Here is a 115,343-nt window from a genome sequence, read left to right on the forward strand (position 1 = left end):
CTCTCAATTTTGTGAGAATAAAATCGTAAATTGCATCTAGGTTATTCATGAATGTATTTGATTGGTAGTCAATACAATTTACAAATTTTTGTAACATGAATAACTTTTTTTATAATGCACTACGGGTTAAGAAAATATTAATTATTTAACAGAAATAATTACATTTGTTTTTTTCAACTTATATATCATATTTCATGAATCAACTTTTTAGAAGGAAACCATTGAGTTCTACAACTTTGGATGAGAATAATGGTGAAATCCATTCTTTGAAAAAGGTTTTAAGCGTAAAAGATTTAACTTTTTTTGGTATTGCTGCCATTATTGGTGGTGGTATTTTCAGTGCAATTGGTAATGCCTGTTTTTCCGGCGGTCCGGGTGTTATTTTCTTGTATGCTATTTGTGCAGTTGCCTGCGGATTTACGGCAATGTGTTATGCAGAATTTGCATCACGAGTTCCCGTTTCTGGTAGTGCTTATACGTATGCATATGTTTCTTTCGGAGAAATTTTTGCGTGGATTATTGGTTGGGCTTTGATTATGGAATATTCTATCGGAAATATTTACATCGCCTTTTCTTGGAGTGGTTATTTTACCAATTTATTAGATACATTCGGGCTCCACTTACCGGAATGGCTTACGATAAACTATAAATCTGCACATTCAATTTTTGATAACAATACCGCTTTTGTTCAAAGCATTAATGATTATCTCGCTAATAAAGCAACTCTTGTGAAAGATTCGGCTTTAGGAAATTACTTAGCTTCAAATGAAGTGAAAGAAAGCCTTAAAGAAGGGCAAAACATGACAGCTATTCTTCAAAAAAAGGCAACAGTTCTACAAAATGCTGAAGGTTTTTTAGCATGGAAAAACTCACCTCTTTTGGGAAGTTTAAAAGTGATTTTTGATTTACCCGCTTTAATGATTAATGTTTTGATTACGTATCTGGTTTACAGAGGAACAAAAGAATCTAAAAACTTGAGTAATTTAATGGTTTACATCAAATTGGCTGTAATTGTTTTGGTAATTATTGTTGGTTTTATGTATGTTGATATTGATAATTGGACGCCTTTTATGCCGAATGGTTTTGGAGGTGTTATGGCGGGAGTTTCTGCAGTTTTCTATGCCTATATTGGTTTCGATGCTGTTTCTACTTTGGCGGAAGAAGCCAAAAATCCTCAGAAAGATTTACCGAGAGGAATGATTTATTCTTTGGTAATCTGTACCGTTGTTTATATTATTTTGGCCTTGGTTCTTACCGGAATGGTTTCTTATACAGAATTAGGAGTTTCAGATCCTTTAGCAGAAATATTTGCTTTAAAAGGGGTGAAATGGATGCTTTTCATCGTTTCAATCTCTGCAGTTGTAGCGATGACCAGTGTTTTACTGGTTTTCCAAATGGGACAGCCAAGAATCTGGATGACAATGAGCCGAGATGGTTTGATGCCAAAAAAATTATCTGAAATTCATCCTAAATATAAAACACCGGGGTTTGCAACAATTCTTACCGGTATTGTTGTGGGGCTTCCCATATTTTTTACCGATGAAAATTTAATTTTAGACTTCACCAGTATCGGAACTTTGTTTGCATTTGTACTTGTTTGCGGTGGAGTTTTGATGCTTTCGCCACAAAGTGAAGAAGAAATGGAGGAAAGAAAAGGAAAATTTAAAATCCCTTATATCAATTCAAAATTCATTTTCCCGATTGGTTTCGTTTTGAGTTTGATCTTGGTTAATTACCTATTCCCGACCTATTTTTCAGACATTTTTAAAGATGTTATCGCAAACATTCCGGTCATTAGTTTTTACTTAGTTTGTGTGGTTATTTCGTTTTTAGCCTTCATTAAAAGATTGTCTTTAATTCCGATTTTAGGATTGGTTTCTTGTTGTTATCTTTTGACAGGAATGAGTACCGAAAACTGGTCTTGGTTCGGAATCTGGCTTGTTTTAGGCTTGATTTTCTATTTTATTTATGGCAGAAAAAACAGTAAGCTTAGAAACAGTAAAGCTTAAAAAAATAAAAAACGAGTCATCATATGATTCGTTTTTTTCTGAAATGGCTGATTTATTGCTTTGAGATATTTAAACTAAATCTTAATGCCATGTCTGAAAGAATAAAAACCTTCGCCGAGTTTTATCAGTTTTACCTTACTGAGCACAGCAAAATCGGAACACGAGTTTTTCATTTTATTGGAACGCTGTTGGTATTTTTTGTAATTGGCTATGTGATTTATTCGGGTAAAGAACGATTTTTATGGTATGTTCCGATCTTCGGATACGGTTTTGCATGGTTAAGTCACGCCATCATTGAAAAGAATAAACCAGCTACTTTCAAATATCCAATCTGGTCTTTAATTTCAGATTTCAGGTTATTTTTTGAACTTCTTATCGGAAAACAGAAGTTTAATTCAAACTAAAAATATTCAGTATGAAAAATATAGCAATGCTTTTAAAAGGAAGTTTAGCAGCTTCAGCTTTTTTCATTTTATCTCAATGCAAACCTATGCCGAGTGAATCCGGTAAAGATGAAAAAACAATGATTATTGCAGCTCAAACGGTCGATTGCACCGGAGTTGCTCCCATGAAATGCCTTCAGGTAAAAGAAAAAGAATCTGACAGTTGGGAGAATTTCTATAGCAATATCGAAGGCTTCACGTACGAACCGGGATTTGAATATGTTTTAAAAGTAAAAACAGAAAAAATTGAAAATCCACCGATGGACGGTTCTCCAATAAAATACACTTTAGTAAAACAGGTTTCAAAAACCAATAAATAAAAAAAACCTCTCAGTATGAATTTCTGAGAGGTTTTTTATTTTAGTGTCCAGATTGTCCAAAATCTTTCGGCGGCTTCGGATAATTAGCTGTATTTAGTTCATCCATTTTCTGCGTTGCAGCCATTGAGACAACCAAATCATTCAGCATTGAACTCGCTGCTGTGGGAGAATTCGGCAGTAAAACCAAATTACTTCTGTTATTAGCTCCAATAGAATTCAAAGTATCGTAATGTTGTGTCACAACAATCAGCGCAGAAGCTTCCTGCGCATTGATGTTTGCAGCGTTCAGCATTTTCACAGACTCTTCCAAGCCTTTTGCAATCTCCCTTCTTTGGTCCGCAATACCTTGTCCCTGTAATTTTTTAGATTCTGCTTCAGCTTTTGCAACTGCTACAATTCTGATTCTTTGTGCTTCAGATTCGTATTCAGCCGCAGTTTTCTCACGTTCTGCAGCGTTGATTCTGTTCATCGCATGTTTTACCTGTTCATCCGGATCAATATCGGTTACCAAAGCCTTAATGATATCATATCCGTAACTTTGCATTGCTTCCTGCAATTCACTTTTTACGGCAATTGCAATGTCATCTTTTCTTACGAATACATCATCTAGTTTTGTTTTAGGAACTTCCGCTCTTACAACATCAAATACGTAAGAAGTGATCTGATTTTCAGGATTTTCCAAACGATAATAAGCATCTTTTACGTTTTCTCTGATTACCTGATACTGTACAGAAACTTTCATTTTAATGAATACGTTATCCAGAGTTTTAGTATCAATAATAACGTCTAATTGCTGAATTCTAAGATTCAGACGCTTAGAAATCTGATCAAAAAAAGGAATTTTCAAATGCAAACCGGCGTGGCTTACTTTTAAGAATTTGCCTAATCTTTCTACCACTGCAGCAGATTCTTGCTTTACCGTAAAAAAAGAAGCGAATAATGTGATAAGTCCGAAAAAGACTAAAATACCAAGATAGATCATAAATTTTAATTTTTTAAATGTGTCGTAATAATTTTTATTTTTTAAAACACCTTACATTTGTGTTTTGTTTAAATATACTAAAAATAAATATAAGTTCTGTTGCGATCGATTAACTAACAATTAATTTAAAAAATCATTTGATATTTTAAACTAGAAAATATTTGGAAAAAGTTAATTTTGAATTACAAAAAATATGTGATTATAAAATCGAAGATCTGTCTTACTAACCTAAAAATTGGTATTCCTTACAACAATCCTTATAAGGAAATTTATAATCAATACTAAAACGATAATTTATAACTATAATTTCTTAACCAAAATCATCAAATCATGTGGAATAAAAACAGAATTACAGAATTACTTGGCATTGAATATCCCATCATGCAAGGTCCTTTTGGCGGAGGTTTATCAACGGTTGAACTGACAACAACAGTAAGCAATCTCGGCGGTTTGGGCGGATTTGGAGCTTATACTTTATCACCTCAGGAAATTTATGATATTCATAAAGAAATACAGTCGAAAACCGACAAACCTTATAACCTTAATCTTTGGGTGAGCGATCACGACATCATCGATGAAGAACACACTAAAAAGCAATACGAAAAAGCGGTTGAAACTTTCAAACCTTATTTTGATTTTTTAAATACCGAAATTCCGGCACCTCCACCCTCTTTTGAATCAAGATTTCAAAACCAGCTGCAAGTAGTTTTTGATATTAAACCTAAAGTTTTCAGTTTTATGTTCGGACTTTTAGATGTAAACATTATTGAAGACCTTAACAAACAGGGAACTATCGTTTTTGGAAATGCCACAACTTTGGATGAAGCCATCGCTTTGGAAAAATTGGGAGTTGACGTAATTGTTGCTTCCGGTTTTGAAAGTGGTGGTCACAGACCTTCTTTTCTGGATAAATCTGAACTTTCTACAACGGGAACTTTCGTTTTAATTCAATTAATTAAAGATAAAGTGAAAATCCCAGTTGTTGCAGCCGGAGGAATTGCCAACGGTCGTGGAATTGCCGGAGCATTCACTTTAGGAGCTGAAGCTGTACAAATCGGAACTGCATTTTTGGCAACCGAAGAATCCGGAGCTTTACCAATTCACAAAGAATTTTTATTCTCCGATGCCGCAAAATCCACCACCCTATCCAGAGCTTATACCGGAAGATTAGGACGCGGAATTACCACTAAAATTACAAGAAACGTCTTATCTGCAACTGATAAAACTTTGCCTTTTCCTTTACAGACAACATTCATGGGTGCATTGAGAAAAGCCGCCTTGGAACAGCAGAAAAATGATCTGGTTTTCTTTTGGTCTGGTCAGATTGCACCAATTTTAAAGCATAAAAAAGCTTCAACTTTAATGAAATCATTAATAGAAGAAGCGAATGAGTTAACTTAATTAATTTGCTGGAAGTTTGAAGATGGAAGTCTGAAGTTTATAACGCTTGTAAAACTTCCCGCTTTCAGCCTTCATCTTCCTTACCCAACTTCCTACACCGTCATTCCGATATCAATTCCCTTGATTTTTCGGTAAAGATCGGTCGCATAATTATCCGTCATTCCGGAAACAAAGTCGATCACACCCAAAACTTTCTGATAATCGGTTCCATTCTGATACACAAATTGCTGCGGTAAAAGCTTCAAGGCTTTTTTATCATAAGATTTCCTTTCATCACCATGCTTTAGAATTGAGGGAATGAAATGATCCAGCAATTCGTACATTACATTGTAGCCTGCATTTTCGATTTCCACCACTGCTCTGTGATTATAAATTTTTTCTATAGAGAAAGATTCTATATCCTGCAAAGCGTTATTTTCAGACTTATAAATATCCAGAAGTCCTTTATCTAAATTTCCTTCAAGAATCGTATTAAAATTATTTCTATAAAGCTCAACAGATTTATTAATTAATGCATTGATCACTTTCGCTCTCAAATAAGAAATCTGCTCATTTTCATTACCGATAGAATTCAGTTTTGAATCAACTCTTTTAATATCATCGGTTTCCGATTTTACCAGTTCAAAGAAAAGATTCTTGCAGTCTGCTGTAGATACGATTCCCAAACGGTGCGCATCTTCCATATCGATAATATTATAACAAATATCATCTGCCGCTTCTACAAGCCAGACAAAAGGATGTCTTTTAAAAATATAGGGTTCATCATTTTCCTGAAGCAGCTTCACTCCTTTTGCAATTTCAAGAAAAGTCTCTTTTTCATTCTGGAAAAAACCGAATTTCTTTCTGTGTATAATTCCTTTTTCTTTTGCAACAGCTTCACACGGATACTTTGCGATACTTGCCAGAGTAGTAAAAGTAAGCTGCGTTCCACCAAAATCTTTTCCCTGTTGCTGGTGAGTAAGTACCCGGATTGCATTGGCATTTCCTTCAAAATTTACAAGATCTGCCCACTCTTTCTCTGAGAATTTAGATTTTATCTGATTTTCATTCCTTTCAAAATAACTCGCAATCGCATCTTCACCTGAATGCCCGAAAGCCGGATTTCCGACATCGTGACACAAACAAGCCGCTGCAATTACGTTTCCTAAATTATGAAGGTAAAAACTTTTAGAATCTTCATTAAGATCATTCTTAAAATTATCATGAATAAACTCTCCAATCACACTTCCCAAACTTCTTCCCACAGACGAAACTTCTAAAGAATGCGTCAGACGGTTGTGCACAAAAACACTTCCCGGAAGCGGAAAAACCTGCGTCTTATTCTGCAGTCTTCGGAATGCCGATGAAAAGATAATTCGGTCAAAATCTCTCTGAAAATCTGTTCTTGAAGCAATAGTATTAGGATTATTACCTGTTCTCTGACTGGTAAAAATCTGATTCAAATTCATCATTTTCCAAAATTACTTCAAATTTTATTTTTAAAGGAACAATATTTGAATTTTTCTTAAAAAACAAAGTCATGCCTGAAGGTCCAACAATTGTTCTTATGAAAGAAGATCTGCAAAAATTTGTAGGTGAAAAAGTCATTGAAGTTAGCGGAAGTGAAGTCCCTGACAATTCCGAAATTGAGGGAGAAATCCTCCGTGAGATCAAAACTTTTGGAAAACAAACGTTTCTAATTTTTGATAAGATTATTTTCAAAATTCATCTCATGATGTTCGGTTCTTGTAGTTTATATAAAAGAAAAGATATTGACACGTTACGGTTAGGACTGACTTTCGAAGATGGCGGAATGTATTTTTATACCTGCGTGGTAAAAGTCGTTGATGAAAGTTTTCTATTAAAAATCGATTGGGAAGCCGATATCATGAGTAGGAAATGGAATCCTGAAAAAACTGAGCAAACTTTAAAAGCAGCTCCTAAAATGATGATCTGTGATGCATTGATGAATCAGGATATATTCTCCGGCGTTGGGAATATTATTAAAAATGAAGCTTTGTTCAGAGTGGGAATTCATCCTGAAAGTCTGATTGGAAATTTACCTCCGGAAAAATTAAAAGAAATTATCACAGAAGCTAGAAATTACGGTTTCGATTTTAAAAAATGGAAAAAAGCCAATGTCCTCAGTAAACATTTTCAGATTTATCACCAGAAAAATTGCCCGATTTGTGGCGCAGAAGTCATTAAAAAAGATACCGGAAAAAGTAAACGGACAAGTTTCTTCTGCATAAATGATCAAATTTTACCTTAGAGAATGTAATATTAAATTCTATCTTTTCTGTATTAACTCTTTTTTAAAAAATTACACAATTCTAAATGCAAGGCATACTATTTTGATAATTTTTAAATTATCAAATCTCCAACACCCCATGCATAATAATTATCAATTTTACATATTTTTATTAATTAAATAATCAAATAATAAGTTTAAATCACTTTAATTATCATAAAAACTCAATGTAAACAATTCTTAAAACAGCCTCAAACCTAACTAAAACAGTGACAAACATCATATGAGAGAGTTTGTGGATTACAAAAAATGCCGTAAATTTGCATTATAAAATTCGCAACAAAATTTAAATTAATTAAAAATTCAATAATTATGATCGCTTACATCGGTATTGCAACATGTGCTATTTTAGTTACTTCATATTTTGCAACAGTAAAAAGAGAAGGGAACTAGTTTTTTATTAAAAAACTTTCAGCCTATTAACAAATTTTATTATTTTTTATGTTTGCAGTTTTAAACTGCTGCTCTTTTACTCACCCGGAGTAAAAGAGCCCAAAACATAAGACTCTCACATCTTTTATTTTTTAAAGATTTTTCAATACTTACTTTTCATAATAATGCATTTTGAGAAAAAATTCTCGAAATGAATTATCTTTGCAAATCAATATAATGTTTTGTAACTATGAATCTGTACGATCTTATCATTCAGGATAAAGAAGCAGTAACGCTCAACGAAGTTTATCTTGAACCCCAAAACAAACAGCAATTTGTACAGCTCATCAAAGAACACACCTATATTAAAGAGCTACAGGAATACAGTCTTCCTGTCAACAACAAAATCCTTTTACAGGGAAGTTCGGGTTGTGGTAAAACCATGACTGCAAAAGCCATTGCCAATGCTTTAGGCAAAAATATTATTATTCTTAATCTGAGCAATATCGTCTCCTCCAGAATAGGTGAAACTTCTCAAAATATCAAAATGATTTTCGATAAAGCTGCAAGAGAAAGATCCGTTCTTTTTCTTGACGAGTTAGACCAAATCGGAAAAGCTCGTGGAAGCGACGATAAAGATGTAGGAGAAATGAGAAGACTCGTCAACACCTTGATTCAGCTCATTGATTATTACCCTGAAAATGCGCTTTTACTTTGTGCGACAAATCATGCAGAAATTATTGATACTGCTCTACTGCGACGTTTTCAGCTGAAGATTAACTACAAAATGCCATCAAATGATTTTCTTGATGAATATTACAATCATCTTTTATCTCAATTTCCGGAGGATTTGAGAAATATGGAGAGAAAATATGATATTTCTTTTGCGGAAGCGAAGGATCATACTTTCACGGTGGTAAAGGGGAATTTGATTGGAAAGTTGGAATCGGAAAATAGGTTAAAATAATTTCACAAAAAAAGGATTTCAAAATTGAAATCCTTTTTTATATTTTTTAATCAAATCTTACAATCCGATTACCGGCATTGAAAGCATTAAGATATTTTCGTTTTCTTCAAGTCCGTCAAGAGGCTCGATGATTCCCGGTCTGTTTGGCTGAGACATTTTCATCGTAATATCATCCGCTCCTAAAATACCCAACATTTCTGTTAAAAACTTAGAGCTGAAACCGATATTGATGTCTTCTCCGTTATAATCGCAAGGAATCTGCATATCTGCTTTGTTTGCATATTCTGTGTCTTCTGCATGAAGGTGAAGAATGTTTGCAGACAACTTAAATCTAACCTGATTTGTCGATTTATTCGACATGATCGACGCTCTCTTTATTGCTCCCAATAAAAGGTTTCTGTTAATCGTCAATACATTCGGATTTTCTTTCGGGATTACTGCAGTATAATTAGGATATTTTCCGTCAATTAATCTACAAATCCAGATATGCTTACCAAAAGTAAATTTAGCCATATTCTCGTTGAAGTCGATGGTAAGATCTTCGTTTGAGCTTGCTAAAATATTTTTGAAAATATTTAAAGGCTTTTTAGGCATGATGAATTCCATTGGCTCGGCATTCATCAGGTCTGTTCTTTTATAAACAACCAATCGGTGAGAATCTGTAGAAACAAAGTTGGTTTCGTTCTCTCCAAACTGGAACAAAACTCCCGTCATTACCGGACGAAGAGAATCGTTACTTGTTGCAAAAAGAGTGTTGGTTAAAGCTTCAGACAAAACTCCTGCAGGCATTGTTACAGATTGTGAAGCATCAAATTCAGGAAGTTCAGGATAATCATCTGCGTTGTCTAATGCAACAGCAAAGTTATCTTTCTCATCCAAAATCTCAAGCTGACTTCCAGTTCCTTCAGCATTATCTTTTACTGCCAAAGTAAGAGGTTGCTCACCATACGTTTTGATAAAATCTTGAAAAATCTTGGCAGGAACAGCAAATTTACCTGAATCATCAGACTTTACCTCCAAAGAAGTAATCAGCGTAGTTTCGCCATCAGATGCAGTAATGGTAAGGTTGTTTTCGTTTAGTTCAAAAAGATAGTTTTCTAAAATCGGTCTCGACTGAGAACTTGATATTACGCCACTTACAGTTTGCAAAGCCTTCTGCAGTTCACCACTTGAAATAATAAATTTCATAGATTTAAAAATAAGTTTTTACAAATATAATAAATAGAAAACAGATAGAAAAGAATAATCCTTCGAGTTACTAACAACCATCAAAATAAGTTTATCTTTGAAGTATGGATGTAGGAAGATGGAAGATGGATGTCAATTCTTTCTTAAAATCAATTTCTATTTTAAACTTAATCATGCGTAAACCGCCTATTCATAAAAGTTTTGAGAATGCCTTCAACGGGCTTTGGCTTATGATAAAATCCGAAAGGAATTTTCAGCTTGAATTGTTGGCATTCGCTGTAAATGTATTTCTAATTTTTTATTTAAAACTTTCATCTGTTGATACGATTCTGATTCTTATTGTTTCTTTTGGCATTTTTGCTGCGGAAATTTTCAATACTGCAATAGAAAAAATCTGCGACATCATTCAACCTGATTTTGACAAAAGAATTGGTTTTGTAAAAGATATTGCTGCCGGAGCGGTTATTTTAATGGCGATTTTATCTGTAGTTGTGGGAATTTTGGTATATTGGAAGTATATTTTTATTTAATTTTTCCCACAGATTACTCAGATTTTCACAGATCATGGTGTTGTTCGTGAAAAATTTGTGCAATTCGTGTTTAAAATCAGTCTAAAATCAATTGTATATTTTGATGTGAATCGATAATTTCAACTAAAATCTCAAAAAGAGTCTGTCCGTTTCCCGCAATCAAATCATCCAACTTTTGCTGAATCAGTTTTATGTTAAACGGCTTTCCCTGACTGATTTTATTTACATAAAATTCTCTGGTTGCTTCAAAACCCAAGTCTTCTTTTGATTTCTGAGAATTTTTCCACGTAATATCTGAATCAATTCCATACAATATATCATCAAAACCGTCCAAAGTTCCGACTTTCCAATCTTCATCTTTCATAAAAAGCAGGGAAATCTCTTCGTAGAAACCCTCCAGATCCGAAAAATGACTGCCATTGATGACAGTCATTTCTTTGTTTTGTTTTTTATTAATCATTTCGCAATTTCTCAGATAAAGAATGTTATCATAACTAAAATACGAAAATCATCCGAATCATTTCCATTTTAATTCCTGATCTATTGATAATGATTTTATTTTGCTCTTAAATACACTTTACTGTAGTCAGAACGGACTTCAATATTCGTTCCTCCACCATTTATTTTTCCTGCTAAATCATTTCCATGACTGGCTAAATCTTCTTTTTTCTCGACATCAATTTTAAAATCCGGAGACATATAAATTTCACCATACGAGGTTGTCGTTTTAAGGTTCGCTTTTACCGATTTTGGAAGTGTAACGTCGGCAAGTCCGTATACAGAAATTATCGACAAAGGCCCTTTTACATTCTGACTGAAAGCTGCTTCAATTTTACCATAAATAGAGTTTATGGTTGCAGGTCCTGTAATATTTTCCAGTTGAATATTGTTAAAAGTGGTAGAAACCTCAATTTCATTCTGCATATTTCGGAAAACAACATTTCCACCGTATTTTGATTGATGTTTAAAAGAAACAATAATATCTTCAGGAACCAGGATTTTAATCTCAGGGAAAGACATTTTTTTCAGTGAATTGACTTCCATTACCTCATTTTTTTCACTAACGTTGATCCCAAGTCCTGTATTATCGGCAAGTCCCAAAGCATTAACGATCTGAAGACCTTCTGCACGCTTGTCGACAGCCGAAGTTCCGCCTTCCAGTGAAAAAATAATCTCATTTCCTTTATAGCCTTCTACGGTTACTTTACCAAGATTAAGAAGTAATTTGCCTTTATTTTTTTTGATTTTATAGGTTTTAGGAGTTACCTGTGTGGCTCAGCTTCTCCATCGTTCTCCTGTGCGTGGAAAGAAATTGCCATTAATGCAAACAAGATTAAATATATCTTTTTCATGAAGTTTAATTTGAAAAATTTAAATTATTGGTTTTATATAAAAGCTTTTAATATCTCATTAAAACAGCATAGGCTTCATCTTTTACGAAATCTGCTGTCGTAGGGTTTAAAGTAAGTTCTTTCAGTTTTTTATTCACTTCTGTATTGAATTCTGATGATTTTTGGTTCGCTAAAATTGCAATTAATTCTTTCTGAACCATCGCATCATCCTGCTGAAGAAAAATCTGTCGGATTTTTTTACCGATTTCAGGATTTTGAATATGAGCCGACAAAGTTTCCACTGCAGCCAGTCTTACATTCGTATTTTCGTCTGAAAGTGCTTTCTCAGATAATATTTTTACAACTTGTCTATCAGAAGTCGAAAAATCTTTCAACAAAGCAATTCCGTGTAATCTTGAACTCGCAGAATATTCATTTTTTAATAGTTCTAAAGCTTTAATTTTATTAAAACCATTTTCGTTTTCAGAAAGGTTATTGTATTGAACTAAAATTTTCGTTTTCTCTGTTTTTTTTGATAAAACTGAATCATTGCTTACAAAAGATTCGCTCCTGTTTACTTGTTTAGCTGTTTCTATTTTTGCATTTTCTGATATATTTTTTGGGCTTAAAACATCAACTAAACCCTTATCTTCCGCTTTACTTTTTTCCTGAATTGAAACTATCTGTTTTTCGCTTTCTTTCTGATTCCAAAAAGTATAAAGACCAATACTGAAAAAGATCAGTACAGAAGCAGCTGCGACCCATTTTTTCCAGGCAAACAATGGAACTGTTTTTTCATCTGAAGCGTTCCGTTCGTTCAGCCTAAGCATGATTTTGTCAAACGTTTCATCGGGAACTTCAAGTGTATCAAATTCCTCACGATGATTTTCTATATATTCTTTAAGCGTATCTTTCATTTTGGCATTTTTGAGTGAGTTTTTCAAAAATTTTCTTTTTAGCACGATGATAATAACTTCTTACCGTACCTGCGGGAATATCCAGGGTTTTTGCAATTTCTTCCTGCGGCATTTCTTCAAACAGAAAAAGATTCACAATGGTTCTGATTTGTAATGGGAGTTCTGCAATCACCTTTTGAAGCTCTTCAATTCGAAATTCCAACGCCAGTTTTTCTTCCAGCTCATCATCTTTTACATCGTACATTTTATCATCCTCAATCTCTGTAAAATAGATTTTCTTTTTTCGAAGAAAGGTAAGCGAATGGTTAATGGCAATTCTTTTAACCCAACCTCCAAAACTATCCGTATTTTTTAAAGATCTGATTTCAGAAAATGCTTTTACAAAAACTTCCTGAAGAATATCTTCCGCATCTTCCCTGTCATTTACAAGACGAAAAACAGAATTGAAAACCGCTTTGGAATAGCGCTGATAAAGCAGAGAATATCCTGAATTGTTTCCGGAACCGCATAGCTCCAACAATTCTTTATCACTGATATTTACTGTTGCTGTTTTCAATAATTATTAAGTCCTATTATAATTTCTACTTAGTAGACGTAATTGTTTTTTAAATGTTGCAATTTATTTTAAATATTTTTAAAATTTTCACTCACATTTGAATTTTAGCTAAAGTACTTATAATTGCTATTACTATTCACAGGATTTAAGTTCAATTGGAATCTTAAAAAAATCTATTTTCTCCTTTTCCGATTTATTGTAAGCATCTTTCGCTTCTTTGCTGTCGACATTTTTCCCGTAATAGACATAAGTAAAAGTAGCTGTTGGAGAATTTAGATTGGCAAAGATCATAGAAGGATCTTTTTGATATCGAGCCCAAAAAGTTTCCCACTGCTTAGGTGTGAAATTTACTTTCGCAGTATTAGCATTTCTTTCTTCAATGTTATTTTGCTCTTTGGTGAGCCCTTTAATTTCGAAAATAAAGTTTTCCTCGGAATCATATATTTTCAGGATCAATCCAGGTAAGCCATAAAATTTATACGGTCCGTCACTGATCGGAATTTCGTTAGTAAACCATGCCATCCACTTTCTTCCGCCAAAATTTGTTTCTGCCTTTTGTACATTATAGCTAAACAGCTTACTTTTCTCCTGCAGAATTTCCCATTCTGGTCTGCAATGATATGTTGTTAAATATACTTTGTCGAAAAAGTTTTCTTCTGTGATTGTTGTTTGCGATTTTAAATTTTTGGAAATTAAAGTCTGTAATTTCCACTGCTGTTTTGGTGCGGGGAAACTTCGACTTCCCTGATTCACAAGCTTTGTTTTTACTGAATCATATTTAAATTTCGCTAAGGATTCAAAATAAGAATTCTCTTCATCTTTCAATAAAACAGTTAGTTCCGAATTATAGTCCTTGCTTTGCTTTTCGGTCTTCCATTTGAAATCATAAATAATTTTATAGGATTGCGAAAATGCTTTTAAAGAACAAATCAGAGCAGAGAAAATGACCAATAGTTTGAATTTCATGATAGTTGTTTTTGATTTTCTTACTATTAAAATGATGCAGGATTTGAAAAAATGTTGCAATTTTTAATAAAAAATGACTGTCACTAATGACAGTCATTTTCCTAATATTATTTGTTTAATTAAACTTAAAGATTATTTAAAATACTCAACTCCGTTTTTAAAGATATTATGGTAATTCGCTGTTGGAATGTTTTTCATCAACCCTTCTGCAAAACGTTCCGGGTGTCCCATTCTACCGTAGATTTTTCCACACGGACTTGTAATTCCTTCAATTCCGAATAATGAGTTATTTGGATTAAACGGCATTCCGTGAGCGATGTTTCCATCCAAATCTAAGTATTGAGTAGCAATCTGTCCGTTCTCATACAACTTCTGAATTTCCGCTTCGGAAGCCATAAAACGACCTTCACCGTGAGAAATTGGAATAGTATAAACTTGGTCTCTCATTCCTTTCAGCCAAGGAGATTCGTCGTTTAGAACTTTCACATTCACCATTTGAGAGATATGTCTTCTGATCGCATTGTGTGCCAAAGTCGGAGAATTTTCATCCAAGTCCTTGATTCTTCCGTAAGGTAACAATCCAGATTTTACTAAAGCCTGGAAACCATTACAGATTCCGACGATCATACCGTCTCTGTCGAGTAGTTCATGAACTGCATTTCTCATCTTCTCATTCTTCAAAACATTAACGATAAATTTCGCTGAACCGTCCGGTTCATCTCCCGCAGAAAACCCTCCGGAGAATGCTAAAATTTGCGACTGTTTAATTTCTTCCACCCATGCATCGATGCTCTCATCAAGCAACTGATGATTGATATTAATCAAAGGCAAACTGCTTACAATTGCACCTTCTTTTTGGAATGCATTCAGCGTATCGTATTCGCAATTTGTTCCTGGAAAAACCGGCGCAAAAACTCTTGGCTGAGAAATGCCGTGTTTTTTAATAATGATATTTCTTGGATTAATTGAGTTAAGTTTTGAATCCAATTCAACAACTATTTTTTCTTTTTCAACGGTTGAAAAAAGGTTTTCGAATGTTTTCGTATTTGCTTCAAGTAATTTTTCGATTTCAAAATCCAAATTACTGATTTTCAAAATATTTAAATTTTCAACTTCACCGATTAATTGAAGATCAACAGAACTTAATTCTTCCTGAGATTCTATGATTAAGCTACCTATATTTTTAGCTAATAAAACACTCTCATCAGCAATATTTATTTCAGCTCCCAATCTGTTTCCGAAGCTCATTTTTGCCAAAGCAACCGCAACGCCACCTTCTTTCACAGTCTTTACAGAAACGATTTTTCCAGCTTTGATATTTTCGAAAATAAGGTTGTAAACTGCTTTCAATTTATCATAGTTCGGAAGTCCATTTTCCTGCGGAATATGATTAAAGAAATACAGTTTATTACCTGCCTGTTTAAATTCCGGAGAGATAATATTTTTCTTTTCTCCATTAGCACAAGCGAATGAAATCAACGTTGGCGGAACATTCAAATCCTGATACGTTCCACTCATAGAATCTTTCCCTCCAATTGCTGCTAAACCGAAATTGATCTGAGCATCATAAGCACCCAAAAGAGACGCCAAAGGTTTCCCCCACTTTTCTGGATTTTGTCCTAATTTCTCGAAATATTCCTGGAAACTGAATCTAATATTTTTGTAATCGCCACCCATCGCAACGATTTTGGCAACACTTTCAACAACTGCGTAAGAAGCTCCTAATAATGAATTCTGCTTAGAAATCTCCGCATCAAATCCCCAACTTGCCAAAGAAACTGTTTCAATATTTTTTGCTCCGATAATCGGCAATGTCTGAACACTTCCTTCCATTAAAGTCTGCTGATATTTTCCACCTAAAGGCATCGCAACCGTAGTCGCACCGATAGATGAATCGAACATTTCCAATAAACCTTTTTGAGAAGCAACGTTTTTATCGCTTAATATTTTCAAGAAGTTTTCTTCATTGAAAATATTAGTCTCTTCTTTAACCTCATTAAGATGGGTGATCTTAACTTCCTGACTTTTTGAACATCCGTTCGTATCCAAAAATTCTCTTGACAGGTCAACAATTTTATCACCTTTCCAGAACATCTGCATTCTTCCTGAATCTGTTACTTTTGCAACCTCAACAGCCACAATGTTTTCAGCTTCACAGAATTTGATGAACTGTTCTTTATCTTTCGGTTCAACCACAACCGCCATTCTTTCCTGAGATTCAGAGATAGCAAGCTCAGTTCCGTTCAAACCTTCGTATTTTAAAGGTAAAACATCTAAATTAACTTCCAAAGAATCAGCGATTTCACCGATCGCAACAGAAACTCCACCCGCTCCAAAGTCGTTTGATTTTTTAATCAATCTAGTCACTTCAGGATTTCTGAATAATCTTTGGATTTTACGTTCTTCAACCGCATTTCCTTTCTGAACTTCTGAACTCATCGTGTGAATCGAAGTTTCGTCCTGTTCTTTTGAACTTCCGCTTGCTCCACCAACACCGTCACGACCTGTTGCACCACCTAAAATAATGATAGAGTCGCCAGCTTCAGGCTTTTCACGTCTTACCCAATCCACAGGAACTGCGCCGGTAACGAAACCAACTTCCATTCTTTTTGCTTTGTAGCCCTCATCATAGATTTCAGAAACCATTGTAGTCGCCAAACCGATTTGGTTACCATAAGAAGAATATCCATTCGCCGCCTGTTTTGTGATTGTTTTTTGAGGTAATTTACCCGGTAACGTTTGGTCAACCGGTTCCAAAACATCAGCAGCACCCGTTAATCTCATCGCCTGGAAAACGAAAGAACGCCCAGACAAAGGATCTCTGATCGCTCCTCCTAAACAGGTTGAAGCTCCACCAAAAGGCTCGATTTCCGTCGGGTGATTGTGGGTTTCGTTTTTGAATAATAAATACCAAGGTTCCTTTTTACCATCGTATTCAGCTTCAATTTGGATTGTACAAGCATTGATTTCGTCAGAAACCACCAAGTTCTCCAAATTACCTGTTTTATGGAAATATCTTCCGCAAACGGTTGCCAAATCCATCAAAGAAATTGGTTTCAATTCGCGTCCTAAGAATTTTCTTTTTTCGATATAATCATTGAAAATCGTTTCCAATGTATGTTTAAACTGTCCTTCAAATTCAATATTCGACAATTCTGTTTCAAACGTTGTGTGACGACAGTGGTCACTCCAATAAGTGTCTAAAACTTTAAGTTCCGTTTCTGTAGGATTTCTCTGTTCAGTTTTAAAATATTCCTGAATGAATTTTAAATCATCCAAACCTAATGCAAAACCGTGATTGTTAAAGAATTCCTCAAGCTGCGCATCATCAAAATTGATAAAACCTTCGTGAACAATCACTTTTGATGGTGTTTCTTCTGCAGGAATATCTAAAATTGATAAATCTTTTTCTTGAGATTCTACTTTATTAATTAAAAGGTCTTTAATTTTCGCTAAATCAGCTTCAGAAACACCTTCGAATTCGATCAATTTTCCACTTCTCACTTTAGACTTCTCATTTTCAGTCAGCAAGGCGATACACTGTTGAGCAGAATCCGCACGCTGATCATATTGTCCAGGTAAAAATTCCATTGCAAAATGGATTCCTTTTGCAGGATTTTCTTCGTTTAAAATATCAGTAACCGGATCTACGAAAGTACTGTTTACTACTTTTTCGAATTCACCATCGTTCAAATTGAAAATATCGTACACATTGTACACTTTTACGCTTTGGATCGACGGAATAACCGCTTTTACTTCATCAAAAATTTTTGGACTTTCCACATCGAAAATTCCTCTTTTTTCTACGAAAATTCTTTTGTTTTGAGACATTAGATGTCAGATATTTATTAGGTTTATTTTTAATTTTTAACTGAAATTTATTTTATTGACAAACCTTTGCAGCCCGACTTGAGCGGAGCTCTTTTGCCGAAACGAAGTGCAGGCAAAAAGCGGGAGCGGGAGGCGGATAAAGCTGCCCAAATAATTATTTCATTTATTCCAAACTTTACCAATCACAGATTGAACAAAGCAAAATATGCAGCCCAAAAAGACTGCATATCAATTTATACTTTAAGATCAGCTTCTAATCCTATCAGATCTTTGTTGGCATCAATAATCGGCTGAACTTCATTGGCAATGAATTCTTCCGTCTGAATTGGTGCAAAACCAATGAAATTTTTAGGATCCAGAACTTCTTTTAATTTTGATTTATCAAGTTTCAGAGAATGGTCATTTAAGATTCTTTCGATCAAATCGTTTTCTTTACCTTCTTCTTTCACCTGTTTAGAAGCCTCCATTGAGTGAACTCTGATCACTTCGTGGATTTCCTGACGGTCGCCACCAGCTTTCACCTCTTCCATGATGATGTATTCTGTCGCCATGAAAGGAAGTTCTTCCATAATGTGTTTGTTGATTCTATTCGGGTACACCACAATTCCGTTCATGATATTATTCCAAATCAATAGAATCGCATCAACAGCTAAAAACGCCTGAGGAATTGTTAATCTCTTGTTCGCAGAATCGTCCAAAGTTCTTTCAAACCATTGCGTTGAAGCCACCATTGCAGAACTCGTAGTCAAAGACATTACGTATTTTGCCAATGCTCCAATTCTTTCGCTTCTCATTGGGTTACGTTTGTAAGCCATTGCTGATGAACCGATTTGGTTTTTCTCGAATGGTTCTTCGATTTCTTTCAGATTTTGAAGTAAACGTAAATCGTTGGTGAATTTATGTGCAGATTGAGCGATATTTCCTAATAATGCAACCACTTTTGCATCAATTTTTCTGTCGTAAGTTTGTCCGGAAACTCCGAAAACTTTCTCGAAACCGAATCTTTTTGACAATTCTTTATCTAAATGTTTTACTTTAGAATAATCTCCGTTGAAAAGCTCAAGGAAACTTGCTGCAGTTCCGGTTGTTCCCTTTACACCTCTGAATCTTAATGTTTCTAAGAAAAAATCCAATTCTTCAATATCAAGAACCAAACTCTGTAACCAAAGTGTCGCTCTTTTCCCAACAGTTGTTAACTGAGCCGGTTGGAAATGGGTGAATCCCAAAGTCGGAAGATCTTTATATTGAATAGAAAAATCAGCAAGATTTTTCATCACGTTAACCAACTTTTTCTTTAAAATTAAAAGTCCGTCACGGATTTGAATTAAATCTGTATTGTCTCCTACAAAAGCTGAAGTTGCTCCCAAATGAATAATTCCCTTTGCTGAAGGCGCCACATCACCATATGCGTGAACGTGAGCCATCACATCATGACGGAATTTTTTCTCATATTCTGCTGCTTTATCGTAATCGATGTTTTCAGCATTAGCTTTCAGTTCAGCGATTTGCTCGTCTGTGATGTCAAGACCTAAATCTTTTTCGATTTCAGCAAGAGCAATCCAAAGCTTTCTCCAGTTCTGGAATTTATTGTTATGAGAAAAGTTAAACAACATTTCTTCGCTTGAATAGCGTTCTTCCAAAGGATTTTTGTAGGAATTCATTCTTTTCTTTTACTTTTTATAGATATGCAAAAGTAAGGTTTTTTGATGAGAGATAAAAATTGTGAAGATGGATTTGAATTTTGTTTAAATGAAAGCTATTTTCATTGATTTATCTACTGTTTTTAATTCAGATAAATCCCGAAAAACCACGTCCAGCCTATTAAAATAATCTGCATCGGGATTCTTTCTTTATACAGATAACCCATTCCCGGACCAGAATAATCTGCTTTAAAAATATTGATATTCTTTTTGGATGAATTTATATTCGCAATAAAAATTAAAATAAAGAAAATAATCAGTAAAACGGCAGTCAGTTCACGAGTTGAAGGTATCATTAAACCAACTCCGGCTGCTATTTCAATTAACCCTGTAAAATAAACCCAAAACATTTTTGCAGGAACAAAATCCGGAATCATCAGAGCCATTCCTTTTTGAAATTTAAAATGGGCAAATCCAGTGAAGACAATGAAAACTGCCATTCCTAAATTTCCTGAAAACAGAAAATTCCAGTTTCTCTGAAAGATTTTTGTTCCAATTAAAGCTAAAATGAATGTAATAAATAAGATGGTAAGTAGTTTCATGATACTTTGGTTATTTTATCCTTTTAAAAAATACTTTTAAAATTAAACAAAAAAAGAGGTTCCCGTAAAAACCTCCTGATTGAAATTATTCAGTTCATATTAATTTGATTCTGAAAGATTCTTCACAACCTCCAAACCTTTTATAAAACCTTGATCCATATGTTCCCGCCAATCTTTTTCGGTCTGAACTTCAGCATGAAGTTTTGTTTTCCCATCAAAATCAATCAAGATGTACTTTTCGTAACATCCGCTCCATTGTTTTACTTCCATGCTTTCGGTGTCTTCGTTTCCTTCTTTATCTACCATTCCCAAATGTTTAAAGATGATCTGATCCGGCTTTTCAAGACTGTCGATGGTAGAAACCATTCCTTCGCCTTCAGCATTTGTAAAATAGGTTTTTCCGCCAACCTGCCAATCTGATTTCATGATTGATGCAGATTTAGGATTGAAAAATTTCGTCCACTCGCTGTATGTATCGTTTCCCCACAGAACATCCCAGATTTTCTGCTTTGGAGCGTTAATGATAATTTCGTAAGATAAGGTTTCCATATTATTTTAATTTTTTGATTTAGTTTAAACACAAATTTTTAGCACAAATAACACAATTTAAAACTAATTGTAATGAACAAAGATTATGTTATTAGTGAAATTCATTAGTGTCATTTGTGGTGATTTATAACTGATTTTCAGCTAAATTCTTTACATTCTGAAGTGCCTGTGGAAATTTACCCTCAAAAAACACTTTGAATTCCTCTGACGTTTTGATTTTGGCTTTAAGTAAAGTGCCGTCATCTGTTTTCTCTAAAAGATAAGTTTCTGTAGCATCACCCCAATCCTGTGGAGTTTCAACGCCATCATAAATTTCACCCAGGTGAAGAAAAGACATTTCCTTATTCGGATCATTTTTCAAAACACGGCTGTACATCCCGTTATTATTAGGATCAAAAAATTTAACAATACTTCCCTCGTCCCAGGTTCCAACATAAAAAGAACCTTTTGTGAACGCAGAAGTCCATTGTCTATAGTGGGTGTCTTCCCAAAGAACTGTCCAGACTTTTTCCGGAGAGGCATTTATTTTAATTTCAAATTCTAAAGTTTCCATATTTTTAAGGTTGAGGATTAGATTAAGAAAATATTATCCGCCGACAAAATCACCGCCATTGATATGAATAATTTCTCCTGTTATAAAACTCGAATCATCGGAAGCTAGAAAAACATAAGCCGGAGCAACTTCTGAAGGCTGGCCTGCTCTTTTAAGTGGGGTATCTTTACCAAATGAAGCAATATCTTCAAAAGTCTCTTTCACCAAAGGTGTCCAGATCGGACCGGGAGCTACTCCGTTTACCAAAATTTTCTGATTGGCAAGATTCACAGAAAGTGAACGGATAAATGTTGCAATAGCGCCCTTTGTAGCCGAATAATCAACCAAATGATCACTTCCACGATAAGCGGTGACGGATGTTGTACAAATAATTCTTCCGCCTTTATTCATTAAAGCTAAACAATCTCTTGTGAAAGAAATCATTGAAATGATGTTGACATCGAATGTTTCTTTAATTTGCTTGTCACTTATTTTGGTTATTTCATTTTTCGGAAACTGAATTCCCGCGTTATTCACCAAAACATCAATTGTTTTCCACTCTTTTCTGATCTTTTCTAAAGTTTTATCTCTAAAAGTTTTTTTCGAAATGTCCCCTTTAAAGAGAATACATTTTCCGCCTTCTTTTTCGACCAGCTTTTGTGTTTCTCTGGCATCTTTTACACTTTCTTTATAAATGATGGCAATATCGGCTCCTTCTCTTGCAAAATGCACGGCAACGGCTTGTCCGATTCCACTGTCACCTCCTGAAATTAGAGCTTTTTTGTTCAGTAGTTTTTTACTTCCTAAATAATTTTTTCTGATAATTTCCGGATACAATCCGTCTTTCGGAACTTTTGATAATGATTTTGACTTGTTCTGCGTCTTCATAAGCAAATCTTTTTCAGAAATGTATCAAACAGTAAGCCGAAGAATAAATCCTGGGAGTTTTTGACACCTAAAAATAACTTCTAACATCCAGCTTCCATCATCCAGCTATGAAACATAAGCTTCTTCCAAATCCTGAATGACAATTTTCTGCATTTTCATCATCGCCATCATCACTTTTTGTGCTTTTTCCGGATCGGGATCACTCATTAATTCGATCAGTCTTTTAGGAACAATCTGCCAACTCATCCCAAATTTATCTTTTAACCAGCCACACATGCTTTCTCTTCCTCCATCAACAGTTAATGCATTCCAATAATTATCAGTTTGATCCTGACTATCAGTCATCACAACTATTGAAATTCCTTCATTAAAATCGAATTGATGATCATAAGAATTATCCATACAGAAGAAACTGTAACCGTCAATTTCAAAATGAGCGTGCTGTACATTTTCAGGAATTTCGTGAGTTTCGTTCCCAACTCCGTCTCCGTACTTCAGGACGTTACCAATTTTTGAATTTGGGAAAATCTGAGTATAGAGCTTCATCGCTTGCATTGCTTTTCCGTTGTTCTGATGAATAAACATTAAAGTAGGGATAATTTTCTGTTCCACATCACCATTTTCGCCAAGATAAACCTGCCATGTTACTCCAAACTTATCCCGAACCCAGCCGTATTTTTTACTCCAGGGATATTCTCCAATTTCCATTAAAGCAATTCCTCCGTCTATCAATTGATCCCAATATTTCTGAACTTCAACTTCAGTTTCACAAATTATCATGAACGAGACTGAAGCATTTTTTGTAAAATGTGGTCCACCGTTCAGCAGCATCAGTTTCTGACCAAAAAGATCTATGTTCATTACCATCGGAGTATCTGCCGTAATTTTTCCATTGAAAACCTTGCAGTAAAACTCAGCAGATTCTGTGGCATCACCATCGTACCAAAGACATGGGAAAATATTATTATTCATACTTAATTAAGATTTTAAAGAAAAATTATTTTCTTTCATATAATTTTTAAGCTTCAGCATTGTATTTTTTCCGAAACCGTGAAATTTCATCAGCTCATTTTCAGAATAGTCTGAAAGCTTTCCGAGAGAATCTATCTTCTCTCTTGCCAGTGCTCTTCTTGCAGGCATAGCTATAATTCCGTGTAAAAAATTGTTTTTCACAACATGATGCTCAGTGCAAATGGGTTTTAAACATTTTGCCATTATTACCAAATTGATCATGACTAACACTTAGATTTAATGATTTTCTACGTACTTATGAAAATTATTCAGAATCGCATACCATCCGTCTCGCTGCATTTCCACTGAATTTTGCTGTTCAGGATCGAAAGTGATGTTTACTTTCGTTGTATTTTCATCAATTTTCTGAAAATCAACATCAACATTTCGCCCGTCTTCCATGTGATATTTTATTTTTTCATTGGAAATCACTTCGTCATAAGTTCCTTCAAAATCAAACCCGAAGCTTCCGTCTTTTGCTTCCATTCTGTTTTTGAATTTCCCACCGACACGAAGATCGTTTTCGGAACTTGGGCATTGCCATGTTTCATGGGCAAAATTCCATTTGGTGATGTGTTTCGGGTCGTTGTAGTATTCCCAAACTTGCTGAACAGGTTTTAAAATCGTAATATCAATTTTAATTGGTTCCATATCGTATAATTTTGTGGTTGAGGCAAAAAGGGCAACCCATCAAGCTACCCTTTTCATTATAATTTAGTTTAAAGATAAGACTATTTTGTGTATTCTTCGTTATAGTTTATCATCCAGTGAACACCATATTTATCCTGAAAACTTCCGAAATAATCTCCCCAAAACTGATCTTCAATCGGCATTTCGATATTTCCGCCTTCAGAAAGACCTTTAAACAATCTGTCTGCTTCATCTTTAGAATCCGGAAAAATGGAAACGTAATTGTTGTTTCCTACTGTCAGTTTTTGTCCGAAACTCGGAACAATATCTGATGCCATCAGTAAATCTCCGCCAATCGGAAGTGCAATGTGCATCACTCTGTTTTTCTCTTCGTCGGATAGGTTTTCAGTTCCGGGAGCATTTCCCATTTTATGAATTTCACCCACAAATTCTCCACCGAAAACAGATTTGTAAAAGTTGAAAGCTTCTTCTGCTTTTCCGTCAAAATTTAAATAAGGATTTAATTTAGCCATGATTTTTTATTTTTTTAATTAATAATTTGTTTGTTTGTTTTGTGTCATTGCGAGGAGCTCGCGACGTGGCAATCTTATGCTACTTTTAACGCAAAGTCCGCAAAGATTTTTTTTAATGTTTGAAAATATTTTTCGTTCGCAAAGGCGTTTCACTCAGCAAAAGACAACAATGTATATCGTTTATTCGGTTTGTCATTCAGAACGAAGCGTAGCGTAGTGAAGAATCTATTTAATAAATATATTTAAATTTTGTCTTACTAATTATTTAAGAACTTTTCAACCTCACTAACCGTAAAATCGATCAGTTTTTCATCGGCATTTCCGTCAAAGTCAGCCATCATGTAAGAACCGTGGGTTGCAGGAAGAATCATCAGTTGAGAATCTTTCACCAAACGCCACATTTCGACAATGTGTTCCGGTTTCATCACATCTTTATCACCTGAAATGAACAAGGTTGGAGAATTTATACCTTTTAAAATATCTTCATTCCAATCTTTGAAAGTCTGCATTCTTTTGCTGTCTTTGTCGAACATATTTTCCAGTGCTTCAACGCCCGGATTTAGGTTTAGAAAATTAATTTTCAATGGTTCGGGCATTGAATCCAAAGTTGCTTCCATCATGCCTTCGAAAAAACCATCTATCATACCACTTCTTTTAAAAAATGCAGAGGCGACAACAAGTTTTTCAACCATTTCAGGATAAATATGAGCAATCTGCATGACTGTATTTCCGCCATTACTGAAACCCCAGAATGAAGCTTTTTCAATATTGATTTCCTTTAAAAGAGCAGCAACATCATTTGCATCCTGCTCAAAAGTTTCGGGAATATCACGATGTTCCGACATTCCGTGATTTTGCAGATCTATCCCAATTAATTGAAATTTATTTTCCAACCTTGAAATAATCTCTTTAAAATCAAACAAAATCGAACTTCCGCCTCCATGAATTAAAACTAAGGGCTTTCCCAAACCATAGATCTCGTAGTACATCCTGATTCCGTTGACCTGTTTATGACCTTTTTCAACCGGAGCCATTTTAATATTTTAAATCTTTATCGAAGTCGTATTTCATGCCTTCATAGTTCAGAATTCTGCGCATTAATCCGATCTGTCCGCACAGATAATCTTCACGGCCGATGCACATTCCGACGAAATTCAAAACCGTTTCAGGAAAGAAATCGATGTTCATTCCCATCGGAAAAGCTTTGTCTAATTCTTCATCGGTTGCTTCCAGTAATTTCTGATAAACTAACGGCGAAATTTGATGAAAGCTCTCTTTCAACTGTTGTAAAGAGGGATAATTTAAATTTTCATCCAGTGCTTTTCCCTGAAAGAAAAAATCTTTGAATTCAAATTCTTCATTTAATCCTAATACATTTCCCATTGCGTAACGCATGTCAAGGAAATTCCCGACCATCCAGGTGATATGATTGGTTCTTCCTTCAATTCTTTTCAAGGCATCTTCTTCTGAAATTCCGTCAAGAACCATCAGAAAGCTCTGACTGTGACCTCGAAATGCAGGAATGATGATGTCTAGTTTTTTTGATTTTGGTGTATCCATTTGTTTGTTTTTCCGATTTTTATTTTTCCAACAGATTTCACCGATTTTCACAGATGATTGTGACTGGTTAATTTTTCTCGCAGATTTTGCTGATTACGCAGATGTTTAGGTTTACTTGCAAAAAATACTTGTGAAATTTGTGGAGAATATTGGTAATATTAGTGTTTAAATTATTCTGACGATAGTTGTTGAGAAGGATCTGCAAAGATCACATTCCAGCCGTGTCCGTTGATATCCCAAAAAGAATTTTGATACATCCAACCGTGATCCTGTGGTTCTTCATGCTGATAAGCTCCGTTGGCGACCGCTGCATTTACAATCTGATCAACTTCTTCCCGGCTTTCTAAACCGATGGCCACCAAAACCTGTGTAGTATCACCTTTCGGAACCGGTCTTTCTGAAAATGTCTGAAAATAGTCTTCCTGTAAAAACATGATCTGAATATTGTCGTTCATCATCACACAAACTGCTTTTTCATCAGTAATCTGTTCATTGATAGAGAATCCTACTTTTCTCCAGAATTCTCTTGTTTTCTGAATATCTTTCACCGGAAGGTTAACAAAAATTTGATTAATTTTCATTTTGTAATTTTTAAACTTAAAAATAATTATTCCGCCGGAAACTGAGAAGGATCAGCAAACATTACTTCCCACTGATGGCCATTCAAATCAGAAAAAGCGCTTTGATACATCCAGCCATGATCTTGTGGTTCACTGTAGGTAGAGCCCCCGTTTTCAACAGCCGTTTTTACCATACCATCTACTTCCTCACGACTGTTTACACCAATCGCAAGAAGCGTCTGAGTTGTTTCACCTTTTGCAACAGGTCTGTTTGTAAAGGTTTTGAAATATTCTTCCTTTAGAAACATCGTGTAAATATGATTTTCTTTCATGATTACACAAATAGCATTATCGTCTGAAAACTGTTCGTTTAGCGAAAATCCTAATTTCGTCCAGAATTCTCTTGTTTTCTGAACATCCTGTACAGGAAGATTGACATAAATCTGATTGATTTCCATTTTGTAATTTTTTTAGTGTTAAACTTTAATTCAAAATTACCAAGTCACAATGAAAATCAACTTGCCATAAGACAAGATTTAAATTTTCTTTGGATGTGAAACCAATTCTTTACGGATTCGGCTCAAGGAAGTGTCTGTCACACCAAGATAGGAAGCAATTTGTTTTAAGGGAGCAAATTGTATAACATGAGGTTTTTGCTCTAAAAGATTGAGATAACGCTTTGTTGCAGATAGCGTAAACATTTCTACTGAACGTTGTTTGTAGACGAAAAGCTGTTGCGACATCCATGCTCTTCCCCACTCCCTGAGATTCGGGATTTTATGGAATAATTCCTGAAAAGTTTCAAAATCGAATTTCCAACATTCGCAATAGGTAATACAGACAATGTTTTCCTGAGTCGGAATTCTCTGAAAAATTGAAGAAACTTCAATGATAATTTCGTTATCAACGAAAAAATTAGTTGTTACTTCATTTCCGTTAAAATCATTGACAAAAGAACGAACCAAACCTTTCTCCAGAATATAATATTCATTCGCCGTTTTTCCTTCTTCAAGAATAAAATCTCCTTTTTGAAAAATTACTTTTTCATGAGCATTAAATATCTCTTCAAGCTCTTCATCCAGAAAAAAAGGAAAATCATAGCAGATTTCTAAGGCTTTGCTGATCATCAAGTAAATGTTTTTTAAGGCTTTAAAAATAGAATTTTTATTGGAATTGATGAAAGAACTATTAAACAAAATGCTTATTTGTCTCAGTTAATTTTTGTGTAATCCTTTACATATTAGTATTAGAGGTTGTTTGTATTGGTTATAAATTATTAAACATTGTTAATTATTTATTAAAGCTATCTGTTTTGTCATTCTGAAAGCAGCAAAGCAGATTGAAGAATCTAATTAAAATACGAAGTCTAGATTCTTCCTTCGTCAGAATGACAAACTTTATGGATAAATTTTATGTAAGAATAAATTTGCTTGATTACAAAATTAAAACAAAGAAAGTTGAATTGGTTTTGGTAAAGCTGGTTTTTCTGCGTCTCCGAAAACAGTTTTTCCACCGAAGCGCCAAGAGTTTTGACGTTCTTCTTCAATCACATCATTAATGTCGAAATTAGGGGTGAAATTTTTCTCAGCTTCAGAAATTATGGTGTGAAGCTTATTAATAGACTGTAATTTGTCTGAATTTCCCAGTTTTGATTTTTCAATTCCTTTCTGTAAAATGGAAATCGTTTCATCATATACATTAATCGGGACAGGAAACGGATGACCGTCTTTTCCACCATGGGCAAACGAAAATCTCGCAGGATCTCGAAATCTTGAAGGGGCACCGTGAATCACTTCGCTTACCAAAGCTAAACTTTGTAAGGTTCGTGGTCCGACTCCTTTCAGTAATAATAATTCTTCGAAATTTTCAGGCTGGTTTTCTCTCGTCATATACAACAATGTTCCCAGTTTTTTTAAATCAACGTCGGAAGCACGGACATCGTGATGATTTGGCAAAATTAAATTCGCAAAATCCTGCATTATTTTTTCTGAATTGGTGTGGGAAATCTCTAAAATCCCTTTTCGATTTTCCTGAGCTTCATGTGCTGTTAAATTCAGGATATTTCCACGGTTGATTCCTTGGATTCCTTTATGTGGTGCATCGACAAAAGATTCCATATTTTCGGAATGCCAATGATAACGCCGTGCCGTTCCGTCAGAATCGTTCATTCCCTGCTGCACCACCGACCAACTTCCTTCATCAGACAAAATAAAATTATGCAAATACAGTTGATAACCATCCTGAATCGCCGTATTATCAACCTTTGCAGACAATTTGCTTGCCCGAACCAAATCATTTCCGTTAAGTCCGGTCTTATCGGCTATTATTAAAAGTTCATTTGGAGTTTCTTTTGAAAACCTTCCTTTTCCACCACAGATATACAATCCAAGCTCTTTAGAATTGGGATTAACACTGCGTTTTAAAGCACCCATCACGGAAGTTGTGATCCCTGAAGAATGCCAATCCATTCCCATCACCGCTCCAAAACTCTGAAACCAAAATGGGTCTGCCAATCTTTTCAACACTTCATTTTTTCCATAATCTGCTAAAATTACTTCAACAATGGAAAGTCCCAGAATAGACATCCTTTCATACAGCCAAGGCGGTACTTTGCCGTAGTGAAGAGGTAATGTTGCGGTTCCGGATCGTTTCATTGCTTAATTTTGGTTGTTGGTTGTTGGTTGTTGGTTGTTGGTTGTTGGTTGTTGGTTGTTGGTTGTTGGTTGTTGGTTGTTGGTTATGCAAAATTAAAGTCTTATGAATTAAAATCATAAGGCTTTAAGCATATTTTTATTTTTTAAATGCAAAAGATTCAAAAGAAACAATTGAAATAAATAGTAATTCAAAGTTTACAAAATATAAAAGTTATTTCTTTTGTAAGCTTTTGAACAGCTTTAAAGGCAATAAATTCTTTTGCTCCTTTTGCGGTAAAATTATCTCATTATAATTTAATGTTTTACAATTTCCTTCACAATTCCACCTTGAGGTTCTCTTACCGTTTGGGTAAAAATGAAAGCTTTAGGATCGATCGATCGAACGATATTTTGTAGTTTTCTTACTTCCAATCTTGTAACGATCGTGAAAATAATATCTGCATCCTGGCTTTGCTCAAAAGATTCTTTCATAAAACCTCTTTCTCCTCTGTAAACCGTAATTCCTTTATTCATCGTTAAAACCAATGCTTTTTTTATTTCTTCACTGTTTCCTGAAATGATCGTAACTCCGGTATATGCTTCAATTCCTTCAATCACATATTTGGTTATCTGACTTGCTACAAGGTACGTCATAATCGCATATAAAGCGGTTTCAAATTTAAGAAAAACAGTTGCGATGATAAAGATAATCACATTCATTCCCAAAATAATTTCAGTAATACTAAAACTGCTCTTTTTGAATGTTAATAATGCTAAAACTTCCATTCCGTCAAAAGTTCCACCACCACGCATGGAAAGTCCGATTCCTATTCCCATGAAAAATCCGCCAAATACAGCAACCAATAGTTTGTCGTGTGTCACTTCCGGAAAAGGAACGAAAAAAATGGTTACAATGATTAATAAAATCGTCAGAAAACTTCTGATGGCAAAGTGTTTCCCGATCTGAAAATATGCTAAAACGATGAAAGGAATGTTTAAAACTAATAAAATAACACCAAGATTCCAGTGGTAAACTTCGTGAAGTAAAAGTGAAATTCCCGTCACACCACCATCTAAAAAGTGGTTGGGAACAAGAAAAGATTTTAAAGCAAAACTTGCCGAAATTACCCCTAGAACAAGATAAATAATATCTGAAATGGTAAATAGCGGGCCATGTTTAGTTGCTGAGCTCATAAAATGATTAGTCGTTTTTTAATTTTGTTTTAATGATATTCAGGTTGTCCTGTTTTTTATCTTTTCTGCTATTAATAGCAGTTTTTGTGAAATAATGATGACTTTCCAGGAATTTCTCCTGCAACAAGTTCCAGTCACGCTCAGAATTGACGATTCCAAACATCGAAAGTTCCTCGAATAATTTATCTCCAATTACAAAGAAATCGTTTCTTCCCAAATAATCTAAATCGGCATCAGCTAAAATTTGTTCCAAATGATTATGCGGAGTCTGTGGAATTTTCGTTGCCATGATCATTCCTTTTATTTTATCGAGTTGCTCCTGAGAATAGCCATAATCTAAAAGATATTCAGCTGCAATTTCACAAGATTTTTCTTCATGATTTTTTGAACCAAATAGAAATCCTGTATCATGAAATAAAGCAGCTGTTTTCAGCAATAATAAATCTTCATCGTTTACACCTTCGGATTTTGCAATTTTTTCGACGGAATCAATGACATCCTTCACGTGCATTACGCTGTGATAAGAAAGATGCTCAGGAAGGTTTTCTTTGAGCCTGTTTAATATGATTTTTTTTAATTTTTCGTATTCCATATTTAAATAGAAAGTGTTTTTTTAATAATAATACTAATTTTTAAACGCAAAGAGCGCAAAGATTTTTTTTGAATACTGCATGTTTTTAAGTTCGCAAAGGCGTTCTACTCAGCAAAGACCACAGGGCTATTATATATTGTTTTTAATTTCCAATGCAAAGTACATATCCATATCACCTTTTCCTTTGGTGTGGATTTTTCCTCTGTATTCACAGACAATTTTATCTTTTACCAATTGGTAGGTATTTATTTTTCCTTTTTCGCTGTTCTGCTCCATTCTTGCCGCTGTGTTTACCGTGTCACCCCAAATATCGTAAGCGAATTTTTTCACGCCGACAATTCCCGCAATCAAAGAACCCGAGTTGATTCCAATTCTGATGTCTAAAACGTCAGGATTGGTCTTTTTTCTTTCTTCAATAAAATCTATAATATCCAAAGCGACCAAAACTGTTTTGTAAGCATGACATTCATTTTTAATGGGCAAACCACAAACTGCCAAATAAGCATCACCAATGGTTTTAATTTTTTCTAAACCATGTTTTTCCATGATTAAATCAAAAGCGGTAAAACATTCATTCAATTCAACCAACATTCTTTCAGCACCCATTTTTTCTGAACTCTGAGTAAAATTAACAAAATCTGTAAATAAAACACTGACTTCGTCATAATACTTGGCTTCTGAGCTTCCGTTCTCTTTCAGTTCTTCAGCTACTTCATGCGGAAGGATATTCAATAATAAATTTTCTGTTTTCTGCTTTTCTTTCTGCAGTTCAAAAGTTCGCTCGTCGACCTGTTGCTCAAGCAAATCGTTTTGATCCTGAAGTATCTGCTGTTTTTCCTGTTCCTGCTTTAAATTGATATCCGAAAGTCTTTTCACTTCATCCAACTGTCTTACCAAGCTCAAATTGGTAGATGCAAATTCCCAAGCCAAGTAAGCCGAAATTGAAATCGGAAAACTGATAAATATAAAGCCTAAAACATATCCCATAAAATCATCTCCGAAAAGCTGATCAGGATCAACAATATTTAAAGAATCTAAAATCTGAAAAATAATCAGCATAATAACGAAGAGAAAGAAAGTCAAAACTCCTCCCCCTACAATAAATGCAGATTTTTCTCTTCTGATCATTGCCCTTACAATCAGGTAAAAAGATTCTATTGCAGCAATAAATATGTAAAAAAACACGAAACTGACTGCAAGTGCTGCGCTGAAATAAAAGAGAATAAGAAACACTCCTGCAATACCGAGCATAATTTTCAGCCTAAGCTTGCTTTTTCCAAACAACGTATTGACAAAACCGGTTAGTGATGCGCCAAATACCACAATTGATAAAAATGACAGGAAAGAATATGTATTAATTTTATCCGGATCTGTCATTTCGTAAAATGCAAGCACCATATAGCTCAGCAAACCGATAGACAGATTGTATGTTGAGAAATATAAATTGTAAATCGCTTTCCGGTAAAATAAAAATAACAACAAATGAACAAAGCCGAGTGCGAAAAAAATACCGCAGATAAGCATGGCAACAAAATTAAATCCCTGCATCATCTCTACCTTCTCATCCATAAAGTCATTGGCAGCATTTAACTCTACATCTAATGCAACCGGGCTGTAATTAACTACCGTTTTTTTTGTTTTAGTGATCGGAAGAAATCGTATTGCCAAAACATTTACCCCGGTATCGTCCAAAGAAAACAGGGACGGAACTTCATTTTTGATCCTGAATTCAGTTGTTTTTGCATTCCCTATTTTGCCGATAGTTTCTATTTTTTTTCCGTTTAAAAAAATCTCCGAAGCACCAAGCTGACTGATATTGAAGCACAAAGATTCATTCACCATGGCAGAATCTATCTTAAAATAATATCTGATCCAGTGAGGCTGATCTTTATGATAAACTTTTTTAGAGGTAAAATTGATGTATTTCCATGCTGAATCATCAAAATCAGGTAAAGCAAAAGCAGGATTATCACCTTCATAAAACTTGCTTTCTTCTTCAATTGAAACTCCTTCTTTGATTTGCTTAGCGGTGAAAACTGTTGGTTTCTCAAATGAATTTTGCGCAAAACAGAAGTTCTGCAGTGCTGCAAATACAAAGAGTAAAGATATAATGAGTATATTTTTTTTCAAAATTTTATAATTTTAAGATGAAACCTGATTCACAAAATACATCTCCATTGCGCCTTTACCTTTGGTTTCTATTTTTCCTCTGTGCTCAAAAGTAAAGTGGTCTTTCACTAACTGATAGGTTGTTTCAGAAACATTCAGCTTTCCTAAAACACTGTTCTGTTCCATTCTCGCCGCCGTATTTACCGTGTCACCCCAAATATCGTAAGCAAATTTTTTCACACCTACAATCCCGGCAATCACAGATCCGGAATGAATTCCGATCCTGATATCTAAAGCATTTGGGTTGTCTTTTTTCCGTTGTTGAATATAAGAAAGAATTTCCAATCCTGCATCAACAGCATTTTTTGCGTGTTGCTCATTCGAAACAGGCAATCCACTTACTGCCAAATACGCATCGCCGATGGTTTTAATTTTTTCCAAATTATATTTCTCCATGATTCTGTCGAATTCGGTGAAACAATCATTAAGCTCAGCCAACATTTTTTCTGCACCCAATTTTTCTGAACTTTGAGTAAAATCAACGAAATCAGTAAATATTACAGTAACTTCATCATAATATTTGGCTTCAGAACTTCCTTTTTCTTTTAATTCCTCAGCAACTTCATGAGGAAGAATATTCAGTAAAAGATCTTCTGTTTTCTGTTTTTCTTTTTGCAACTCCTGAGTTCTTTCGTTTACCTGATTTTCAAGCAATTCATTTTGATTTTGAAGGATCTGTTGCTTTTCAAAAGACAGATTTTTTACCTGCTCAATCTGTAATTGAAGATTTTTATTATCATTGGCAGAACGCCATGCAAGAAAAGTCGAAAGCGTAAATGGAAGACTGAAAATAAAAATGATGAAAATGATAAAAACAGACATTTCACCTAAACTGTTTCCAGGGTTAATCTGTAAGTTACCGCCTGAATAAATTAAATAAAATACAGTACCAATAAGAACAATGAAGAAAAAAAGCAAACCAATGCCTATTATTCGTGAACCTGGTATTTTTTTTATAATTGCCCGAATTATAAGGTATAAAGCTTCTAAGCATACGGAAGTTATTATGAAAATAAATAATGGCTTTTCAAAACCGAATCCGATGCTTGGGAATAGTATTAAAAAACATAAAATCGCTGATAAGACGACTAAAATTTTAAATCTTAACCCTATTTTACCGAAAAGACTATTCAACATTACACTTAACAAAACAGCTGCACCCAAACCTGCAAAAGAACTAATGTAACCAAGTTGCGCATTCATATCAATATCGTCTGTTTCATAAGAGAAAAACCACGATAGCAAAAATACAGACATCCCAAAATTAAATAAGGAAAACAGTAGATTTGAACGGTCTTTTCTATAAAATAAAAACGCAAGAAAATGAATTAAAAATAATGTTAGAAAAATAAAAGCAATCCCCTGAATAAGTACTCCTCTCATGAGAATCTGGCTCATCATTACCGCGACCGTCGAATTGGGATTTGAAAGCGAAATCTGAAATCCTTTTATTATCTGCTCTGCAATAGGTTGCGTATTTTCGTATCTAACTGCAAGTATATGTGTACCCGCATCGCCACCATTAAGAATAAGCGGAAGAGTCGGGTTTACGTATTTTGCTTCTCCTTCTTTTGCAAATTTGCCATATCGTCTGATCAACTTTCCGTCCCAATAAATATCCATTGCAGCACCAGTTTTAAACTCTAAAGCGAGTGCTTGATATTCTGCAGTAGAATCTATGCAGACTACAGTTCTTAACCAAACGATGTCCTTCGGATTTTTCTTTTGAAGTTTTGAATTTACAAATTCATCAGTAAGCGAATTTTCCCATTTCGAATCATCTAAATTCTTACTTGCCCAGATTTTATGATCTCCGATTTTGAATTTCCATGGTTGATTGAGATTGATGTATTGATTTTCTTTAAAAAATTTATCAGTTATTAAAACACTGCACGAATCTACGGTCAGTTTTTGTGACGATAAAAATGATGAAATCAGAATGAAAAGAAATAAATAAATATTTTGCTTGTGTTTCATAGAAATTAGTTCAGTCTGATAATATTAAGATTCATTTACAAAATACATATCCATTGCGCCTTTACCTTTGGTTTCGATTTTCCCACGATACTCAAAACTAAAGTCATTCTTTATTAAATGATAGGTAGCTTCGGAAACATTTAATTTTCCTAAAGAACTGTTCTGTTCCATTCTCGCCGCCGTATTTACCGTATCGCCCCAAATATCGTAAGCGAATTTTTTCACACCGACAATTCCTGCAATCACCGGTTCCGAATGAATTCCGATTCTGATATCTAAAGCATTTGGGTTATTTTTTTTTCTTTGTTGAATATAAGAAAGAATTTCCAGACTTGCATTGACAGCATTTTTTGCGTGCTGCTCGTTGGAAACAGGCAATCCGCTTACTGCCAAATAAGCATCGCCGATGGTTTTAATTTTTTCCAAACCATATTTTTCCATGATTCTGTCGAATTCGGTAAAGCAGATATTTAATTCATTTAAAACTTCCTGAACGCCGATTCGCTCTGAATTTGCCGTGAAATTCACAAAATCGGTAAACAAAACGGAAACTTCATCAAAATGCTTTGCACTGGTTTTACCTTTCTCTTTTAATTCTTCAGCAACTTCGAAAGGAAGAATATTCAGAAGTAAATCGTCTGATTTTTTCTTTTCTTCTGCGATTTTTTTGTTGTCTTTTCGCTTTTGATTATATGAATATCCTGCAAAACCTAATAAGAGAAGCGACAAACCAGCTCCGACTGCCCAAATATTTTTCTGATTTTGAGAACTTTCTAACTCGGCTTTTGCGATGGCATCTTTTTTCTCCTGATTGATTCTGGCAATATTTTTTTCCTGATTGTACCTTAATGTAACCGCTTTTTGCTCTTCTTCGAATTTGATCTGAATTTCCTTTCTTTTTAGATCTTCTTCAAGGGCTAATCTTTTTCTCTCTTCCTTAGTTTTTGCAGCAGCCTGTTTCTTTTCATATTCAAAACGGAGTGCTTTTAATTCGATTTCCTTTTGAAGTTGGATGCGTTTGGTTTCTTCAATAACTTGTATGCGAAGTCTTTCATCATTAAGCTCTTGCTCTCCCTGAACTTCAGAAAGTGCTCTAATTTTTTGTACGCTATACGATTTCTCTTTTTGCTTTACTGTTTTATCTAAATAATAATAAGCTTTATTGTAATCTCCAAGCATTCCATAAGCATCTGAAAGTAAATTATAGTTATGTATAAGTACCCCTGATGTCATTTCATCTTTATTTGCCTCAATTTTTTCAAAATTATCTGATAGCTCTTTTGCAATTTTTTCTAATTCATTATACTTCGATTTATCAGTTTTTATGTTTATGCTATCTGTTTGCATCAACATTTTATACTTAATAGTTCCTAAGTAGGCTTTATTATAAAGATTAGCCTGAGCTGTATCCGGAATAATTTTAATCGCATTAAGAATATGTTCTTTCGATTCGGCAAGTTTATTTTCTCCAAATGCAATATGAGCTAATAAATTATAAGTATGAGAAAGAGAAGGAACATCTTTTATTTTTGTATAATAATCAAATGACTCTTGAGCATAATTTTTTGCTTTAGCAAACTCTTTCATATTCATATAGTTCGCTCCCAAAGTACGTTTGATAGCATAAATATCTTTCTCTCTGCCTTTCTGATTCTCATAAAGCTTTATTGCTTTTTCAAATTCCTCAACACTTTTTTTATTGAATCCTACTCCCCAATAAATGCCTCCCAAGTAAGCATGCACGTCTCCTAACTTTTCTGGAAATTCTTTTTGAATAAAATGCAGGTAATCGTTTGTAACATTGAATGTTTTAGCATAATCATACTTTCTGTAATAATATAAAGAGATGATAGTTTGATAGGTTTCATCAATTTTCTGCGTGCTTACTTTTTCACCTATTTTATAGAATGTAATATTTCTATTATAATAATCCAGTGATTTATCGTAGTTTTTATTGCTGTATTGAAAAAAACCACCAATATCATTTAGGCGCACCTTATTTTCCAAAGTCAAATCATTATAATACTTTTCAGCATTTTTGAAATGTAAAATTTCTAAGTCTTTTTTGTTGAGAGCATGGTAAATACCAACTAAATTTAATTCTATGTTTCCGATTTTAGCGCGATCATTCATCCTTTCGTAAAACGGCAACATCTTATTCGTATAAACAACAACACTGTCTAATTTTTTTTCATTTGAATAAGTGGCAATTATTTTCCTTCGAATTTCTTGCTTTTCGCTGTCACTACTGGTTTTTTCTATTTTTTTCTTCAATTCTAAAACCTCTTTAGAATCTTGTGCCTGAGAAAAGAAAATCCCAGAAAATAGTGAGTATAAGACAAGAACTGGAGTATATCTATTTTTCAATGGCTGGTTATTGCGTTGATGCACAAAAATAAAAAAATCATTCTGTTAAACAACAGAATGATTTCAATTTATTGAGAAATATTTTTTACTATTTCAAAGCGGCCAAAGCAGCCTCATAATTAGGCTCGTTAGCAATTTCAGAAACTTGCTCGGTGTAAAGCACTTTATTGTTTTCGTCAGTTACAATTACAGCGCGGCTTAAAAGGCCCTTCATCGGAGAATCTGTGATCGTTACTTCATAATCATCACCGAAACTTCCTCTGAAATCAGAAAGTGTTTCCACATTATTTAAACCTTCAGCAGCACAAAATCTTGTCAATGCAAAAGGAAGATCTTTAGAAACATTAATAACAACAGTGTTTTCAAGATTTGAAGCTTCTTCATTGAATTTTCTTGCGGAAGATGCACAAGTCGGTGTATCGATACTCGGGAAAATATTGAATACCTTTTTCTTTCCTTCGAAGCTTTCAAGAGTTTTCACATTCAGGCCAGAATCTACCAATGCAAAATCCTTTATTGTAAAACCAACATGAGGAAGGCTACCCAATGTGTTTACCTGATTTCCTTTTAAAGTAATTGTAGACATAATTTAAATTTTTAAAGTTTCTCAAATTTATTCAAATTTCAAGTGTTTTTGTTTGAAATAAAGGTTAAATAATTCTTAAAGTGGAAAATCTCATTGATTATTAAAGTGGAAAAAATTAAAATTTAACTAAATTTGTGAATCTTAAAATTAAAACAATAAACTAACATCATAATGTCAGAAAAATCAAAAATCTATTACACCCTTACGGATGAGGCTCCAATGTTGGCGACACACTCGTTTTTACCGATTGTAAAAGCATTTACAAAATCAGCAAACATCGAGATTGCAGTTCCGGATATTTCTTTGGCAGGAAGAATTTTAGCAAACTTCCCTGAATTTTTGAATGAGAATCAAAAAATAGGTGATGCTTTGGCTGAATTAGGTGAATTGGCTACTCAGCCTGATGCAAACATTATCAAATTACCAAATATTTCAGCTTCTGCACCTCAATTGGATGCTGCTATCGCTGAATTGCAAGGAAAAGGTTTTGCAGTTCCAAATTATCCCGCTGAACCTAAAAATGATGAAGAAAAAGCAATCAAAGCTAAATATGCTAAAGTATTAGGAAGTGCTGTAAACCCTGTGTTAAGAGAAGGAAATTCTGACAGACGTGCTCCAAAAGCCGTTAAAAACTACGCAAAAGCAAACCCTCACAGAATGGGTGATTGGGCTTCTGACAGCAAAACTGACGTTGCTCATATGGAAACTGGAGATTTCTACGGTACAGAAACATCTACAACGCTTGAAAACGCTACAAAATATAAAATCGTTTTCAAAGGAAATGACGGTGCTGAAACTTTATTAAAAGATTTTGCAGGTCTTCAGGCCGGAGAAGTAATCGATTCTTCTGTAATGAACTTAAATTCATTGAAAGCTTTCGTTCAGCAAGCGATTGACGAAGCTAAAAACAGAAACGTTCTTCTTTCTGCTCACCTTAAGGCGACGATGATGAAAATCTCTGATCCAATCGTATTTGGAGCTATTGTTGAGACTTTCTTCAAAGATGTTTTCGCTAAATATGCTGAGACTTTTGATTCTTTAGACGTAAATCCAAACAACGGTCTTGCAGATCTTTTTGATAAAATAAAAGGAAACGCTCAGGAAGCTGATATCAAAGCTGATATTGAAGCTGCTTTGGCAAACGGACCTAGAGTGGCGATGGTAAATTCTGACAAAGGTATTACGAATTTCCACGTTCCATCTGATATCATCGTTGATGCTTCTATGGCTGCTTTGGTAAGAGGCGGAGGAAAAATGTGGAACAAAGAAGGGAAAGAAGAAGATACAGTTTGTATCATTCCGGACCGTTCTTATGCAGGTTTCTATCAGTCAGTTATTGATGATATGAAAGCTCATGGAAAATTAGATCCTACTACAATGGGTTCTGTTCCAAACGTTGGTTTGATGGCTCAAAAAGCTGAAGAATACGGTTCTCACGACAAGACTTTCCAGGCTTCTGCTGAAGGAACTATTGAAGTTCAGGACGAAAACGGAAACGTTCTTCTTTCTCAAAAAGTTGAAGCGGGTGACATTTTCAGAATGTGTCAGACTAAAGATGCTCCAATCCAGGACTGGGTAAAATTAGCAGTAAACAGAGCAAGATTATCTGATACGCCTGCCATTTTCTGGTTAGATAAAGGAAGAGCACACGACAGAGAAATGATCAAAAAAGTTGAAAAATATTTAGCTGATCATGATACAAATGGTCTTGACATCAAAATTCTTGACGTAAAAGATGCAATGACGGAAACTTTAAAAAGAGCAAGAGAAGGAAAAGACACCATTTCTGTTTCAGGAAACGTATTGAGAGATTATTTAACGGATCTTTTCCCAATTCTTGAACTTGGAACTTCTGCTAAAATGCTTTCTATCGTTCCATTAATGAACGGTGGTGGTTTATTCGAAACAGGAGCTGGAGGTTCTGCTCCGAAACACGTTGAGCAATTCGTAGAAGAAGGTTATTTAAGATGGGATTCTTTAGGTGAATTCCTGGCTTTACAGGCTTCTTTAGAGCATTTAGCACAAACTCAAAACAATACAAAATCTCAGGTTTTAGCCGATGCATTGGATGAGGCTAATGCTAAATTCTTAGCTACCGATAAGTCTCCTGCAAGAAAGGTTGGACAAATCGATAACAGAGGTTCTCACTTCTATTTGGCAATGTATTGGGCTGAAGCTTTAGCAAACCAAACTGCTGATGCTGAATTGGCTAAACAATTTGCTCCAGTTGCCGCTGCAATGCAGGAAAATGAAGATGTAATTAATTCAGAATTAATTGGTGCTCAAGGTAAACCTCAGGATATTGAAGGATACTACAAAACTGATAAGTACAAAACTTACGCAGCAATGAGACCAAGCACAGTTTTAAATGAAATTATCGACGGAATTTAATTTTCAGATTTAATATAGATTGAAAGCTCCTTTTTTAAAGGGGCTTTTTTTAAGTAGTAATTTTTAAACGTCCCGTTTGTCATTCTGACGAAGGAAGAATCTAGGCAAAGTATTATTTTAAGTTTTGGCTAAAGCCAATTGATATTATGTAAAAATTTAAACAGGCTAAAGCCCGTTCCTATTGATATTTAAATTCATTATCAATAAAACCATTATTAAGCATTTGTTTATAAAACTAAATTTTATCCTCCACAATCACTCTTCTATGCTCCCTTCCCCAATTAATCATTTCCGAAATAATATTCCCGAAAGTTCTGCAATACCCGGTCGGTTCATATTCAATTAAAACAGGAGTTTCTGGATAAACGGTTCGCTTTACCAGCTTATTCATTTCCATTTCTTTCAACTCTTTTGAAAGCATTCTTGTGGTAATTCCGGGGATGCTTCTTTCTATTTCTCGGAAACGTCTGTTGCCATTACAAAGTGAATTAATGACAGGAATTCTCCACTTTCCGCCAATGAAATAAAGGGTATCTTGTAAAGCTCTAAGCTCTTCTGTCTGATCTCTTTCCATGAGTGCAAAGTTAAATGATATAATTGATGATACTGATATACTCTGTGATACTGATTACAAAAGTATACCAATTTGAGATAACTTTGTCAAAAATTTTAAAGCAATGAATAAGTTTAATAACAAATTAGCCATCATAACCGGTGGGAACAGCGGAATTGGATATGCTACCGCTAAAGAATTAATCGCAGAAGGAGCGAAAGTAATCATCACCGGAAGACGAAAAGAAGCCATTGAAAAAGCAGCAGAAGAATTGGGAGCAATTCCGTTTGCGGCAGATCAGGGAAAATTGGAAGACATTGAAAATTTGAAAACAGAAGTTGAAAATCAATTCGGGAAAGTTGATATCTTGTTTATCAATGCAGGAATCACCGGAACTTTAGACTCTATCGAAAATATGAGTGCGGAAAATTTTGATAATGTGATGGATATTAATTTCAGAGGAGCGTATTTCACTTTAAGCAAATTTACTCCGCTCTTGAATGACGGTGCTTCTGTTGTCTTTTTATCATCAAATGTAGCAACAACTTCCAAACCCAACAGTTCGGTTTATCAGGCAAGCAAAGCAGCACTGAATTCAATTGCAAAAACAGCCGCTGCAGAATTGGCGCCAAGAAAAATCCGAGTCAATATGGTAAGTCCGGGACCTACGAAAACGGAAATTATGACTAAAGCAGGATTAGACGAAAAAACTTTGAAAGGTCTTGATGCTTGGCTGACCGATTTAATTCCTTTAAAGAAAATGGGAACTGCTGAAGATGTAGCAAAAGCAGTTGTTTATTTATCGGATAATAATGTAGCGAGCTTCATGACAGGAACTGAAATCCTTATCGATGGCGGAATGATTTTGTAGTTTGAAAATACGAAAAAAATCCCATGATTTAAATCTGATTTAAAATAAATCCTCCTTTATTCGGGAGGATTAATCGTATAAAACTATGTCTAAAAGTTCCAGGTATTTGAGATTAAAACAACTATTAAACATGTGCCTTTCTTAATTTAATCATACTTAAAATAAATAGTCCTAAAATTCCCAATACGAAATATCCTTCTGCTACTTCCAGCTGAACCTGAGGTTTGATGATCGCAACAATTCCGTAACTGATGGTGGATGTGATGATAAAGGCAATTCCGCCTGTTAAACCACCTGCAATCCCTGCTGAATTCGGGAATCTTCCGATACAGTAGGAGAAATAATTATTAAAGATAAAGCCGGCTGTCACGTGAATTACAAAAGCAAATGCCACCAGACTGTAAATATTATTTGAAAAATAGGATGCAATAAACATCAAGACAATTAAAAATAACTGAATGAAATTAGCATAACGAATTTTGGGTAAAAAAGCTTTATTAATCAATGCTTTTCCTAAAAAACCACCTGTCATCCAAGCAAATCCGAGGATTAAAGAAACATAACCTGCAACCACTTCAGAATAGCCCATTTTATGTTCAATAATGAAAGATCCGCACAGATTGAAAAACATAATCATCGAATAACTCAGTCCGCACATTACCATTCCATAAAAGAAATCTTTGGCTTTAAACATGGAGTTGTATTCTTTCAGCAAAAATTCAATGTGGAAAGGATTTCTTTTCTTCAAAGTTTCGCCTGAAAAAAAGAATTCAAGAATAAGAAGAATTAAACTGTATCCTGCCAACACATAAAAATTCGACTGCCATCCGAAAATTTTCTGCAGATAACCTCCAATAAATGGCGCGATAATTGGACCGACCGACCAGACGATCGTCATAATGCTTAAGTAATGTTTCCGCTCGTCTCCTTCGTAAACATCCACAAAAAATGCCCTCTTAGAAACCACTGCAAATCCCGACAAAATACCCTGCAACACACGCATCGCATAGATTACAAATAAGTTCTGAGTGGTTGCAGTAATAATGAATGAAACGACAAATAATGCCAAAGAAGCCATGGAAACCTTGTACCTTCCAAAAGAATCGACAATACTTCCTGCAAAAAACTGCGTTAAACCATAACTAATCAAAAATATCGATAAAGTAAGCTGAATATTACTTTCCGGCTGATGAAGTTCGGTTGCCATACTCGGCATCGAAGGCAGATAAATATCGGTTGCAAGACCCGACATTGGAATTACGGCAAATGCAAGAATGGTTGCTAAAAATTTGTTTTTCTCTTTTAACATCTTCATAGAAATTTCAAGCGACAAAAGTCCGACATTTTTTTGCTGTTAATGCTGTTTTAAGATAAATAAATCTTAAATATTCGATATTTAAATTCAATCGGAAAAGACTGTTGATTTCCTTATCTTTTTTCTCTAACTTTATCTCATTACCAAATCTACCTATGGAAATTTTCATCATCATTCTTCTCATTCTCCTCAATGGGATATTTTCAATGTCGGAAATGGCATTGGTCTCTTCCAGGAAATTCAAACTCAACAGCATCAAAAAAAGAGGAAACTCCAATGCTAAAACAGCAATTAAGCTATCTGAAAATCCGAATAAATTTCTTTCTACTGTTCAGATCGGCATTACGCTTATCGGTATTTTGCTGGGAATTTATTCCGGAGATAAACTTACCGCCAATTTTGCAAAATACATTTCTCAATTTGAGGTTTTTTCTGAGTATTCCAAAGGTATTGCTTCTGTTTTAATTGTTGCCTTCGTAACCTTTCTATCCATCGTGTTTGGTGAATTGATTCCTAAAAGATTAGGTTTGAAATTCCCTGAAAGAATATCTATCTTCATTGCAAAACCAATGTATTGGCTTTCTGCAATCACTTCGCCTTTTGTCTGGCTTTTAACGATTACGAACGAAGGAATCTTAAAACTTTTCGGAATTAAAAATGATAAAAAAGAAACCGTCACCGAAGAAGAGATTAAATCAATCATTAAAGAAGGAAATGAAGGCGGGATTATTGAAGAAAAAGAACACGATATTCTTAAAAATGCATTTGCTCTGGGTGACAGAAAAGTAAATTCTCTGGCAACGCACCGTTCAAGAATTGTAGCTCTTGATGCAAATGACGATTACGAAACCATTAAAACAAAGATTAAAAGCTGCTCCTACTCTACCTATCCTGTAACTGATGGAAACAATCTCGACAATATCATCGGAATTGTAAAAATGAAAGACCTTTTTGATTTTTCGCAACAGAATTTTTCGTTGAAAGAACATCTAAAAAAAGCTGTCTTTGTGAGCGAAACCTCATTCATTTACCCACTTTTGGAAAGTTTTCAGAACAACCGATCACATACTGCCATTGTCATCGATGAATACGGAACAACCAAAGGAATTATTACACTGAATGACATTCTTGATGATCTGGTTGGAAATATTCCCGACGGAAGTGATAATGAGCCTGAAATTATTAAACGAAATGAAACTTCATGGCTTATCGACGGAAAATGCTCCATTCATGACTTTAAAAAATACTTTAATATCGAAATTGATCAGGAAGTTGAAAAGAAATTTGTGAGCGTTTCAGGATTGTTTTTTCATGATTATGATGATATGCCCAAAACCGGCGACACGGTGAAAATCGGAAATCTGCTTTTAGAAATCGTAGATAAAGACGGAAACCGTGTTGATAAAATTTTAGCCAGCAAAATTCTGAACGTTGATGAAACTATTTTGAACGAATAACTTAATTTAAATCATTATAAATTATTTTAAAATCTCTTAAATCTTCTCTGCATAAAATTTTAATTTGTAATTTTAAAGAAGAGTTTCACCAATAAACATCAGAAATTATGGAAAATATAACGTTTGAAATAACACCTTATCAGGACGAACTGCAATTATTAATTGACGGTAAAAAGGTCGGTTACATGTCGATTTCTGTTGACGGAAGACTCCTCAATGTGTATTATACCAAAATCAACGAAGATCTTGAAGGTCACGGTTATGCAAAATTGCTTTTGGATAAATTGGTAAATTATGCCGAAGAAAAAGATCTGATGATCGATCCGGAGTGCGATTTTGTAAGACAGCAGCTTGAAAATCATCCGAAAAGATATAAAGGAATCTGGCATGAATAAATTATTCCCACCAGTTCTGAAAATGTTGATCTGATTTATTTAAATCTAAAATCTCTCCGATTTTCGGAGTGAGAATGTGCAGATTTTTCTCTTTTCCGAGTGTGGTTACTTTCTGCAACGGCTCATTCCAAGGATGTAACGCCAATGCAAATTTCCCGGAGTGAACCGGAATAATATTTTTCGCCTGAATATCAATACTTGCCTGAATTACATCTTCCGGTAAAGCATGGATGTATTTCCAGGCAGGATTGTATTGTCCGTTTTCCAGGATGGCGTAATCAAACGGACCGTATTTTTCGCCAATTGTTTTAAAATGATTGTCATAACCACTGTCGCCACCTAAAAACAGTTTTTTTGTTGGCGTTTCAAGAACATAAGAAGTCCATAATGTATTGTTTCTGTGGAATTTTCTTCCTGAAAAATGTCTTGCAGGAGTAAAAGTAATTTTGAAATTATTTTTTAAATCGACAACAGTTTCCCAATCTTCTTCAATCAACTGTTCTGGAGAATAGCCCCATTTTTCGAAATGTGCACCCACTCCTAAAGGCATAATAACCTTTCCTACTTTCTCGCGGATTGCTTTTACCGTCGGAAAATCTAAATGATCATAATGATCATGTGTGATAACGAGATAATCGATATTGGGAATATCTTTAGGCTTAAATAAATCTGCACCTTCAAAAGCTTTATTGAAAAACTTAAAAGGTGAACCAAAAGTGCTTAAAACAGGATCTATCAGAAAAGAAACACCATCGATTTTTATCAAATAAGAAGAGTGCCCCATCCAGATAAATACATCTTCATCCTCAGAAAGGTTTTTCAAATCGGTTTGTACATTCGGAATTGTATGTAAAGGTTTCAGTAAAGGATCTTTTTTGGAAAAGAAAAAATCAAACATTACTTTCGGCATGCTGTAACCTTCCGCAAAAGATGGTGTAAAACTCTGATTCTGAAATTGTTTGTTTTTATAATTCTTAGATTTCAGCATTCTTTCCAGGCGTTTACCTTTCGGCTCTGCTCCAAAAACATCCATCGATAATACTAAATATGTTACAATTGCAATAACCGCAATCAATATGATAAAATAAATCATTGTAAAAATTTCAAATTCAAATGTAAAAAACTTTCTAAGAGCATCTGATAATTTTGTAAAACATTTTTAAACATTAAGATCATTAAATATTTAAGATGTCTTAAGAATCAATAAATTGGTGTAAGCATACTTCTAAATCGGTCACTTTAGTGAATCTAAATAAATCTGAATTACTTTTGTGCTCAATCTTAATGGCAAAAAAAATCTCTCAAAATTGATACTCTTCCATCAATGACGCATGAAAATGAATTTTACTTTTTATTTCTGAATATATTTAAAAGTTTTTAAATTCGTTTGACTAAAAAAGTTCATATTTTGAAATATATATTATTCATAATCCTAATTTTGTCAGTTTTTTCATGCACTTCCGTGACAAAATATAACGAACAAAGATTAAGCTTGATTCCGCCTGAAAAACTTCGTGAAGATGTAGATTTTACGTACCTGAAACTTCAGGAAATGCACCCAAAGCTTAATTGGTATATTTCAAAAGAAGAACTTGATTTTAAATTTGACAGTTTAAAAACCACCATTACGAAACCTTTAACTCCGACTCAGTTTTACTTTAAATTGCAGCCGGTTATTGCGAAAATCCGTGAAGGACATCTCTCGTTGAGAATTCCAGCAAAAAGGTTTTCAAAAAAAGAAATTAGGGCGTTAAAAAACAAAAAAGGACTTTTTGGAAGATTTGAGTATCATGTGAAAGGAGATCACTTGTATTTTATAGAAAATAAAGATTCCATACAAAATATAAAACCGGGGACTGAACTGTTAAGCATTAATAATGTCCCTGTTTCAGATTATCTTAAAAAATATCGTGAATTAATCAGCAGTGACGGTTACAATAAGACTTTCTATCCTCATTATCTGAAAGATGTTTTCTTTAATTTTTTTGTTGCCGAGAAAGGAATTATGGACAGCGCAAAAATCGAAACGCTTTACAATAACGAAAGGCAGATTTTGACTTTAAACCGTGAGACCAAAGATAAAAAAGACCTTGAGAAAGACAAAGCCGAGAAAAAACGCAGTCCTGAAAAAAAGCTGAATGATTATGTGGTCTCTACAAGTTCTTACAACAGGAACTTTAAATTTCTCGACAAAGACAGTACAATTGCTTACATGAAAATTAAAAGTTTCTCAAGATCTTTTGCCGACAGGTTCTATAAAGAATCTTTTGCGAAAATAAAAAATGCAGAATCTTCATATCTCATCATTGATATTCGTGAAAACTACGGCGGTTCGCTTTATGAGATCAATCAATTGTACTCTTACTTAGCTCCCGAACCTTTTGTATTGATAAAACCTTCGCAACTGGCTTCAAGAGTTACCCCTTTGAAAACCAATTACTTCAAAACATCAAATCCGCTTCAATATGCCTACAAAAGTCTGACTTATCCCGGGTATTTTTTATATCAGGCTTTTAATGTTTATAAAGGAAAAGACGGAATTGCTTATTATAAAATGAAGGAAAACAAGTCGACGAAACCAAAAGATAATGCTTTCAAAGGAAAAGTGTATGTTTTAATTAATGGCGGAAGTTTCTCAGCATCATCGATTATTTCATCTAAATTAAAATTTGATCAGCGCGTCACCTTAGTTGGTGAAGAAACAGGTGGTGCAAATGACGGAACGGTTGCAGGATTTTATTCTTATCAGAAACTTCCGAATTCTAAAATCGATTTACCGATCGGATTACTTTTGGTACAGCCAAATATCACGTTTGAAAATAAGCAAAAAGGTGTTGTTCCTGATGTAGAAATTAACGAAAATATGCAGGATATTATCGATAAAAAAGATGTACAACTGGATTGGGTAAAAAATGATATTCAGAGACTGAAAGACAGTAAAGTTGAGAATTAAATTATTTCTGTTTTGAGAAAATTGCCGACATATTCTACTCAATAATTTCTTAAAGAAAAACGGTTTCGGCGGGCTGAAAGCCCGCCGAAACCGTTTAAACCTTATTTTTTAAGATCATTCAGAAGATTCTCAATCTGGTTAACATATTTGCCGTAAAAACCTTTATACCAATACTTTCCGAGCAAGAAAAGTCCGAAAAGACCAATTGCAAGTGTAGAAATAATCGTTGTTGCAATTTGAAAGTCACTCAAAGGAACACGATGCGGAATAAACTCAATCACAATAATCAGTTCACAAACCAAAAACGGGACAAATGAAAGCATAAAAGACAGATAATACTGTTCATTCAATTTAAACTGAAACATCAGATCCTGAAGAGATTCATATGTTTTCTGCATCGGATTACTGATGTCTCTGTACAATTTAAAAAACTTGCTGAAGAAAAACGAAACCACGATTACCATTGAAAACAGCAAGACCGTTAAATAAAATTTAAACTTAAACGGAGCTTCAGGAACCGGAACCCAGACTACCAGAAACCCGAAAATTAAAATTCCGACCGTTGACCAGAATTCCATTCTCATATTTTTTCTGATTTTTTCTAAAGGAAGGTTGATCTTGTTTGTATGTTCGGTGCTGATTTCCGGTGTTTCGTCTGAAACATCTTCACTCCATGCATTTTTTAGTTCATCTATATTCATAATGTTTGTTTTTAATTCTTTGCTGGAAGTTGGGAGATGGATGTTGGAAGTCTTCCAGCTTCAAACTTCCGGCTTCCAGCTTATTTATTACTTAAAATTTCTTTCAGTTTATTTTTTGCGCGGTTCATTTTCACTCTCACGTTTCCTTCAGAAATACCCATTTGTTCGGCAATTTCTCTTCCGGAAAAATCTTCGAGATAATAAAAGATGAATGCTTTATCGATTGGGCTCAGCTGATTGATCGCTGTATACATTTTGTTTAATTTCTCTTCTTTTTCATGATCGTATTCATCCTCTATAATTTTATAATTCGAAAAGTCTTCATTAGCAATAAAACTTCTTTTTTTCTCAGATTTCAAGAAAATAATTGAGGTATTCAGCGCAATTCTGTACAGCCAAGTCGAAAATTCACTCTCGCCTTTAAATTTCGGATAAGCCTTCCAAACCTGGTACGTAATCTCCTGGAAGAGATCATCCCGGTCGTCTTTATCGTCCATGTACATTTTAGAAATCTTAAAAATGATTCCCTTATGCTTTTCGATTTTGTTTATAAATTCCTGTTGTGAGGTCATTGTTTTTTCTTGTGCTCTGTAGAGTTAGTAACGCATCAAAATAATTGTTACAGTTTTTATTAAAAATTTCAAATAAATTTAAAACAAAGTACCACATCTTTATTTAAAATCATCTCATGGCTTAAAATTTGTGTTTTTCGTATCACACCAAAAAAATATAAATATGCCTTACATTAAAAAACAAGACGACAAAAGTTTTGAACTTTATTATGAAGATTTCGGTTCCGGACAGCCGATTATTCTTATTCACGGATGGCCTTTAAGCGGAAAATCATGGGAACTCCAGATTCCTGTTCTTTTAAATTTAGGATACCGAGTCATTTCTTATGACAGAAAAGGTTTCGGAAAATCTGCCCCGACTTTAGAAGGTTACGATTATGATGGTCTTGCAGCAGATCTGCATGAAATTATTACACAATTAGATCTAAAAAATGTGATTCTTTTCGGCTTTTCAATGGGCGGAGGCGAAGTTGTTCGTTATCTAACAAATTATGGCTCTGAAAATGTGGATAAAATAGCTTTAATATCTTCTATCATTCCTTTGGTAAAACAGAAAGATGACAATCCGCAAGGCGTTCCGCAGGAAGATCTTGACGGGATTATGGAGAATCTGAAAAAAGACAGGGTTACTTTTCTGGAAACATTCCACAAAAACTTTTACAATTATGGATTGCTTTCCCAGACAGTCAGCCAGAAGCAGCTCGATTATGATTGGAGCATTGCATCATGTGCTTCTCCTATAGCAACAATAAGATGTGCAGAAAGCTGGGCAAATACAGACTTCAGACCAGAACTTGGAAATGTGAAGGTAAAAACACTAATTGTACACGGAGACAATGATCAGATTGTACCTATAGAAACTTCTGCACAACAGGCTGCAAAAGGAATTGCAGACAATGATTTCGTAACAATAGAAGGCGGTCCGCATGGATTAAACATTACGCATGCTGAACACTTGAATCAAATTCTCACCAAATTTTTGACCAATAATTAAACTCTTTTTTTCAATATAATTCTGATTTTAATGATCAGAAAACCGCAGTAGGTTTTACTGCGGTTTTTTATTTTATGTCGAAATTATAATTACTAAAAAATATAATCCGTACTCAGAAAATTAGAATCGTGATCTCTTACAATCGTATTCAGCAACTCTTTGTTGGAATCTGTCACTTTCGCAGCAACCAAAGAACGAATTGAAAACGAACGAAGCGCATCAAATACAGAAAGTGTACCTTCCGCACTGTCTTTTCTTCCGGTAAACGGGAAAACATCCGGCCCTCTCTGAGCCTGACAATTAATATTTACACGGCTTACCAAATTCACAAAAGGATCAATTAATTTTGAAACTTCTTGAGCATCTTCACTGAAAATACTTACCTGCATCCCATGATCCGCATTAACCTGATAATCGATCGGCTCTTCAATATCATCAAAAGGAACCATCGGAATTACGGGACCAAACTGTTCTTCATGATACAACTTCATTTCACTGTTCACAGGATAAACAACCGCTGGAAAAACGAAAGATTCTTCAGTAAATCCACCATTTTCATTCAGAACTTTTGCACCTTTTGACAATGCATCATCAATGCATTCTTTTAAGTAAGGAGGTTTATTAACTTCCGGAAGCGGCGTAATTTTCACATCTTTTTCCCAAGGAAGTCCGGGTTTTAAAGCAGAAACTGCAGCCGTTAATTTTTGAGTAAATTCTTCTGCAACATCCTTTTGAACAAAAATAAGTTTCAAAGCAGTACATCTTTGTCCGTTGAAAGAAAGCGCTCCAAGAATAATTTCATTCACGGCAATATCAAGATTCGCATTCTTCGTAACAATGGCAGCATTTTTTGCATCAAGACTTAAAATTGCTCTTAAACGGTTCACTTTCGGATGTAATTTTTTTAAACCATTCGCAACTTTACTTGAACCGATAAATGCCAGAACATTTATTTTTCCGCTCTCCATAATCGGAGTAATAATTTCGGAACCTTTTCCGTATAAAGTATTCACCGTTCCTTTTGGGAAGGCTTCTTTAAATGCTTTTAATAAAGGATAATGTGCTAAAACACCGTGTTTTGGAAGTTTAAACAAAATCGTATTTCCCATAATCAAAGCAGGAATCAATGTTGTAAAAATTTCGTTTAAAGGATAATTAAACGGTCCCATGCTCAAAACCACACCAAGTGGGGCTCTTCTGATTTGCGCAATGGTTCCTTCTGCCTGTTGAAAACGCGAAGATTCTCTGTCTAAATCTTTCAGTGCGTCAATAGTCTGGTTGATGTAATCTACCGTTCTGTCGAATTCTTTTGTGGAATCTGCTAAAGTTTTTCCGATTTCCCACATCAGTAATTTGATAATTAAATCACGCTCTTTAATCATTAAGTACACAAATTTCTGCATACATTTGATTCTTCCTTCTACAGACATGGTCGGCCACTCTCCTAACCCATTGTCATAAGCTTTTACACAGGCATCAAGAACTTTCATTGCTTCTTGAGGACCGATATTCGGAATACTTCCCAACAGTTTTCTCTCTAAACCATTCTCTGTCTGAAGGCAAACCGGCGAGTAGATATTTTGAACCTCTCCTTCCCATTTTACCAATTCTCCATTAAGGAGATATTCTCTCTGATGGATTTCTGGAACTTTATATTCTTCTGGAATTTCGTTTTCGGATTTGAAAAGGTCAAGAAATGACCTATTATTGGCTAAGCTCATACATTAAAAATTTAATAGTTTGAAATTTGAAAGAATAAAGTTAGCCGTAAAAATCCGTTTATAAAAGAGGAAATTAATAGATTCGCTCTATTTAAAGGGTATTTGAATGAGAATTAACATTAGATAAATTTTAATTCATTTCAACAAAATCAAAAATTACTTCTTCTTTTTAAATTTCTTTTTTGTAGTTACTACAATAACACCGTTCAAAGCCTTTTGACCATATAATGCAGTTGCAGAATGATCTTTCAGGATATGTATATCTTTAATTGAATAAGGATCTGTTTTTTGTAAATCATTAAAATCAATTATTTTCCCATCTAAAACTATCAGCGGTTTTTCCTCATTTCTCAAAGTTGTTTGTGCCCCTCCGATCCTAATCTGTTTTTTATTTAAACTATCTTTTGGTGGATTTATATTTAGACCTCTCAAAATCGAAGGATCAACTTTTGAATCAATTTTTTGAGCTTTAATTAAACTTTCTTGTGGAATGATAGTAACTGATCCGACAAACTTTTTCTTATTTTGATATGTATCCGGAAATATCACTACATCACCAATCTCTTCTACCTTTAAAGTATCATTTGTTATATTTTGTGCCTGTACAGAAACTAAACCTCCAGTGGTAAGAATAAAACCCACCGCAAATTTTACAAAAACAGAATTGATAGAAGAATATTGCATATTTCTGTTCAGTTGAGATTCATTGAACTTGCCGCAGATTTCTTCAGTAGAATTAGAAAACACGTGGATTATTTCATTATCAGGAGCAATTGTAAAATCTCTCACTGTTTTTGAGCAAACCGAACAAAATCTTCCTTTTTCCTGGGGAGTCATTGTTTCCCAATTTTCATGACAAGGGTTTGGTATTGTAATTTTCATAGAGGCTTTTTTATTAAAGATGCTTTGTTTTATAAAAAGGTTGGAATGTTAATCAATAATCTTCCAAACTTGTTCATTGAGCCTCTTCAAAATCTTCATAATTTAATTTATATTTGAAATATTTAAAACTAAGCAAACTGAAAATATAATTCAATGAAAGAAGAAAACATCAGCAGACTGAATCATTTGTTTCATAACTTAAAGACAGAAGAGCAAAAGCTTAAGGAAAGTCTGGAGAAAAAGAGAAGTGAAGAAGATCTTTTCATTGAAGATTTCAGGATGCTATGCAAAAATATAATCGATCCTAAAATGCAGGAATTCCGAAGAATGCTGAGAGAAAACGGATTTGGCTGTAAGATTTCATTCAATGAAGAGGTTAAAAACGATTTAGGTATTCACTCTCAAACCCATATCAAATTACAAATCTCTCGAAATGTAGATTCTAATTTTTATGCGAATGATAAGTTTCCGCACATTATGTTTGTTGCTGATAAAAATTTAAAAAGAATCGGCATTCATCAGGACACGATTTTTCAGAACGGAACCGGTTTCGCAGCGATGAAAGAACAGACTTATACTTTTGAAACTCTGAACGAAGAAATTATTGAAAAAGAAATTTTGGAGTCGATTGAAAATATTTTGATAAATAAATAATGTGATATTTTTGTTAGAATTTTATTATCCATTAATCACTACCACCAAGACTGTTGAATTCTCTTGTTGAATAATGCAAGAAAAGTAAAATCAATAAATCTTCAACAGAATCATCTGCTTTTATATCTAAAATGGATTCTTTAGTCTCTTTCCTGATGTTTTCTACAATCTCAATGAGCAATTTTCCTTTTTCAAAAAGCTGATTGATCTTAGCTAATTTGAAATAATATATTCTTACACCCTGCCCTGATTTAATAATTCTGTCTTTTTCTAAATCAGTAAAATAAATAACACGGTTTGAAAGACTTAGCTCAACATCATTTTTAAGAAAACCAACATTTTTTATTTCGTAGGTGCGTGACAAATAATCTATAGAATGCCGTATCTTAAACCATGTACATTCATCAACAATTTTCCCAACTAATTTTTGACTATCATTAGTAAGAAGAATATCTTTTTTTAAGTAGTGAGCAGTATAATTTTTCAATTTTCTGTAGTTTACAAATTATTTCACCTTTTGATACTCCACATTAGAAACCAAAACAGAATCATTCAAAGCAGCTAAAAAAGCCAATAAATCTTCTTTTTCCTTTACATTAAAAACAATCGGTTCTTCCAGCTGTTTGGCTAAATTCGGATTTCTCTCAATTCCTTTTTCATAATGATCGAGAACATCGTACAATGTTTTGAATCTTCCGTCGTGCATATAAGGATAAGTGTATGCAAGATTTCTCAGACTCGGAATTTTAAACATCATTTTATCGGCTGGTTCAAAGGTTTTGTTCCATTTTCCGTAATCTTTTAATTCCGGATCATACGAAAGTCCGTTGTTGGCAAATTCATACGTTGAAAACAACGGTTCCTGATGACATGAACTGCAGTTTCGTTTGAATAATTGATACCCGTTTTTTTCAGATTGAGAAAACTTTGCTCTTTCCTGTTTCACTTTATCATATTTAGAATTCGTTGAAACAATCGTCAGTTGAAACTGTGAAAGTGCTTTCATCAGGCGTTCTGAAGTTGCCATACTATCGCCAAAGCTTTTGTAGAAAAGTTTTTTATATTCTGTGGATTTATTGAGTTTTCTTACGACCGTATTTATATCTTCACCCATTTCTGCCGGGTGATTAATCGGCGCTAAAGCCTGAACATCGATATTCACAACCGAACCATCCCACATAAATGTTTTTTGCCAAGCCAGATTGAAAATCGCCGGAGAATTTCTGTCGCCAATCCCATCTTCAATACCTTTGCTTAAATGGTTTCCGACGTGTGAAAAAGCCTGATTGGATAAATGGCACGACGAGCAGGAAATAGTATTGTCTCTCGATAAAACCGGATCATAAAACAATTTTCTGCCCAATTGAACCATTGATGATTTCAAAGGATTTTTCTTAAAATCATAAACCGGTTTCGGAAAATAAGACGGATAAATCAATGATAAATCCTGCAAACTGTATGAAAATATCAACAGCAAAAAACAAGTGGTAAAAAAGGGTTTTAGTATAGATTTAATCATTCAGAGATTGGTAATTTTCATCGGGATCTTGGAAGTTTTGGAGGATACGGACAATATTTATTTCGTTATTTTCAACTCTATAGATTATTGTATTATGCTTTGTTAAAAGATATTTTCTAAAATCAGTATTATGATACTTTTCAAATTGAACATTTGCCGTTTCTAAAATATCAATCGCATCAATTAATTTTTGGTAAAAATTATCTGCTACTTCTTCGTTCCATTTATTTAATAAATATTCTTCAATTCTTATTAAATCTAACTTTGCTTTCGAAGAAATTCTAACCTTTCGCATCTTTTAAAGTTTTTAATCTCTCTCTGCGCTCAGCCACAAATTCATAAAAATCTGTAGTATTACCATTCTTAATATCTATTTCAGCTTGTTTCAAAGACTCCAAAATTTCTTCCTGAGTTTCGTTTCTCCACCGAGGTTCAATTGTTTTTGAAATCACCAAAAGTTCTTCCGGAGTAAATCTTTTCTCTTTTAATTTTTTAAAGAATGTGGGTTTCTTAATTCCTGATTTCTCAATAATATAAGACATTTTGAAGGGTGAATTTTTCAGAATTTCATCAATATTATTTTGAATCTCAATATATTTTTCTATTTCAGCTATCATAATTTTATAAATTTTAGTATCATTTTATGAGACAAATATAATAAAAATATTCAATCAATATAATTTAAGCTAATAATTTTTAGCGTTAGACTCGCAAAGTTTAGTTAAATGATTGAGAATATTTTTTCGTCCGTAAAGGCGTTTCACTCAGTAATGATTGACCAAAGCCTTAGCTGAACAAAGTGCCTTTGCGAACGAAAAAACATGAAGGTTTTAAATAAAAATCCTCGCGAACGTTGCGTTAGAAAATACTACAAATGAAAATACCTCGGATCAGGATATTGAAATTCGAAATTCAGCTCTTCTATTAATCTTTTAGGAGAAATCGTCCTTCCCTGATTTGTCCTTTCTCCTGAATACGGTAAATCTTTCTGCGCATTAATCACTTCCTCTTTGTTTGGATGAATCGGAGCGACAACATTATATACTTTATATTCAGAATGATTGTCAAGCATTTTTTCAACAACCGAACAAATATCTGCATAATGAATATGATTCACCAGTTGATCCAGTTGAGAAATATTGTAGTTTTTTAAAAGTCTCTGATCGCCCATTAATCCTCCTAATCTCAAGATATTGGTTTGAGGAAATTTCTCTAAAATAAAATTTTCACTTTCCACATCTTTTGCAGGAGCATCATCTTCTGTGAAATCTTTTTCGGTTTGTGGATAAACGCCTGTTGAACTCGTGTAAAATAATTGTCCTTTATAATCTCCAAGAAAGTTTAGCAGATTTTGACGCTTTTCAGTCATCGAAATTTGCGCTCCTCTGATTCCGGAGAAAGGAACACTTACCATAATAGCATCCAATTCTGATGCAACTTCCCACTCTTTCATTCCGGTATCAATTTCATCGGGAAAGTTTACTAAATCGGTATGGAAATTTTTAGATTTTAAACCTTCAATTTTTGATTCTGTCGTTGTTGTTGCAAATATTTCGTATTGGTTTGATAATCGTTCTGCGATATGTGTTCCGAGCCAGCCGCAACCGATGATTCCTAGTTTTTTCATACTTTAATATTATCTATTGAACTGTTAATGAATTATTAAAAACAGCAAATCTTATGAATTCAAAAGTTTTTTGCCAATTTTCTTCAAATAGATTAAATTTTAATAAAATTTTTCCATTTTCTAATTTTTCCGTAATCATTGGGTTTAGTAAGAACTCTGATTTATTACCAAAAAAAATATTCTTTCCTACATTTAAATGGGAGTATTTTTTTAAAAAATCCTGCCCATTTTTATTTAACAAGATAGTGATGAAAATAAATGTTCCATCAGAATTTATATTATTCTCTGGTCCAAAATCAAAGCTAACAATAGAATTTATAAGATTCTTTTCTAATTCGGTAGTGTTTTTTACAAAAAATAATTTAGAAAAAACATCATATTCTTCCCCGTCGTTTAAAAGAAAACTTATCTTATTTGAGTCAAAACATTTTGAATGCTTATAAGAATCTCCAAATAGATTTGCATCGTCTTTATAAATAAGTAAATAATTTTTCTGTTTTTTTAAATAATTATTTTTAACCAACGAATCATTTTCTTTCATAAAACAATTCTGTATTTTTTCTAATTCAATGTTTTCAATCTCATTATGAAATGTCAATCGGTTATTACCAAATAAATCTTGAGCTTTTTCAAAGTTTGCTTTGTCCGAGAAATCTATTGAAAATCGATTATAATCTGTTGAAACAATTTTGAAATTAGTAATCCCAAAATTCTTAAAGGCTTCTTCCAAAAATTCTGTACCAAAATTTGCTTTCACGGCACTCTCAAAGATCTTAATAAGATCTCCATTTTTTATTTCAGCATTTAAAGAATCATATTCTATTCGTTCAGCTTTAGTAAATTCTTTGTTGTAGATAACATTAATGTTTGCTCTTAAAGTAGCATCTAAAATATCTATATAATTTCTACTTTTATCAAATGTAGATACGGAATCACTTTCTTTGAATACTTTTAATACAAACTCATTTGTTGTCTTACTCGTGATAAAGTTTGAAAGAAAATATTTTTCTTCAAACTTTAGTTTCAAAGTATAATTTGTTTGGGAAAAACAAAAATTAAAGATAAGAATGAAGATAATTCCCAGTTTTTTCATTTAAAATACTTAATTATTAAATTATGATGATTATTTATGATTTCAAAAGTATTAATTAATTTTTATACAGTTTATAATTTCAAAGAAATATAGTATTTCTAGACAACCTTTTAGTAATTCCAGAGTCTTATGAGTAAGAGAAATAACAAATATTTTAAGTATTTTTCATTTCCTTTTAAACCCTAAAATTCTGAATTATGAAAAAAGTATATCCCTTTTTAGCGTTTTTACTGAGCTGTCCCCTATTTTTCGCACAAAAAGAAAAGGTGGCTTTCTATTTTGGAGCAGAATTACAACCAACCATTTATAAGCACCAACCTGCAATACATGTTAACGGGAGATCGTACATCAATGACCGTATTTCATTGGGTGGAGCATTAAGCTTTACCAGTAAAAAATACAATGAAAATTTCGGTTATGCCGCAGACAGAACCCGATCCAATCATATTATTCTTAATTTTCTGGCGCAAAATGATTTTATCAATACCAAAAAAGTTGTTTTCAGTACCTATCTTTCTACAGGTTTGTACTTTTTCAGTCTCGTCAATCCGGATGAAAAAACTACCGAAATTACCCACAATGAAGTCGATGGAGTGTGGTATGAAAATGAATATGAAGTTTCTAAAAAACTCAGCCGCAGCATTTTCTACAATATGCAGGGCGGACTGGATTTTTCCGTAAAATTAGCCACGATTACAGATGAGGAAATCGGTATTTATCTTACCTCAAGAGCCGGCTATCAGTTCGTTTTCGGGAACGGTGATTTTATTAATGGAAACCAGTTTACCAAACCTGTTTTTTCTTTGGGTGTGACTTTGAAGGGGAATAAATAATTTTCTTACACATGCTTTATATATTATTTCTCATGCATTGTTATCAACATAGTATTTGAAAATTACTTGGCAAGATTCGCACTTAGATCCTTTCAGGATGACAAAGAGTGTATTTATCTTCTTGCACAAAATAATAGAATATTCAAAAACTTCCACACACAGTTTGTCATCCCGTAAGGATCTCAACGTAGTATTAAAAAAGTAGCATGTAAAGATTCACTCATAAGTACTTCATTTCATTCTCGCAATGGCAATTAAAGTTCCAGTTGAAACAAATCATTCAAAAAATCCATATTGGGATTTTGAATTCTTATCAGCTCTAATTTCTTAATCCGAGATAAATTTTTATTTCTTTTTCCCGTTCAATTGCTTGCTGAATCCACCCAAATTTTTCATAGTAAACTAAGAATTCGACATTGTATTTTGCGGTAAATGAATTAGGATTTGACTTTGTCTTATGTTGGTGTAACCTTTTATGCAAATTATTTGTAACACCCGTATAGAGAACAGTTTTGTTTTTATTAGTAAGAATATAAACGTAAAAAGTATATATTCCTTCTGTAAATTCAATCATTGTGTGTTTATTTTAAGTAAAACAAATATATCTAATTTGTAATAAATACTTAGCATGAAAAGATTCGTGTTCAGATCCTTAAAAGATAACAAACGTTATCCTTTTTTTTGCTAAACTCAAAAGTCAATATTCACAAACATACTTCTGCGCACACTTTGTCATCCCGCAGGGATCTCTATATAGCATTAGAGAATTGCTTGGAAAGATTCGTGCTTAGATTCTTTCAAAATGACAAACAGTGTGGTTATGTTTTCTCCGAACAAAGGCAACTTCTACACCCAATTCTGCGCACACTGTGTCATCCCGTAGGGATCCCAACATAGTATTAGAGAATTACTTGGAAATATTCGAGTTTAGATCCTTGCAGGATGACAAACTAAGTGCCCTATTTTTTCTAAACAAAAAACTCAGCTTTCCTCTGAGTTTTTCTACTATTTATTCTGTTTTTTTCTTCTACTACTTTTGAACCTCCGAATTTTTCGCTGCTTTTACCAGCTCGTTGGTATCGGTGTAGAGCAGTTCCCAATCCGGAACTTCTTTCATGACCGTTAACAGATTGAGATAAGCTTTCAGATTTTTCTCCAGATCTTTTCGAATAGCAGATGCACTCGTCATTTGTCTAAGGTCAGCATTGGCTTCTGCCTGATCTGCAAAAATCACTTCAAAATCTTCATGCTTTGTTTTCATTTCGTTAAAAGCAGGAGTAAGAGAAAGAACTGCTATTTTCTGCAGATTATCCGGGGTTTCCAGTTCTTCAATCAGCTTTTTCATCTGAGCGGTTTGTGATGAATAATTTAAACGGTCAAGATTCAGTCCGTACGTTTTGAATACGCCGTACAAATCTTCTGCCGACTGATAATTGGGTGCTGTAGAAAGTTTTCGGTAACCGTTGAGAAAGGCTTTGAGATTGGTGTAAGCCACATCCCTTTCGTGGTCTGCCGTGGCAACATCTTTTCCTTTTCCGCTGTAGATTTGTTTGGTATACACCTGATCATATTCGGTGTAGGAAGTCTGCAAAGTCACGGTAAGTGGATGATTGGAAATCACAGGATATTTTCCTGACTGAATGTTTGAAATAATTCTCTGAGCCAAAGTCGCAAGGTCTTTAGTGCTCAGTCTCACTAATGAAATTTCATCGTTTAATGTGTTTGTTTGTTAAAAATGTATTAATTACTCAAAACAAATATAAATAATTCTGCATTTAGTTTAAAACATTTTGTGGGAAATAAAATACAGTTGCATGAAGTTCCCCGCAACTTGCTGGAGACTTCCTGCAATTGCAGGAGATTATAAACAGGGTTGTTTTAAAGGAAATGCGGATGCAGGAGGTTTGTTTTAATTGTGGTTGTAAGGTCTTGTGGATGCGGATGGTTTTGATTAGGGGAGTATTAAAATATTTATATCTTTTAAGAATTAAATAAAAATTCTTTGATGAATAAATAGAGTTAATTATATTTACAAAGAGGTATATAATACAGAGGTTTTTATGAATAGATATAATTCAACTGAAAGATTGGGAGTTAATGAAACTGAAAAAATTGTTATAAAAAATCTTGGATGGATATTTCGTGAACAGCCAATTGTAGATGTTGGATTAGATGCCATTATAGAGCAGGTTGAAAATGGAGAACCAACAGGAAAATTTATAGCTGTTCAAATTAAAAGTGGCTCTGGTAATTTTTATAGAACAGAAAAAGGATTATCTCATTATGTTACTAATATTCATTATAATTATTGGCTAGACCTTTGTATTCCCATTATTCTTATAGCTCATATTCCAGAAGAAGGTAAAACTTATTGGCAAGAAATTACAGAAAGTAATTTAAAAAAAAATAAAAAAAGATGGAAAATTGAGATTCCATTTAAGCAAGAGTTTAATGAGAAATCTATAAATAAGCTTATAAAAATTGTTTCTGATAAAAATGATCAAAAATTTGATATATATCGTGGTAGAGTAGATTCTGGCGAATTTGAAGATATAATTGAGGATTTAGCGACTATTAATGACGCAACTGTTTGTATTAATAATATTACAGCACTTATGAATCAACAGACTGAAGATACAAATAATAAAACTAAAAGGTTTCAATTGCTAAATGAAGATAAACCTCTAAATTACATGAATGAGGTTTCAAAGATTTATAAGGCTCTATCTAAAGATATGAATTTAACAGCAAAGAGAACTGAAACTGAAGTTGAGTTATTTTCGCAATTATATTCAATAGGGTTCAGTGCTTTTGAAAAATTATTAATAAATCTAAGTATATTCAATTTAAAATTAAAAGATATTGCCGGAGGGGATATTAATGCTATAAAAAATGTTCCTAATCAAATTGATTATGCATTGACACAATTTATATATTTAAGAGAAACTGTAAAAGAAGTCCCAGCAAATAATCAGGTCGCATTCAAAGAAGCTAAAAAACAATATATTGAAGTTTTAGATTTATTAATATTTGAAATGGAAGGTGCTAGTGAAATGACAAAAAGAATTTTTGAAAAGTTATAAGTTTATAATAAAAGAAAAAACCTGCTTCATAGCAGGTTTTTTTGTATCTAAAAGTTTTTAAAACAACGCTAATTCAATATAACTTTGTACTGTAAGAAAAAATATTTTTTTCCATGAAGCCAACAATTTTTTCCTCTGTAAAAAAGGCATTTTTTTGATCATTCATAGAAAGATAAAATTCTATTTTTCTTTTATACTCATCACTTCCAATGAAATTTTTAAATTGCGTTTTCTCAAGTTCTTCAAATTCTTCTTCATTACAATATAAAACTTGAGATAGCGAGCCGTTTGAAATCTCTAGAATAATTCTGATTGTATTATCCTCATCTAAAATTATAATATCATTTAACCAATCAATTCTTCCATCTTCATATTTAGAATAGAACTTTTGTAGTGTTTGTTCTATTTTACCTTGTTCATCATCATTATGTAAGAAGATTTCATTAAGACAAAAAAAATTATTTCTTATAATAAATTGTGCAGAATACCCTCTCCAATTACGAGAAGATTCTGCTCTGTATTTTTCAATATCTAAATGTTTTAATAAATCTAAATCAGATAAATTAGCATTAATTGAATAGCGCTTTCCTTTAAAAATTAAAGAATCTTTAGATTGAACAGTCATTTTTAGAAAAGACTCTCATCCACAAAATTCGGCAACGTCACCTTCAAATTCGGTTCAGCTTCCATCGCTCTTTTAATCGCGAAAACGGCGCCTTCATTTCTTGCCCAGCTTCGTCGGGAAATTCCATTGTTCACATCCCAGAAAAGCATCGATTTTAATCTTCTGTCGGCATCATCGCTTCCATCGAGCAACATCCCAAAACCTCCATTAATCACTTCGCCCCAGCCAACGCCACCGCCGTTGTGAATAGAAACCCAGGTCGCCCCACGGAAACTGTCGCCAATCACATTATGGATCGCCATATCTGCCGTAAATCTCGAGCCGTCATAAATATTGGAAGTCTCTCTGTACGGCGAATCCGTCCCCGAAACATCGTGATGGTCTCTTCCCAAAACCACTGCTCCGATTTCACCGTTTTTGATTGCTTTATTAAAGGCTTCAGCGATTTTCATTCTTCCTTCCGCATCGGCGTACAGAATTCTCGCCTGTGAACCGACTACTAATTTATTTTCCTGCGCCCCTTTAATCCACTGAATGTTATCTTTCATCTGCTGTTGGATTTCTTCAGGAGAATTTTTAATCATTTCCTCTAAAACCTGGCAGGCAATTTCGTCTGTTTTCTGCAAATCTTCCGGCTTTCCGCTCGTACAAACCCAACGGAACGGCCCGAAACCATAATCAAAACACATCGGCCCCATAATATCCTGAACGTAAGATGGGTATTTGAACTCTCTTCCCAAAGTCGGATTTTCTGCCATTACATCGGCTCCGGCTCTGGAAGCTTCGAGTAAAAAGGCATTTCCGTAATCGAAGAAATACGTTCCTTTTACTGTATGTTTGTTGATTGCCGCTGCGTGTCTTCTTAAGGTTTCCTGAACTTTTTCTTTGAATAATTCAGGGTTTTCTGCCATCATTTTATTAGACTCCTCAAAACTTTGTCCGACCGGATAATAACCTCCCGCCCAAGGATTGTGAAGCGAAGTCTGGTCTGAACCGATATCGATTCTTAAATTTTCTTTATCAAATTTCTCCCAAACCTCAACGATATTTCCCAAATAAGCCAGAGAAACCGTTTCCTGATTTTCCTGAGCTTTTCTGACTCTTGCCACCAATTCATCAAGGTTTTCGTGGATTTCATTCACCCACTTCTGGTCGTAACGAATTTTGGTAATCTTTGGATTGACTTCTGCAATTACCGTAACACAGCCCGCAATATTTCCTGCTTTCGGCTGAGCTCCCGACATTCCGCCCAAACCAGAAGTGACGAATAATCCGCCTTTTGGTTCTTTATTAATTTTTCTGAAAGCATTCAAAACCGTAATCGTCGTTCCGTGTACAATCCCCTGTGGACCGATGTACATATATGATCCGGCAGTCATTTGTCCGTATTGAGTAACGCCTAACGCATTAAATTTTTCCCAATCATCCGGTTTGGAATAATTCGGAATCATCATTCCGTTCGTCACGACAACTCTCGGAGCATCTTTGTGCGAAGGAAATAATCCCATCGGATGACCGGAATACATCGTCAATGTTTGTTCGTCTGTCATTTCAGACAGATATTTCATCGTCAGAAGATATTGCGCCCAGTTGCTGAACACCGCACCATTTCCTCCATAAGTAATCAGTTCATGTGGATGTTGCGCCACAGCATAATCCAGATTGTTTTGGATCATCAGCATAATGGCTTTTGCCTGCTCCGATTTTCCAGGGTATTCTGCAATGTCTCTTGCTTTCATCTCGTAATCCGGACGGAAACGGTACATGTAAATTCTTCCGTATTTTTCTAATTCTTCTTTAAATTCCGGCAACAATTCCGCATGGAATTTGGGTTCGAAATAACGTAAGGCGTTTTTCAGAGCGAGTTTTTTCTCTTCATCCGTTAAGATTTCTTTACGTTTCGGCGCATGATTGATGTTTTGTTCGTATGGTTTTGGCTGCGGTAATTCGCTTGGAATTCCCTGCTGTATCTGTTCCTTGAAAGTCATTATCTCGTTGATGGTTTTTTGTTGATCGTCGTTGGATTTTTGTGGTTTTAAAGATATTCAAATTAGAAAATCCCTGCAAATAAAGAAAGAAAATATACAGAGTAATGGAAATTCCCCTCCTTTGGAGGGGTGGCGAAAATTCAAAGAATTTTTGACGGGGTGGTTTAAAAAGTGTCTTAAAATGATTTCTATATGTTGATTACATTATCTAACCACCCCGTCTTAATTTTCTTTGAAAATTAATCCACCCCCTCCATAGGAGAGGAATTCAGAATCCATAATTATTGATGATAAATTCTTCGAGCTCTTTTATTACAACAGACAAATTATTTTTCACATCAAAATCTGTTATTCTGAAAATTTTCAAACCTAAAGATTCTAAATAGTCTTGTCTTATCTCATCATAAATTTCTTTAGTATCATGACTCCAACCATCAATCTCAATAACTAAACCTAAATTTTTGACATAAAAATCTACAATATAATTTCCGATGATTCTTTGGCGGTCAAAATCTATTTTATGAAATGTTCTTGCACGAACTTTTTTCCAGAAAAGAACTTCGCTCAAAATTCCAGCTTTTCTTTTTCCAGACAAGAGTTTCTTTAAGTTAGGATTGTACGGTAGGTTTTCAACATAATTTTTTTGGATTTTAATTCCGTTGATTTCTGCAAAGATTTCATTCATCCCTTTTGTGTTTATGAAAAGATAGGGATATTTTTAATTGTGTGAAATATGGAGAGAATTCCTTTTTTAACCACCCCGTCTTAATTTTCTTTGAAAATTAATCCACCCCTCCAGAGGAGGGGAATTCTTACAACGCAAAAAGTTTTATACAAATAAAAAAAGCTGCCTTTTTAAGACAGCTTATGTTATGCATTTAACAGAATTTTAATTATTATTTTTCACCAAGATCCACCCTGTAAACGTTCTTCCGTCCGGAAGTGTGATGACGTACCAGTAACTTGAGGTTGGAATCGGTCTTCCGGAAATTGTTCCGTCCCACACAATCTGAGTATTGGTATTCTGTTCGAAAATAAGGTATTGATAACGGTCAAATACTTTTACATTTGTCATTCTGGTTCCGAAAACGTGAAGGTTTCTGACAATCCATTTATCGTTCTTTCCGTCACCGTTTGGAGTGATTGTATTTTTAATATCTAAAATTACTCCATCCTGTTTTACGATACATTTGCCTTCAACATATTTTACATAGAAAGTGATTATTCCTGTTGGTAAATTAAGGAAAACATTAGATTCCTGCCAGTTTACCCCATCAATGGAATAAACGATCGGCTGTGAACCTGTCGCAGTTATCGTGTAAGCATTCCCGTTTGCCACCATATTCTGAATAACCGGGACATCATAATGTTTCGCTTCAAACGTAGTTGTATAAGAACATCCGTTGCTCGATGTTGCCGTTACGGTGTATGTTCCTACCATTCCGACGCCGCTAATTGTATCTGTATTCGAAACGACCTGTCCCGCAGGATTTGTCCAAACATAACTTATAATTGTATGGTCTTTTACCACTAAGGTATAGGTAAATGTCGCATCCGGACAAAAATATTGCGTCGGAATCGTAAAAATTGGCACCTGCTTCAGCGTGATTTTTATGGTGGCTATTTCAGAACAAAATCCGGGAACGCTTACTTTAACATAAACAATATCTGATCCCAAATTCTGATTAAAAGGATAACTGGAAGCATTTGTAATGGCATTTGTTCCTGCATTCAGGTCAGCTAAAGAAGCATAGTAGGTAAAAGTTGCATTACTTCCTGAGTAAATCTGTGGTTGGAATTGGGTAAGATTCACATTTTCAATTCCGTCATTTAAAGTATCACAAACATTATTCAACAAAAACGGACCGGAATTTTGAAGCACCACTTTGGTTCCGATCACAAAATTAATACTTGCAATATCGTCACAACCAGAAATATTCATCACCTTAACCCAAATCTGCTGTGGAAAAGGATTTGCTGTAAAAATTTGCGGATTGGTAATGGCATTGGTTCCGTTCTGAGCATCGGTTTGAGTCAGATAAAATGTGAAAGTATTAATCGTATTGGGAATATCCACATAAAGATTGGTATAATTCATCAGATTAACCTCATAAATTCCGTCAAGATTATCGTCACAAACCGTAATACTGGAGTTGATCGCTTTTGGTGGGAAATAGGTATTCAGCTGAATGGGTGCAACTGAAAAACAACCCGTTGTTTGTGATTGAAATCTTGCCCAAACCTGAACGGTTGAAACATTCGTCACAATACTGTTCCCGATCTGAGTAGAAGGATTACCGACATTCGCTTCTGCAGCAGTATAATAATATGAGATATTCATATCAGAAAGCGGATAGGTGTTCTGAGAAGCCGAAAACATCTGCGGAACTGCATCATTCAGCTGGAAAGTTTCACTCAGATTAAAATCTTCGTCACAGGTATTCAAAACTGCGTTGGTTAAAACTACTGTCGGTAAAAAAGTCATTTGAATATTCAGCTGAGATGCAGAAAAACATTCATTATTATTAAATTTCACCTTTACATAAACCGTTGCATTTCCTGTAACCGGAAAAGTATCGGGGTTGGTTATTTCATTCCAGAAAGTGTGATCCGTAGCATTGTAATTTTGATAATAGGTGAAGCTCACGCCCGATGTTCCGGAATAAATCTGCGATTGGGCAGAAAGAAGATTATAAACCTCTACTCCATCATTATTGTTATCACAAATATTGATGAGCGAAATATTTACCAACGGATTTACAGATGGTGTTGATACCAGACTGATGTTAAACGGATAAATTTGTGTACAGTTGTAAGAAGTAATTTTCACAAAAAGCTGCTTCGTTCCTACAACATCTGTACTGGTTACAGGATTTGTTCCGTTCTGAGCATCAAACTGAGTAAGATAGAATGTTGTTGCTGCATTCTGGTTTCCGATAATTGCAGATGAAAACTGTGCTAAAGAAACGGTTTCCGTATTGTCATTGTTAAAATCGCATACCGTAAAATTTGAAGTGACGATTACAGGATGAACCAGATTTACATTGATGGCTCTAATCGTGTAGCAAGTGGCACTCTGCTCAAATCTCACATAAAAAGTTTTGGTTACAAGATTTCCGTTTTCAGTAATGGTTTGCGTTGCAGAAATCGTATTTACATCCAAAGTGGCATCATCAAAATTAGCATAAAACTTTGTAAAAGGAACTGTTGGTGGTGAAATAAGCATATTTGCAGACAACGTATTCAGATTCACCGTTATATCATCAGTTCCGTTGAAGCAGATATACTCATTTTTAACGTTGGCTATAATTTTTGTGAACGTAATATTTAAATTTACCGGAACCAATGTAAAACATCCGCCCGGAATCTCCACTCTTACAAAAACAGTATAAATTCCTTCTTTAATTGTTTGAATGGTTGTACCTGAATCATTATAGGCTTCTGCAAAAGTCTCATAAACAGTAAATGTTGCTCCGGATTGTGTACTAATCAGCGGGCCGATATTTAATGTAAAATCAAATATTTCCTGATTATCCGCATTGATATCACACATTGTGTAGGAAAAATTAACAGGTGAATTGGCATTAACACCCATCTGAAAAGTAAAAGTAACAGGTCCTAAAACATACGTACACGTTCCGTCCTGAATTCTAACCCAGAGATTGGTATTGGCCGTAATATCAGCTGTAGTGACAGCGTTCGTATTGTTTTGTGCATTTGACTGGCTCAAATAATAAGAAGCTGATGTTGTTCCTGAAGGTAAAAGCAGTTCATTGAAAAGACTCAGATTATAATTCTGCTCAATTCCGTCATTATTGGTATCGCAAAGTAAAAGAGAATTGGTGAGAAGGTTTTTCGTAAGGAAATTTAAAGTAAGCACCGCTACCCTGAAACATCCCGGAACATTCGGATTCTGGATTCTTACATACATGACGGTATTTGCAGTTAATGAATAATTGTTTGAAATACTATTCTGATTATTCTGAGCATCAATCAAAGAATTATGGAAGGAAAAATTGAAATTAGCCGGATTTTGCGAAGTCAGATTGGTTTTAAAATCAGTCAAATTAAGCTGAACGGGTGTATTTCCGCAAAAATCCTGAGCATAATTTCTTGCGATGGGATATGAAGGATCAAAGTCAAGCGTAAAATCATCAGTGAATGTAAGATTACTGTTTCCGCAGACATTAAAATTGACATTTGCCGTATAAACTTCGTTCTGAGTCGGGCATAAAACCGTCTGAATACCTGTTCCTACAGTCTGTCCTGCAGAATTTGTCCAGGTTACGGTTGGCTGAATAACATTTCCGGTTGGGGTAAAAACCCATGACTCCTGCAATGCCTGCCAGTTTCCTGTATTTCTGGATGCCGGAGAATATCCCACAGTTCCGTCATTATTGATTATTCCGATCAAAGCATTTTCAAACTTTCTTGTAGGGCAGGGTGTCAGTTTTTTATCTACAAAAACCTCAATAATATTGGTGGTTTCGTGAAGAACGATTTGTGAAGAAGAGCGATCGGTACAACCTGCTACCCTTCCGTCATAAAAACTTACCACAAATTTTCTGTACGGTGCTGTTCCTATGACAGAATAATAAATTTCGGAACTGTCGCCTGATGAAAAAACCATGTCGTGATATACTCCGAAAATGGAATTTTTCGGCAGATTCGTATTCGGATTTTGCCATGCAACATTTGGATAATTGATGTTTCCCTGCTGATTCAGATCAAAGCTGACCATCCCGTTTGAACCAATGACCAAAGATTCAAAATACTGATTAAAAAAACAAAACTTGAAAGGAAGATCTATTTTTGAAGTGAAAACATCATCAAAATTGGCATTGAGAGACGTCCCCTGATTCAACAGAACGGGAGGATTATAAGTACCCTGTGTAATCTGATAATTGGTAGCCTGTCTTATAACAGGATACTCTACATGAAGAGTAATACAACCATTGGCATCAAGATCGTTGGTACAAGTCACATTAAAATTTTCATTACCTGAAGAATCTTTAATGGTAACACTTACCGGAACCTGAGAAAAGACATAAAAACTGATAAACAGCAAAAAAAACTGTAAATATTTCGTCATTGATTTGGTGTAAAAAATTATTATTTATAATAAATCGATTACCGATAATTATTTTACAAAATTAACACTTTTTAACTATAAAATATATAAGCATAAATATTTATTTATAATTTATTAAAAATCAATTAATACAAAACTATACATCATTCTTTTACAGCTCTTTCATAATAGATCATTATGTAAAAATTCCTCTAAACAGTTTATTAATTAATAATAATTTCATTCCCAAAATAAAAAAAGTGGAAATTTTTCAATTTCCACCTCTGTAATTTCTATATTTTTTTACTAATCTTTATCTGCAAACATAGAATTGGCAAGTGATGTAATTATAGAAAGCAAAATACTGAAAATAAATGCCCACCAAAATCCATCAACGGTCATGCTGTCGATAAAATAATCAGCAATCAGGATAATGATCGCATTAATGACCAAAGCAAAAAAGCCTAAAGTAATAATTGTAAGAGGCAAACCAAAAAGACTCAACACAGGTTTTACAATAAGGTTTAAAAGTCCTAAAACAATAGCAAAAATAACTGCTGTAGAAAAGCCTTCGAAATGCACGCCCGGTAAAATTTTAGTCAGCAGAAAAGCGACTATTGCAGTGATCAGCAAACGGATAATTAAGTTCATAGTGTGTAATTTTTATGTTATGGATTCTTGAGCAACAAAACTTATTCCAATCCAATTTAAACATTGATGAATACTAAGTTTGTAAGATTTTATTACTTTATTCTCATCATCGTTACCAACGAAGTCGCTACGTGACTTTCCGAATTATGATTTTCATTAACTGTATAAATTTCGGTGCGAATCACAGAAATTTTTGCACCGCCTTTCACCACATAAGATTTTGAAACCAAAGCATCTCCGATTGCGGGTCTTAAATAATTTACTTTCAGCTCTACTGTTATCACATAACAATCTTCTTCATAATGACTCACTGCTGCGTAACCTGAAGAAACATCTACCAAAGAAGCAATCATCGCTCCGTTGAACATACCCGCTTTTCTCGTCATCAGTTCCATTTTTGGAATTTTAATAGAAACGAAATCGGTTTCAACTTCCAATAATTCGGCTTTGTAGAACTTTAAAGTTTCGGAACGGCTGAAACTGTCGGTGATAAGTTTTGTTTTTTCGGGAGACATAGGTTTAGGTTTAGGTTTAGGTTTAGCAAATTTCTTTAAATAAATTTACATTTCAACAAAAATTCTTTTCGCTTACCTTTGCATCATGGATTTACAGTCAATTTATCAAAAGCTTCAGATTCAGGAGATGAATCAGATGCAGAAATCTACTTTTAAAGCAACCGAAAACAACAACGATGTTATTTTACTTTCTCCGACAGGTTCGGGAAAAACACTGGCTTTTCTTCTTCCGGTTTTAAGAAATCTAAAAAAAGAAGTAAAAGGAATTCAGGCAATTGTTTTGGTTCCGGCGAGAGAACTGGCTTTACAAATCGAGCAGGTTTTCAAATCCATGGGTACTGATTTTAAAGTGACGGTTTGCTACGGTGGTCATGATAAAAAGATTGAAATGAACAACCTGATCGAAGCTCCCGCAGTTTTGATCGGAACGCCCGGAAGAATCAGGTATCACCTTCAGAATGAAAATTTTGATCCTTCAACCATTAAAACTTTGGTTTTAGATGAATTTGATAAAGCTCTGGAACTTGGTTTTCAGGAAGATATGGATTATATCATAGGAAGTCTAAGAGGCTTATCCCAAAGAATTCTTACTTCTGCAACAGCAATGGATGAAATTCCGAAATTTACCGGACTTCAGAATGAAAAAATGGTTGATTTCCTTAAATTAGGAGAAAACAAACCAGATATTCAGCTGAGAAAAGTAATGACCATTTCTGAGGAAAAACTCGATACTTTATTCCATCTGATTTGTAAAATTGGTAATAAAAGAACGTTGATTTTCTGTAATCACCGAGAAGCAGTTGACCGAATTTCAGAACTTCTGCGTGAAAAAGGAATCGACAGAGAAACCTTTCACGGCGGAATGGAACAGGACGAAAGAGAGCGTGCTTTACTAAAATTCAGAAACGATTCTGCGAGAGTTTTAATTACCACCGATCTGGCTGCAAGAGGTTTAGACGTTCCAGAAGTTGAGTCTATCGTACATTATCAGCTTCCGCCAAAAGAAGATGCTTTCATCCACAGAAACGGAAGAACGGCAAGAATGAATGCGAAAGGTTTTGTGTATCTCATTATGAAGGAAGAAGAAAATTTCCCTTTCATTAAACACGATGTTCCTGTAGAAAGCGTAATTGAATTTACAAAAGTTCCTGCAAATTCGCCATTTCAGACGATTTATATCAGTGCAGGAAAAAAAGATAAAGTCAACAAAGTTGATATTGTAGGATATTTGCTTAAAAAAGGAGAACTTCAAAAAGAAGATTTGGGGCTGATCGAAGTAAAAGACACCACTTCTTATGTTGCGGTTTCAAGAAATAAAGTAAAAGATTTACTCAAAAAATTAAGCACCGAAAAACTGAAAGGCAAGAAAGTAAAAATGGAAATTGCTTATTAATCTGTACAATTTTTCACCACAAAATTCACAAAAGAATTTTTTAAAGTATAATGAATTATTTTATAAAGATCAAAAAAGCTTAAATAATAATTTACCTTTTTTGATCTTTCATTCTTATAGATTAAAATTTAATCTTTAAAAGCTTTTGTGACTTTTGTGGTTAAAATTCACCTACTTCAAAGCAGAAGTTTTCGTCGGCAAAGTATACACCGATTTCGAAGCGGTAATAAACAAAATATTATTTTTCTCACCTCCAAAAGTGATATTTCCCGTCCAGTCTTCAGGAATTTTGATATGATGAATTTTCTCGCCTTTAGGATTGAAAACGGTTACTCCGTTACCTGTTAAATAAAGATTTCCTTCTTGATCCAATGTCATTCCGTCGGAGCCCATTTCGCAAAACAATTTCTTTTCAGAAAGTTTTCCTTCGCCTAAAATATCATAAACATAAGTTTTTCCGGCATCAATATCCGACACGTACAATTTTTTTGATTTTACACTTCCGATAATTCCATTCGGTTGAACAAAAGTCTCAAGCTTTGAAATTTCTCCGTTTTTATTTCGGTAATACAGATTTTTTTCAGGAATTTCAACTTTGAAATTTTCCCAGTAATCTCTTTTATACAATGGATCAGTGAAATAAATTCCTCCCTCGTCATCAAGCCAGAGATCATTGGGCCCGTTTAATCTTTTTCCTTCAAAACCTTTAGACAAAACCTTTATTGATTTGTCTTTCGAAATTTTCCAGATCTCACCCTGGTTATCGGAACAGGTAATCAAATTGTCGTTTTCATCAAAATAAGTTCCGTTGGCACGACCTGTTTTATCCATAAATAAAGAAATCTTATCCGTTTCCCAATCCCAGACATAAATTTTGTCATTAGGCTGATCGGTAAAATAAACATTTCCTGATTTATCCGTTGCCGGACCTTCCGTAAAAGTAAACTGATCCGAAACTAATTTCGGCTCTGTATTTTCATAAAACATAGTGGTATAATTTGTTGATTGGCAACCCTGTAATGCGAAAACCAAACCAACTACGCCCAAACTCCATATATTTTTCATGCTGCTAAAATTTAAAGTTTACAATTTACGATTTGCTGTGTAGTTTAAAAAATAATTATCTTTGAATTTTCTGTATAACGACAATGAAGATCAATTTACCCGACAAACTGTATTATTCAATAGGAGAAGTAGCCAAAGCTTTCGACGTAAACGCTTCATTGATAAGATATTGGGAGCAGGAATTCCCAATCATTAAGCCTAAAAAAAACAAGAAAGGAAACCGTTACTTCACTCCTGAAGACATTAAGAATCTTCAGATCATCTATCATTTGGTAAAAGAAAAGGGTTATACACTTGACGGTGCAAAAATTGCGTTAACAACAAACTCGAAAATTTCGGAAACCGTTACTTTAATCGATCGCCTAGAATTTGTAAAAGCCGAATTATTAAAACTAAAAGAATCTTTAGCAGACAAAGATCCTGAATAAAAGATTTCTTATGATTAATTTAAAAAACCGAAAGCATTTAAAAATTATTGCAGGAATCTCATTATTGCTCATCATTTTGGGTGCCATTTTTAATGTTAATAGATTTTTAATGAGTGCAACGATTGGAGTTTTTGTAGGTTCACTTGTACAAATGTTTATTCACAAGAAAAGAATATCTTAATCAGATAATCTTCATAATTCATTTATTCCCAATACCAAGTTTGCACCACAAATCACTGTATAACAAACCTTTAATTATCTTTTTTTCATTTAATTGTATTTTGAATTAAAAATTAATTCATAACTTTATCTTATGATGATTTCGAGAAATTGAAATCTTACCAAAACATAAAACACGATGAAAAAAACTTACTATCAGAAAATGGCAGTTTTAGGAATGCTGCTTTTGGCATTAACTGTCTTTCAAAATTACACCGATAAAAGTGATGAAAAATTTCCTGAACTCACTTTTATTTCCGAAGATTTACCCTCAGAATCCCTCTCTGAATTTGATCCAAATGACCTTGATGAAGCTCAATGGCAAAAACTCGGGTTTTCAGAAAAACAAACGGCTACAATTTTAAAATACAAAAAAATTGTCGGTGGAAAGTTCCTATCGAAAGAACAGTTCAAAAAATGTTTTGCGGTTTCCGAAGAGAAATATGCTCAGCTTGAAAACCTTATTTTACTTCCTGAAACAAATGCTGAAGCGAAAGGAAGTTCAAATTTTAAGAGTTTTGAAAAGAAATCTATACACATAACAAAGAAATTTAATCCTGACCAACTTTCACAAATTGATTGGCAAAAAATAGGCTTTTCGGAAAGGCAGGCTGCAGCAATTTTAAAATATAAAAATTACCTTGGTGGAAGTTTTGTGAGCAAAGAAAAATTCAAAGAATGTTTTATTATCAATGATGAAAATTATCAGAAACTTGAACCGTATCTCATTCTTCCTTCAAAAACTCCAGCTGGTTATAATCCTTACTCTGGAAAATCTTTTTCATCAAAAAATAAATTTCAGCATACCAATTTCGACCCAAATACTTTAGATATTGGAGGTTGGATAGCTTTAGGATTCTCAGAAAAACAGGCGAATGTTATCGTTAATTACCGTGACAGAAATCTGAAAGGTAGTTTTAAAACCTTGGAAGATATAAAAAACTGTTTTGTTATTTCTCCTGAAAAGTTCGAAGAATTAAAACCATTTATTAGATTAAATCCGTCAACAATGGCGAAAAAATCAGATGATAAAATTTCTGAATTCAAACAGGAAAAAACAGATTTCTCGAAAACAGATTTGAATTCTATTACTTTTAAACAACTTTTAGAATTTGGTTTGGATGACAAAAGTGCAGGTTCGATGATTGGTTTCAGAAAAAAATTGGGCGGATTTATGACGAAAGAGCAGATTTTGGAAACCTATAATATTGATAAAGAATTGGTTCAAAAACTTTTAAGTATTGCTCCACTCGACAATTCAAAAGTGGAACGGTATTCTTTGGTTAATGCTCCTGAAGAATGGCTGAAAAATCATCCCTATTTTAAATATTCTGCCGACAAAATTATTTATTACAGAATCAGCAATCCCGATGACAAAAAAGATTTGGAAATTATTGAAAACTAAGCCGGAATATGAGGCGAGGATGAGGCTTTACGTGAAGTGATGTTGGAAGACGGAAGCTGGGTGATGGGTGTTTTGATACGTCTAAATTTTCATGAGTTGTCAAACTTTTACTACTTATAAAAATTAAAATGAATGACTAAATGATCATCCAGCTTCAAACATCCAGTTTCCAGCCAATCTAAATCAAAGTAATTGAAAATTCCGGAGAAAGTGTAACAATTCCTTCCGATAAACTTTCAGGATGCATTGTGAAGCCTTTTAATTTTGAAGTTTTACCTCTTAAAACCAAATCCATTAACTGTTTATCGGAAAGTTTTTTGCCGAAAATTTCAAATGAAACTTTAAAGCCGCAGTTTTTAAAATCAGAACATCCGACTGCGGTTTTTCCTTTCATCAGGTTATGTTCTTTACACTTAGGACATTTTGTTTCTTCCCACGACTGTAAATCTTTTTTCACAGCAGGTTCACGTTTTTTCTTTTCTTTAACTTCAGGTTTTTCTTCTTCAAGATTAATGACTTTTCCTTTCCCATCGACTACTTTTTTGGTTAATTCAGTGACCATCTGAATCAATTCGTCTTTAAACTGATTGGCTTCATATTCTCCGCTTTCAATTTTACGAAGCTTAAATTCCCATTCTCCCGTTAATTCAGGGCTTTTCAAGAGTTCGTCTTCAATCGTGTCGATCAATTGAATTCCGGTTTGAGTAGCGATAAGATTTTTTCTTTTCTTTTCGATATATTTTCGTTTGAAAAGTGTTTCGATGATATTCGCGCGGGTTGAAGGTCTTCCGATCCCGTTGTTCTTCATCATTTCGCGAAGTTCTTCGTCATCAATCTGCTTTCCGGCAGTTTCCATGGCACGAAGAAGTGTTGCTTCGGTGTAAGGTTTGGGAGGCGAAGTTTTTCCTTGGTGAATCATCGGTTCGTGTGGTCCTGTTTCTCCGACCACAAATTCAGGAATCGTCTGTTCTTCTTCCTTCTCTTTATCTTTATCGGTCGATTCTTCTTTCGGTTCTTTTGCATAAACTGCTCTCCATCCCGGTTCGAGGATTTGCTTTCCACTGGTTTTGAATGGAATTGTTCCTACTTTTCCTTCCACCAAAGTATTTGAAATTTTACATTCAGGGTAAAAAACAGAAATAAAGCGTTTTGCAATTAAATCATAAATGAATTTTTCTTCTCTCGTTAAATTTTGAGCAGGTGTCACCTCCGTCGGAATAATGGCGTGGTGATCGGTTACTTTGGTATCGTCAAAAACCGCTTTCGATTTTGTAATGGGTTCCTGCAACAAAGGGACTATCAAATCCTGATATGGAGTCATTTTTCTTAGAATTCCTTCAATTTTCGGATACAAACTTTCGGATAGATAGGTTGTATCGACACGAGGATATGTCACATGTTTTTTCTCGTAAAGACTCTGAATATAATTTAAAGTATTTTCTGCAGAATAACCGTATTTTTTATTGGCTTCCACCTGAAGTCCGGTCAAATCGAACAGTCTCGGATTTTTTTCTTTTCCTTCTTTAATTTCAAATGAAACAATTTCAAAAGGATTGACTTTCAGATATTCTAAACCTTTTTCGGCACGTTCTAAAGTTTTGAGGCGGTCGATTGCAGCGTTAAAGATGACTTCGCGGTATTTTGTTTTCAGTTCCCAATATTCTTCCGTTGTAAAAGCATCAATTTCTTTCTGGCGCTGAACCAGCATCGCTAAAGTCGGCGTCTGAACTCTTCCAATGGACAAAACCGCTTTATTTCCACCAAACTTTTTGGTAAAAAGTCGTGTTGCATTGATTCCCAACAACCAATCTCCTATTGCTCTTGCATTTCCGGCAAGATAAAGGTTTTTATAATCTTCAGCGGGTTTTAAATTGGCAAAACCTTCTTTAATGGCTTCTTCCGTCAACGAGGAAATCCACAAACGCTGAGTCGGTTTATTGCATTTCGCTTTCTGTAAAACCCATCTCTGAATCAGCTCTCCCTCTTGACCGGCATCCCCGCAATTGATAACCTCATCACATTCTTCTACCAATCTTTCAATCACTTTAAACTGATTTTCAACACCTTTGTTTGGAATTAATTTGATTCCGAAATTTTGAGGAATAATCGGCAGCAAAAACAGATTCCAGGATTTGTATTGCGGACCGTAATCGTGAGGCTCTTTGAGGGTGCAAAGATGTCCGAAAGTCCATGTCACGCAATAGCCGTTTCCTTCCATATAGCCCTGTTTAGGCGTAGTCGCACCTAAAACTTTGGCAATATCTCTGGCAACACTTGGTTTTTCGGCAATACAAAGTTTCATGAATTTTCGGAATTTTTGAAGAGGGGGCAAAAGTCGGGATTTTTTTTGGATTATCAATTTAGTTGATATTAAAACTCCATTTTTTAACCACACATGAAGCAAAAGATTTTTATGCTGCTAAAGAACTTGCAAAAGAAAACAACAGATTAGTAAAAAGTTTTTCTTTTCTACTTTAACATCCAATTTGTCATTCCGGAGGAATCTAACTATCATTTTTTAATATATTGAGATTCTTTCAGAATGACAAACACACTGATCAATAATTAAACAATTACATCCAGCCAATAAAAATTAAGCTAATGAATTTCCAAAATACTGAATTGCTCCCACTTCCGACACCTGCATTTCTTCGCATGAATTATGATCTTCTTTTTGAGAATTTTTCAAAAAAGAATGGCTGTATAAAGCATAAGATGGCTGTTCTGCGAAACCATTTTTCAGCATTTGATGAGCTTCAACAATGGGTTTTCCGTAGAGTTTTCTGAAATTACCGATGTTGTACTGCGAAAATTTTCCATAATGAACGATAAACTTTAATGACAGATCAATCGTGGTATTCAACATCTCACTTAATTCCTCAATCTTCATATTGAAAGCCTTTCTCATGTTGCTCAGCATTTGTGAAATCTTTTTATAGGAAGGTTTGCTGTCGTAACGATAAAATAAAATCGCATCGCCTTCAATTTCCGAAATATCAAAATACTGATGGTTTACATCAATTAAAATAGAAAGTAGTTGTCTTACAATATATTCGCCGGTATAAAGTTTTGTATTGAACACAAATTCAGTAAATCCACTGAAATCGGGAATCAAAATAATTCCGTTTTGTGCGTTTGTATTTTCCATAATTTTTAGGTTAAAAACCTTTTAAATACAGACGGAAAAGAGTTTATTTTACTTTAATTTTTTTAAATATTTAAAGTTAAATTTCGATAATCAGCTCTTTATTATAACCATTATACTTTTCAGAGATGTAACCATGCGGATTACAGATAATTTCTGTCTCTCCGATTTTGTATCTTGTCGGGGTATGAATATGACCATGAATCCAATAAAGAGGTTGATGTTCTTCAATAAAATCTTCAAGATTGGAAGCATAAGCTGAAGTAACGGGATCGGTTTTAAAATGCTCAGGAACCGATTGTAAACTTGGTGCATGATGCGTAACGACGATATTTCTCATTCCTTTTGAATTTTCCAGACTTTCCTTTAGCCAATGTCTTGAAATTTGATGAATTTTAAATGTATCAATAGTTCGCAGCTTAGAGTAAGAAGGATCTCTTCGTATTAATTTATAATCATTCATCTGAGTCTGACAAAGACTTCCATAAGCCATCGGACTTCCGAATAATGAGAAATCTGTCCATAAAGTTGCACCGTGAAATCTAATATCTTGGATATCCACAAAAGAATTTTCCAAAACAGATACATTAGAATTTTCCGCAGCTTCTAAAATTTTATTCAGAGTTTTTGGATAAGAACCTTTGTAATATTCATGGTTTCCTAAGACATAAATAACCGGCTTGTCGGGAATTTTATTTTTAATCCATTCAATTCCTTTTGTACCTAAATTAACATCTCCTGCCAATACAACAACATCAGCATTGTCAAAAGACAAATCGCTGAACCCAAATTCCTGATGTAAATCGCTAATGATTTGAATTTTCATAAATCTAAAATATGATTTCTTTTGATCAATCATCTTTGATAAATGAATTTTAAAAATAATTAACTGATTTACAATATATTAAAATTAAACTTAAAAACAATCACTAAAAAGTCTATAATTTTAATGGACTAATAAAAATATATGTTTTATATTTGCAACCGTATTCAAGTATGGAAATGAAGATGAAATCAAAATCCAATAACAATTTTATGACGAAGATGAACATCAGATTAATGATGATGTATTGCTGTATGCCTTTATATAGGAATTTTTGTGGGTGACCTTACTTTTATTATGACATATTTTTAAAGGCTCTACCACGTTGTAGAGCCTTTTTTATTAAAAAAATTGCAGAAAAAAAATGATAGAAATAAAAAACATTTCAAAGACATTTCATCAGAAAGAAAAAGCATTTAAAGCTTTAGATAATATTAACCTGACGATTGAAAAAGGTGATATTGTCGGAATCATCGGTTTTTCAGGTGCCGGAAAAAGTACATTAATCCGAACGGTTAATTTGCTTGAAAGACCGGATGAAGGGCAAATCATCATCAACGGGAAAGATTTTACGAAATTCAATTCAAAACAGTTAGCCACTGAAAGAAAGAAAATCGGAATGATCTTTCAGCATTTCAATTTGCTTTCGTCAAGAACGGTTTTTGAAAATATTGCACTTCCATTAGAATTGGACAACTCAGGTAAAGAGAAAATCAGAAAGAAAGTAAATGAGCTTTTAAAAATAGTCGGATTGGAAGATAAAGCCAATGATTATCCGAAGAGTCTTTCCGGTGGACAAAAACAGAGAGTTGCAATTGCGAGAGCACTCGCAAACGATCCTTATCTTCTGCTGTGTGATGAAGCAACAAGTGCGCTCGATCCGGCAACAACACAATCTATTTTAGAATTATTAAGGGACATCAATCATCGGTTAGGAATTACCATTTTGCTGATTACACACGAAATGGAAGTGGTAAAAACCGTCTGTAACCATGTTGCAGTAATCGATAAAGGACAATTAGTAACAAAGGGAACTTTGAGTGAAATTATTTCTGACAAAGAAAACCCGATCATCAAACAATTTTTAAAATCTGGTGCTATGACTATACCACAAGAACTGAATAAAAAACTTGAAAAAGAACCAAAAGACGGCTTGTTTCCATTGATTGAAGTTGAGCTTAACGAACAAATTTCTGTTGAAGAATTGCTTTCTGTAGTTTATGATAAATATAAAATCCCTTACAAGCTTCTGAAAGCTGATGTGGAATATCTTGGCGACTCAAATTTCGGGAAATTATTATTGCAGCTTAAAGGAGAAGATGAGGATAACCAGAAAGCCATCTATTATTTTAATCAAAACAAAATTCAAAATACGGTAAGAGGATATGCTTAGTGACACGGTAATTTCACTTCTTTCGAAAGGAGTTTGGGAAACAGTTTTTATGACTTTCGTTTCAGGATTTTTCGGTTTTGTTCTCGGACTTCCCGTTGGAATTCTTCTATTTTTAACACGAAAAGGACAGCTTTTAGAAAATAAAATTTACAACAGAATCTTATCGGTTTTAGTTAATATTTTCAGGTCAATTCCTTTCATTATCCTGATTGTTTGGATGATTCCTTTTACCAGATCTTTGGTTGGAACTTCTATTGGTATGAATGCCGCACTCGTTCCGTTAAGCATCGGTGCAGCTCCGTTTATTGCAAGACTCGTTGAGAACAGTTTGTTGGAAATTCCCAACGGATTGATTGAAACAGCGAGAGCTTTAGGAGCAAGTCCGTTACAGATCATCAGAAAAGTTTTACTTCCTGAAGCATTGCCTTCGCTCATCAATAATGCAACAATTACTTTGATTACGCTTGTCGGATATTCTGCAATGGGCGGAGCTGTCGGAGCCGGCGGATTAGGACAGATTGGTTATCAATACGGTTACATCGGTTATGATGCTTTGATTATGAATCTGGTTTTAGCACTGCTTGTTGCAATTGTATTTATCATCCAGTTTTCCGGTGACCGATTGGCTAAAATGTTTGATCATAGATGACTTGAGCAGATTTGTTTGAGAGTTTGAGAGTCTGAGCGTTTACTGTTATAGCGTTTTCAGAAATAGAAGATTGTAAATTATGAAAATCTATTCCTTGATACAACTAAACAAAACATCCAGCTTCCATCACCCAGCTTCCAACAATTTAAATAAAAATAATTAACAATGAAAAATATCAAAATTTTAAGTTTAGCAGCGGGATTGCTGTTATTTGGAGCTTGTAATTCTCCAAAAAAAGATGATCCAAATTTTATTAAAGTCGGAATTACTTCAGGACCTGAACAGGAAATTGCAGAAACTGCTAAAAAAGTGGCCAAAGAAAAATACAATCTTGAAGTCGAACTGGTTTCGTTCAACGATTACGTCGTTCCCAATGAAGCATTGAATAACGGTGACATTGATGCTAATGCTTTTCAGCACGTTCCTTATTTGAATGAACAGTCGAAGCAGCGTGGTTACAAATTAGCGGTTATCGGAAATACTTTTGTATATCCGATTGTAGCGTATTCCAAAAAGATAAAAAACATCAGTGAACTTCAGAATGGAAGCACGATTGTTATTCCAAATGACCCTACAAATGGCGGTCGCTCTCTCCTACTTTTGCAGAAAAACGGATTGTTAAAACTAAAAGACAATGTTGGCTTATTACCAAAAGTAACCGACATCGTTGAAAATCCAAGACAGCTAAAAATCCTTGAAATTGAAGCACCACAACTTCCGCGAGTTTTGGATGACAAAGAAGTGGTCATTGCGATTATCAACAATAATTTTGCCGCTCAAGCCGGATTGGATGCCGACAAAAATGGAATTTTTAAAGAAGATAAAGATTCGCCGTATATGAATGTTGTGGTCTCAAGAGAAGATAATAAAAATGTAGATAAAGTAAAAAACTTTCTGAAAGCCTATCAGTCTAAAGAAGTGGAAGATAAAGCAAGAGAGATTTTCAAAGGTGGTGCTATCAAAGGTTGGTAGTCATGTTGTTGGTTGATAGTTGATGGCTTTTAAATTCCCCTTCTCTGAAAGGGTGGATTTTTGCGAAAGCAAAAAGACCGGTAGTGAGAATAATCTGAAACCTTGAATATTTCATCCCAAAACTTTAAACATTGAATACTAAACCCTGAACCTGCAAGAGATTCTATTATTATATGTAAACATCGTTTCGGAAAAACCTTTGCCTCCGAAGCGGTGTTTTTTGTTTTTAAACTTAAACACATTATACTTTAAGGTTTAAAAATTATCTTTTTGATTATTTAAATGAAATAGATTTCCCATCTGTGTAATCCATAAAATCTGCGAGAGCTAAAAAACTGGTCTAATCTCCTTATAAGTATTGGTTATAAATAACCATTTGTTGAAAAATATATTATCTCAATTTGAGAAAATAAATATTTTCCCTATTTTTGTAAACAATCAATAAAAAGTTTTTTATGTTGAAGAAAACTGTAATTCTAAGTTTGTTTACGCTTATATCTGCCTCTGCTATGGCTCAAAATACGACGGTTCCTGTTTATTTGGATGAATCAAAACCTGTTGAACAGAGAATTCAGGATGCACTTTCCAGAATGACACTGGAAGAAAAAGTGGCCATGCTTCACGCACAGTCAAAATTCAGTTCACCTGGAGTTCCAAGATTGGGAATTCCTGAATTCTGGACAACCGACGGTCCGCATGGAGTTCGCCCTGAAGTAATGTGGGATGAATGGGACCAGGCCGGCTGGACGAATGACTCCATCATCGCCTACCCAGCTCTTACTGCTTTATCCGCAACATGGAACAAAAAAATGTCATGGAATTACGGAAAAGCTTTAGGCGAAGAAGCAAGATACCGTAAGAAAGATATTCTTTTAGGTCCCGGAGTAAACATTTACAGAACTCCACTCAATGGAAGAAATTTCGAATATATGGGAGAAGATCCCTATTTAACTTCAAAAATGGTGGTTCCTTACATTCAGGGAGTTCAATCTAACGGAGTGGCCACTTCTGTAAAGCATTTTGCCTTAAACAATCAGGAAATGTTCCGTCATACGAGCAATGTGATTGTTGACGACAGAACGTTATATGAAATTTATCTTCCGCCTTTCAAAGCTGCCGTGACTGAAGGAGATTCTTGGACAATTATGGGAGCCTATGATATGTACAAAAATCAGTACGCAAGTCAGAACCAATATCTTTTAAATGATATTCTTAAAGGAGAATGGAAATACAAAGGCGTGGTTGTTTCAGACTGGGGTGCAGTGAATAATACCGAACAGGCAATTCATAATGGTTTAGACGTAGAATTCGGAAGCTGGACAAACGGTCTTTCTGCCGGAACCAGAAATGCTTACGACAATTATTATTTAGCAAAACCCTATTTAGATTTAATTAAATCAGGGAAAGTGGGTACCAAAGAGCTTGATGATAAAGTGACAAGACTTTTGCGTTTGGCTTACAAAACAACAATGAATACCAAGAAACCTTTCGGAAACATTGCTTCTGACGAACATAAAGCGGTTGCAAAAGAAATCGGTGAAGAAGGAATTGTTTTGTTAAAAAACCAGGGAAATGTACTTCCTATCGACATTAATAAATCTAAAAAAATTGCCGTTATTGGTGAAAATGCTATCAAAGTGATGACTGTTGGCGGTGGTTCATCTTCATTAAAAGTAAAATACGAAACATTACCTTTAGACGGAATTAAAGCGAAATTCGGTAAAAACTCTGATATACAGTACGCAAGAGGTTATGTAGGAGATATCGGCGGTGAATATAATGGTGTAAAATCAGGACAGGATTTAAAAGACAGCCGCTCGCCTGAAGAATTATTGAATGAAGCCGTTGAGTTGGCTAAAAAATCTGACTATGTAATTTTCGTTGGAGGTTTAAACAAAGCAGATTTCCAGGATAGTGAAGGAAACGACAGAAAAAGCTACGGACTTCCTTACAATCAGGATAATGTGATTTCAGCTTTGGCAAAAGCCAATAAAAATTTCACTGTCGTTCTGGTAACCGGAAATGCCGTTGCAATGCCGTGGATTAAGGAAGTTCCTTCAATTGTTCAGGGTTGGTATTTAGGTTCTGAAGCAGGAAATTCTATTGCTTCAATTTTAGCAGGTGATGCAAACCCTTCAGGAAAACTTCCATTTACTTTCCCCGTAAAACTGGAAGATAATTCTTCTCATGCAATGGGAGAATATCCGGGAAATAAAGAAGAATTGGCTGCAGGAAAAGGAAAAGACCAGAAAAACCCTATTAACATCAAATACAACGAAGGAATTTTTGTAGGTTATCGTTGGCATGACACGAAAAAGATCAAGCCATTATTTAGTTTCGGTCACGGTTTAAGCTACACCACTTTTGAGTTCGGAAAAGCAAAAGCTGATAAATCTACAATGACTCAGAATGATAAAATTACCTTCACTGTAACCGTGAAAAATACCGGTAAAAAAGCTGGTGCTGAAGTTGCACAACTTTATATTACCGATATAAAATCGTCTGTTGAGCGTCCTGCAAAAGAGCTGAAAGGTTTTGAGAAAGTATTTTTAAATCCTGGTGAACAAAAAGAAGTCACATTTACGATCGACAAAACAGCGTTAAGCTTTTTTGATGCCCAAAAGCACGACTGGGTTGCAGAACCTGGAGATTTTGAAGCGCAGATCGGAAATTCCTCTGATGCAATTAAAACAAAAGTGAAATTTACCCTCCAGTAATTCCTTTATTTTACTCATATTAACAGAAATCCCCATGACTATTCGAGCCTTGGGGATTTTTATTTAATATCCTGAAATTTAATTCAAAAAAAATTAATATTTCATCTGTAAATTAATTTAGATTCTGATCCTCATGCTTCCCTTCATTAATTTCTTCAACCATTTTTGCATTAAAAGCAGGAAGATCTTCAGGAGTACGGCTGGTTACCAATCCGTTATCGACCACTACTTCACTATCTTCCCAAACTGCTCCGGCATTTTTAAGATCAATGCTGATCGAGTTTACAGAAGTCATTTTTCTGCCATTCACAGCATCTGCACTGATTAAAATTTGCGGCCCGTGACAGATTGCTGCGACCGGTTTATGCTGATTAAAAAAATCCTGAACAAAAGACAAAGCTGTTTCATTGGTTCGTAGCTGATCGGGATTAATAACTCCGCCCGGAAGTACAAGTGCATCATATTCTGAAGCAGAAACCTCATCCAAAGTTTTGTCAACGGTATACTCTTTTCCCCAATCCTTTTCAGCCCATGCTTTGATGGTTCCGGATTTAGGACTCACAATGTGTGCTGTCCAACCCTGTTGTTCCAGATGTTCTTTCGGAGATTTCAATTCGCTTTCTTCAAATCCGTTGGTTGCTAAAATTGCAATTTTCTTAGACATAATATTTTATTTTTGGTGTTAATGCCTATAACTAAGAAAATATAATGCCGTGGTACGAGGATGTGGTATTTAAAAAATGTTAAATTGGTTTTCGGTTTTTAGTTCCTGATTATTGGTTTTTATAGCAAATTTAAATTTTCGGGCAAAAATTTAAAATATCCAACAACAATCAGGATCTGCAATAGAATAATTTCAAAAAACTTCCACAAAAAGCTTCTCTTAGAAATCTTATGTCTGAATATGAGCATGGCCGAAATTGCTCCTACTGTACCTCCAAAAAAAGTGAGAATCAATAAATTAAATTCTGAAATTCTTCTTTTATGTTTGGTTGCCTTCCATTTATCCAACGAAAAAATGATGAAAGTGATGAGATTAATGATTAAAAGAAAATATAACATATCGCAAATCTAAATATAAAAACGAAAACCGCATTCTTATTATCATCGTCTAAAAGTTTTTAAATTTGTTTTTTTAAAATGAATCAATGACAATAGAAGATCTGGTGGGTAACTATTCCGTTCAGGGAAGCAATCAGGAAGCAGAAAATCATATCAGTTACCAAGGTATTCTGACATTATCTCTTGACGAAAATAATCGTATTGTCGCACAATGGATGATTGGTGACCATATTCAAAATGGTACTGGCTTTTACAAAGATGAGATTTTGGTCATTAATTTTAATTATGAAGGTGAAGATGGTAAAATTTATAAAGGTGTTGCCGTTTACCGATGCATTACTAAAGATATTCTGGATGGTTTTTGGTCTGAAAAACACGGCAATCCTCTATACTTAGGAAGCGAGTACTGTGTAAGAATTAGTAATGGTGAATTTTTAAATTAAAAATGCACTTTTTTTTAATCATAACATATTATTTAAATCAAATTTATATCAAAAATAATTTATGGTTTGATTATTGTTTAGTCAATCTCACCACCAAAATTATATTATTATGATTACGATACTTAATGATGCACCCGAAAACGTAGCTGCATTCAATGCTACAGGCGAAATTAACCGAGAAGATTTTGATAATCTGGTTATTCCCCACGTAAGAAATAAAGTTGAAAAGTTCGACGAACTGAATTATCTTTTATATCTAGACACTGATTTTACCAATACTGATGTAAAATCCTGGCTCAAAAGTTCTCTTTCCGAGATTAACAATATCTCACACTACAACCGTGCCGCTATTGTAAGCAATGATAACGAAATACAGAAATTTACGGATATTCCGGGATTTTCAAACTTTAAATTTTTTCCGAAGGACAATGTCTACAACGCACTCTATTGGTGCAACAATGGTAATGAACCGGAATATAAAGAATAACACAAGGGCGCTTAATGCGTCCTTTTTTATTGATTCATAAAATTTTTAAAAGTTAAAACTCCGTATTGAGAATCATATTTTTTTTGTAGTTTAGTTATTCAAACAAAAAACAGCCATACCGTTTCACAACCATGAAAAAAACATTTATTTTTTTATCCCTTTTCTTAGCAACACAAATTTTCGCCCAGCAACAAGGCAATAAAAATAGTTTCACTCTTATAAAACAAGCTATCGGTGACCTGAACAAAGACGGATTGCAGGATAAGATTATCCTTTCAGAAGATACTTCCAATGCAAAACGGCCATTAAGACTTCAGATATTTTTTCTGGGATCGGACAGAAAATTCAAATCTGCATTCAGTTCTACAGAGGTATTTGAGCCACAAAATCATGAAGGAGAAAACAACAGTAATCAGATTCCGGATATTCGTGTAGAAAACAACAATCTTGTTATTTCTAAAGAAATAAATGGTGAAAAACAGGAACAGACTTTCCGCCACAACAAAGGAAAATTTGAGCTTATTTCTGTTTTTAAAATTAAATCGGACGAAAATGCAACTATCGAAACAAAAACTGATTTAATCGCCGGAACGATAACAGAAATTACCAAAAAAACGGGTTCGAAAAAATCGAAAAAAAATCAGAGAGAAATCACAGTGAACACACTACCTACTTTAGATAACATCAAATCATTTAACGCTGAAATTAGTCAATAATCAAATTAGCAGAAAATAAGAATTAAAAACCTTCGATGGGTATAATAATAAAAGATCAAAAACCTCAGCTTATGATTGCTGAGGTTTATCTCTATTGAACTGATAAATTATAAACAAAGCTGTATTTTAAGATTGAGCAAAAAACTTTTCAGGCGTAATCGGCAAATCTCTGAAACGTTTTCCTGTCGCATTAAAAACTGCATTGGCAATCGCAGGAGCAACTCCGATAATTCCAACTTCTCCCAAACCTTTTGCCCCACTCGGATTGATGTTTGGATCGGGTTTGTTAATAAATGCAACCTCAATAATCGGCGCATCTGCATTCACAGGAAAATGATAACCAGCAAGATCATTTCCAACCAAGCTTCCCAATCTTTCGTCAATTAATTGTTTTTCCATTAACGCCATACCAATTCCCCCTACTGCAGCACCCGTAATCTGATTGGTTGCGGGCTTCGGATTAATAACTTTTCCGCCATCAACGACAGCAACCATTTTTTCTACAACGATTTTCCCTGTTTTAGAATTAACTTTTACCTTGCAGAAATGTGCTGCTGAAGAGCAGAATGAGTATTTTGACCTTTCGTCTCCCGGACCTGAACTTGCATCTACATCAATAAGCATAAGATTATTTGCTTCCCAGATTTTCTGATACGGAACAAAACGCTGACCCGCTGTTTTCAGAGAAACTCCGGTATCAGAAAGAATGATATCTTTTGCTATAGCATTTTTATAAGCCGAATCTAATTTTGTAACATATTCTGAAAGTTTTAGTTTTAAAACATCAATTACCGCAACCACGGCTCCACTGATGGAAGACATCCCTGTACTTCCGCCCTGACTTCCTGCAGGAGGCAAATCTGAGTTTCCTAGCTGTATTTTAATTTTTGATTTTGAAATCCCTGTAGCGTCGTGCAGAATGTTCAGCATTCCTGTTCCCGTTCCCGTGCCAATATCAGTCATTGCAGTTTGAAGGATAATATTTCCTTCCTTATCCATGATAATTCCTGCACTGGCTTTATTTCTTCCGGCATTCCACATTCCGACTGCCATTCCATAGCCAATTTTCCAGTCACCTTCCGTTTGTGAATTTGGAACTGCTTTTCTTTGATTCCAGCCAATCATTTCAGCTCCTTTTTGGATAGCTTCTTTTAAATAATTCGTTGACCAAGGCAAACCTGTATCCGGGTTTTTATCTAAAGCTAAATTCTTATATCTCAGTTCGACCGGGTCCATTTTAAGCTGATAACTCAATTCATCCATCGCTGATTCCACAGCAAAATCTCCTGTACAGTCTCCCGGACCACGCATCCAGGTTGGCGCACTGAGATTGAGCGGAACGACAGCATTTTCTGTTTTTAGATTATCAAACTGATAAATTAATCTTGTTACACGGGTAATTCCGTCACTGAAAGGATCATAAATAGCACATCCATTTTTTGCCTGATGATGTATTCCTTGAATCTTTCCTGTAGAATCTGCGCCCAATTTTATTTTCTGCCACGAAGCAGGTCTGTAACCAACAGAATGAAACATCTGAGGTCTTGTCAACATCAATTTCACAGGCCGATTAACCTGTTTCGCTCCTAAAACGGCAGCCAAAACATGAGGCCATACTTTTAAGCCTGAACCAAAACCTCCACCTACAAATTCGCTAAAAACCTGTATATTATCTGCCGGTAAATTAAATAATCCTGAAATCGTTTTCTGAACACCATTAACCCCCTGATTCTTGTCGTATAATTTCAATTTGTTTCCATCCCATTGTGCAATCGTTGCGTGCATTTCCATCGGGTTATGAACTTCTTCTGCGATATTATATTCCTGCTCCACCGAAAACGGAAGATTTTTCCAGGTTTCAAGGCTTCCTCTTTCTTTTCCGGCAGGTTTTAATTCTGTATTAATTCTTGCTTTATTAAAATCAACTTCGAAAGGGGCTTTTTCATAATCTGCTTTTACCAAAGAGGCTGCATACACCGCTTCTTCGAAAGTATTGGCAATAACCAGAGCAATCGGTTGACCTTTGAAATAAATCGTATCGGTATGAAAAACCGGTAATCCGAATTTTGATTCTTTTATTTTTGTTTCATCTGCAAATCCGGGGACTGCAGGTTTTTTAAGATGTGAAATAATATCTAAAACTCCTTCTGCCTGTTTTGCCAGATCAAGCTGTAAAGATTTAATCTTCCCTGAAGGAATTTCACTTGTCACCAATACAGCATAACAAACATTTTCTACTTCATATTCTGCAGCATATTTTCCTTTTCCAGTTACTTTCGCCAAAGCTTCTACCCTTCCATCAACAGGAATTGGATACTTTTCTGTTTCGTCAAAAAATCCCATTCTTTTAATTTTAAATTAAATACTCTTTACTTATTTAAGATTTCAAGCTGTTTTGTAAAGCCGTTTCAATTGCACCTTTCAGCATCGGAATTTTATATCCGTTTTTTGAAAGTGGTTTAATATTTTCTGTTGTTATGGAAGCTGCTTTTGCAAAAGTTTCAGCGGAAGCTTTCTTTCCTTTCAGATAATTCTCCGCTTCATACCAGCGCCAAGGTTTGTGTGCAACTCCACCTGAAGCTAATCTTGCTTCAATAATTTTATCACCTTCCAGATGCAAAGCCGAAGCAACCGAAACCAATGCAAAAGCATACGATGTACGCTCACGAAGTTTCACATACGCAAAGTTTTTAGAGAAAGGTCCTATCGGAATTTCAATATGCGTAATTAATGCATTTTGAGGAAGTGTATTATCCAGTGAAGGTGTATTTTCCGGCAACTTATGAAAATCTTTAAAAGGAATTCATATTTTCTTTTTGTTTTCAGAAGTTGCAAAAACCTCAGCATCAAGAGCTGCAAGTCCGACACATAAATCGGAAGGATGCACCGCAACACAATGTTCATTATAACCTACCAAAGCACTCATGCTGTTCTCACCCTTCAACGCACTGCAACCGCTTCCAGGATTTCTCTTATTACAAGGCATTGTGATGTCGTAAAAATAGACACATCTTGTACGCTGCAATAAGTTTCCTGCCGTACTTGCCATATTTCGAATCTGCGGTGAAGCTCCTGCCAAAACTGCTTTTGCAATCAGTGGTGTATTTTGCAGAATATTTTTATCGGTTGTTAATGCCGTATTCCGAACCATTCCGCCGATGCTGATGTTCTTTTTCGACACAACGATTTCACTGGAAACAGCTGACGTAATGTCTATCAAAGCATCCGGTTGAGCAATGTTTTTTTTCAGAAGGTCAACCAAGTTCGTACCGCCTGCAACAAAATGTGCTTTTTCATTTTTCGAGCGTAATGCAGCATTTGTATTGGCTGCTTTTTCAAAAGTATAAGGTTTCATCGTGCTGCAACTTTTTGGATAGATTGAACAATTCCGTTATAGGCTCCGCAACGGCAGAGATTTCCGCTCATAAATTCTTTTATTTCTTCTACCGAATTGGTATGACCTTCGTTCACACAGGCAACGGCAGACATAATCTGTCCCGGAGTACAATATCCGCATTGAAAACCGTCACATTCAATAAAAGCTTCCTGCATCGGATGAAGTTTTTCTCCATCGGCAAGACCTTCAATTGTTGTCACTTCCTTTCCGGGAACCATCACCGCCAAAGTAAGACAGCTTAAAGCTCTTTCTCCGTCAATATGAACTGTACAAGCTCCACATTGACCGTGATCACAGCCTTTTTTCGTTCCTGTAAGATTTAAATCTTCTCTTAAGACATCTAAAAGTGTTGTACGGGAATCACTTTTCAGTTCGTATGATTTTTTATTGACAGAGATTTTTACGGGAACTACGGTTTTTCTGGGAAGTATAAACGTTTTCACATCATTGTAAAAAGCTTTGACTGACGATGGTATTGCAGCCAATAAAGCGGCCATTGCAGAAGTTTTGAGGAAGAGCCTTCTGCTGTAATTTGATTTTTCAGGCATTGCAGTAGAATTTTAAATTCAAATTGTATGATGTATTTTTGTATTTAAATGAAAAATTGAAAAAATCTTTTATCTTTAAATAAAAACATCATATCTTTCAAATATACTTAAATAATCAATCGTAATTAAGGTTTAAAACTAATTTAGAGATAAACAAAATAACAGAAACTGACATTGAAATCATTATCTTTTCGATGAAAAATACAGTTTGTTTTATTACTTAGATTTGGCTTAAAACTTTCATTCGGTTTCTGCAAATTATTGCCATGAGAAAAATTTATTATGTTCCGGGATTAATCAGTGCGTTGCTACTTCCTGTTTTGCTCTGGTATTGCTTTACACCCTACATCGACTTCACAGTAACCAATGTTATTGATGTACAACTTCCTTCAAAAGATAAAAATGCAAATATCAATCAGGAAGAAAATAGTATCGGAAATTTCTTGCCTTTACAACGTGACCATTATTCGAAAATAACTGTTAGCGGTAATGAAGCAAAAAAGAATTCTGATTTATATATTTCAGAAATCAGAAAATTCAGGAACCAAAATTCAGAAAACAAAGGAATTGAATTTGTTTTAAATAAAAACAATACATACGGCGATTTTGTATCATTATTGAATGATTTTCATATTTCAAAGCATGAATATTACGGTATAGATTTGGAAAGCGGAAACTTGGTTGCAAGTACAAATTATAGCGTACCACAACAAGGGGTAAATACTGATAATGTGCAAATGTGTATCGAAATTGTTGAAATCGTTGATGCGCCAAATAAAAATATCTGGAATTATCTGAATGACTTCGCAGACAGAAAATTTGTAAATACCTTTTCAGAAAAAATTGTTCAACTTCCCAAAGGAAGCTTTCCCATAATTTTTGGTTTTTTATTATTCCTAAATATGTCGATGCTGAGCATTAAAGAAAGGTTTCAACTATCTTAAACAAAAAAGACTGCCTTTCGACAGTCCTTTCATTTTACTTTATAAGACACTTATTTCTTATCTAAAAGAGAAATATAATCTCCGTAACCTTTGTCTTTCATTTCAGCTTTGGGAATAAATTTCAAAGATGCTGAATTGATGCAGTATCTCAATCCGCCTTTATCTTTTGGTCCGTCATCGAAAACATGTCCCAAATGTGCATCTCCGGTTTTACTTCTCACCTCGGTTCTCGTCATTCCAACTGTATTATCCACTTTTTCGTCAATCAGTTTCTGGCTAATCGGTTTTGAAAAACTTGGCCATCCGCAACCAGATTCAAACTTATCGGTCGAAATAAATAATGGTTCACCGGTTGTAATATCCACATAAATTCCTTCTCTTGTCTCATCCCAATATTCATTTTTGAAAGGCATTTCCGTAGCATTTTCCTGGGTTACGTTATACTGTTCAGAAGTCAGTTTCTGTTTCAAAACGTTTTTGTCCTGCTTTTGATATTTCGTTAATTTTTTAGGAGGATTTGCATTTTTCGCCATTTCAAAAAGTCCCGGTTCGATATGGCAGTAACCTCCCGGATTTTTATCTAAATAATCCTGATGATAATCTTCAGCACTGTAGAAATTTTTCAACGGAATCGTTTCTACTAAAATAGGCTTGCTGTAATTTTTAGCTAATTTTGCCACTTCCTGCTTTACGATTGCCTCTGTTTCTTTATCGGTAGAATAAATTCCGGTTCTGTACTGATCTCCTCTGTCATTTCCCTGCTTGTTTAAACTTGTAGGATCGATTGTTTTAAAATAAAGATCAATTAAAAGTGTAAGATCAACCTGTTCGGGATCGTATTTTACTTTTACGGTTTCTGCAAAACCTGTTGTATGGCTGATTACTTCCTCGTAAGTCGGATTTTTCTTGTTTCCGTTCGCATATCCTACTTCCGTTCCTACCACGCCACGAATTTGTTGAAAAAAATGTTCAGTTCCCCAAAAACATCCGCCTGCAAAATAAACTTCTTTTACATTTTTGTTGTCCATAATGGTCTCATTTTCTTTTTTAGTTTCTGTGGATTTCAGTTTCTTTGAATCTCCACAGCTTGTTGCAAATACTGCTATACTCAGAATCATTCCGAGTAATATAAATATGTTTTTCATTTTTATCTTTTTATTCATTTTAATTTTTTTTTGTTCAATTAAAATCCGCAATTCTTATTGCAAATTTCGGACTATAAATCATGATCAATTACTGATAATTTCTATTAAAACAATAGTGAAATTACCTTTAATTTACCTAGAATTATATACGATGAATGTTGAAATGTGGTTTTAAAATAAGGAGAACTTTCATTGAGAATGAAATTCATCATCGAGTGTTTAATATCTCGATTGTCTTGGTTAATTTTAAGATCGTTCCGTTCATTTTTTTAAGATTTGAATTAATACTTTGTCGTTTTCAAAAGTATAGTCGGAACAAATTCAAAATCCTGACAAAAATTTTATTAAATATCTAAATTTTTAATCATTTTATCTTTAAATGACTGAATTTCAGAATCATTAATTTTAGTACTATTTTCCTGAGCAATCTTTCTTTTCAGAATATCGTCTAAAATTTCCAATTTCTGTTTGTAAGCTCTGCACCATTTACAGATTTTTAAATGCAAAGACAATTTCCAGTTTTCTTTTGAGGAAATTTTTTCTGCATTTCGTTTTTCCATCAGTAAAGTCGCCTCACTGCATGGTAAAAATATAATATGGATTAGTTTTCTTAGCATCTTTTAAATCATTTATGACTTTGCAAACCAGTTAAATTCCAGACATTCTCTCAACTGCATTCTGCTTCTTTGCAGAATCTTCCATAGATTAGTCGTAGAAATATTCAATTCCTGACTTACTTCCGGTGCTTTTTTTTCTTCAAGATAATACATTTTCACCGGAATCTTCCATCTGGAAGGTAAATCTTCAAGACAATTCTCTAATGCTTGATTAAAATCCCTATCGTCAAGAAGCTCGGCTTCTCTATTTTCTGTGTTCCAGTTATTTAAAACGTCATTATTTCTCCAAGAACCGTTTTCTTCAAAAAAATGGTCGAGTTTAATTTCCGGTTCCGATTTATATTTTTTTCGGTAAAAATCAGCGACTTTATAACTAAGAATCGTCATCAACCAGGTTAAAGGTTTGCTTTTCCCTTCAAAAGAATCAAACGACGAAAAAGCCGAAATAAAAACCTCCTGAACAAGATCTTCCGCCTCCACTTTATCTGAAACCAGATAAACAGCACGTCTTAACAATGCTTCTGAGTATTGCTCGATCCAGCTTTTGAGGGTTTCATTTTTTGTCATGCTAAACTTTTATCTTTTCAGATCGTAACGAAGATAATAAGTTAAAAGGCAAATAGCAAAAAAATATACGGCATCAAAATTCCCCTCCCTTGGAGGGGTGGCGAAAATTCGAAAGAATTTTTGACGGGGTGGTTTTTGTATGCGTACTCAAAATAGTTGAATTTAGATTTCTCCTTCGTCGAAATGACAAAAATTGTAATAACAACCAAAATCCTAGCCCCGATTGCAGCTTTGTTTGAGCTCATTTCGTATGTTTCTACGGCGTGGCTTCGCCACGCCGTAGAAACATACGAAATAGCGAGTGCGGAAAGCGGGAAAGAGCTCCTAAAAAATATTTAAAACTAAATCAGCTAAAAACATTAAATTTGCATCTTATCAAAAATTTAAAAAGCAAAGCTCTATATAAAATGACTTCACAGGAAATAAGACAAAAGTTTTTAGACTACTTTCAATCAAAAGAACATCTTATCGTTCCTTCTGCACCGATTGTGCTGAAAGATGATCCGACCTTAATGTTTTCCAACTCGGGAATGACGCAGTTCAAAGATTATTTTTTAGGTTATAAAGAGCCTAAAGCTTCAAGAATTGCCGATACGCAGAAATGTTTAAGAGTTTCCGGAAAGCATAATGATTTGGATGATGTAGGTCGCGACACCTATCACCATACGATGTTTGAAATGCTTGGGAACTGGTCTTTTGGTGATTATTTCAAAAAAGAAGCGATTACTTGGGCTTGGGAATTACTGACTGAAGTATACGGAATTCCGAAAGAAAATCTTTACGTAACCATTTTTGAAGGAGACGAAAAAGAAAATCTTGAAAGAGATACAGAAGCTTACGATTTGTGGAAACAGTTTATTTCTGAAGACCGAATTATCAACGGAAACAAGAAAGATAATTTCTGGGAAATGGGTGCAAGCGGACCTTGTGGACCGTGTTCAGAAATCCACGTTGATTTGAGAAGTGCTGAAGAAAAAGTAAAAGTTTCAGGTTTGGAATTGGTGAACAACGACCATCCACAAGTGGTAGAAATCTGGAATCTCGTTTTCATGCAGTTCAACAGAAAAGCAGACGGTTCTCTGGAAAATCTTCCGGCAAAACATATCGATACCGGAATGGGATTCGAGCGTCTTTGTATGGCTTTACAGCAAAAAGAATCCAATTATGACACCGATGTTTTTACTCCTCTAATTGCTAAGGTTGAAGAGCTTTCAGGTAAAAAATATACAGGAATTTTAACAAACGAAAAAGACATCGCCATTCGTGTTGTGGTTGACCACATCAGAGCCGTTTCGTTTGCAATTGCAGACGGACAGCTGCCTTCAAACGGAGGAGCGGGTTATGTGATCAGAAGAATTTTGAGAAGAGGAATTTCTTATGCTTATCGTTTTTTAGACAGAAAAGAACCTTTCCTATATCAGTTGGTTGCTGTTCTTCAGGAACAAATGGGTAAATTTTTCCCAGAGCTTGAAAAACAGGGAACTTTAGTTACGGAAGTAATTAAAAGTGAGGAAGAATCTTTCTTAAGAACGATTGAAACAGGATTAATCCGAGTTGATAAATTAATTCAGCAGACGATTTCTGAAGGTAAAAAAGTATTGCCAACAGAAGAAGTTTTTGAATTATACGATACGTATGGTTTCCCGGATGATTTAACAAGAATCATTGCAGAGGAAAAAGGTTTAACCATCGACGAAAAAGGATTTGAACAAGCTTTAAATGAACAAAAGCAACGTTCAAAAGCGGATTCTGCCCAGAAAGTTTATGATTGGGTAACTTTAGAAGAAAGAGAAGAAAACTTTGTTGGTTACGATAAATTTGAATCTGAAACCTACATTACAAGATACAGAAAAGTAGAAAATAAAGACGGAGAATTTTATCAGGTGGTGTTGAGCGAATCGCCTTTCTATCCGGAAGGTGGTGGACAAATCGGAGATAAAGGTGTCCTTGAAAATGCTACCGAAAGCTTTGAAGTTTTAGAAACTAAAAAAGAAAACGGATTGATTATTTCTTTAATCAGCGGGCTTCCGAAAGATGCAGGTGCTGTTTTTTATGCTAAAGTAAATGCAACCGACAGAAAAAACTCTCAGGCAAATCACTCTGTTACACATTTGTTGCATGAAGCTTTAAGAGAAGTTTTAGGAACGCACGTTGAGCAGAAAGGTTCTTACGTTGGTCCAGATTATCTTCGTTTTGATTTCTCCCATTTCAATAAAATGACGGAAGAAGAACTGGCTTTGGTTGAAGAAAAAGTGAATACTAAAATCAAAGAAAGTATTGCTTTACAGGAATTCAGAAATATTCCAATTCAAGAAGCGATTGACAAAGGTGCGATGGCCTTGTTTGGTGAAAAATATGGAGACAGTGTGAGAATGATCCAGTTTGGAAGTTCAAAAGAGCTTTGTGGTGGAACTCACGTGAAAAACACCAGCGAAATTGGTCATTTCAAAATTGTTTCTGAAAGCTCTGCAGCAGCGGGAATCAGAAGAATTGAAGCGATTTCAGGTGATAAATCTGCAGAATATTTTAAAAATTTAGAAAAACAGATTACTGAACTTTCTCAATTGCTAAAATCTAAAGATGTTGTGAAATCTATCGAGAAATTAATCGAAGAAAACGTATCATTGAAATCCGAAGTTGAAGCATTCAAAAAAGAAAAAGCGAAAGGCGAAATCGGTGACTGGAAAAACGCTTACGAACACAAAGGTGACAAGCAACTTTTAGTAAAGAAAACCTCTCTTGATGCAGGTTCTGTAAAAGATATCGTGTTCCAGTTGAAGAAAGAAATCCCAACTTCAGTAACGATCATTCTTTCTGATGCAGACGGAAAACCCATGATTACCGTTGGTGTTTCAGATGATTTGGCAGCAAGTTATCAAGCCGGAACCATCGTAAAAGATTTAGCAAAAGAAATCCAAGGTGGCGGCGGCGGAAATCCGGGCTTTGCAACAGCAGGCGGAAAAAATCTTGATGGTCTGGAAAATGCATACCAGAAGGCTTTGAATGTTTAATTATTCTAAAGTATAAATTAAAAAAGCAGCTGTCGTAACGACAGCTGCTTTTTATTTCTATTACATTGGAATTTTCTGAACTTTAATACGAATGTCCGTAATCAATAATAACTTGGTTTTTAACGGCTTGTTTGTCATTCCGCAGGAATCTCAACACACTGAAAACAAAGCAGTTTAGATTCCTTCGGAAATCTATGATTCGACGTAGTCAATGACAAAATGACTGCTAATTTTACCATTATGTTTAAAAAAGGACATTCATTAACTTTAATTAATAGCGATGGGTTTTAACCCATCCTTCAAACGACATAAGAAGATTGGCTTTAGCCGAAATAATAGGTTTTGGCTAAAGCCTTTCCTGTGAAAACATTTATAGTCGGGCTAAAGCCCGACCCTATTGAATGAATGCTTGAATACTAATTTTCATTTCGAACTATTTTAAAAGAAATTAGCACTCACTTTGTCATTCCGTAGGAATCTCAACATCTCAATCACATTAAAAAGTTTAGATTCCTACGGAAATCAAAGATTCGACATAGTCAATGACAAACAAGCTGGAATATATTTTTATTAATGAATACACCGTGGTGAATTTATAACTTGATTTAAATGATTTATCAAATTACACCGGATCCGTCGGTGGTACTTCCGGCAAACCGCTTGGGGTGTCGTAGATGATGTAGTCATTGTATTTGGCTTCGTTGGTTTCGTAGAAAATATCCTGACCGATGCCTGCGTATTTGGTGAGCAGTTGGTACAGGATATTTAGGGCTTCTACCCTACCTTCGGCGGCAACATCACGGTCGGAAATTCCCTGAGCCTGTGCATCGATGGCGAGATCCAGCGCGTCGCGTTGGGTAATGAGGGTGTTGATTTTATCCTGGGTAAGACCTTCTTCCGAAAGTTCGGTAAGGTACTTTTCTGCGGTGCCGCTCATGATTTTGGCGACACGGACAATCTCGGCATCGCTTTGCTGACTGATTAAGGCATTGCCGAATTCCTTGTATTTGGCACTGAATTGCCCGAAAACATTTTCTGCCATATTGAAAATACTGCGCATGGATTTTTCGAGGGCTTTTCGGGCGGTATCTTTCTGCTCGGTGAGATTGATTTTGATGGCTTCGAGCTGTTCATCGCTTGGAAAACTGTCTACGGTACTTCGGGCAGTCATCAGTTCGGTCTTTTTTGCGGGACTGTAGCCACGGTCGGTGAATTCGGCAATATCTCTGTCGATGAGAGCGATGAATTCATCTGCTTTTTGTTTCAATACGGAATCTGCTAATTTGAAATTACGTACTACCTGTTCTTTTTTCATAATGGATTTGTTTTTGTGTTTAAAATATAGTTCTGAAATCTCAATTTCTCATTTGCACTCATGCATCAGCTTTTACAAAAACCCTGTAAAGCACTGATAAATAATAAATTGTACTTGATTGGCTCTTCGGAACGGTTGAACGGCTCTTCGGAGTACTTGACGGGCTCTTCGGAATGGTTGATTGCCTTTACAGAACACCTGAACGACCTTTCGGAAGGGTTGATTTCCTCAACGGAACGCTTCAGCGCCTTTTCTGAACGTTTGAATCGGTCTTCAAACTTCCTGAACGATCAAACGGAATGCTTTATCGGGTTTTGGGGTTAAAACGTTGTTGTTTAGAATTTGGATTGTTGTGGGATCCGATGGTGCCGGAAACCTGCGCATGAACTGCGGGATTATTTTTAAATATCATCATTTTGTTTTTTGTTGTTCTTCAGACAAATATAAAAATATTTTTGAATAGTATGGGATTGAGAGAATGTTTTTTTGAAATGGAAAAACCTCGCGGGTGGGCGAGGTTTAATATTTCCATTCAAATAAATTTATAATCTATAAACCCATATATCTTTAATGCTCTACTTTAAAAGATTTCTTAATTATTTCCTTTGCATCTTTTTGATCTTTCAAAAAATCAAGGGCTTTTTTTCTATATGTTCCTGATCTAAAACCTAGTAATTCTTCTACACAACCTAAAAGACCTTTATTATTATATATTTTAATTGCTTCGTCATATTTTTTACCCGAGATAATACTATCAATTAAAACTGTTCGCTCAGTATATAATCTATTCAAATTAATAGTGTTAATAAAATCTTTTAGATTTTTATTAACTTCTGCTTCGGTGTTCCCTTTTTTTACATGTGATTCACTAAAATTATAATTTATAAAGGATGATAAATAATTTGAAGACTGTAGTTCTCTATCCCTCAGCAACATTTTTATAACTTTTTCTTCAAGCTGATCAAAATCAATAACTTCTTTTTTGTGCTCTGCAAATTTTAAAACAAACTCTTTGAGTAAAAAAAGATTCTCAACTTCTGCCACGGAATAACTAAAAATGTTTTCAGTTTCTAGTTTTGTCAATTGGTCTTGCACTCTGAAATCACGATCAATAATTCCAATTGCCAGGGTATTTTTCATTTGAATTTTATTGAAAGCACGTACATAATTTATAACATGAGAACAGCTTTGTACTGGTGCTATTGTAAAGTCATTAAATATTATCTCAAAAATTTTAGTATCAAGACTATCCATCTTGCCTTCACAAAATAAAATCTTTTTTCTACTTCCCAGTAGTTTCATTAATATATTTTCCGGAATTTCATTTTCTGGGATTGTCTGGATATCCCATTTATTTGGGAATGAGAAATCTTTTATCCAGAATTTATTCGCTTTCCTCGAGGATGCAAAATCCAAATCGTGAGTTAAATAAACGAAAATGCAGTCTTTTCTTTCATTTTCAAGACTATCCCATAATTTATTAACTATTGATTTATGTAAATACATTTCAGGTTCGTCAATAATAATCAAAGCATTAACTGGAGAGAGAAGTATTCTTCCAATTAGATAAAGGATGTTTTTTTCTCCGTCACTCATTTTAAAAGCAGGATAAATTTCTTCACTCTGTAAATCTTTAATCATTAAATTATTACTTTCATCACTGAAAAGTAATCTATGCTCTATCAAACTGTTCCAAATTTCACTAGCTCGATCAAGTTTACTTTTTAATTCTTCTTTTTTTACAGGCTCTCCCTTTTCTACTTTATTACAATAAACATTTCTAATAAAACCTTTTTCAGCAAGCAACGTCTTCAGAACGTATTTGTATTCTGCACCATACTTTAACACATCTTGATAAGGAACATCATTCGTCTGAGTTGCGTTATATGTAGTTTTTCCTTCAGAATAATTTTTTTGATATTTGTCATATTCGTCAGAGGAACTATTAAAATTTGGTGTGCTATCAAATGTAGGAACAATAAGAAGCTTTTGCGCTGGAATTACTATGCCATCTCTTTCATCAATTACTGTTTTTAGACTTGATGTTAATGTTGACTTTCCTGACCCATTTGCTCCTACAATCACCGTATTTTCTTGTATAAAATTTAAATCACTAAAAAAAATATATGATGCATATAAATTATCAATGTTCAACTGTGTAGTAGGTATGGTTTGGTTCAATTGTGAAATCTTATATGTATTGTACCCAACATCATCAGGTATACAGTTTACATAAATTGGTTGTAAATTAATACTTTGAATATTATGCTGGATTTTTTGGAAAAAAAATTCTGGAACTAAATCATTTTCTAAGTCTTCTTCAATTTTCGTTAAATAATTTTGTACTGCATTCAGCGAATCATAAAATTTTGAAAACACTTCTTTTAAGGCATTTGCTTCAAAGCATTCTTGGATAGTATTTACTTCATTTCTTTTTACACCTATTAATTCTATAATGGATTCTTTCTTCATCTTGTAATAAATAATAATGTTTTAACAATTTTCTAATTTAAAAATATTGATTTTGATTAACTTTTCAATCTAGACTAATTATGCTAAAGTAAATAATTATCTACTAAGAATAAAATATATTTCAAACTCAAATGAAAAAACTGATTATTCATGGTCTCGATACAAAATTTTTCTTCAAAAAATTTCTATTCGAACTGACGGAAGTTGTCAACAGTAGAAATAGTATTAAATATAAAACCCTTAAAAACTCTTAAATAAAACCCCATTTCTCAATCATTCGGGAATTGAACACTATAAAAATCAGCTGCATTAAATTGAAATACAGCGGTTTTTATTTTTAACAAAAGATTATATTTTCTTCCGTCATTTTGTAACTTTCTTATCAATAGTTTTGTCTAATTAATAAAAAGCTACATGACTAAACTTTTATCTGCTCTGTTTTTATTGTCCGCGCTCCTGTTTTTCGGGCAAACACAACTGAAAGTTTTAAGCAAATCAACCAAAGAACCGGTTCCCAATGCGGCGGTTTACTGCGATGATGAACTGCTTGGGAAAACCGATTACAGCGGGAATCTCAGTTTTAAAACAAAATGCAAAAAAGTAGAAATTCTTGCCAGCAATTTTGAAGATATTTCTGTAGACGTAAAAAAGAATATGGAAATCTCAATGATTCCGCTTTCTGAAAAAAGAAGCAATATCGACCGCGTGGTAATTCAGGATAAAAGTGATCCAAGAGCATTGAGGATTCTGGATGAAGTGAATAAAAAAGCAAAAGAAAATTCTCCGAAGTCTTTAGATTCTTATCATTTCAAATCTTATTCTAAATTTTCTATCGATGTAGACAAAGATTCTGTTGATGTCTACAAAAACTTTTTAGCAATCAGAAAAGATTCGCTTTCAAAAGTTGATAAGAAAGATTTTATTCAGAAAGAAAAAGACAAAAAAGATTCTCTTACCGCCGAAGATTTCATTGGTGCTACGGAAGAAAGTCAGATGTTTCTTTGGGAAAAAGCTACGGAATACAAATATTCTCAGAAGTTTGGTGAGAAAACCAATATCATCGACAACAGAATGTCCGGTTTCAAAAATCCGATCTATGAAGCTTTAGCGATCAACATTTCTAATCTGGATCGTGTTCCGAGACAGCTTCGACCGGAAAACAGAAAATTGTTTAATTTTTATCTTTCTGATACGTTGCAGCTGGACGGAAGAAAAACTTTTGTTATCAAATTCAAGGAAATCACAGACAAAAAGAAGCAAAATCCCCGAAAATTTAACGGAAAAATATATATCGATTCCGATACTTATGCCTTGAAAAAATTTGAAAGCCAAAACAAGAAACAAAACGAAGGCGACATTGTTTCTGTTTGGAAACCTGTAAATGGAAAATGGTTTTTAGACTATGAAGACATTAAAGTCAAAATGGGAAGCCAAAGTTTCAATACATCAAAAAAAGACAGTATAAAATCCGGACAAACCGCAAAATACAACAGAAAAAAATTCGGAAATTATTTATATGTTAAAAACCGTTTTTTTGATTTTAACATTAATGAAGAGCAAAAAGCGTCAGAGTTCAAAGGTTATTCTCTGGAAATGAAAAATTCTGACGGAAGTCTTCTCGATCAGTACAGAACCGACAGTCTAACTGCAAGAGAAAGCGCAACCTACACCAAAATCGACAGTTTTGTACAAAAACATGACTTCGAGAAAAAACTAAGCTTTTTAACCCAATTAATGAGAGGAAATCTGCGCTACAAAATGATTGATTTCGATATTACTAAACTTTTCAGCTACGATAAATACCAAGGTGTGCGTTTGGGAGCAGGTCTGAAGCTGAATGAGAGATTCAGTAAAACATTTTCTCCGGATGGCTATTTTGGGTACGGGTTTAAGGATCATACCTGGAAATACGGCCTAGGTTTAGACGTAAAATTATCAGATAAAAGAACTTCTGTTTTCAGGATAGATTATGTGGATGACGTATTTGCTGCAGGAAGATTTAGCAACAATATGTGGGATATGATGACCAGAATTAATGATTTGAATCTTGATATTCACAATGCTAATTTCTATAAAAACCAAAAATGGGGAGCGTCTTATCTTTATGATATTTCGAATTCTTTAAGCATGAAATTGAGCTTAAATAAAGAAAAACAGTCTGCTGTTTTTGATTATCAGTACAAAAATTTAGGCAACAGTTTCGACAATACAAGTGCCACTTTATCTTTAAAGTTCGCTCCGAATGATAAAAATATTATGACACCAACCGGAAAATATACTTACGAAAAGGCATTTCCACAGATATTTATGAATTTTGAAAAAGGATTTAACGCTTTAGGCGGCGATTTGGATTATCACAGATTAGATGCATTGATCATTCATCAGTTTAGATCAAAATTAGGCTACACAAATATCAAATTGTTCGGTGGGCTTTCTTCGGGAACAGCTCCGATCTGGAAAAACTTTGAAATCGCAGGTCATAGAGACGGAAGTCCGGATAAGTGGTATCAGAATATCAACACGCCATCCAATCTAGGATTTACAACAATGCCTGCAGGAACTTTTTATGCGGATAAATTTGTTGGTTTTAAAATTTCACAATATTTACCTTTCAGATTTAAAACCTTCGGATCAAGATATTCCAATCTTGAGGTTGAATACCAATCTGCCATCGGAGATTTTAAAAACCGTAGCGATCATCAGTTCGATTTTCAGGTTCTGGATCATTATTATCAGGAAGTCGGAATCATCTGGAACCGTTTTCTGGGAAGAAATTTCGGCGTAGGCTTTTCTTACAGATTAGGACACTATCAAACGTCTGAGTTTAAAGATAATTTTGGGATTAAACTAAGGTTTAATGTTTTGAATTAATCTTTATATGAATGTCCCTCTTTAAGCATAATACTAAAATCAGCAGTTATTTTGTCATTGACTACGTCGAATCATAGATTTCCGTAGGAATCTCTACACACTGAAAATAAATTAGTTTAGATTCCTCCGGAATGACAAACATGCTGGTAAGAATAAATTATTAATATAATTACTAAAAAGTTTAAACAGAAGTAGTATTGCTTCTGTTTTTTTACTATCTTTTCTAAAATATTATTATATGAAAAAATTACTCTTTGTTTTAATGGCTTCAATGCTGTTAATGGCATGTCAGACAAAAAAAGACAAGGTTCAGGATTTTGTGGATATGTACAACCGCTCATCGAACATGATCGCAAATAATAAAATCAAAGCAACCAAAGCTACGGCCGTTTCTCAGGATCAGGTCGATATTTCGGTTGAAACAGATTACGAAAAAGGCGAAATGGAAAGCGATCTTGTAACCAGTGCACTTCCAGACCTTATCGGACAGGCGATTAAAAGTGAAAAATTAGGAAAAGAACTTTTCGACAGCGGCGTGAAATTCAATATCAAAGTATATGGTAAAAACGCACAGGTTCTTTTAGATAAAGCCATCGATAATAAAAATTTATCAAAAGATGTAGATTTTAAAGCCATTGCAAAAGGTGATAAGCCAAACAGTGACCAACTGAACAGCATTCTTGAATCATTTAATAAAAATCTTCCGATTGAAGACCCTTCAACAGGTACAAAAATTACCAGCATCAAAGCCGATGCAGAGAACAATTTAGTTTATACTTGTGAAGTTCCCGACAGCTTCAAAACTGCTTTAGCAATCGAGGGAACAGAAAAAGCCATGAAAGAAGCAATGCTGCAGTCAGGGCAAATCAGACAGGTGTTTTCGCAAACTTCAGTTTTAGGAATTAATCATATTAAATATCTATACACTGATAAAAGCGGTAAAGTATTAAAAGAAATTACCATTACTAAAGAAGAAGCTAATTTATAAATTGTATTTTTCGCAGAAATTATAGTCCCGGAAATTCCCGGGATTTTTGATTTTGTATTGAAGATAAGTTCATTTTAAAACTTTCTCAACACAAGAAATAATAGTAATTTTGAACTGAGAATTTCTGTATGAAAAGGAGTCTGGGTTTTATATTTTTATGGGCATTTATATTTGGTTTTTCACAATCAAAAGTTTCTGTTTATAATGATGCAGACCACACTCCTATTACAAACGCAACTGTTTCGTGTGATAATAAAATTTTGGGCAAAACCAATACTGAAGGCTTTTTGGAATTCAAAACAAAATGCAGAAATATTCAGATTGAAGCTCCAGGTTTTTATAAAGAAAGCACTTTGGTTGAAGATCAGACGAAAGTGATGCTTACTAAAACTTCATCTCAAACCCATGCTATAGAAACGGTAATTCTTGAGGATAAAAGTGATCCACGAGCTTTGGAAATCCTCAGAAAAGTTGATAAACTTTTTAAAAGCAATTCCCCCGAAAGTCTCGATTCTTATGCTTATAAATCCTACGAAAAGGTTTCATTGGATATTGATCAGGATAGTATTACGGCATTTAACAATGTTTTTACCAATAATTTAGGATTATTTAAAAAAAGTAAAAAAGAAGATTCTCTAAAAGATATTTCGGCCAAAAAGATTTTCGCCAACAGCAAGCTTTTTCTTTGGGAAAGAGCTCAGGAATTTTTGTATTCTAAAAAATACGGTGAAAAAATAAATATTCTCGACAACAGGATTTCCGGACTTAAACAACCCATCTACGAAATGATTGCCTTGCAGAGTAACCGAAACAAAATCCCAAACCAAATCAAACAGGAAAATCGTGGTCTTTATCGTTTTTTCCTTACTGACAGCATTGAAGTTGACGGAAGACAGACGTATGTGATTCGTTTTCGTGAAGTGAACTACAAAAAACCGATGAAGAAAAGAAAATTCAGCGGAACCATTTATATCGACACCGAAACGTACGGAATCAAAAAAATCGAAAGCATAAGCAAAGAAAAAAACGAAGGAAATATAACCAGTACATGGATTTTTTTCAACAATAAATGGTTTTTATCCGAAGAAAACGTAAAACTTCGAATGAGTAGAATGATGATGGGTCAGGACAATGAAAATCCTGAAAAAGAGAAAGAAAAAAAGAGCAGTTTCGGGACGTATGCTTATCTCTATTCAAAATATTTTAACTACACCTCTCCTATCGAAGAAAACCCTGATGATTTTAAAGGCTATTCTTTTTCTGTGAAAAACACTGACGGAAAAACGCTTCATTTCTACAGGACAGAACCTTTATCAGCAAGGGAAAGTCATACTTACAAAACCATTGACAGCTTGGGGAAAGTTTATAAAATTGACCGCACAGCAAGGGTTTTAACCGGTTTGATCAATGGACAGGTTCGTGTAGGAAATTTAGATTTTGATATTGGAGAAATCGTCAATTACAACCTGTATGAAGGTTTCAGATTTGGGCTCAAAGGAAAGCTCAATGAAAATTTTGATCCGTATTTTTCGCCCGATTATTATTTTGCCTACGGTTTGGGTGATGATAAATTCAAATATGGGATCGGGCTTGATATGAAGACGACCCTCGACAAAAATTCCTATTTCAGAATTGAGTATTATGATGATGTAAATTCTTCGGGAGAATTTTACCGCAGACTCTGGACGTTCAGAATGCGGATGATGAACTATGGAAATAACATTAACAACGACAAATATTACCGTTACAAAGGTGCTTCTTTGTCTTATTTAAATGATGTTACCAATGGTTTGACACTGGCTTTTGCAGCCAGAAGAAATGCTGAAGAAGCCCTATTTGATTACACTTTCCGTGGAAAACAGGGTGCTTTTGAAAATTTTAATACTTTGGTTACACTGAAATATTCGCCAAACTCAACCAACATTATGACACCACAGGGAAAATCGCTGATCGATCAGAAATATCCTGAACTTTATTTCAATTACGAGCAAAGTGCAAGAGTTTTTGGTGGAGATTTTAATTATACCCGGTTTGATGCACTGTTTGTTCACAATTTCAAAACAAGACTGGGAACAACAGGAGTTCGTCTGTACGGTGGTTTTCTTTTAGGTGAAGCTCCGATCTGGAAAAATTTCACAACGAACGGTTTGGCTTCTCCGAGTCGCGATATTAATTTTAATCTCACCTCTTACCTCGGTTTTGCCACTCTGGAAGGCGGAAAATACTATAACGATAAATTTATTGCCTATTATTTTACCCACAAACTGCCTTTTTACTTCAAAAGCATTGGTCAGAATGTTACAAGTTTTGATTTTGTGCTTAGAGGAACGATTGGCGATATGAAACATCCCGAATATCATGATTTCAGATTCAGGAAGCTGGATCACCTTTATCAGGAAGTCGGTCTGGAGTGGAATAATTTCCTTTCATCTTATTTCAATCTTGGGTTGTTTTACAGAGTCGGATATTACACAACCACGAATTTTAAACAGAATTTTGCGGTACAGTTTAAATTAAAACTTCTCGAATTTTAACATCAGTAATGAGCAATAAATAATAAGTAATTCTAAAGAAATGAAAAAAATAGAAATAAAAGCAGAACAGTTTTTTGAATTATTAAAATTAAAAGACACATCAATGTGGTCGGTTTTCTCCCAAATGATTGATGGTGAAGAAAAAGAAATCATTTTTTTAGATAATGAAGAAAAGATTCTTTTCAATTACATTCTCCCTTCAAATGCTGAAAAACTTGAGGAAGACCGAAAAGAATTTTCAAAACAATTTTCTGATAAACTGACGAACCTGAATTGAGTTGGAGGGCTTGAGAGTTTGTGAGTTTTAGAGTAAATCTTCATCAGAATACTCTAAGACTCTCCGACACAACCACTCTCCCACTTCAAAATGCTTTTCTTCGCTTCTGCAACATCGTGAACTCTTAAAATTTTCGCACCTTGTTTCAAAACCTGTACATGTAATTTCTGAGTTTCTTCGTTAATCTCTAACGCCGACTTTCCTAAAGGTTTGTAAATAAAAGATTTTCTCGAAATTCCAATCAGCAAAGGAAATTTTCCGAACCCGAGAAACTGGGTTTCTTTAATCATTTTCATTTGATCTTCAACTGTTTTTCCGAATCCGAAACCGGGATCAAGAATAATGTCTTTGATTCCTTTTTGTAATAGCTCGTTTGTTTTTTTTGTGAAATACTGATTGATCGTCAGTGTAATATCATTAAATTTAATTTTATCATGCATCGTTCCGTATGAAGGATTGACGTGCATCAAAATGTATGGAAGTCTCGTTTCAGCAACAACATCGAACATATTTTCATCAAATTGTCCGCCCGAAATATCATTGACCAGATCAATTCCTTCATTAAAGCCAAATTTTACCGTTTCTGCATAAAAAGTATCCAGCGAAATTAAAGCTTCGGGAAATTCCTTTTTAATTTCAGAAATCACCGTTCCTATTCTTCTGATTTCCTCATTACTGTTCAGAAATTCAGCATTCGGTCTTGTCGATTGCGGACCAATGTCAATAAATTCCGCTCCGTCTTTCAATAATTTTTCAGCATGTTTCAGCGCTGATTGTCCATTATTAAATTTTCCGCCATCAGAGAAAGAATCAGGAGTCAGATTTAAGATACCCATGATTTTTGGTGAGCTTAAATCAACCAATCTTCCGTTGCAGTTTATTGAGTGGGAGAATTTTAGAGTTTGAGAGTTTGAGTTTAATCCGGAGGAGTTATTTATGAACATTTAAATCGGTCAAATTTTATTGCTGTAAAATTAATCAAAATACTTTTCAAAACACGTAAACTCTATCACTCTACAACTCTCAAACTTCAAATTCCCCCTCAAAAACCTAAAAATTTGTATATTTGAAAGATTAAGCAAATTTATGTCAAAAACTTCAGAACAGTTCGGTAAAGTTATCAGTGAATGTCGTGATCTTTTCAGTAAAAAAATGCATGATTACGGTGCAGCATGGCGAGTTTTGCGGCCAAGTTCGATTACCGATCAGATCTACATTAAAGTCAACAGAATCCGTACACTACAGATGACCGACGTTAAAATGATTGACGAAAGCGAAGAAGGAGAATTTATTGCTATCGTCAATTACTCAATTATCGGGCTGATTCAGCTGGAGAAAGGTCTTTCTAATGATTTTAATGAAAATCCTGAAGAAATTTTAAATCTTTACGACAAATATTCTGCTGAAGCTCAGGCTTTAATGGAAAAGAAAAATCATGATTACGGCGAAGCTTGGAGAGATATGAGAATTTCATCCATCACCGATTTGATTTACCAAAAAGTACTGAGAACCAAACAGATTGAAGACAATGAGGGAAAAACATTAGTTTCCGAAGGTTTGGATGCCAATTATTTTGACATGCTGAATTATGCCGTTTTCTGTCTGATAAAATTTTCTGAACAAACACATCAACCAAAATAAAAACAATCGTATGATCAAAGGTTTATTACGTATCATTATTGCCATCATTTTCATCGCTTCAGGTTTTGTAAAAGCTGTGGACTTGGTAGGTTTTTCCTTTAAAATGGAAGAATATTTTTCACCTTCGGTTTTTAATATGCCGTTTCTTGAAAAATTTGCCCTGCTATTTTCAATCATTGTGGTGGTGCTGGAATTGTTTCTTGGCTTTTTATTGTTATTAAAACTAAAACTGAAATTCACGCTTTCAGCATTGATTGCGTTGTGTGTTTTCTTCGGATTTTTAACTTTCTATTCGGCATATTTCAATGTTGTCACAGATTGCGGATGTTTCGGAGATGCGATTAAATTTACACCTTGGGAAAGCTTCGTGAAAGACGTTGTTCTTTTGGTTGGTTTAATCATTCTTTTTGTTTTATACAGAAAAGAATTCAGCAAAAAAGATCCTTATGGAGAAAACAATAAGCCTGAAAGCAATAAATTTAAATCAGTTGCTTTGGGAGTTTTCTGTGGAATCATGATTGTTATTATGTCGATGGGAATCATCAATGAGCCGATTATCGATTTCCGTGATTATAAAATCGGAACAGACTTGAAAGCAGAGAAAGCTAAAATCAATAAAAATCCTTCTGAATACAAAACTTTTTATACTTTGAAAAATTCTAAAACAGGGAAAGTTTTAAAGGTAAATCAGGATGATTACGTCAATAAAACAGAGTATTGGGAAGAAGGTTCGCCATGGAAAATTGAAGAAGGTAAAAATGAATCTGTTCTCGTAAAAGAAGGTTATAAATCTGAGATTGTAAAATTTAAAATCGAAGATCCGACCGGAGTTGACTTAACTGACGAAATCATCAATGCACCAAAAGCAGTAATTGTATTTGCTTATCATCCCAAAGATGTTTCGCCGGAATTACTCAAGAAAGTGGAAGCTAAAGTAAATACTCAAAAAGGAGCTGTGATCTATGGAGTTTCTACCGAACAAAGCACTTTTAAAACCATTAAAAATGCAATGATGGACGGAACTGCCATTAAAACCATTGCAAGAAGCAACCCGTTTGTTTTAACATTGGAAAAAGGAAAAATTGTTGACAAAAAGCCTGCAAAAAACTATGTTAACTAATTTTAGTTAATTGTGAAATGGTGAATTGTCAATTTTAAATATTGAATCTGGAATTTTAAATCTAAAAAAAATGCATAAATCAAATAAGCCTATTGCCGGGTATCACTTGTTAATGATTCTTTCATCTGTTGACGGAGAATTTGCTCCCGAAGAAGGAATGTTGGTACAGCAATATCTTGCTGACGAATTTCCTTTTAAGATGAATTTGGACAACGAATTGGAAACCATCGCATTGCTTCAGCCTGAAGAATGGAAAGATCATTTTGAATTCCATGCACGTTGTTTTTTAGACGATTCTACGGAAGATGAACGTGTAAAATTTGCTGAATTTGCAAAATCGCTTATCAAAGCAGATAACATTGTGACCGATGAAGAACATACATTTTATAAGCTTCTGAAGAATCTTTGGAATTTAAATTAGTACTAAAAAACCAAATATATAAAATGAAAAAAATTTATTTCTCCTTATTAGTTATGAGTACAGCGATGTTCCAGTCTCAGATATTTCCGGATCTTAATGCTCCGGTTGCCGAAAAAAAACAACATGTTCGTGAAATTCACGGTGATAAGGTAAATGATCCTTATTACTGGATGATCGACTATTTTAAAAAAGGAAAAGACTCTACACAGGTTGTAGATTATCTGAAATCTGAAAACTCTTACTGGGAAGGAATGATGAAAGATACTGAGCCATTCAGAGAGAATCTCTTTAAGGAGATGAAGGCAAGAATTAAAGAAAAAGACGAATCTGTACCTGTTTTAAGAAAAGGCTATTATTACTATACGAGAACTGAAACCGGAAAACAATACTTCAAATATTGCAGAAAAAAGGGCAATCTCAATGCGCCTGAAGAAATACTGCTTGATGTAGATCAGCTTGCGGAAGGACATGCATATTACTCTGCATCGGGTTTCAGCATCAGTCCTGATAATTCTAAAATGATTTACGGGGTCGATGATGTTTCAAGAAGACAGTATAAATTGTTTTTAAAAGACCTTAATACGGGGAAAACAACCGATTTAGGAATTAAAAACACTACGGGTTCTGCAACCTGGGCAAATGACAACAAAACCATTTTCTACACCGGAAAAAATCCTGAAACGCTTTTAACGGAGAAAATTTTCAGACATTCTTTAGGTACTGATCCGTCGAAAGATGCAATGGTTTACGAAGAAAAAGATAAAAGCAATTACATTGGCGTAGGAAAATCTAAGAACGAAAAGTTCATCATGATTTATTCAGGCGCTACAACTTCTTCGGAAACACTTTATTTAAGCGCCGATGAACCGAAAGCAGCTTTCAAAGTTTTTCAGCCGAGAATGAAGGATGTTTTGTATGATGTAACGCCTTTGGAGGATAAGTTTTTGATCACAACCAACAAAGACGCACTGAATTTCAAGGTAATGGAAACTCCTTTGGATAAAACAGGCGTTGAAAACTGGAAAGATTTTATTCCGCACAGAAAAGATGTTTTGATGGAAGGAATTAGTGAGTTTAAAAATTATCTGGTCTTCAGTGAAAGACAAAACGGGCTTTCTCAATTGGTTATTTTTGACAGAAAAACCAATAAAAAGGAATTTCTGAAATTCGATGAACCAGCATATACCGTATACCCTTCAGGAAACCCTGAATATAATACCGATAATTTCAGATTTGGTTATACTTCGATGATTACACCAAGTTCGCAATTTGAACAGGATTTAAAAACAGGAAAAAGAACTTTACTAAAGCAACAAGAAATTTTAGGCGGCTACAATAAAGACAATTATGTAACCGAAAGGCTTTTTGCAACAGCAAAAGACGGCACAAAAATTCCAATTTCCATCGTTTATAAAAAAGGGTATAAAAAAGACGGAAACAGCCCGCTCCTACTTTATGCTTATGGTTCTTACGGAAACTCGATGGATGCCACTTTCAGCAGTACAAGGCTTAGTCTTCTAAACCGTGGTTTTGCCTTTGCAATTGCTCACATTCGCGGGGGTCAGGAAATGGGAAGACAATGGTATGAAGACGGCAAAATGATGAAAAAGAAAAACACATTTACCGATTTCATCGAAGCCGGAGAATATTTAGTAAAAGAAAAATATACTTCTCCAAAACATTTGTACGCACAAGGAGGAAGTGCGGGAGGACTTTTGATGGGAGCTGTTGTGAATATGAAACCAGAACTTTGGAATGGCGCAATTGCACAGGTTCCGTTTGTGGATGTCATCAATACAATGTTGGATGAAAGTATTCCTTTGACAACAAACGAATACGATGAATGGGGAAATCCTAATAACAAAGAAGCATACGATTACATGAAATCGTATTCTCCGTACGAAAATATTGAGAAAAAAAACTATCCTAATTTATTGGTAACAACAGGCTTGCATGATTCTCAGGTACAATATTTCGAGCCTGCAAAATGGGTAGCCAAATTAAGAGATCTGAAAACCGATAAGAATGTTTTATTCTTAAAAACAGATATGGATTATGGTCATGGTGGAGCTTCCGGAAGATTTGATTACCTGAAAGATATTGCTTTGGAATATGCTTTCATGTTTAAACTGGAGGGAATTAATAAATAGTAAAAACGAGTTAAAATTACAATTAAGACTTATTTTTAACGCAACGTTCGCAAAGTAAATTAGATAGTAATCATTATTTCGTTCGCAAAGGCACTTCGTTCAGCAAAGGCTAATTGCGAACATAGCTGAGTGAAACGCCTTTGTGAACGAAAAATATTTTCAAGGAGCTAAAAAGAACTTTGCGAGCATTGCGTTTAAATAAAATTTAATGTTTAAATAAAAACAAAAGAAACAAAAAGATAATATAAAACTATGAGAAGAAAAATAGTTGCAGGAAACTGGAAAATGAACAAAAATGTAATTGATGCTCAGCAATTAATGATTCAATTACTAAGCTATAAAAACAGCAACACTGCCAATTGCGAAGTCTGGATCGCACCGCCTTCACTGTATTTAATGATGGCTAAAGATATTTTTGAGAAAGACGAAATCGGAGTTTTTTCTCAGGATATGAGCGAATTTGAAAGCGGAGCTTACACTGGTGAACTTTCTGCAGATATGCTTGAATCGATCGATGCAACAGGATCTTTAATCGGTCATTCTGAAAGAAGACAATACCACGGAGAAACCGACGAAAGCTGCAACAAAAAAGTAAAACTGGCTTTAGATAAAGGTCTAATTCCTGTTTACTGTAACGGTGAAACTTTAGAGCAAAGAAAAGCCGGACAACATTTTGACGTAGTAAAAACTCAGACTGAAAAAGCCCTTTTTACCCTTTCTGCTGAAGAAATCAAGAAAGTGGTAATCGCCTACGAACCGGTTTGGGCAATCGGAACGGGAGAAACTGCAACTCCGGAACAGGCGCAGGAAATTCATGCACACATCAGAGGAATTATTGCTGAAAAATACGGAAAAGAAGTTGCTGACGAAATTTCGATTCTTTACGGAGGTTCGGTAAAACCTGATAATGCAAAAGAAATTTTCTCTCAACCGGATATTGACGGTGGTCTTATCGGCGGTGCTGCTTTGAAACTGGAAGATTTCTCAAAAATTATTGAAGGTTTCAATTAAGATTTAATTCATATTAAAAATAGTAAAGACATATCGTTTGGTATGTCTTTTTTAATTTATTTATCAAAATAGACATTCAAAAAACAACAATTATCTATATTAATTTAAAGATCATTGAATTATTAATAAAATAACAATCAAAATTTAAATAATATCTTTGCAGAAGTTTAAGGTTGAACCATAGCGTTCATTAATAGGGAATCAAGTGAAGTAACATAATTCTTGAGCTGTACCCGCAACTGTAAGCTAATCAAATTATTATAAAGACACCACTGAACTCAGGTTTGGGAAGGTTATAATAAGATGCAAGCCAGGAGACCTGCCTTAGATGAATTTCAACTTTCGGGAATAAAAGTTTATGAGATCAAATCTTCGGATATTTTTTTCATGAATGTTTTGTCCTGCAGTGAAGTTTCGGGAATAAAACTTTAATTTAAATTATATCATGAAGAAAATCTATTTTCTTATTCTTGCATTTGTAGTCTTTTTTGCCAATGCACAAACTGAAGGAATTCTTGTTCTTAACGAGGGCGGAGCAGGAAGCAATACTGCTGAAATTTCGTTCATCAACAATCAGTCGGTTGTTACCAACAACTATTTTAAGCTTAAAAATAATAATGCAACGTTAGGCGATACGGCGCAGGACATTAAAATTTTTGGCGATAAGATTTTTGTGGTTCTCAATATTTCCAATACGATCAAAGTCATCAACAAATCTGATTTTTCTTTGATTACTACGATTTCAACAAATGTTGCCAATCCAAGATACATCGCATTCAGCGGAAATAAATTTTATGTTACCAATTG

At 34.4% G+C, this 115,343-nt stretch carries 106 protein-coding genes, 1 pseudogene and 1 riboswitch (1 of these 108 running past the window's edge); of the genes and pseudogenes, 40 read left to right on the plus strand and 67 right to left on the minus strand.

The window, feature by feature from the left end; all coding sequences use genetic code 11:
* Positions 1-194: 194 nt before the first annotated feature.
* The 3 genes from BA768_RS21510 (at position 195) to BA768_RS12610 (ending at position 2,772) form a co-directional block, all read left to right on the plus strand.
* Positions 195-2,009, plus strand: coding sequence for an APC family permease (locus tag BA768_RS21510; RefSeq protein WP_065721033.1), 1,815 nt, complete (start codon positions 195-197; stop codon positions 2,007-2,009).
* A gap of 89 nt (positions 2,010-2,098) precedes the next feature.
* Complete coding sequence (locus tag BA768_RS12605) at positions 2,099-2,413, plus strand: DUF962 domain-containing protein (protein ID WP_065721034.1); 315 nt, start codon at positions 2,099-2,101, stop codon at positions 2,411-2,413.
* Between the two features lie 11 nt (positions 2,414-2,424).
* Positions 2,425-2,772, plus strand: coding sequence for a DUF4377 domain-containing protein (locus tag BA768_RS12610; RefSeq protein WP_065721035.1), 348 nt, complete (start codon positions 2,425-2,427; stop codon positions 2,770-2,772).
* 40 nt (positions 2,773-2,812) lie between these two features.
* Here the strand turns inward: BA768_RS12610 and BA768_RS12615 are convergent, their stop codons facing one another.
* On the minus strand, positions 2,813-3,754 hold the full coding sequence (locus tag BA768_RS12615; protein WP_117601841.1) for an SPFH domain-containing protein: 942 nt from the start codon (positions 3,752-3,754) through the stop codon (positions 2,813-2,815).
* A gap of 330 nt (positions 3,755-4,084) precedes the next feature.
* On the opposite strand from BA768_RS12615, the gene BA768_RS12620 reads away from it, so the two are divergent.
* A complete protein-coding gene (locus BA768_RS12620; protein WP_065721036.1) occupies positions 4,085-5,155 on the plus strand; it encodes an NAD(P)H-dependent flavin oxidoreductase in 1,071 nt (356 codons plus the stop codon).
* A 92-nt stretch (positions 5,156-5,247) separates the two neighbouring features.
* On the opposite strand, the gene BA768_RS12625 is transcribed toward BA768_RS12620, so the two are convergent.
* Entirely contained in the window at positions 5,248-6,603 is a 1,356-nt protein-coding gene (locus BA768_RS12625; RefSeq protein WP_065721037.1) for a deoxyguanosinetriphosphate triphosphohydrolase, read from the minus strand.
* A gap of 71 nt (positions 6,604-6,674) precedes the next feature.
* On the opposite strand from BA768_RS12625, the gene BA768_RS12630 reads away from it, so the two are divergent.
* Together BA768_RS12630 and BA768_RS12635 are read left to right on the plus strand one after the other, a co-directional pair.
* Positions 6,675-7,406, plus strand: a complete 732-nt coding sequence (locus BA768_RS12630) for a DNA-formamidopyrimidine glycosylase family protein (protein ID WP_065721038.1) — start codon at positions 6,675-6,677, stop codon at positions 7,404-7,406.
* 661 nt (positions 7,407-8,067) lie between these two features.
* Positions 8,068-8,784: an AAA family ATPase gene (locus tag BA768_RS12635; protein WP_065721039.1), complete on the plus strand. Its 717-nt coding sequence runs from the start codon at positions 8,068-8,070 to the stop codon at positions 8,782-8,784.
* 57 nt (positions 8,785-8,841) lie between these two features.
* Here BA768_RS12635 and dnaN read toward each other — a convergent pair whose 3' ends face one another.
* Positions 8,842-9,972 carry a DNA polymerase III subunit beta gene (gene dnaN / locus BA768_RS12640; protein WP_047477500.1) on the minus strand — a complete coding sequence of 377 codons (1,131 nt, stop codon included), beginning with the start codon at positions 9,970-9,972 and terminating at the stop codon, positions 8,842-8,844.
* 104 nt (positions 9,973-10,076) lie between these two features.
* On the opposite strand from dnaN, the gene BA768_RS12645 reads away from it, so the two are divergent.
* Complete coding sequence (locus BA768_RS12645) at positions 10,077-10,502, plus strand: diacylglycerol kinase family protein (protein ID WP_317039961.1); 426 nt, start codon at positions 10,077-10,079, stop codon at positions 10,500-10,502.
* Positions 10,503-10,578: 76 nt separating this feature from the next.
* Here BA768_RS12645 and BA768_RS12650 read toward each other — a convergent pair whose 3' ends face one another.
* From BA768_RS12650 to tpx, 27 genes are all read right to left on the minus strand, one after another.
* Positions 10,579-10,962 carry a ribonuclease inhibitor gene (locus BA768_RS12650; protein WP_083206676.1) on the minus strand — a complete coding sequence of 128 codons (384 nt, stop codon included), beginning with the start codon at positions 10,960-10,962 and terminating at the stop codon, positions 10,579-10,581.
* A 95-nt stretch (positions 10,963-11,057) separates the two neighbouring features.
* Positions 11,058-11,546 (minus strand): DUF4097 family beta strand repeat-containing protein, encoded by a 489-nt coding sequence (locus BA768_RS12655; RefSeq protein ID WP_123947114.1) that lies wholly within the window; start codon positions 11,544-11,546, stop codon positions 11,058-11,060.
* A gap of 355 nt (positions 11,547-11,901) precedes the next feature.
* A complete protein-coding gene (locus BA768_RS12660; RefSeq protein ID WP_065721041.1) occupies positions 11,902-12,750 on the minus strand; it encodes a HEAT repeat domain-containing protein in 849 nt (282 codons plus the stop codon).
* Complete coding sequence (locus BA768_RS12665) at positions 12,734-13,306, minus strand: RNA polymerase sigma factor (RefSeq protein ID WP_065721042.1); 573 nt, start codon at positions 13,304-13,306, stop codon at positions 12,734-12,736. The genes BA768_RS12660 and BA768_RS12665 overlap by 17 nt, the downstream gene beginning before the upstream one ends.
* A gap of 132 nt (positions 13,307-13,438) precedes the next feature.
* On the minus strand, positions 13,439-14,272 hold the full coding sequence (locus BA768_RS12670; protein ID WP_065721043.1) for a GLPGLI family protein: 834 nt from the start codon (positions 14,270-14,272) through the stop codon (positions 13,439-13,441).
* A 132-nt stretch (positions 14,273-14,404) separates the two neighbouring features.
* Positions 14,405-18,103 (minus strand): phosphoribosylformylglycinamidine synthase, encoded by a 3,699-nt coding sequence (locus BA768_RS12675; RefSeq protein ID WP_065721044.1) that lies wholly within the window; start codon positions 18,101-18,103, stop codon positions 14,405-14,407.
* A 233-nt stretch (positions 18,104-18,336) separates the two neighbouring features.
* Positions 18,337-19,764 carry an adenylosuccinate lyase gene (purB, locus tag BA768_RS12680; protein WP_065721045.1) on the minus strand — a complete coding sequence of 476 codons (1,428 nt, stop codon included), beginning with the start codon at positions 19,762-19,764 and terminating at the stop codon, positions 18,337-18,339.
* Positions 19,765-19,886: 122 nt separating this feature from the next.
* The gene (locus tag BA768_RS12685) at positions 19,887-20,345 is read right to left on the minus strand and encodes a DoxX family protein (protein WP_065721046.1); all 459 of its coding nucleotides are present in this window, start codon (positions 20,343-20,345) and stop codon (positions 19,887-19,889) included.
* A 99-nt stretch (positions 20,346-20,444) separates the two neighbouring features.
* Positions 20,445-20,894: an SRPBCC family protein gene (locus tag BA768_RS12690; RefSeq protein WP_065721047.1), complete on the minus strand. Its 450-nt coding sequence runs from the start codon at positions 20,892-20,894 to the stop codon at positions 20,445-20,447.
* Positions 20,895-21,018: 124 nt separating this feature from the next.
* Entirely contained in the window at positions 21,019-21,447 is a 429-nt protein-coding gene (locus BA768_RS12695) for an SRPBCC family protein (RefSeq protein WP_065721048.1), read from the minus strand.
* 33 nt (positions 21,448-21,480) lie between these two features.
* The gene (locus tag BA768_RS12700) at positions 21,481-22,314 is read right to left on the minus strand and encodes an SDR family oxidoreductase (RefSeq protein ID WP_065721049.1); all 834 of its coding nucleotides are present in this window, start codon (positions 22,312-22,314) and stop codon (positions 21,481-21,483) included.
* 105 nt (positions 22,315-22,419) lie between these two features.
* Positions 22,420-23,286 (minus strand): VOC family protein, encoded by an 867-nt coding sequence (locus BA768_RS12705; RefSeq protein WP_065721050.1) that lies wholly within the window; start codon positions 23,284-23,286, stop codon positions 22,420-22,422.
* 6 nt (positions 23,287-23,292) lie between these two features.
* Positions 23,293-23,529, minus strand: a complete 237-nt coding sequence (locus BA768_RS12710; RefSeq protein ID WP_065721051.1) for a DNA-directed RNA polymerase subunit alpha C-terminal domain-containing protein — start codon at positions 23,527-23,529, stop codon at positions 23,293-23,295.
* 33 nt (positions 23,530-23,562) lie between these two features.
* Positions 23,563-23,976, minus strand: a complete 414-nt coding sequence (locus BA768_RS12715; RefSeq protein ID WP_065721052.1) for an SRPBCC family protein — start codon at positions 23,974-23,976, stop codon at positions 23,563-23,565.
* Between the two features lie 80 nt (positions 23,977-24,056).
* Positions 24,057-24,488, minus strand: a complete 432-nt coding sequence (locus BA768_RS12720; RefSeq protein ID WP_065721053.1) for a VOC family protein — start codon at positions 24,486-24,488, stop codon at positions 24,057-24,059.
* A 257-nt stretch (positions 24,489-24,745) separates the two neighbouring features.
* Positions 24,746-25,522 carry an alpha/beta fold hydrolase gene (locus BA768_RS12725; protein WP_065721054.1) on the minus strand — a complete coding sequence of 259 codons (777 nt, stop codon included), beginning with the start codon at positions 25,520-25,522 and terminating at the stop codon, positions 24,746-24,748.
* Between the two features lies 1 nt (position 25,523).
* On the minus strand, positions 25,524-26,048 hold the full coding sequence (locus BA768_RS12730) for a hypothetical protein (RefSeq protein ID WP_065721181.1): 525 nt from the start codon (positions 26,046-26,048) through the stop codon (positions 25,524-25,526).
* A 170-nt stretch (positions 26,049-26,218) separates the two neighbouring features.
* Positions 26,219-26,629 carry a VOC family protein gene (locus tag BA768_RS12735; protein ID WP_065721055.1) on the minus strand — a complete coding sequence of 137 codons (411 nt, stop codon included), beginning with the start codon at positions 26,627-26,629 and terminating at the stop codon, positions 26,219-26,221.
* A 26-nt stretch (positions 26,630-26,655) separates the two neighbouring features.
* Entirely contained in the window at positions 26,656-27,066 is a 411-nt protein-coding gene (locus tag BA768_RS12740; protein ID WP_065721056.1) for a VOC family protein, read from the minus strand.
* 78 nt (positions 27,067-27,144) lie between these two features.
* Positions 27,145-27,735, minus strand: coding sequence for a Crp/Fnr family transcriptional regulator (locus BA768_RS12745; protein WP_065721057.1), 591 nt, complete (start codon positions 27,733-27,735; stop codon positions 27,145-27,147).
* A 315-nt stretch (positions 27,736-28,050) separates the two neighbouring features.
* Positions 28,051-29,262: a DUF763 domain-containing protein gene (locus tag BA768_RS12750; protein WP_065721058.1), complete on the minus strand. Its 1,212-nt coding sequence runs from the start codon at positions 29,260-29,262 to the stop codon at positions 28,051-28,053.
* Positions 29,263-29,556: 294 nt separating this feature from the next.
* Positions 29,557-30,435 carry a YitT family protein gene (locus tag BA768_RS12755; RefSeq protein ID WP_065721059.1) on the minus strand — a complete coding sequence of 293 codons (879 nt, stop codon included), beginning with the start codon at positions 30,433-30,435 and terminating at the stop codon, positions 29,557-29,559.
* A 7-nt stretch (positions 30,436-30,442) separates the two neighbouring features.
* Positions 30,443-31,027, minus strand: coding sequence for an HD domain-containing protein (locus tag BA768_RS12760; protein WP_065721060.1), 585 nt, complete (start codon positions 31,025-31,027; stop codon positions 30,443-30,445).
* A gap of 129 nt (positions 31,028-31,156) precedes the next feature.
* On the minus strand, positions 31,157-33,157 hold the full coding sequence (locus tag BA768_RS12765; RefSeq protein WP_065721061.1) for an adenylate/guanylate cyclase domain-containing protein: 2,001 nt from the start codon (positions 33,155-33,157) through the stop codon (positions 31,157-31,159).
* A 12-nt stretch (positions 33,158-33,169) separates the two neighbouring features.
* The gene (locus tag BA768_RS12770) at positions 33,170-35,173 is read right to left on the minus strand and encodes an adenylate/guanylate cyclase domain-containing protein (RefSeq protein ID WP_065721062.1); all 2,004 of its coding nucleotides are present in this window, start codon (positions 35,171-35,173) and stop codon (positions 33,170-33,172) included.
* A 24-nt stretch (positions 35,174-35,197) separates the two neighbouring features.
* Positions 35,198-37,540 (minus strand): adenylate/guanylate cyclase domain-containing protein, encoded by a 2,343-nt coding sequence (locus BA768_RS12775; protein WP_065721063.1) that lies wholly within the window; start codon positions 37,538-37,540, stop codon positions 35,198-35,200.
* Positions 37,541-37,628: 88 nt separating this feature from the next.
* A complete protein-coding gene (gene tpx, locus BA768_RS12780) occupies positions 37,629-38,126 on the minus strand; it encodes a thiol peroxidase (protein WP_034678475.1) in 498 nt (165 codons plus the stop codon).
* 171 nt (positions 38,127-38,297) lie between these two features.
* Here tpx and BA768_RS12785 point away from each other — a divergent pair, with 171 nt between their 5' ends.
* Complete coding sequence (locus BA768_RS12785) at positions 38,298-40,517, plus strand: NADP-dependent isocitrate dehydrogenase (RefSeq protein ID WP_065721064.1); 2,220 nt, start codon at positions 38,298-38,300, stop codon at positions 40,515-40,517.
* 235 nt (positions 40,518-40,752) lie between these two features.
* Here the strand turns inward: BA768_RS12785 and BA768_RS12790 are convergent, their stop codons facing one another.
* Entirely contained in the window at positions 40,753-41,091 is a 339-nt protein-coding gene (locus BA768_RS12790; protein WP_047477576.1) for a winged helix-turn-helix transcriptional regulator, read from the minus strand.
* Between the two features lie 103 nt (positions 41,092-41,194).
* On the opposite strand from BA768_RS12790, the gene BA768_RS12795 reads away from it, so the two are divergent.
* Entirely contained in the window at positions 41,195-41,941 is a 747-nt protein-coding gene (locus tag BA768_RS12795; protein WP_065721065.1) for an SDR family oxidoreductase, read from the plus strand.
* 124 nt (positions 41,942-42,065) lie between these two features.
* Here the strand turns inward: BA768_RS12795 and BA768_RS12800 are convergent, their stop codons facing one another.
* Positions 42,066-43,250, minus strand: a complete 1,185-nt coding sequence (locus BA768_RS12800) for an MFS transporter (protein ID WP_228388416.1) — start codon at positions 43,248-43,250, stop codon at positions 42,066-42,068.
* Between the two features lie 161 nt (positions 43,251-43,411).
* On the opposite strand from BA768_RS12800, the gene BA768_RS12805 reads away from it, so the two are divergent.
* Both BA768_RS12805 and BA768_RS12810 read left to right on the plus strand, forming a co-directional pair.
* Positions 43,412-44,713 (plus strand): hemolysin family protein, encoded by a 1,302-nt coding sequence (locus tag BA768_RS12805; protein ID WP_065721067.1) that lies wholly within the window; start codon positions 43,412-43,414, stop codon positions 44,711-44,713.
* 107 nt (positions 44,714-44,820) lie between these two features.
* The gene (locus BA768_RS12810; RefSeq protein WP_065721068.1) at positions 44,821-45,108 is read left to right on the plus strand and encodes a GNAT family N-acetyltransferase; all 288 of its coding nucleotides are present in this window, start codon (positions 44,821-44,823) and stop codon (positions 45,106-45,108) included.
* A gap of 1 nt (position 45,109) precedes the next feature.
* On the opposite strand, the gene BA768_RS12815 is transcribed toward BA768_RS12810, so the two are convergent.
* Positions 45,110-46,201 carry an MBL fold metallo-hydrolase gene (locus BA768_RS12815; RefSeq protein ID WP_065721069.1) on the minus strand — a complete coding sequence of 364 codons (1,092 nt, stop codon included), beginning with the start codon at positions 46,199-46,201 and terminating at the stop codon, positions 45,110-45,112.
* A gap of 369 nt (positions 46,202-46,570) precedes the next feature.
* Here BA768_RS12815 and BA768_RS12820 point away from each other — a divergent pair, with 369 nt between their 5' ends.
* Positions 46,571-48,061 (plus strand): S41 family peptidase, encoded by a 1,491-nt coding sequence (locus BA768_RS12820; RefSeq protein ID WP_228388418.1) that lies wholly within the window; start codon positions 46,571-46,573, stop codon positions 48,059-48,061.
* A 101-nt stretch (positions 48,062-48,162) separates the two neighbouring features.
* Here BA768_RS12820 and BA768_RS12825 read toward each other — a convergent pair whose 3' ends face one another.
* On the minus strand, positions 48,163-48,762 hold the full coding sequence (locus BA768_RS12825) for a hypothetical protein (RefSeq protein WP_065721070.1): 600 nt from the start codon (positions 48,760-48,762) through the stop codon (positions 48,163-48,165).
* Between the two features lie 80 nt (positions 48,763-48,842).
* Entirely contained in the window at positions 48,843-49,334 is a 492-nt protein-coding gene (locus BA768_RS12830) for an RNA polymerase sigma factor (protein ID WP_065721071.1), read from the minus strand.
* A gap of 163 nt (positions 49,335-49,497) precedes the next feature.
* On the opposite strand from BA768_RS12830, the gene BA768_RS12835 reads away from it, so the two are divergent.
* Entirely contained in the window at positions 49,498-50,328 is an 831-nt protein-coding gene (locus tag BA768_RS12835; RefSeq protein ID WP_065721072.1) for an alpha/beta fold hydrolase, read from the plus strand.
* Positions 50,329-50,420: 92 nt separating this feature from the next.
* Here BA768_RS12835 and BA768_RS12840 read toward each other — a convergent pair whose 3' ends face one another.
* Positions 50,421-52,049 (minus strand): NADP-dependent glyceraldehyde-3-phosphate dehydrogenase, encoded by a 1,629-nt coding sequence (locus tag BA768_RS12840; RefSeq protein WP_065721073.1) that lies wholly within the window; start codon positions 52,047-52,049, stop codon positions 50,421-50,423.
* A gap of 156 nt (positions 52,050-52,205) precedes the next feature.
* On the minus strand, positions 52,206-52,931 hold the full coding sequence (locus tag BA768_RS12845; protein ID WP_065721074.1) for a TonB-dependent receptor plug domain-containing protein: 726 nt from the start codon (positions 52,929-52,931) through the stop codon (positions 52,206-52,208).
* A 153-nt stretch (positions 52,932-53,084) separates the two neighbouring features.
* Here BA768_RS12845 and BA768_RS12850 point away from each other — a divergent pair, with 153 nt between their 5' ends.
* Complete coding sequence (locus tag BA768_RS12850; RefSeq protein WP_065721075.1) at positions 53,085-53,585, plus strand: hypothetical protein; 501 nt, start codon at positions 53,085-53,087, stop codon at positions 53,583-53,585.
* Between the two features lie 31 nt (positions 53,586-53,616).
* On the opposite strand, the gene BA768_RS12855 is transcribed toward BA768_RS12850, so the two are convergent.
* The 6 genes from BA768_RS12855 to BA768_RS12880 all read right to left on the minus strand — a co-directional run bounded on the left by BA768_RS12855 (position 53,617) and on the right by BA768_RS12880 (position 57,824).
* A complete protein-coding gene (locus BA768_RS12855) occupies positions 53,617-54,072 on the minus strand; it encodes a hypothetical protein (RefSeq protein WP_065721076.1) in 456 nt (151 codons plus the stop codon).
* Positions 54,073-54,090: 18 nt separating this feature from the next.
* Positions 54,091-55,104: a cytochrome-c peroxidase gene (locus BA768_RS12860; RefSeq protein ID WP_065721077.1), complete on the minus strand. Its 1,014-nt coding sequence runs from the start codon at positions 55,102-55,104 to the stop codon at positions 54,091-54,093.
* Positions 55,097-55,399 (minus strand): type II toxin-antitoxin system RelE/ParE family toxin, encoded by a 303-nt coding sequence (locus BA768_RS12865; protein ID WP_034678499.1) that lies wholly within the window; start codon positions 55,397-55,399, stop codon positions 55,097-55,099. The genes BA768_RS12860 and BA768_RS12865 overlap by 8 nt, the downstream gene beginning before the upstream one ends.
* Positions 55,386-55,721: a hypothetical protein gene (locus BA768_RS12870; protein ID WP_034678500.1), complete on the minus strand. Its 336-nt coding sequence runs from the start codon at positions 55,719-55,721 to the stop codon at positions 55,386-55,388. Before BA768_RS12870 ends, BA768_RS12865 begins: the two co-directional genes overlap by 14 nt.
* Before the next feature lie 251 nt (positions 55,722-55,972).
* A complete protein-coding gene (locus BA768_RS12875) occupies positions 55,973-56,731 on the minus strand; it encodes a hypothetical protein (RefSeq protein ID WP_065721078.1) in 759 nt (252 codons plus the stop codon).
* Between the two features lie 13 nt (positions 56,732-56,744).
* The gene (locus tag BA768_RS12880) at positions 56,745-57,824 is read right to left on the minus strand and encodes a hypothetical protein (protein WP_065721079.1); all 1,080 of its coding nucleotides are present in this window, start codon (positions 57,822-57,824) and stop codon (positions 56,745-56,747) included.
* Between the two features lie 197 nt (positions 57,825-58,021).
* On the opposite strand from BA768_RS12880, the gene BA768_RS12885 reads away from it, so the two are divergent.
* Positions 58,022-58,657, plus strand: a complete 636-nt coding sequence (locus BA768_RS12885; protein ID WP_065721080.1) for a hypothetical protein — start codon at positions 58,022-58,024, stop codon at positions 58,655-58,657.
* Between the two features lie 254 nt (positions 58,658-58,911).
* Here BA768_RS12885 and BA768_RS12890 read toward each other — a convergent pair.
* A pseudogene (locus BA768_RS12890) lies at positions 58,912-59,231 on the minus strand (GIY-YIG nuclease family protein).
* 456 nt (positions 59,232-59,687) lie between these two features.
* Positions 59,688-60,353, minus strand: a complete 666-nt coding sequence (locus tag BA768_RS12895) for a DUF6261 family protein (RefSeq protein WP_228388420.1) — start codon at positions 60,351-60,353, stop codon at positions 59,688-59,690.
* 364 nt (positions 60,354-60,717) lie between these two features.
* On the opposite strand from BA768_RS12895, the gene BA768_RS12900 reads away from it, so the two are divergent.
* On the plus strand, positions 60,718-61,740 hold the full coding sequence (locus BA768_RS12900; protein WP_065721082.1) for a DUF4365 domain-containing protein: 1,023 nt from the start codon (positions 60,718-60,720) through the stop codon (positions 61,738-61,740).
* A gap of 73 nt (positions 61,741-61,813) precedes the next feature.
* On the opposite strand, the gene BA768_RS12905 is transcribed toward BA768_RS12900, so the two are convergent.
* From BA768_RS12905 to BA768_RS12930, 6 genes are all read right to left on the minus strand, one after another.
* Positions 61,814-62,365, minus strand: coding sequence for a hypothetical protein (locus BA768_RS12905; protein WP_065721083.1), 552 nt, complete (start codon positions 62,363-62,365; stop codon positions 61,814-61,816).
* A gap of 2 nt (positions 62,366-62,367) precedes the next feature.
* Entirely contained in the window at positions 62,368-64,353 is a 1,986-nt protein-coding gene (locus tag BA768_RS12910; RefSeq protein ID WP_065721084.1) for a urocanate hydratase, read from the minus strand.
* A 268-nt stretch (positions 64,354-64,621) separates the two neighbouring features.
* Positions 64,622-65,038: an endonuclease domain-containing protein gene (locus BA768_RS12915; protein WP_065721085.1), complete on the minus strand. Its 417-nt coding sequence runs from the start codon at positions 65,036-65,038 to the stop codon at positions 64,622-64,624.
* A 204-nt stretch (positions 65,039-65,242) separates the two neighbouring features.
* Complete coding sequence (locus tag BA768_RS12920; protein ID WP_065721086.1) at positions 65,243-69,445, minus strand: T9SS type B sorting domain-containing protein; 4,203 nt, start codon at positions 69,443-69,445, stop codon at positions 65,243-65,245.
* A gap of 285 nt (positions 69,446-69,730) precedes the next feature.
* The gene (locus BA768_RS12925) at positions 69,731-70,075 is read right to left on the minus strand and encodes a phage holin family protein (protein WP_034678528.1); all 345 of its coding nucleotides are present in this window, start codon (positions 70,073-70,075) and stop codon (positions 69,731-69,733) included.
* Positions 70,076-70,167: 92 nt separating this feature from the next.
* On the minus strand, positions 70,168-70,590 hold the full coding sequence (locus BA768_RS12930) for a PaaI family thioesterase (RefSeq protein WP_065721087.1): 423 nt from the start codon (positions 70,588-70,590) through the stop codon (positions 70,168-70,170).
* A gap of 85 nt (positions 70,591-70,675) precedes the next feature.
* Here BA768_RS12930 and BA768_RS12935 point away from each other — a divergent pair, with 85 nt between their 5' ends.
* Positions 70,676-71,983 (plus strand): DEAD/DEAH box helicase, encoded by a 1,308-nt coding sequence (locus tag BA768_RS12935; protein WP_065721088.1) that lies wholly within the window; start codon positions 70,676-70,678, stop codon positions 71,981-71,983.
* A gap of 171 nt (positions 71,984-72,154) precedes the next feature.
* On the opposite strand, the gene BA768_RS12940 is transcribed toward BA768_RS12935, so the two are convergent.
* Positions 72,155-73,048, minus strand: coding sequence for an SMP-30/gluconolactonase/LRE family protein (locus BA768_RS12940; protein ID WP_065721089.1), 894 nt, complete (start codon positions 73,046-73,048; stop codon positions 72,155-72,157).
* 83 nt (positions 73,049-73,131) lie between these two features.
* Between BA768_RS12940 and BA768_RS12945 the strand changes: the two genes are divergently transcribed.
* The 3 genes from BA768_RS12945 (at position 73,132) to BA768_RS12950 (ending at position 75,100) form a co-directional block, all read left to right on the plus strand.
* Positions 73,132-73,476, plus strand: coding sequence for a MerR family transcriptional regulator (locus BA768_RS12945; RefSeq protein WP_065721090.1), 345 nt, complete (start codon positions 73,132-73,134; stop codon positions 73,474-73,476).
* 10 nt (positions 73,477-73,486) lie between these two features.
* Entirely contained in the window at positions 73,487-73,657 is a 171-nt protein-coding gene (locus BA768_RS21305) for a hypothetical protein (RefSeq protein WP_165571793.1), read from the plus strand.
* Positions 73,658-73,834: 177 nt separating this feature from the next.
* A complete protein-coding gene (locus BA768_RS12950) occupies positions 73,835-75,100 on the plus strand; it encodes a helix-hairpin-helix domain-containing protein (RefSeq protein ID WP_123947115.1) in 1,266 nt (421 codons plus the stop codon).
* 178 nt (positions 75,101-75,278) lie between these two features.
* Here BA768_RS12950 and BA768_RS12955 read toward each other — a convergent pair whose 3' ends face one another.
* The 3 genes from BA768_RS12955 to BA768_RS12965 all read right to left on the minus strand — a co-directional run bounded on the left by BA768_RS12955 (position 75,279) and on the right by BA768_RS12965 (position 79,071).
* Complete coding sequence (locus BA768_RS12955; RefSeq protein ID WP_065721091.1) at positions 75,279-77,402, minus strand: type IA DNA topoisomerase; 2,124 nt, start codon at positions 77,400-77,402, stop codon at positions 75,279-75,281.
* 291 nt (positions 77,403-77,693) lie between these two features.
* The gene (locus BA768_RS12960) at positions 77,694-78,248 is read right to left on the minus strand and encodes a DUF2652 domain-containing protein (RefSeq protein WP_034678544.1); all 555 of its coding nucleotides are present in this window, start codon (positions 78,246-78,248) and stop codon (positions 77,694-77,696) included.
* A 76-nt stretch (positions 78,249-78,324) separates the two neighbouring features.
* Complete coding sequence (locus BA768_RS12965) at positions 78,325-79,071, minus strand: metallophosphoesterase (RefSeq protein ID WP_065721183.1); 747 nt, start codon at positions 79,069-79,071, stop codon at positions 78,325-78,327.
* 361 nt (positions 79,072-79,432) lie between these two features.
* Between BA768_RS12965 and BA768_RS12970 the strand changes: the two genes are divergently transcribed.
* The 4 genes from BA768_RS12970 (at position 79,433) to BA768_RS12985 (ending at position 84,799) form a co-directional block, all read left to right on the plus strand.
* Entirely contained in the window at positions 79,433-80,461 is a 1,029-nt protein-coding gene (locus tag BA768_RS12970) for a methionine ABC transporter ATP-binding protein (RefSeq protein ID WP_065721092.1), read from the plus strand.
* Positions 80,454-81,110 carry a methionine ABC transporter permease MetI gene (locus tag BA768_RS12975; RefSeq protein ID WP_065721093.1) on the plus strand — a complete coding sequence of 219 codons (657 nt, stop codon included), beginning with the start codon at positions 80,454-80,456 and terminating at the stop codon, positions 81,108-81,110. The genes BA768_RS12970 and BA768_RS12975 overlap by 8 nt, the downstream gene beginning before the upstream one ends.
* A 165-nt stretch (positions 81,111-81,275) precedes the next feature.
* Positions 81,276-82,082 (plus strand): methionine ABC transporter substrate-binding lipoprotein MetQ, encoded by an 807-nt coding sequence (gene metQ / locus BA768_RS12980; protein ID WP_065721094.1) that lies wholly within the window; start codon positions 81,276-81,278, stop codon positions 82,080-82,082.
* A gap of 455 nt (positions 82,083-82,537) precedes the next feature.
* Complete coding sequence (locus BA768_RS12985) at positions 82,538-84,799, plus strand: glycoside hydrolase family 3 C-terminal domain-containing protein (protein ID WP_065721095.1); 2,262 nt, start codon at positions 82,538-82,540, stop codon at positions 84,797-84,799.
* Positions 84,800-84,911: 112 nt separating this feature from the next.
* On the opposite strand, the gene BA768_RS12990 is transcribed toward BA768_RS12985, so the two are convergent.
* A complete protein-coding gene (locus tag BA768_RS12990; RefSeq protein WP_065721096.1) occupies positions 84,912-85,463 on the minus strand; it encodes a type 1 glutamine amidotransferase domain-containing protein in 552 nt (183 codons plus the stop codon).
* Positions 85,464-85,582: 119 nt separating this feature from the next.
* Positions 85,583-85,861 carry a DUF1294 domain-containing protein gene (locus BA768_RS12995; protein WP_065721097.1) on the minus strand — a complete coding sequence of 93 codons (279 nt, stop codon included), beginning with the start codon at positions 85,859-85,861 and terminating at the stop codon, positions 85,583-85,585.
* Positions 85,862-85,947: 86 nt separating this feature from the next.
* Here BA768_RS12995 and BA768_RS13000 point away from each other — a divergent pair, with 86 nt between their 5' ends.
* The 3 genes from BA768_RS13000 to BA768_RS13010 all read left to right on the plus strand — a co-directional run bounded on the left by BA768_RS13000 (position 85,948) and on the right by BA768_RS13010 (position 87,507).
* The gene (locus BA768_RS13000) at positions 85,948-86,304 is read left to right on the plus strand and encodes a hypothetical protein (RefSeq protein WP_065721098.1); all 357 of its coding nucleotides are present in this window, start codon (positions 85,948-85,950) and stop codon (positions 86,302-86,304) included.
* A 109-nt stretch (positions 86,305-86,413) separates the two neighbouring features.
* Positions 86,414-86,791: an STAS/SEC14 domain-containing protein gene (locus tag BA768_RS13005; protein ID WP_034678561.1), complete on the plus strand. Its 378-nt coding sequence runs from the start codon at positions 86,414-86,416 to the stop codon at positions 86,789-86,791.
* Between the two features lie 131 nt (positions 86,792-86,922).
* Complete coding sequence (locus BA768_RS13010; RefSeq protein WP_065721099.1) at positions 86,923-87,507, plus strand: hypothetical protein; 585 nt, start codon at positions 86,923-86,925, stop codon at positions 87,505-87,507.
* A gap of 126 nt (positions 87,508-87,633) precedes the next feature.
* Here BA768_RS13010 and BA768_RS13015 read toward each other — a convergent pair whose 3' ends face one another.
* The 4 genes from BA768_RS13015 to BA768_RS13025 are packed head-to-tail and all read right to left on the minus strand — an operon-like array spanning position 87,634 to position 91,452.
* Positions 87,634-89,850, minus strand: a complete 2,217-nt coding sequence (locus BA768_RS13015; protein ID WP_065721100.1) for a xanthine dehydrogenase family protein molybdopterin-binding subunit — start codon at positions 89,848-89,850, stop codon at positions 87,634-87,636.
* 34 nt (positions 89,851-89,884) lie between these two features.
* Positions 89,885-90,286, minus strand: coding sequence for an FAD binding domain-containing protein (locus BA768_RS21515; protein WP_228388423.1), 402 nt, complete (start codon positions 90,284-90,286; stop codon positions 89,885-89,887).
* A gap of 24 nt (positions 90,287-90,310) precedes the next feature.
* Positions 90,311-90,862 carry an FAD binding domain-containing protein gene (locus BA768_RS21520; protein WP_228388424.1) on the minus strand — a complete coding sequence of 184 codons (552 nt, stop codon included), beginning with the start codon at positions 90,860-90,862 and terminating at the stop codon, positions 90,311-90,313.
* Positions 90,859-91,452 carry a (2Fe-2S)-binding protein gene (locus BA768_RS13025; RefSeq protein ID WP_065721101.1) on the minus strand — a complete coding sequence of 198 codons (594 nt, stop codon included), beginning with the start codon at positions 91,450-91,452 and terminating at the stop codon, positions 90,859-90,861. Before BA768_RS13025 ends, BA768_RS21520 begins: the two co-directional genes overlap by 4 nt.
* A 266-nt stretch (positions 91,453-91,718) precedes the next feature.
* On the opposite strand from BA768_RS13025, the gene BA768_RS13030 reads away from it, so the two are divergent.
* On the plus strand, positions 91,719-92,396 hold the full coding sequence (locus tag BA768_RS13030) for a hypothetical protein (RefSeq protein WP_083206677.1): 678 nt from the start codon (positions 91,719-91,721) through the stop codon (positions 92,394-92,396).
* A 50-nt stretch (positions 92,397-92,446) separates the two neighbouring features.
* Here the strand turns inward: BA768_RS13030 and msrB are convergent, their stop codons facing one another.
* The 3 genes from msrB to BA768_RS13045 all read right to left on the minus strand — a co-directional run bounded on the left by msrB (position 92,447) and on the right by BA768_RS13045 (position 94,725).
* The gene (msrB, locus tag BA768_RS13035; RefSeq protein ID WP_065721184.1) at positions 92,447-93,541 is read right to left on the minus strand and encodes a peptide-methionine (R)-S-oxide reductase MsrB; all 1,095 of its coding nucleotides are present in this window, start codon (positions 93,539-93,541) and stop codon (positions 92,447-92,449) included.
* 344 nt (positions 93,542-93,885) lie between these two features.
* A complete protein-coding gene (locus tag BA768_RS13040; RefSeq protein ID WP_065721103.1) occupies positions 93,886-94,158 on the minus strand; it encodes a hypothetical protein in 273 nt (90 codons plus the stop codon).
* Positions 94,159-94,170: 12 nt separating this feature from the next.
* The gene (locus tag BA768_RS13045) at positions 94,171-94,725 is read right to left on the minus strand and encodes an RNA polymerase sigma factor (protein ID WP_065721104.1); all 555 of its coding nucleotides are present in this window, start codon (positions 94,723-94,725) and stop codon (positions 94,171-94,173) included.
* A gap of 183 nt (positions 94,726-94,908) precedes the next feature.
* Between BA768_RS13045 and BA768_RS21310 the strand changes: the two genes are divergently transcribed.
* Both BA768_RS21310 and alaS read left to right on the plus strand, forming a co-directional pair.
* Positions 94,909-95,064 carry a hypothetical protein gene (locus tag BA768_RS21310; RefSeq protein ID WP_165571794.1) on the plus strand — a complete coding sequence of 52 codons (156 nt, stop codon included), beginning with the start codon at positions 94,909-94,911 and terminating at the stop codon, positions 95,062-95,064.
* A 68-nt stretch (positions 95,065-95,132) separates the two neighbouring features.
* Entirely contained in the window at positions 95,133-97,736 is a 2,604-nt protein-coding gene (gene alaS, locus BA768_RS13055; protein WP_065721106.1) for an alanine--tRNA ligase, read from the plus strand.
* 622 nt (positions 97,737-98,358) lie between these two features.
* Here the strand turns inward: alaS and BA768_RS13060 are convergent.
* On the minus strand, positions 98,359-99,051 hold the full coding sequence (locus BA768_RS13060) for a hypothetical protein (protein WP_065721107.1): 693 nt from the start codon (positions 99,049-99,051) through the stop codon (positions 98,359-98,361).
* Positions 99,052-99,618: 567 nt separating this feature from the next.
* On the minus strand, positions 99,619-101,523 hold the full coding sequence (locus BA768_RS13070) for an AAA family ATPase (protein WP_065721109.1): 1,905 nt from the start codon (positions 101,521-101,523) through the stop codon (positions 99,619-99,621).
* 414 nt (positions 101,524-101,937) lie between these two features.
* On the opposite strand from BA768_RS13070, the gene BA768_RS13075 reads away from it, so the two are divergent.
* The 4 genes from BA768_RS13075 to BA768_RS13090 all read left to right on the plus strand — a co-directional run bounded on the left by BA768_RS13075 (position 101,938) and on the right by BA768_RS13090 (position 108,193).
* Positions 101,938-104,394, plus strand: coding sequence for a DUF5686 family protein (locus tag BA768_RS13075; protein WP_083206678.1), 2,457 nt, complete (start codon positions 101,938-101,940; stop codon positions 104,392-104,394).
* A gap of 238 nt (positions 104,395-104,632) precedes the next feature.
* The gene (locus tag BA768_RS21315; RefSeq protein WP_065721111.1) at positions 104,633-105,382 is read left to right on the plus strand and encodes a hypothetical protein; all 750 of its coding nucleotides are present in this window, start codon (positions 104,633-104,635) and stop codon (positions 105,380-105,382) included.
* Positions 105,383-105,510: 128 nt separating this feature from the next.
* The gene (locus BA768_RS13085) at positions 105,511-107,916 is read left to right on the plus strand and encodes a hypothetical protein (protein WP_065721112.1); all 2,406 of its coding nucleotides are present in this window, start codon (positions 105,511-105,513) and stop codon (positions 107,914-107,916) included.
* Between the two features lie 40 nt (positions 107,917-107,956).
* Positions 107,957-108,193 carry a hypothetical protein gene (locus tag BA768_RS13090; RefSeq protein WP_034678583.1) on the plus strand — a complete coding sequence of 79 codons (237 nt, stop codon included), beginning with the start codon at positions 107,957-107,959 and terminating at the stop codon, positions 108,191-108,193.
* Between the two features lie 53 nt (positions 108,194-108,246).
* Here the strand turns inward: BA768_RS13090 and folP are convergent, their stop codons facing one another.
* Positions 108,247-109,029 (minus strand): dihydropteroate synthase, encoded by a 783-nt coding sequence (folP, locus tag BA768_RS13095; protein ID WP_083206679.1) that lies wholly within the window; start codon positions 109,027-109,029, stop codon positions 108,247-108,249.
* A 250-nt stretch (positions 109,030-109,279) separates the two neighbouring features.
* On the opposite strand from folP, the gene BA768_RS13100 reads away from it, so the two are divergent.
* From BA768_RS13100 to BA768_RS13125, 6 genes are all read left to right on the plus strand, one after another.
* On the plus strand, positions 109,280-109,834 hold the full coding sequence (locus BA768_RS13100) for a DUF1599 domain-containing protein (protein ID WP_065721114.1): 555 nt from the start codon (positions 109,280-109,282) through the stop codon (positions 109,832-109,834).
* A gap of 10 nt (positions 109,835-109,844) precedes the next feature.
* On the plus strand, positions 109,845-110,954 hold the full coding sequence (locus BA768_RS13105) for a BT_3928 family protein (protein WP_065721115.1): 1,110 nt from the start codon (positions 109,845-109,847) through the stop codon (positions 110,952-110,954).
* Between the two features lie 70 nt (positions 110,955-111,024).
* Positions 111,025-111,375 carry a TerB family tellurite resistance protein gene (locus tag BA768_RS13110; protein ID WP_034678862.1) on the plus strand — a complete coding sequence of 117 codons (351 nt, stop codon included), beginning with the start codon at positions 111,025-111,027 and terminating at the stop codon, positions 111,373-111,375.
* A 23-nt stretch (positions 111,376-111,398) separates the two neighbouring features.
* Complete coding sequence (locus BA768_RS13115; protein ID WP_065721116.1) at positions 111,399-113,525, plus strand: S9 family peptidase; 2,127 nt, start codon at positions 111,399-111,401, stop codon at positions 113,523-113,525.
* Positions 113,526-113,777: 252 nt separating this feature from the next.
* Positions 113,778-114,536 (plus strand): triose-phosphate isomerase, encoded by a 759-nt coding sequence (gene tpiA, locus BA768_RS13120; RefSeq protein WP_065721117.1) that lies wholly within the window; start codon positions 113,778-113,780, stop codon positions 114,534-114,536.
* 153 nt (positions 114,537-114,689) lie between these two features.
* A riboswitch (cobalamin riboswitch) is annotated at positions 114,690-114,878 on the plus strand.
* Positions 114,879-114,981: 103 nt separating this feature from the next.
* On the plus strand, positions 114,982-115,343 hold the beginning of the coding sequence (locus BA768_RS13125; protein ID WP_065721118.1) for a YncE family protein. It continues 910 nt past the right edge of the window; only the first 362 of its 1,272 coding nucleotides appear in the window; the start codon lies at positions 114,982-114,984; its stop codon lies beyond the right edge, outside the window.

This window comes from Chryseobacterium sp. CBo1 (assembly GCF_001693475.1).
In the GTDB taxonomy this organism is placed as follows: Bacteria; Bacteroidota; Bacteroidia; order Flavobacteriales; family Weeksellaceae; genus Chryseobacterium; species Chryseobacterium formosense.

Bases quoted from the DNA above. Each gene is read 5' to 3' on its own strand.
- metQ (WP_065721094.1), top strand. From the start codon at position 81,276: ATGAAAAATATCAAAATTTTAAGTTTAGCAGCGGGATTGCTGTTATTT.
- BA768_RS12610 (WP_065721035.1), top strand. From the start codon at position 2,425: ATGAAAAATATAGCAATGCTTTTAAAAGGAAGTTTAGCAGCTTCAGCT.
- BA768_RS12770 (WP_065721062.1), bottom strand. From the start codon at position 35,173: ATGAAACACAAGCAAAATATTTATTTATTTCTTTTCATTCTGATTTCA.
- BA768_RS12790 (WP_047477576.1), bottom strand. From the start codon at position 41,091: ATGGAAAGAGATCAGACAGAAGAGCTTAGAGCTTTACAAGATACCCTT.
- BA768_RS12990 (WP_065721096.1), bottom strand. From the start codon at position 85,463: ATGTCTAAGAAAATTGCAATTTTAGCAACCAACGGATTTGAAGAAAGC.
- BA768_RS12970 (WP_065721092.1), top strand. From the start codon at position 79,433: ATGATAGAAATAAAAAACATTTCAAAGACATTTCATCAGAAAGAAAAA.
- BA768_RS13015 (WP_065721100.1), bottom strand. From the start codon at position 89,850: ATGGGATTTTTTGACGAAACAGAAAAGTATCCAATTCCTGTTGATGGA.
- BA768_RS12985 (WP_065721095.1), top strand. From the start codon at position 82,538: ATGTTGAAGAAAACTGTAATTCTAAGTTTGTTTACGCTTATATCTGCC.
- BA768_RS21315 (WP_065721111.1), top strand. From the start codon at position 104,633: ATGAAAAAATTACTCTTTGTTTTAATGGCTTCAATGCTGTTAATGGCA.
- BA768_RS12860 (WP_065721077.1), bottom strand. From the start codon at position 55,104: ATGATTAAATCTATACTAAAACCCTTTTTTACCACTTGTTTTTTGCTG.
- BA768_RS13090 (WP_034678583.1), top strand. From the start codon at position 107,957: ATGAAAAAAATAGAAATAAAAGCAGAACAGTTTTTTGAATTATTAAAA.
- BA768_RS12930 (WP_065721087.1), bottom strand. From the start codon at position 70,590: ATGTCTCCCGAAAAAACAAAACTTATCACCGACAGTTTCAGCCGTTCC.
- BA768_RS12945 (WP_065721090.1), top strand. From the start codon at position 73,132: ATGAAGATCAATTTACCCGACAAACTGTATTATTCAATAGGAGAAGTA.
- tpx (WP_034678475.1), bottom strand. From the start codon at position 38,126: ATGTCTACAATTACTTTAAAAGGAAATCAGGTAAACACATTGGGTAGC.
- BA768_RS12825 (WP_065721070.1), bottom strand. From the start codon at position 48,762: ATGAATATAGATGAACTAAAAAATGCATGGAGTGAAGATGTTTCAGAC.
- BA768_RS12865 (WP_034678499.1), bottom strand. From the start codon at position 55,399: ATGCGAAAGGTTAGAATTTCTTCGAAAGCAAAGTTAGATTTAATAAGA.
- BA768_RS12910 (WP_065721084.1), bottom strand. From the start codon at position 64,353: ATGACTTTCAAGGAACAGATACAGCAGGGAATTCCAAGCGAATTACCG.
- BA768_RS12735 (WP_065721055.1), bottom strand. From the start codon at position 26,629: ATGAAAATTAATCAAATTTTTGTTAACCTTCCGGTGAAAGATATTCAG.
- BA768_RS12620 (WP_065721036.1), top strand. From the start codon at position 4,085: ATGTGGAATAAAAACAGAATTACAGAATTACTTGGCATTGAATATCCC.
- BA768_RS12635 (WP_065721039.1), top strand. From the start codon at position 8,068: ATGAATCTGTACGATCTTATCATTCAGGATAAAGAAGCAGTAACGCTC.
- BA768_RS12750 (WP_065721058.1), bottom strand. From the start codon at position 29,262: ATGAAACGATCCGGAACCGCAACATTACCTCTTCACTACGGCAAAGTA.
- BA768_RS12920 (WP_065721086.1), bottom strand. From the start codon at position 69,445: ATGACGAAATATTTACAGTTTTTTTTGCTGTTTATCAGTTTTTATGTC.
- BA768_RS13100 (WP_065721114.1), top strand. From the start codon at position 109,280: ATGTCAAAAACTTCAGAACAGTTCGGTAAAGTTATCAGTGAATGTCGT.
- BA768_RS13010 (WP_065721099.1), top strand. From the start codon at position 86,923: ATGAAAAAAACATTTATTTTTTTATCCCTTTTCTTAGCAACACAAATT.
- BA768_RS21310 (WP_165571794.1), top strand. From the start codon at position 94,909: ATGACAAAAATTGTAATAACAACCAAAATCCTAGCCCCGATTGCAGCT.
- BA768_RS21520 (WP_228388424.1), bottom strand. From the start codon at position 90,862: ATGAAACCTTATACTTTTGAAAAAGCAGCCAATACAAATGCTGCATTA.
- folP (WP_083206679.1), bottom strand. From the start codon at position 109,029: ATGGGTATCTTAAATCTGACTCCTGATTCTTTCTCTGATGGCGGAAAA.
- BA768_RS12645 (WP_317039961.1), top strand. From the start codon at position 10,077: ATGGATGTAGGAAGATGGAAGATGGATGTCAATTCTTTCTTAAAATCA.
- BA768_RS12900 (WP_065721082.1), top strand. From the start codon at position 60,718: ATGAATAGATATAATTCAACTGAAAGATTGGGAGTTAATGAAACTGAA.
- BA768_RS12650 (WP_083206676.1), bottom strand. From the start codon at position 10,962: ATGATTAATAAAAAACAAAACAAAGAAATGACTGTCATCAATGGCAGT.
- BA768_RS13040 (WP_065721103.1), bottom strand. From the start codon at position 94,158: ATGCTAAGAAAACTAATCCATATTATATTTTTACCATGCAGTGAGGCG.
- BA768_RS13000 (WP_065721098.1), top strand. From the start codon at position 85,948: ATGACAATAGAAGATCTGGTGGGTAACTATTCCGTTCAGGGAAGCAAT.
- purB (WP_065721045.1), bottom strand. From the start codon at position 19,764: ATGAATTCCTACAAAAATCCTTTGGAAGAACGCTATTCAAGCGAAGAA.
- BA768_RS12655 (WP_123947114.1), bottom strand. From the start codon at position 11,546: ATGGAAGTCAATTCACTGAAAAAAATGTCTTTCCCTGAGATTAAAATC.
- BA768_RS13005 (WP_034678561.1), top strand. From the start codon at position 86,414: ATGATTACGATACTTAATGATGCACCCGAAAACGTAGCTGCATTCAAT.
- BA768_RS13045 (WP_065721104.1), bottom strand. From the start codon at position 94,725: ATGACAAAAAATGAAACCCTCAAAAGCTGGATCGAGCAATACTCAGAA.
- tpiA (WP_065721117.1), top strand. From the start codon at position 113,778: ATGAGAAGAAAAATAGTTGCAGGAAACTGGAAAATGAACAAAAATGTA.
- BA768_RS12965 (WP_065721183.1), bottom strand. From the start codon at position 79,071: ATGAAAATTCAAATCATTAGCGATTTACATCAGGAATTTGGGTTCAGC.
- BA768_RS12810 (WP_065721068.1), top strand. From the start codon at position 44,821: ATGGAAAATATAACGTTTGAAATAACACCTTATCAGGACGAACTGCAA.
- msrB (WP_065721184.1), bottom strand. From the start codon at position 93,541: ATGAAAAACATATTTATATTACTCGGAATGATTCTGAGTATAGCAGTA.
- BA768_RS12840 (WP_065721073.1), bottom strand. From the start codon at position 52,049: ATGAGCTTAGCCAATAATAGGTCATTTCTTGACCTTTTCAAATCCGAA.
- BA768_RS12755 (WP_065721059.1), bottom strand. From the start codon at position 30,435: ATGAGCTCAGCAACTAAACATGGCCCGCTATTTACCATTTCAGATATT.
- BA768_RS12885 (WP_065721080.1), top strand. From the start codon at position 58,022: ATGAAAAAAGTATATCCCTTTTTAGCGTTTTTACTGAGCTGTCCCCTA.
- BA768_RS12710 (WP_065721051.1), bottom strand. From the start codon at position 23,529: ATGGCAAAATGTTTAAAACCCATTTGCACTGAGCATCATGTTGTGAAA.
- BA768_RS13105 (WP_065721115.1), top strand. From the start codon at position 109,845: ATGATCAAAGGTTTATTACGTATCATTATTGCCATCATTTTCATCGCT.
- BA768_RS13115 (WP_065721116.1), top strand. From the start codon at position 111,399: ATGAAAAAAATTTATTTCTCCTTATTAGTTATGAGTACAGCGATGTTC.
- BA768_RS12675 (WP_065721044.1), bottom strand. From the start codon at position 18,103: ATGTCTCAAAACAAAAGAATTTTCGTAGAAAAAAGAGGAATTTTCGAT.
- BA768_RS12670 (WP_065721043.1), bottom strand. From the start codon at position 14,272: ATGAAATTCAAACTATTGGTCATTTTCTCTGCTCTGATTTGTTCTTTA.
- BA768_RS12940 (WP_065721089.1), bottom strand. From the start codon at position 73,048: ATGAAAAATATATGGAGTTTGGGCGTAGTTGGTTTGGTTTTCGCATTA.
- BA768_RS12630 (WP_065721038.1), top strand. From the start codon at position 6,675: ATGCCTGAAGGTCCAACAATTGTTCTTATGAAAGAAGATCTGCAAAAA.
- BA768_RS21305 (WP_165571793.1), top strand. From the start codon at position 73,487: ATGATTAATTTAAAAAACCGAAAGCATTTAAAAATTATTGCAGGAATC.
- BA768_RS21510 (WP_065721033.1), top strand. From the start codon at position 195: ATGAATCAACTTTTTAGAAGGAAACCATTGAGTTCTACAACTTTGGAT.
- BA768_RS13030 (WP_083206677.1), top strand. From the start codon at position 91,719: ATGAGAAAAATTTATTATGTTCCGGGATTAATCAGTGCGTTGCTACTT.
- BA768_RS13025 (WP_065721101.1), bottom strand. From the start codon at position 91,452: ATGCCTGAAAAATCAAATTACAGCAGAAGGCTCTTCCTCAAAACTTCT.
- BA768_RS13085 (WP_065721112.1), top strand. From the start codon at position 105,511: ATGAAAAGGAGTCTGGGTTTTATATTTTTATGGGCATTTATATTTGGT.
- BA768_RS12745 (WP_065721057.1), bottom strand. From the start codon at position 27,735: ATGATCAGCAAAGCCTTAGAAATCTGCTATGATTTTCCTTTTTTTCTG.
- BA768_RS12815 (WP_065721069.1), bottom strand. From the start codon at position 46,201: ATGATTTATTTTATCATATTGATTGCGGTTATTGCAATTGTAACATAT.
- BA768_RS12795 (WP_065721065.1), top strand. From the start codon at position 41,195: ATGAATAAGTTTAATAACAAATTAGCCATCATAACCGGTGGGAACAGC.
- BA768_RS12705 (WP_065721050.1), bottom strand. From the start codon at position 23,286: ATGAATAATAATATTTTCCCATGTCTTTGGTACGATGGTGATGCCACA.
- BA768_RS12685 (WP_065721046.1), bottom strand. From the start codon at position 20,345: ATGAAACTACTTACCATCTTATTTATTACATTCATTTTAGCTTTAATT.
- BA768_RS12700 (WP_065721049.1), bottom strand. From the start codon at position 22,314: ATGAAGACGCAGAACAAGTCAAAATCATTATCAAAAGTTCCGAAAGAC.
- BA768_RS12785 (WP_065721064.1), top strand. From the start codon at position 38,298: ATGTCAGAAAAATCAAAAATCTATTACACCCTTACGGATGAGGCTCCA.
- BA768_RS12605 (WP_065721034.1), top strand. From the start codon at position 2,099: ATGTCTGAAAGAATAAAAACCTTCGCCGAGTTTTATCAGTTTTACCTT.
- BA768_RS13075 (WP_083206678.1), top strand. From the start codon at position 101,938: ATGACTAAACTTTTATCTGCTCTGTTTTTATTGTCCGCGCTCCTGTTT.
- BA768_RS12955 (WP_065721091.1), bottom strand. From the start codon at position 77,402: ATGAAACTTTGTATTGCCGAAAAACCAAGTGTTGCCAGAGATATTGCC.
- dnaN (WP_047477500.1), bottom strand. From the start codon at position 9,972: ATGAAATTTATTATTTCAAGTGGTGAACTGCAGAAGGCTTTGCAAACT.
- BA768_RS12870 (WP_034678500.1), bottom strand. From the start codon at position 55,721: ATGATAGCTGAAATAGAAAAATATATTGAGATTCAAAATAATATTGAT.
- BA768_RS12850 (WP_065721075.1), top strand. From the start codon at position 53,085: ATGAAAGAAGAAAACATCAGCAGACTGAATCATTTGTTTCATAACTTA.
- BA768_RS12875 (WP_065721078.1), bottom strand. From the start codon at position 56,731: ATGAAAAAACTAGGAATCATCGGTTGCGGCTGGCTCGGAACACATATC.
- BA768_RS12730 (WP_065721181.1), bottom strand. From the start codon at position 26,048: ATGGATACACCAAAATCAAAAAAACTAGACATCATCATTCCTGCATTT.
- BA768_RS12615 (WP_117601841.1), bottom strand. From the start codon at position 3,754: ATGATCTATCTTGGTATTTTAGTCTTTTTCGGACTTATCACATTATTC.
- BA768_RS12625 (WP_065721037.1), bottom strand. From the start codon at position 6,603: ATGAATTTGAATCAGATTTTTACCAGTCAGAGAACAGGTAATAATCCT.
- BA768_RS12845 (WP_065721074.1), bottom strand. From the start codon at position 52,931: ATGAAAATTACAATACCAAACCCTTGTCATGAAAATTGGGAAACAATG.
- BA768_RS12960 (WP_034678544.1), bottom strand. From the start codon at position 78,248: ATGGAAAATACAAACGCACAAAACGGAATTATTTTGATTCCCGATTTC.
- BA768_RS12715 (WP_065721052.1), bottom strand. From the start codon at position 23,976: ATGGAACCAATTAAAATTGATATTACGATTTTAAAACCTGTTCAGCAA.
- BA768_RS12915 (WP_065721085.1), bottom strand. From the start codon at position 65,038: ATGAATGAAATCTTTGCAGAAATCAACGGAATTAAAATCCAAAAAAAT.
- BA768_RS12725 (WP_065721054.1), bottom strand. From the start codon at position 25,522: ATGGCTCCGGTTGAAAAAGGTCATAAACAGGTCAACGGAATCAGGATG.
- BA768_RS12935 (WP_065721088.1), top strand. From the start codon at position 70,676: ATGGATTTACAGTCAATTTATCAAAAGCTTCAGATTCAGGAGATGAAT.
- BA768_RS12830 (WP_065721071.1), bottom strand. From the start codon at position 49,334: ATGACCTCACAACAGGAATTTATAAACAAAATCGAAAAGCATAAGGGA.
- BA768_RS13110 (WP_034678862.1), top strand. From the start codon at position 111,025: ATGCATAAATCAAATAAGCCTATTGCCGGGTATCACTTGTTAATGATT.
- BA768_RS12975 (WP_065721093.1), top strand. From the start codon at position 80,454: ATGCTTAGTGACACGGTAATTTCACTTCTTTCGAAAGGAGTTTGGGAA.
- alaS (WP_065721106.1), top strand. From the start codon at position 95,133: ATGACTTCACAGGAAATAAGACAAAAGTTTTTAGACTACTTTCAATCA.
- BA768_RS12925 (WP_034678528.1), bottom strand. From the start codon at position 70,075: ATGAACTTAATTATCCGTTTGCTGATCACTGCAATAGTCGCTTTTCTG.
- BA768_RS12690 (WP_065721047.1), bottom strand. From the start codon at position 20,894: ATGGAAACCTTATCTTACGAAATTATCATTAACGCTCCAAAGCAGAAA.
- BA768_RS12720 (WP_065721053.1), bottom strand. From the start codon at position 24,488: ATGGCTAAATTAAATCCTTATTTAAATTTTGACGGAAAAGCAGAAGAA.
- BA768_RS12800 (WP_228388416.1), bottom strand. From the start codon at position 43,250: ATGTTAAAAGAGAAAAACAAATTTTTAGCAACCATTCTTGCATTTGCC.
- BA768_RS12880 (WP_065721079.1), bottom strand. From the start codon at position 57,824: ATGAAAAAACTGGGAATTATCTTCATTCTTATCTTTAATTTTTGTTTT.
- BA768_RS12950 (WP_123947115.1), top strand. From the start codon at position 73,835: ATGAAAAAAACTTACTATCAGAAAATGGCAGTTTTAGGAATGCTGCTT.
- BA768_RS12760 (WP_065721060.1), bottom strand. From the start codon at position 31,027: ATGGAATACGAAAAATTAAAAAAAATCATATTAAACAGGCTCAAAGAA.
- BA768_RS12660 (WP_065721041.1), bottom strand. From the start codon at position 12,750: ATGAAAGATACGCTTAAAGAATATATAGAAAATCATCGTGAGGAATTT.
- BA768_RS12695 (WP_065721048.1), bottom strand. From the start codon at position 21,447: ATGGAAACTTTAGAATTTGAAATTAAAATAAATGCCTCTCCGGAAAAA.
- BA768_RS13060 (WP_065721107.1), bottom strand. From the start codon at position 99,051: ATGAAAAAAGAACAGGTAGTACGTAATTTCAAATTAGCAGATTCCGTA.
- BA768_RS12740 (WP_065721056.1), bottom strand. From the start codon at position 27,066: ATGGAAATCAATCAGATTTATGTCAATCTTCCTGTACAGGATGTTCAG.
- BA768_RS12995 (WP_065721097.1), bottom strand. From the start codon at position 85,861: ATGTTATATTTTCTTTTAATCATTAATCTCATCACTTTCATCATTTTT.
- BA768_RS12905 (WP_065721083.1), bottom strand. From the start codon at position 62,365: ATGACTGTTCAATCTAAAGATTCTTTAATTTTTAAAGGAAAGCGCTAT.
- BA768_RS12805 (WP_065721067.1), top strand. From the start codon at position 43,412: ATGGAAATTTTCATCATCATTCTTCTCATTCTCCTCAATGGGATATTT.
- BA768_RS12835 (WP_065721072.1), top strand. From the start codon at position 49,498: ATGCCTTACATTAAAAAACAAGACGACAAAAGTTTTGAACTTTATTAT.
- BA768_RS13070 (WP_065721109.1), bottom strand. From the start codon at position 101,523: ATGAAGAAAGAATCCATTATAGAATTAATAGGTGTAAAAAGAAATGAA.